Source organism: Streptomyces sp. NPDC046925 (genome assembly GCF_040644915.1).
Classification (GTDB): Bacteria; Actinomycetota; Actinomycetes; order Streptomycetales; family Streptomycetaceae; genus Streptomyces.
Genome location: NZ_JBEYWZ010000003.1, coordinates 1,022,772 through 1,131,711 on the forward strand (window position 1 = coordinate 1,022,772; position 108,940 = coordinate 1,131,711).

Consider the following 108,940-nt stretch of genomic DNA (forward strand, 5'->3'; position numbering starts at 1 on the left):
CTAACGCTCAGCCCCGTCCGGGGAATCCCGCAAAGGTGACTGTTCGCTGTGAGCGCAGGTTCTGGCGGGGGCGCCTCGTCAGCCGCCGGGTCGCCCCGTCAGGGGCGCGGGGAACTGCGCGGCCCGCCCCCACGGGCCCGCGGCCGCGTGTGCGGCAGCAGGCTCCGTGGCGGGTGCGGCTCGTACGTGGTTGCTCGCGCCGTTCCCCGCGCCCCTAAGGGCGCGACAGGCCCCCGGGATGCGATCCCGGGGGCCTGTCGTACGAGCGTCAGAGCGAGGCTCAGGCCTCGGTCTTCTCGGCCTTCTCCTCGGCGGAGTCGGAGGGCTCGGTCTGCTCGCCCTCGGCGGCAGCCGTCTCCTCTTCCTCGTCGTCGAGGTCCACGACCTCGCCGTTCGTGTCCTTGACCGTGGCGGCCTCCACGACGACCGCGAGGGCCTTGCCGCGGGCGACCTCGCCGACCAGCATCGGGACCTGGCCGCCCTCGACGACGGCCTGGGCGAACTGGTCGGGGGACATGCCGGAGGACTGCGCGCGACGCATGAGGTGCTCGGTGAGCTCCTCCTGGTTCACGTTCAGCTTCTCCTTGTTGACGAGCTCGTCAAGGACGAACTGCGTCTTGATGCCCTTCTCGGCCTGCTCCTTGGTCTCGGCGTCGAACTCTTCCTCGGTCTTGCCCTGGATCTCCAGGTACTTCGCGAGGTCGAGGCCCATCTGGCCGAGCTGGTGGTTGACCAGGTTGTGCTTGCGGGTCTCGATCTCGTCCGCGAGGAGCTTCTCGGGGACGGGGACCTCGACCAGCTCGAGCAGCTTCTCCAGGACGCGCTCCTGCGCCTGGGTCGCCTGGTCGTACTGCTTCATGTTCTCGAGGCGCTTGCGGCTGTCCGCCTTGACCTCGTCCAGGGTGTCGAACTCCGACGCGAGCTGCGCGAAGTCGTCGTCCAGGGCGGGCAGCTCACGGGCGGCGACCTGGGTGACCTTGACGGTCACCTCGGACTCCTTGCCGGCGGCAGAGCCGCCCTTGAGCTCGGAGGTGAAGGTGGCCTCGCCACCGGCCTCCAGGCCCGTGACGGCCTCGTCGATGCCTTCGAGGAGCTCGCCGGAGCCGATCGTGTAGGAAACGCCGGAAGCGACGCCGTCCTCCAGGACCTCGCCGTCGACCTTGGCCTCCAGGTCGATCGTCACGACGTCGCCGTCCTCGGCGGCACGCTCGACCGGCGAGGTGGACGCGAAGCGCTCACGGAGCTCCTCGACGGCCTTGTCGACGTCCTCGTCGCTGACCTCGACGGCGTCGACCTCGACCTCGATGCCCGAGTAGTCCGGGATCTCGATCGCGGGACGGATGTCGACCTCAGCGGTGAAGTTGAGGGTCTCGTTGTCCTTCAGCTCGGTGATGTCCACCTCGGGCTGGCCCAGGACGTTGAGCTCGGCCTCGTTCACGGCCTCGGTGTAGAACTTCGGGAGCGCGTCGTTGACGGCCTCTTCGAGGACGGCGCCGCGGCCGAACCGCTGGTCGATGACTCGGGCCGGGATCTTGCCCTTGCGGAAGCCCTTCACCGTGACCTGCTGGTTGATCTTCTTGTAGGCCGCGTCGAGGCTGTCCTTGAGCTCCTCGAAGGGCACCTCAACAGTGAGCCGAACCCGGGTCGGGTTCAGGGTCTCCACGGCGCTCTTCACGGTTCGGTCTCCTTGGGGCTGACTTCTTGGGATTGAGCCCGGCTCAGAGACACACGGGCACACAGCTTGCATAGTAACGGCAAGCGGGAGCCGACCCACAATGCGATCTTGTGAGGGAGATCGTGGAAGAGATCCTGCTGGTCGGGGTGGCGGGATTTGAACCCACGGCCTTCCGCTCCCAAAGCGGACGCGCTACCAAGCTGCGCCACACCCCGTCGGTGCGACACGTAGGGTACATGCCCGCAGGCAGTGCGGAGCCCGCTTAATCGCGAGTACGTACGGGGTGTGCGGGGAGGTCCTTTGACCCGCTACGATGCTTGCCGTGCCGCGGTCGCCAACCAGCAGCGTCCTTGACGTTCCGCGGCGTGTGTCATGCGGGTGTAGCTCAATGGTAGAGCCCTAGTCTTCCAAACTAGCTACGCGGGTTCGATTCCCGTCACCCGCTCTGTATGGCCTCCGGCCCGGTTCCTCGGAACCGGGGCGGAGGCTTTTTCACGTCCGGTTCACGTCCGGTGCCGCGGGGTCCTTGAGGACGTGAGCATCACGTTGGCCGGTTTCGGGTCCCGGCGGACCACTCCGACCCGGTGAATGTCACGGAGGGTTTCCGTCGGGCCCGCCGCGAGCGGGGTACGGCACCCGGGGTCGCCGGCGTACCGGCCGCAGACGCCCTTCGGCGCGAGGCGCCGCCCCGAGGCGGAACGGGCGGGACACACGACGCCCATGCCGCCGGAGCCGAGCCGGCAGCAGAGCCGGCCGTCGTGCCGGTCGTCGATCAGGCAGTCGCCGATCCGATCCCTTTCCGAGTCGCGTCCGATCCCCGTCCGAGTCGCGCGGCGCCGTCGTCGCGGACCGTCCCCGCGCGCCTCAGCCCGAATGCCCCGGGCCGAGCGGGCGGCGTACGCACGGCAGACCGCGCAGGTCCCCCGGAACAGGTCGCAGGGTCCCTCAGAAGCTGATCGAGTTGATGGTCTCGGCCACCTCGTTGAGGAAGCGGTTTATGGAAGGGGCCATTCCAGTTGAGGCGAGGAAGAACCCGAAGAGCACCGCGACGATCGCGGGCCCCGCTTTGATCGATCCTCCGCGGATCAGCACGATGAGGATGATCGCCAACAGCAACACCACTGACAGCGAAATGGCCACACTGATCACACCCTAGGTCGGTCTCTCCCCGGCCCGGGGGGTACGACCCACGCACACCCCCGCCAGGACCATCGTGCCACCAACGCGCCGTCCGTATGCGGCCGGTGACACATCGTCGGCCAAGGCCGCACGTGACCGGCGTGGGCCCCGTGTACGGGGGCGCCCTTGGGGCACACGAACACAGTGCCCCCGCACGGCAATTCGAGGCCCGCGCACGACCACTAATTCGGCTTGATCGTTTCCATGGACACACAACTCGTTCGCAGGAAATTCGAATTGTTGTCGGACGCACACCACGGGCGCCACAAAGGGTCAATCAACCGGACATTTCGCCAGAGTCGCCTGCGGGCGGTATGCGGCGTTTAAGGGGGATGAGATGTGACGTAATGGACATCCGACCCCATGGTTCGAGCGTGACATGAGAGGAATCCGCATGTCGACTCCCGTGATTTCTGGGTACTCGGACCGTAATACTCCTGAACCGTCTGTGATTGAGATGACAGCCGAGTTGAGGGTTTTACGAATACACACGAGCGACGCTAGGGTGCCTCAGATGTTCCACGCTGCCACCATCCCCGCAAGCGCAGTGCGGTCCAGGATCGTCCCACCGAGCCTTTGGTGGGAGGGCCTGTGACGAACTCGGTTCAACCGCACGGCCGCCACCGGGCGCCACTCCCCCCGGCACATGTGCCCGCGGACGGAGTACCCGGCCCCCGCGCCCCCCAATCCACCATGGCCGCGACCGTTCCCCACGCTCCGGCCGGCACCACCGCTCGACCCGTCCCCACGGGCCACTCGGGCTCCACCGGCACCACGGAACACGCCGGTACCAGCAGCGGCAGACCCTCCCCCACGGGTCAGCCCGCCAAGCAGCGCGACTCCTTCTTCGACAACGCCAAGTATCTGGCGATCGTCCTGGTAGCGATGGCGCACGCCTGGGAACCGCTGACGGACGGCAGCCGCGCCGCAGAGGCGCTGTACATGACCGTCTACACCTTCCACATGCCGGCGTTCATCCTGATCTCCGGCTACTTCTCGCGCAGCTTCGACATGCGGTCCGACCGGCTCAAGCGCCTGGTCACCGGCATCGCCGTGCCGTACGTCATCTTCGAAGTCGCGTACACCTTCTTCAAGCGCTACGCGGACAACGATCCGACGCAGCCGATCAGTCTGCTCGACCCCTGGTACCTCACCTGGTTCCTGGTCGCGCTCTTCGTCTGGCGGCTCACCACCCCGCTGTGGAAGCTCGTCCGCTGGCCGATTCCGCTCGCGCTCGCCATCGCGGTGCTCGCCTCCGTCTCACCGGACATCGGCGACGACCTCGACCTCCAACGCGTACTGCAGTTCCTGCCCTTCTTCGTGCTCGGCCTGTTCATGAAGCCCGAGTACTTCCAGCTGGTGCGGCGCCGCGAGGTGCGGCTGCTCTCCATCCCGATTTTCGCGAGCGCACTGCTTCTCGCGTACTGGGCGGGACCGCGGATGACCTCCGCCTGGTTCTACCGGCGGGACAGCGCACAGGAGTTGGGTGCGCCGTGGTGGGCCGGTGTCGTGATGACGCTGGCGCTGTTCGGCTGCTCCGCGATCCTGACCGCGTGCTTCTTCGCGTGGGTGCCGCGCCGGAAGATGTGGTTCACGGTCCTCGGCGCGGGCACGCTGTACGGCTACCTGCTGCACGGCTTCCTGGCCAAGGGCTCGCGCTTCTGGGGCTGGTTCGACGACTACGACTGGATGCATACGCCTGTCGGGCAGATCATCGTGTCGTTGATCGCCGCGTCGGTGGTGACGCTTCTCTGTACGCCTCCGGTGCAGCGGATGTTCCGCTTCGCCATGGAGCCGAAGATGGAGTGGGCGTTCAAGCGGGATGCCGCGGCGTTGGCCAGGGAGCGGGCGAAGTCCTCTTCCTAGCCGTGGTTCTGGTTCTGGTTCTGGTCCTGTCCGTGTGACTGGATGCCCAATAGGGCGCGCATGTTGGCGTATTTCGCCGTGAGGCGAGTGCGGGTCGGCCCGTCTAGCTCTGCTAGGCGGGCCGCGTTCGCGTTGTGGGCCAGGTCCGCCTCCTTCACCAGGCGGGCGCCGGGGGTGGCGAGGATGCGGGCGGCGTACGTCTCCGGGGGCTCGCCCGGCTGTTTCGTCAGGGCGCGGATGATGGCCTTGGTGTACGGGGTCAGGGGTGCGGTCCGCAGCCACTCTTCGGTGAGGGCGTTGTCCTCTATGGCGTCGTGGAGCCATGCGGCTGCGATTTGTTCTGGCGAGCCGCCTCGGTCCTGGACTCCCTTGGCCACGGCTTCCAGGTGCTCTGTGTAGGGGCGGCCCGCTTTGTCTTTCTGGGTCGCGTGGGCCTGGCGGGCGAGGGCTTCTACCTCTGCGAGGGGCATGGGGTGGCTGGGGTTCATGCGGAGATTCTTTCCCCAACCCCGCCCCTTCCCGAAAACTCGCTGGCGCGAGGGCCTTGTGCGTACCGTCATCACCGGCTCCGCCGAGTTCGTCCTCAAACGCCGGACAGGCTGGAAGTTTCCGGCCGGGCTGGAAACTTCCAGCCCGGCCGGCGATTGAGGCCATCTTGTCCGGGGTCTGGGGCAGAGCCCCAGGCAGGTCCGGGGCGCAGGCACGGTTTTTGGGAAGGGGCGGGGTTGGGGAAAGAATCAGTTCCTGCCCCGCAGCGCCGCCCGCGCCGGGAGTGATGTTGCCGCCAGGCCCAGGGCGACCGCCCCGCCCGCGAAGGAGCCGTACAGCAGGGGCGGGATGTGCGGGGACTCGCCCGTGAGGCCGTTCATCATGGGGACCAGCGTCGCCAGGGCGATCGCCGAGCCGATCACGACCCCCGCGCACGCGACGAGAAGCGCCTCCCACCGCACCATCCGCATCACCTGCCGCCGAGTCGAGCCGATCAGGCGCAGCGTGCCGAGTTCGCGGCGGCGGTCGAGGACCGTCATCACCAGGGTGTTCGCCGCGGCGATCGCCGCGAACCCGCCGAGTACGGCCGCCATCACCGTGTTCGCCCAGGCGTTGACCGCGCGGTCGGTGGACTGGGCGGTGGCGTAGGCGTCGCGGTCCCTGAGCGTGCCGAGGGCGGTCAGGGCCCGCGGGGCTCCGCCCTTCGTCCAGATCTCCGTGGAGAGGGACGAGGTCACGTGCGGCTTCAAGTCGGCGGAGGGGAGCGTGACTTGGGAGAGGCCCAGGCCGCGGCCGTACGTGGCGGCCACCTTCGGTGATGCCTTCGTGCCGTCGGGCATGCGCAGGGCCATGCGCTCCCCCACCTTCACGTGCGCCGAGTCCGCCAGCTTCGCGTCCACGGCGATCTCGCCGCTGCCGAGCGAGGCCATCGTGCCCGTCCTGACGTCCAGGTCCTGGACCTTGGCCAGGTCACGGGACGAGCCCGTCACCCCCTGCGTCGACGCCGACTCCAGCCAGCGGTCGCCGCCCGAGCCCACCGGCACCAGGACGGAGGTCTTGAGGATGCCCACGGCCGACGTGACTCCGGGGGCCCGGCCCGCCTTCTCGACCCCGTCGGCCGTCACTCCCGCTCCCGACGCCGAGACGATGTGGTCCGCCGTGATGCCCGCGCGCTGCTGGTCGGCGGCGACCCGGTCCTCGCTGGTGTGCATGAAGACGAGGGTCGACGAGAACGCCATCGCGAGGACGATCGGGGTGATCGCCGAGGCCATCCGGCGGGCGTTCGTACGGGAGTTGGCCGCCGCGAGCGAGGCGGAGGCGCCCGCTCCGCGCAGCGGGAGTCCGAACAGGGCCGCGCAGCCGCGGGCGACCAGCGGGCCGAGCAGGGCCACGGCGAGCATGAACAGCATGACGATGCCGAGCGCCACGTTGGCCGCGTCGTCGCCCGTAAGGGAGGAGGCGATCCCGGCGAGGACGCAGCCGCCGACGGCCGCCGCGATGCCCAGCGGCGTACGGATCCAGCCGGGGCGCAGGCGTTCCACCGAGGACTCGGCGAGCGCCTGGCCCGGCCTGATGCGGGAGGGGCGGCGGGCCGCGAGGTAGCCGGAGACCAGCGCGGTGACGACGGCGACGCCGACCGCCGAGACGAGGGGGATGAAGGAGACGGAGAGGTCCAGGGCCCCGGGGATCGCGCCCCTGTCCTTCAGCTGCCCGAACCACCAGTCGGCCAGGGCGATTCCGGGCAGGACGCCGACCGCTCCGGCGAGGGGCGCGACGAGCAGGGCTTCGGTGGCGATGGTGCGGCGGATCTGGCGGGGTGTCGTGCCGATGGCCCGCAGCAGCGCGTACTCACGGGCTCGCTGGCCCACGGAGAGCGCGACGGTGCCCGCCGCGGTGAACATGGCGACCATGGTGGCGATGCCGCCGAAGGAGCCGCCGAGTCCGGTCAGCATCTCCTCGGCGTAGGCGAGTTGGGAGCCCTCGGCGGCGCTGCGGTCATCGCCCGTGTGGACCTGGACCTTGTCCCCGACGGCGTGCGCCACCTGCGACTTGAGGGTGGCGTCCGTGACGCCCGCCTCGGGCAGGACCGCGATGGCGTCAACGCGGTCAGGGTGCCCGGAGAGGCGTATGGCGTCGGCGTCGGTGAACCAGGCGGTGAGCGCTCCTTGCGGGGACTTCACGGTGCCCGAGACGCGGAAATCGCGGGGGCCGTCCGCCGTGGTCAGCGTGGTGTGTTCGCCGACGGACGCGCCGGGCGCGGCGATGACGACCTCGCCGGGCTTCGGGGCGCGGCCCGCGGTGAGCTTCTCGCCGGTGAAGGCGGTGGAGCCCCAGCCGTGCGCGGTGACGCTCCTGCCGCCGGACTGCACCGGGAAGGTGACGTCCGCGACGGCGGTGCGCGCGCCGGGCACCAAACCCGCCTTCGCCAGGAGGGAGTCGTCGATCCTGGCCCGGTCGGGCAGCGGTGTGGCCGACTCGGACCGGCTGTCGCCGCTGCCGGTGACGAAGTGGGCCCGCTGGTCGGCGGCGACCACCACGGGGGCGCCGGCGTACCGGGTGGGCGGCATCGAGGCCCGTGCTCCCGTCTCCAGGAGGATGCCGCACGCGGACACGATCATCGCGGCCATCATCAGCGCGACGAACGTGCCCGCGAACGCCGACGGTTTGAAGCGGACGGCGGCGCGGGCGAGGCCGTTGGGCATGGGGATTCTCCGGAGTCGGGCACCCCTGAGGGCGCGGGAAACTGCGCGGCCCGCCATATCCGGACCGCGGGTGTGTGCTCAGGCCGCGGCAGCCGCGTGCACCGGCGCCGTCAGGGTGGTCATGCGCCTCGCGATCTGCTCGGCGGAGGCCCGCTCCAGGCGGTCCACGATCGCGCCGTCCGCGAGGAAGAGCACCCGGTCCGCGTAGGCCGCGGCGGCCGGGTCGTGGGTGACCATGACGACGGTGGCGCCCATGCCGTGGACGGCCGAGCGCAGCAGGGCGAGGATCTCGGCGGCCGTGGTGGTGTCCAGGGCGCCGGTCGGCTCGTCCGCGAAGATCACGTCCGGGTCGGTGACCAGGGCGCGGGCGATGGCGACGCGCTGCTGCTGGCCTCCGGAGAGCTCGCCGGGGCGGCGCTTGTGCTTGTCGGCGCCGAGTCCGACGCGCCGGAGCAGGTCGGCGGCCCTGCGGCGGTCGGGGCGGCGGCCCGCGAGGCGCATCGGCAGGACGACGTTCTGCTCGACGGTCAGCGAGGGCAGCAGGTTGAAGGCCTGGAAGACGAAGCCGAGGCGGGTGCGGCGCAGCGCGGTGAGCTTGTTCTCGCTCATGGAGGTGATCTCCGTGCCGCCCAGGCGGACCGTGCCCTCGGTGGGCCGGTCGAGTCCGGCGGCGCACTGCAGGAAGGTGGACTTGCCGGAGCCCGAGGGGCCCATGACGGCGGTGAAGCTGCCGCGTTCCAGGGCGAGGTCGACGCCGCTGAGGGCGTGCACGGCGCCGGAGCCCCTGCCGTACCTGCGGCGGACGCCGCGCAGTTCGACGGCCCAGTCGGCACCGCGGGGCGCACCGGCGGGCATCGGGGGCACCGCTCCCCCGGCTGCACCCCGGCCTGCCTCTCCGGCTGCTCCCCCGCGCCCGTCGAACAGCTCGCCCGCTCCGGGCCCACCGCCCGTTTCGAGCCCCGCGTTCGCTTCGGATCGCTTCTTGCGCCGCAGCCCCATGACCGTCTCCGCCTCCCGTAGGTGATGCCTCGAACGTACGGATCCGGGGGCCCTGTGGACCATGAGGTTCCCCGGCGAATCGGGGGTGGGGTTAGCCCCCGCAGAGCCCTCGGAAGCCTGGCGAAATCTGCCGCCAGGCACCGTGCAGATCGTTTGGTAAGCTAACTATTGACGCGTTCTTGACGCTCCCTTTGCCATCCGTGTGCGGCGGGTGCGTCGCCGACTACCAGGAGGAACGGGCCCATCGGACACGCAGACACCCTGATAGCCATGGGCGGCGCCTTTCTCGCCGCCGCCGTGCTCGCCCGCGTGGGCGGCCGCATCGGCCTTCCCACCATTCCGCTCTTCATCCTGGCCGGGATACTTCTCGGCCCTCACACTCCCGGCGTGGTCCTGCTCTCCGACCCCCACGACCTGGAAATGCTCTCGGCGCTCGGCCTGGTCCTGCTGCTCTTCTACCTGGGCCTCGAGTTCCACATGGACGACCTCAAGACGGGTGGCCGCAAGATGGCCCTCGCCGGAGGGACGTACCTCGCGCTGAACGTCGGCGCGGGCCTCGGCTTCGGATTCGCCCTCGGCTGGGGCACCTCCGAGGCTCTGGTCCTCGCCGGGGTGCTCGGCATCTCGTCGTCGGCGATCGTCACCAAGGTGCTCGTCGACACCGGCCGGCTCGGCAACCCGGAGACCAAGCCGATCCTCGGCATCATCGTCGTCGAGGACATCTTCCTCGCGCTCTACCTCGCGGCGCTCCAGCCGATCCTGTCCGGTGCCGACAGTCTCTCGGCGGCCGTCATGGACGGCGGCAAAGCCTTCGGCTTCCTGCTGCTGCTCGCGCTCGCCGCGCGCTTCGGCACGAAGATCGTCGGGCGCCTCATGGACACCCGTGACGACGAGTTGCTCGTCATCTCCTTCCTCGGAGTCGCGGTCTTCGTCGCCGGGGTCTCGGAGTGGTTCGGGGTCGCGGACGCGATCGGCGCCTTCATGGTCGGTCTGATGCTGGGCAGCACGGCGTCCGGCGAGCGCATCCGCACCCTCGTGCACCCCTTGCGGGACGCGTTCGGGGCGATCTTCTTCTTCGCCTTCGGGCTCTCGATCGACCCGGGCGACCTGCCCGTGGTGCTCTGGCCGGTGCTCGCGGCCGTGGCCGTGACGCTGCTCATGAACGTCCTGGCCGGAATCGGCGCGGCACGCATCTACGGCTTCGGGGCAGGACCCGCGGCCAACATCTCCACCACCCTGCTCGCGCGCGGCGAGTTCGCCCTGATCCTGGCGACCATGGCGGCCACCGCGGGGCTCGACGACCGCCTGTCCCCCTTCATCGCGGGGTACGTGCTGCTGCTCGCGGTGCTCGGCCCGCTGGCGGCGGGACGGTCGCACTGGTTGGCCCGGATCCTGCCGGGCGGACGCAAGGGGGCTCCCGAGCCCGATCCGGAGCCGGAGTTGTCAGGCGCCCGCTGACGGCTCCCTGGAGATGAGCAGCAGCGCCCGGTCGTCGTTGACGTCCTTCGCGACCGCCTCGATCAGATGCCACGCGGCGCCGTGGAAGCCGCCCGCCACATAGCGGTCGGCTTCCCCGGTGAGGCGGTCGATGCCCTCGCTGATGTCGCGGTCGGAGGTCTCGACGATGCCGTCCGTGAACAGCATCAGGACGTCGCCGGGGCGCAGGAGACCCTTCACCGGGTCGAACTGCGCCCCGTCGTACACCCCGAGGAGCGGGCCCTCGGCGACCTTCTCCTCCCAGCGTCCGTTGCCCGCGCTGAGCTGGAGGCCCGGCGGGTGGCCCGCCGAGAAGAGTTCGTAGTCGCCGGTCTCCAGGTCGAGGACCAGATGGATCGAGGTCGCGAAGCCCTCGTCCCAGTCCTGGCGCAGGAGATAGCCGTTGGCGGCGGTCAGGAACGCGTGCGGCGGGAGCGAGCCGAGCAGACCGCCGAAGGCACCCGACAGGAGCAGGGCGCGGGAACCCGCGTCCATGCCCTTGCCCGAGACGTCCGTGAGGACGACCTCCAGGGTGCGGCCGCCGTTCGTACGGGCCGCGACCACGAAGTCGCCCGAGAAGGACTGGCCGCCCGCGGGCCGCAGGGCCATCTCGCGGTGCCAGCCCGGTGGCAGCTTCGGCAGCTTGCTCTGTACGCGGATGCGTTCGCGCAGGTCGAAGAGCATCGTTCCGCCGCCGCGCCACGGCACGCCGACCCGGCTGCGGAACTGCGCGATGATCAGCCCGAAGAAGCCGCAGGCCGCGACGACGAGAACCACTCCGGGCGTGACCCGCGAGGGCCCCTGTGTGTACGGGCCGAGCTGGACGGACTCCACGATGAGCGCGGCGGCCGCCGTCGCGTACAGGCCGAGCAGGCTGGAGGGGCGCAGCAGCAGGCCCCCGGCCACGATCGGCAGGACGAGCGCGGCGGGCGAGCACCAGACGTTGTTGACGATGGTGCAGAAGGTGATCACCGGGATCGTGACGAGCAGGCCCGCGAGCGCGATCCAGTCCGAGCCGTCGCCTCTGAAGTAGTCCACCCCGGATTTGCGCAGCCCTATGCGAGCCCGGTGGATACGCTTCTTCATCCGGGCTGTGAACGTCTCGGCTTCCGCTCGCCTGCCTGCCATTGCTCCCGGACCCTATCCACCGGGCCTGGCCCTTCGCACGGGAGGTGCCGCTTGTCCCCCGTCAGGGGCACACGGCGGGCCCGCGAAAATCCTGTCGCTACGGCCGCTTCTCCCTGGTAGGCATGGCATATGACGACGGAATTGCGGGATTTGCGCCAGGAAGACTGGGACGAGTACTACGGCACGCTGGAGCTCGCCTTCGGTGGTGTGGCGGAGGCCACGGAGGAGCACGAACTCTGGAACGCCCTGACCGAGTTCGACCGCTTCTTCGGCACTTGGGAGGGCGAAACCTGCGTCGGAACGACAGGAGCGTTCAGCTTCCGTCTCTCCGTGCCCGGCGGCTCCCTGGTGGACGCGGCCGGCGTGACGATGGTCAGCGTCGCGGCGACGCACCGGCGGCGCGGAATCCTGACGTCCATGATGCGGCGCCAGCTCGACGACGTACGTGCCAAAGGCGAATGCCTGGCCGTGCTCACCGCTTCCGAGCCCGCCATTTACGGACGGTTCGGGTACGGCGCGGCGACGCAGTCGCTGAAGGCCGAGATCGACACATCACGCGTACGTCTGTCGCTGCCGGACGGTACGAACGACGTACGCCTTCGGTACGCGAAGCCCGCCGACGTCCACGCAGCATGCGAGGCGCTGTACGCACAACGCGTGAGCGAGCGGCCGGGAATGCTGGCCAGGCAGCCCGGCTGGGAGCGCCTCGGACTGCTCGACCCGGAGAGCGAGCGGCACGGCGCGTCACCCCTGCAGTGCGTGGTCGCCGAGCGCGACGGAGAGCTCGTCGGGTACGCGCGCTACAGCGTGAAGCCCGAGTGGGACGCGGCGGGCCCCAAGGGCTCGGTCCGGCTGCGCGATCTCGAAGCCCTCGACCCGGCGGCCAACGCGGCGCTGTGGCAGTTCCTCTTCGACATCGACCTGACGTCGACGGTCGAGGCGCACAGCCGCCCGACGGACGACGCGGTGTTCCAGCTCGTGTCGGACGTACGGCGCTGCCGCCTCAGGGTGGCGGACTCGCTGTACGTGCGCCTGGTGGAGGTGGGGGCCGCCCTTGAGGCGCGCGCCTACCGGGCGCCGGTGAACCTGGTGTTGGAGGTCGAGGACGCCTTCTGCCCCTGGAACGAAGGCCGTTGGCGGCTCAAGGGCGACCTGAAGGGCGCGATCTGCGAGCGCACGGACGACGAAGCCGATCTCACCCTGTCCGTACGGGACTTGGCCTCGGCCTATCTCGGCGGGGTGTCCCTGACGTCACTCGCGGCCGCGGGCCGGGTGCGGGAGCTGCGCCAGGGCGCCCTGGCCGAGGCCTCGCTGGCCTTCGGCTCGGACGTGGCGCCCTGGCTGCCGCACGGGTTCTAGGCGGTCGTTCCCAGCTGCGGCTTCGGCTTGCGGGTCGCCAGATAGAGGGCGACCAGCCAGCCGATGAGCGAGGCGCCGAGGAAGATGTTGATGACGAGGATCACCCAGCGGAGCTCGACGTCCCGGTTGAAGGCGATGAAGGACGGCAGAAGATAGACGATCACGCCGAGGAGCACGAGCACGAAGCCGCCGAACCCGTCGATGGTGCCGAACATTCTCAGGTGACCTTTCGACGGGGGCGGCGGGCGCGCTGGCACTTGGGGCACCAGAAGAGATTGCGGGCGGCGAGATCGGCGGTGCGGATCTCGCCGCCACAGATGTGACAGGGCATCGTGGCCCTGCGGTACACGTACACCTCGCCGCCGTGGTCGTCCACGCGTGGCGGGCGGCCCATCGCCTCCGGCGTGTGTTCGGGCCTGACGGTGTCGATGCGGTTGAGGCGCACGCCTTCGCGCATCAGGGCGACCAGGTCGTCCCAGATCGCCGTCCACTGAGCGGGCCGGATGTCCTTGCCCGGGGTGTACGGGTCGATGCGGTGCCGGAAGAGGACCTCGGCGCGGTAGACGTTCCCGACGCCCGCGATGACCTTCTGGTCCATGAGGAGGGCGGCGATGGTCGTGCGGCTGCGCGAGATGCGGGCGTAGGCCTTGTTCGGGTCGTCCCCTTCGCGCAGCGGGTCCGGGCCGAGGCGGGCGTGTATCGCCTGCTTCTCCTCGTCCGTGATGAGGGCGCAGGTCGTGGGGCCCCTGAGGTCCACGTACGCGTCCTCGGTGGCCAGGCGGAGGCGGACGGTGTCCGTGGGCGGGTTCGCGGCCGCGGTGCCGCCGAAGCCGACCTTGCCGAAGAGGCCGAGGTGGATGTGGATCCAGCCGGTCCCCCCGAAGCCGAGGAAGAGGTGCTTGCCGTGGGCCTCGGCGGTCTCCATCTCCTGACCGTCCAGGAGGGCCGCGCTGTCGGAGAACTTGCCCTGGGGGCTGGTGACGCGGAGAGGGCCGCGCCCTTCGAAGCGCGCGCGGTGGTCGTCCGCCAGCCGGTGAATCGTGTGCCCCTCCGGCACGGAGCCCTCCCAGGGGGTGCGGGTTGATCGTGGCCGGGAAGATCACCGGCTTCGCCGAGTTCGTCCTCACACGCCGGACGGGCTGAACAATTCAGCCCGTCCGGTGTGTGAGCAGCGACTACTGCTGCGGGTGGTGTGCCGGGATCTCGGGGAGTTCGCCCGTCTGCTCGTAACGGGAGAGCATCTCGATGCGGCGGGAGTGGCGCTCCTCGCCCGAGTACGGCGTGGCCAGGAAGATCTCGACGAACTTGGTCGCCTCGGCCTCCGTGTGCATCCGGCCGCCGATCGAGATGACGTTGGCGTCGTTGTGCTCACGCCCGAGCGCGGCGGTCTGCTCGCTCCAGGCGAGGGCGGCCCGCACCCCCTTCACCTTGTTCGCGGCGATCTGCTCGCCGTTGCCCGAGCCGCCGATGACGATGCCGAGGGCCTGCGGGTCGGCGGCGGTCTTCTCCGCGGCACGCAGGCAGAACGGCGGGTAGTCGTCCTGGGCGTCATAGATGTGGGGCCCGCAGTCGACGGGCTCGTGGCCGTGGCTCTTGAGCCACTCGACCAGGTGGTTCTTCAATTCGTAGCCGGCATGATCCGAGCCGAGGTACACGCGCATGCGAATGAGTGTGGCACGTCGCGCGGCGGGTAGCGGCGACCGGGGGCCGGACCTTGGTCACCCTCGGTCACCAGGTCTAGGCCATCGGGCCGGAATGCAACGATCCGGAGTCGGGTCTTCCGTCACGTCCACCCCTGAGTTTGAATGCGGGGGCTCGTGACCCGAGAACTTAAGGATTCGTCCATGACCTCGCAACCCTCCCTTGCGAAGGCAGACCGCAGCCCCAACGAACCTGGGGATCAGCGGTCTGGAGACACCGGTGACGGCCTCAAGGCCGGGCTGAAGAACCGCCACCTCTCCATGATCGCCATCGGCGGTGTCATCGGAGCGGGCCTCTTCGTCGGCTCAAGCTCCGGTATCGCCGCCGCGGGGCCCGCCATCCTCGTCTCGTACGCCCTCGTCGGCGCGATGGTGGTCCTCGTCATGCGGATGCTCGGTGAGATGGCCGCCGCACGGCCCACCTCGGGCTCCTTCTCCACCTACGCGGACCAGGCCCTCGGCCGCTGGGCCGGCTTCTCCATCGGCTGGCTCTACTGGTTCTTCTGGGTCGTCGTGCTCGCGGTGGAGGCCACCGCGGGCGCCGTCATCCTCAACGGCTGGATACCGGCCGTACCGCAGTGGGGCTGGGCGCTCATCGTGATGGTGGTGCTCACCGCGACGAACCTCGTCTCGGTCGGCTCCTACGGCGAGTTCGAGTTCTGGTTCGCCGGGATCAAGGTCGTCGCCATCGGCGGCTTCGTGATCGTCGGTCTGCTCGCCGTCTTCGGCGCGCTGCCCGGCTCCGACAACCCCGGCGCCGGATTCGCGCACCTCACCGACGCGGGCGGCTTCATGCCCAAGGGCGCGGGCGCGATCCTCACCGGTGTGCTCATGGTCGTCTTCTCCTTCATGGGCTCCGAGATCGTCACGCTGGCCGCCGGTGAGTCCGAGGACCCGCAGCGCGCCGTCACCAAGGCGACGAACAGCGTCATCTGGCGTATCGGCGTCTTCTACCTGGGCTCGATCTTCGTCGTCATCACGCTCCTTCCGTGGAACGACAAGTCGATCGTCAAGGACGGTTCGTACGTCGCCGCGCTGAACTCGATCGGCATTCCGCACGCCGGTCAGGTCATGAACGTCATCGTGCTCACCGCCGTGCTCTCCTGTCTCAACTCGGGCCTCTACACCGCGTCCCGCATGGCCTTCTCGCTCGGCCAGCGCGGCGACGCGCCCAAGGCCTTCGCGCGCACCAACGCCCGCGGTGTGCCGCAGGCCGCGATCCTCGGCTCCGTCGTGTTCGGCTTCATCGCCGTCTGGTTCAACTACCAATGGCAGGACACCGTCTTCGACTTCCTGCTGAACTCGTCCGGCGCGGTGGCGCTCTTCGTCTGGCTGATGATCGCGTTCACGCAGTTGCGGATGCGCGGCATCATCCTGCGCGAGCAGCCGGAGAAGCTCGTCGTGAAGATGTGGCTCTTCCCGTACCTGACCTGGGTCACGATCGCGATGATCTCGTTCGTGCTCGTCTACATGCTGACCGACGAGGCCGGCCGCAAGCAGGTACTGCTCTCGCTGCTCGCCGCGGCCTTCGTGGTGGTCTTCTCCCTCGTACGGGAGAAGGTGCGGCCCCGCAGCGACGAGGCCGCGGCCGCCGTCACCGACCTCGGCAACGACTCGGTCGACGCCTAGGGTCCTAGCCCGTCCCGCCGGACGGTGGCGCGGTCGACGTGCCCGCCACCGTCGGCGGAGGCGTGCTCGGTCCGGGCGGCGCGCCGCCGCCCGGATCGCGCGCGGTGAAGAACATGACGGCCGCCACGGCGGCCGCGACCAGCAGGACCACGGCGGTCAGTGCGCGGGGCCGCCAGTCGGGCAGCTGGATCCGCCGGGTCACCGGGGTTCCGGACTCCGCGGACTTCACAGACTCAGGCGGCTCCGGTGGCCTCAGCGGTGCCGCGAGCACCGCGCGCAGGGCCGTCTCCAGCTCGTCGAGACCCGGCCGCCGTTCCGGCTCCTTGGCCAGGAGCGCGCCGAGCACCGGCCGCAGTCCGCTCGACTCCGGCGGCAGTTCGGGCGGCTCGTGCAGGACCGCGACCAGCGTGTTCAGGGTCGAATCGCGGGCGAAGGGCGAGCTGCCGCGCAGCGCCGTGCAGAGCGTCGCCCCCAAAGACCAGAGGTCGGACGGCGGGCCCTGCTGGCCCCCGGCGATCCGCTCGGGCGCCATGTATTCGGGCGAGCCCACAAGCAGGCCCGTCTGTGTCAGGCGGCCCGTGTCCTCGAGCGCGGCGATGCCGAAATCGGTGAGGACGACCCGGTCGGCCGGGCCCCGCGGGCTGAGCAGCACGTTCTCCGGCTTGATGTCCCGGTGCAGGACGCCCGCCGCGTGCACCCTGTGCAGCGCCGCCGCCAGGGCGAGGCCCACGCGCGCCGCGTCGTGCTCGTCAAGGGGCCCCTCTTCGTCGACGTACCGCGCCAGGGAGCGCGCGTCGATCAGTTCCATGACGATCCAGAGGCGGCCGTCCTCCTCGGCGACGTCATGGACGCGCACGACACCGGAGTGGTCGATCCGTGCGCTGGCCCGCGCCTCGCGCAGCGCGCGTTCTCTGCGGACGCGGGTGTCCTCCGACTCGGGGCCCTCGAAGCCTCCGTCGATCCGCATCTCCTTGACCGCGACAGCGCGGTCGAGAAGCTCGTCGGCCGCGCGCCACACGCGGCCCATGCCGCCCTGGCCGATGACGGCGAGCAGGCGGTAGCGGCCCGCGACCACGCGAAGCTCCGGCATGGGTTCACCCCCAACCCTCCCTTCATGACAGCACAGTTCACGGATTTGACGAAGGCCCGGAAAACTTGACGGCGGATGTCAGGTTTTCCGGGGAACCTCTGGTCCGTCAGCAAGGACTTTCTGGAGGATCACCGTGGACTTCACCGATGGGCGACTCGTGTTCCGGCCCGGCGACGACGGGTACGACGAGGAGATCGCCGGATTCCAGACGGGTTTCGCGCAGCGCCCGGCGATCGTGTTCGCGGCCGGGAGCGCCGAGGACGTCGTCGCCGCCGTGTCGTACGCCGCGGACGCCGGGCTGCCCGTCGGGGTACAGGCCACCGGGCACGGGCTTCCGGGGTCCTCGGAGGGCGGCGTACTGATCAGCACCCGGCGGATGGACTCCGTCCGGGTCGACGCGGACGCGCGCACGGTCACCGTCGGCGCGGGTGTCCGCTGGGGGCAGGTCGTGGAGGCCGCGGCGGCGCACGGGCTCGCGCCGCTGAACGGCTCGGCGCCGGGCGTGGGCGCCGTCTCGTACACGCTGGGCGGCGGACTCGGCATCCTGGCGCGGGAGTTCGGGTACGCGGCCGACCACGTCAGATGGCTCGACGTCGTCACGGCGAACGGCACGCAGCGGCACGTCACGCCGGAGAGCGAGCCGGAGCTGTTCTGGGGGCTGCTCGGAGGGGGCGCGAACCTGGGGGTGGTGACGGCCCTGGAGATCGGTCTGGTGCCGGTGGCGCGGCTCTACGGCGGAGCGATCGAGTTCGACGGGCGTGAGGTGGACCCCGGCCGGGTGCTGCGGGCGTACGAGGCGTGGACGCGGACGGTGCCGGACGAGGTGACGTCGTCGGTGGCGGCCCTCGTCTATCCGGACATGCCGCAGCTGCCGCCCCATCTGCGGGGCCGCTATCTCGTCACCGTCCGGGTCGCCTGCACGGGCTCCGAGGCGGAGGGGACGCGTCTGGTGGCGCCGCTGCGGGAGATCGGGCCCGTGGTGTCGGACTCGCTGCGGGAGATGCCGTACGGCGAGAGCCACACCATCCACAGCGACCCGGACTTCCCGCACTCGTACTACGGGGACAGCGTGGTGGTGGGCGAGCTTGACGTCGAGGCCGCGGGCGAGCTGCTCGCGCTGACCGGTCCCGCCGCAGAGAAGATGCACGTCGTGCAGATCAACCAGCTGGGCGGGGCCCTCGCGAAGCCCGCGGGCAACGCGGTGCCTTACCGGGAGGCAGGGTGGCTGGTGCGGGTGCTCTCGCCCTTCGAGGGCGGCGACGGCACGGACCTGGACGCGGTGCGGGCCGTGCAGGACCGGGCGTTCGCGCTCTTCGCGCCGGGGGCCGCGGGACGGCTGCTCAACTTCGCGTTCGGCGCCGGGGGCCGGGGCGAGGGTCTGTACGACGCGGAAACGCAGAAGAGGCTCGCCGGACTGAAGGCCACGTATGACCCGGCGAACCTCTTCAGGCGGAACTACGGCGTGGGAGACGCCGGTTGAGCGGGCTGTAATAGCTAGCGGTCGAGCAGCTTCCACGCCGTGGGCAGCGCGCCCATCGCGAGCGCGGCCTTCAGGGCGTCGCCGATCAGGAAGGGCGTGAGCCCGGCGGCGACGGCCTGGGTCAGCGACATGCCGGTCGCGGCGGCGAGGTACGGGACGCCGACCGCGTAGATGATCGCGGAGCCGAGCACCATCGTGCCCGCGGTGCGCAGGACGGAGCGGTCGCCGCCGCGGCGGGCGAGGGCGCCGACCACGGTGGCGGCGAGCAGCATGCCGAGGACGTAGCCCAGGGACGGCGCGGCGACGCCGGAGCCCGCCTCCGCGAACCACGGCATGCCGGCCATGCCGACGAGGGCATACACGGCGAGGGAGAGGAAGCCGCGGCGGGCGCCGAGGGCGGTGCCGACGAGGAGGGCGGCGAAGGTCTGCCCCGTCACCGGCACGGGAGAGCCCGGCACGGGCACCGCGATCTGGGCCGCTATGCCGGTGAGGGCGGCGCCGCCGAGGACGAAGGCCGCGTCCTTCGCGCGGGACGCGGGGAGCAGGTCCGCGAGGACCTGACCGGGACGGGAAGAGACGGCGGCGATGCTCATCGGGACTCCGCGGGTTCTGGGACGGGCAGGTGGGACCCCGCGACGCTATCCCGGGCGGGGGCGCCTTTCACCGGCGGCGAGTGACAAGGCACCGGGTGCCCCGGTGGTGGGCTTCGCACAAAGTGCGGGGTGTACCCCTGCGGGGGGCGTGATGCTCGTCACTGAGGTGGGGCCTCCGGGGGCCCGTTTTGCGCGGGGGGCTCCTGCCCAGGGAGACTGTAGGTTCCCGCCAATTTCTTTGTGAGCCCGAGAGCAGCCTGAGCACCATGCACGACGCACCCCCCGATTCATCGGCGCCCAGCAGTGCCGACACGGCAGCGGAACCCCTCGGCGGCGGGCTCAAGCAGCGGCATCTGACCATGCTCGGGCTCGGCGGGGTCATCGGGGCCGGGCTCTTCGTCGGCTCCGGGGCGGGGATCGCCGTCGCAGGGCCCGGCATCGTCGTCTCGTATCTCATCGCCGGTGCGCTCGCGATGTGCGTGATGCGGATGCTCGGCGAGATGTCGGCGGCGATGCCCGCGTCCGGGTCCTTCTCCGTGCACGCCGAGCGCGCGCTCGGCCGCTGGGCGGGGTTCAGCGTCGGGTGGCTCTACTGGTTCCTGCTCGTGGTCGTGCTCGCCGTGGAGGCGACCGGCGCAGCGCAGATCGCCAACGGCTGGGTGCCGGGCGTCCCGCAGTGGGCCTGGGTCCTCATCTTCATGCTGGTGTTCACGGCGGCCAATCTCGCCGCCGTGAAGAACTTCGGCGAGTTCGAGTTCTGGTTCGCCGCCCTGAAGGTCTTCGCGATCGTCGCGTTCCTCGTCCTCGGGCTGCTCGCGATCTTCGGGGTGCTGCCCGCTGCGTCTCATTCCTCTGGGGAGCCGGTGGGCCTGACCAACCTCACCGGCCATGGCGGGTTCCTGCCCAACGGCTGGGAGGGCGTGACCTCCGGCGTGCTCGCCGTGGTCTTCGCCTTCGGCGGTCTGGAGGTCGTGACCATCGCCGCCGCCGAGTCCGACGACCCCGTGCGCTCGGTGGCCCGCGCGGTGCGCAGCGCCGTCTACCGCATCCTCTTCTTCTACGTCGGGTCGATGCTCGTCATCGTGACGGTGCTTCCCTGGACGGCGGAGAAGGCGGGGGTCAGTCCGTATGTGACGGTCCTTGACTCGATCGGAGTGCCCTCCGCGGGCACGATCATGAACATCGTGGTGTTCGTGGCGCTGCTCTCGGCGCTGAACGCCAACCTGTACGGCTCGTCCCGGATGGTCTTCTCGCTCGCCGAGCGCGGCGAGGCCCCCAAGGCCCTTCTGAAGGTGTCGGGCGGCGGGGTGCCCCGGCGGGCCGTGCTCGCGTCGGTGGCCTTCGGCTTCGTGTCCGTCGTGCTCAATCTCAAGTGGCCCGACTCGGTCTTCCTCTACATGCTCAACTCCGTCGGCGCGGTGCTCCTCTTCGTATGGGCGCTGATCGCGGTCTCGCAGCTGCGGCTGCGGCGGCGCATCGAGCGCGAGGCGCCCGAGCGGCTCGTCCTGCGGATGTGGGCGTTCCCGTATCTGACGTGGGCGGCGCTCGCGGCGATGGCGGCCGTGCTCGGGCTGATGCTGACCGACGACGGCGCGCGGCCGCAGCTGCTGTGGTCGGCGGGTGCGACGGGGCTCGTCCTCGCGGTCGCGGGGCTGCGGGAGTGGCGCGCGGCGCGCATGAATCGGGCGTGAGTCGACCCGCGTGCCGAGATGAAACGGGCGTGAACATTTCGTGCCCGGTGCTTCACAACGTGTGAGCGTCGTGTCCGTATAGCGGTCAGGTGTTCCCTGTCAGCGGTGCCGGACTTCAGACTGTGGGCCGCTCGCTCCCCCCACTTCAGCTACTGAACAGGGCACGCCCATGTCTCGGATGTCCACTCCCCAGGACACCCCCAAGGACGCAGCACCCGAAGAGGCCCCCAAGGCCGATTCGCCGCTCGTCCACGGCCTCAAGCAGCGGCATCTCTCGATGATCGCCCTCGGTGGCGTGATCGGCGCCGGCCTCTTCGTGGGCTCCGGGGCGGGCATCGCCGCGGCCGGGCCCTCGATCGTCCTCGCCTACGCGATATCCGGCGCGCTCGTCATGCTCGTGATGCGCATGCTCGGCGAGATGTCGGCGGCCAATCCGGCGTCCGGCTCCTTCTCGGTCCACGCCGAGCGGGCGATCGGCCCCTGGGCGGGCTTCACCGCGGGCTGGGGCTTCTGGTTCCTGCTCTGCGTCGCCGTCGGCATCGAGGGCATCGGCGCCGCGGACATCATGGTGGGCTGGTTCCCCGGTACGCCGCAGTGGGCCTGGGTCGCCCTGTTCATGCTGGTGTTCTGCGGGGCCAACCTGACGGCCGTGAAGAACTTCGGCGAGTTCGAGTTCTGGTTCGCCGCGCTCAAGGTCGGCGCCATCGCGCTCTTCCTCGGCATCGGCGTCCTCGCGATCCTCGGCATCCTGCCCGGCTCGGACGTCTCGGCGCCCGGCACCGCGAACCTCACCGGCGAGGGCGGCTTCATGCCGAAGGGCACGGACGGCCTGATCATCGGCCTCCTCGCCTCCGTCTTCGCCTACGGCGGTCTGGAGACCGTCACGATCGCGGCGGCCGAGTCCGAGAAGCCGGTCCAGAGCGTCGCCAAGGCCGTGCGCACGGCGATGTGGCGCATCGCCGTCTTCTACGTCGGTTCGATGCTCGTCGTCGTCACGCTGCTGCCGTGGGACGACAAGGAGGTCGCCGAGAAGGGCCCCTACGTCGCCACGCTCGACCACCTGGGCATCCCCGGCGCCGGTCAGATCATGAACGTCGTCATCCTGATCGCCCTGCTCTCCGCGATGAACGCCAACATCTACGGCGCCTCGCGCATGTCGTACTCCCTGATCGAGCGCGGCCAGGGCCCCAAGGTGCTCGGCCGCATCTACGGCGGCGTCCCGCGCCTGGCGGTCCTCGCGTCCTCGGTCTTCGGCTTCGTCTGCGTCCTGCTCAGCTACTGGCGCCCGGACGACGTCTTCCCGTGGCTCCTGAACATGATCGGCGCGATGATCCTGGTCGTCTGGATCTTCATCGCCGCCTCGCAGCTGATCCTGCGCCGCAGGACGGAGCGCGAGGAGCCGCAGAAGCTGGTCGTGAAGATGTGGGCGTACCCGTTCCTGACCTGGGTGGCGCTCGCCGCGATGGCGTACATCTTCTACCTGATGACCCAACAGCCCGACACGCGCAAGCAACTCCTGGCGACGGGTTCACTGACGCTGGTGCTCGCCGCGATCGGCATCGTGCGCCAGAAGCTGGCCGAGCGTTCGGTGACGGCGGCCGCCGAGTAGGACATCGCCGTACACGAAGGGGCCCGGGGTCGACGACGACCCCGGGCCCCTTCGGCGTACCCGCCGGTCCTAGGACGAAGGACTGATCATCCCGGTCCTGCCCCCGCCCTCTCCTGCTGCTAGCCTGCACTTGCATATAGGTTGCAATAAGCGTTGCACTACAGCAGAGCAGCAGTCGGAGGGCTCGGTCATGGCCATTTACACGCTTCCTGAACTTCCGTACGACTACGCGGCGCTCGAGCCGGTCATCAATCCCCAGATCGTCGAGCTGCACCACGACAAGCACCACGCGGCGTACGTGAAGGGCGCGAACGACACCCTTGAGCAGCTGGAGGAGGCGCGCGACAAGGAGAGCTGGGGCGCCATCAACGGCCTGGAGAAGAACCTGGCCTTCCACCTCTCCGGCCACATCCTGCACAGCATTTACTGGCACAACATGAACAGCCCGAAGGACGGCGGCGGCGGTGAGCCGCTGGCCGCGGACGGTGTCGGTGACCTCGCGGACGCCATCACCGAGTCCTTCGGCTCCTTCGCCAAGTTCAAGGCCCAGCTGACCAAGGCCTCCGCGACCACGCAGGGTTCGGGCTGGGGCGTGCTCGCCTACGAGCCGCTGAGCAACCGCCTCATCGTCGAGCAGGTCTACGACCACCAGGGCAACGTCGGCCAGGGCTCGACGCCGATCCTGGTCTTCGACGCCTGGGAGCACGCCTTCTACCTGCAGTACAAGAACCAGAAGGTCGACTTCATCGAGGCCATGTGGGCCGTCGTCAACTGGCAGGACGTGGCCAAGCGTTACGCGGCGGCCAAGCAGCGCGTGAACAGCCTGCTGCTGGCCCCGTAAGGCTCCACGCCCCCTGATACGCCCTGCCTCGTGATCGTCTTCTCAACTTTCGCCGAGGCAGGCGGATAAAGGAAAGACCCCCGTGAGGACGTGACTCACGGGGGTCTTTCGGCAGGGCCGCCTGCGCGTCAGTCGAAGATCGGGCCCTGGGTGCGCGTGCGCTTGATTTCGTAGAAGCCCGGGGTCGATGCCACGAGCAGCGTGCCGTCCCAGAGCTTTGCGGCGGCCTCGCCCTTGGGGGCGGGGGTCACTACCGGGCCGAAGAAGGCGACCTGCTCGCCGTCCGCGCCGGGGACGGCGATGACCGGCGTGCCCACGTCCTGGCCGACCTTGTCGATGCCCTCCTGGTGGGAGGCGCGCAGCTGGGTGTCGTACTCGTCCGAGTCCGCGTACTCCGCGAGCTCCTCGGGCAGGCCGACGTCCTTGAGCGCGGAGACGACCGCCTCGCGGGTCGGGCCCTCGCCGAGGTTGTGGAAACGGGTGCCGAGGGCGGTGTAGAGCTCGCCGATGGTCTCGTCGCCGTGCTTCTGCTGGGCGGCGATGACCACGCGGACGGGGCCCCAGGCCTTCGTCTCCAGCATCTCGCGGTACTCCTCGGGCAGCTCGTCGAGCCTGTCCTCGTTCAGTACGGCGAGGCTCATGACATGCCAGCGGACCTCGACGTCGCGGACCTTCTCCACCTCGAGCATCCAGCGCGAGGTCATCCAGGCCCAAGGGCACAGCGGGTCGAACCAGAAGTCGACGGGGGTCTTGCCGGGCTTGCCGTTCTCGGACATGTCTCTCCCTAGGGGAATCGTGCGCGCTTGGCCAGGGGAACGTCAGTGATCTGCCCGGGCATTCCCGGATACCGCGCGCCGGGGGCACATGCGAGGATCGTAGACATTCGTACAGGTCGTGCGATCCACGACTTCCACCTGCGAGTACAAGGGAGTACCGCCCGTGCCCGGAGAGAATCTTTCCCGCGACGAGGCCCAGGAGAGGGCCGCGCTGTTGTCCGTCGACGGGTACGAGGTCTTTCTCGACCTGCGCTCCGCGATCGGCGGGAGCGACCAGGAGCCGCGCACGTTCCGCTCCGTCACCACCATCCGCTTCCGCTCCGCCGAACCCGGCGCCGCGAGCTTCGCCGACCTGATCGCCCCGAGCGTCACGGCGGTCTCCCTCAACGGCAAAGACCTCGACCCCTCCGAGGTCTTCGACGGCGCCCGGATCACCCTTGAGGATCTGGCCGCCGAGAACGAACTGGTGGTCGACGCCCAATGCGCCTACAGCCGCACCGGCGAGGGCATGCACCGCTTCGTCGACCCGGAGGACGGCGAGGTCTATCTCTATACGCAGTACGAGCCCGCCGACTCGCGCCGCGTCTTCGCCAACTTCGAGCAGCCCGACCTGAAGGCCCCCTTCCGGTTCGAGGTGCAGGCGCCGGAAGGCTGGACCGCGTGGTCCAACGGCTCCGGTGAACTGGTCGACGGGGTATGGAAGTTCGCCGAGACGAAGCCGATCTCGACGTACATCACGGCGGTCGTCGCGGGCCCGTACCACTACGTGACGGACTCCTACAGCCGCACCTTCGACGACGGCACGACGCTGGAGATCCCGCTCGGCGCGCTGTGCCGCAAGGGGCTCGCCAAGTACTTCGACGCGGACGACGTCTTCCTGGTCACCAAGCAGGGGCTCGACTTCTTCCACGACAACTTCGACTACCCCTACCCCTTCGGGAAGTACGACCAGGCCTTCGTCCCCGAGTACAACCTGGGCGCGATGGAGAACCCCGGCTGTGTGACCTTCCGCGAGGAGTACATCTTCCGCGGCAAGGTGACCACCGCGTCGTACGAGCGCCGGGCCAACGTCATCCTGCACGAGATGGCGCACATGTGGTTCGGCGACCTGGTCACCATGCGCTGGTGGGACGACCTGTGGCTCAAGGAGTCCTTCGCCGACTTCATGGGCACCTTCTCGATGGTCGAGGCCACCCGCTTCACCAACGGCTGGATCACCTTCGCCAACAACCGCAAGGCGTGGGCCTACCGCGCCGACCAGCTGCCCTCCACGCACCCGGTCACGGCCGACATCCGCGACCTGGAGGACGCCAAGCTCAACTTCGACGGGATCACGTACGCCAAGGGCGCGAGCGTCCTGAAGCAGCTCGTCGCCTACGCCGGCCGTGACGCCTTCCTCGAAGGCGCCCGGCGCTACTTCAAGCGGCACGCGTACGGGAACACCCGGCTCGGCGACCTCCTCTCGGTCCTGGAGGAGACCTCCGGGCGCGACATGGCGGCCTGGTCGCAGGCCTGGCTCCAGACGGCGGGCGTCAACTCCCTGACCCCGCAGGTCCTGCTGAACGCGGAGGGCCGGATCACGGAGCTCTCCGTCATCCAGGAGGCCGCCGAGTCGCACCCCGAGCTGCGTCCGCACCGCGTGGCGGTGGGTCTCTACCGCCGCACGCCCGACGGCGGGCTGACGCGGTACGCACGCGCGGAGGTCGACGTCGACGGGCCGCGCACGGTGGTGTCCGGGCTGGCCGGCGAGGAGGCTCCGGAGCTGGTCCTGGTCAACGACGACGACCTGACGTACTGCAAGATCCGCTTCGACGAGAACTCCCTCGAAACGCTGCGGGCGCACCTCGGTGACATCACCGATCCCCTCGCCCGCGCGCTGTGCTGGTCCGCGCTGTGGAACCTCACGCGGGACGCGCTCATGCCCGCGCGGGACTTCATCGGGCTCGTGCTGCGCTTCGCGGGGCGCGAGAGCGACATCGGCGTCCTGCAGATGCTGCACACGTGGGCGGACTCGGCCCTCACCTTCTACGCGGCACCCGAGTGGCGCGAGGAGGGCGGGCGCGCGCTCGCCGAGGGTGCGCTGCGGGAGCTGCGGATCGCGGAGCCGGGCAGCCAGCACCAGCTGACGTGGGCGCGGTTCTTCGCCGCGGTGGCCTCGTCGGCGGCCGACCTCCAGCTGTTGCAGGGGCTCCTCGCGGGGACGGCGAAGATCGACGGCCTGGACGTCGACCAGGAGCTGCGCTGGTCCTTCCTCGGCCCGCTGGCGGCGCACGGCGTCGCCGACGAGCGGGTACTCGCCGCCGAACTGGCCCGTGACGACACGGCTTCGGGCAAGCGGCACCAGGTGCGGTGCCTGGCCGCGCGGCCTTCCGAGGCGGTCAAGGCGCAGGCCTGGGCTGCCGTGGTGGAGTCCGACTCGCTGTCCAACGCCCTTGTGGGGGCGACGATCTCCGGGTTCGGGCAGTCGTCGCAGCGGGAGCTGATCGCTCCGTACGCGCCCAAGTACTTCGCCGCCATCGAGCGGCTGTGGGCCGAGCGGTCGATCCAGATCGGGATGGACGTGGTGAAGGGCCTGTTCCCGCACCTCCAGGACGATCAGTCCACGGTGGACGCGGCCGATGAGTGGCTCGCCTCGCACGAGGGGGGCGCGCCTGCCTTGCGGCGGCTCGTCGTCGAGGCGCGTGACGACCTCGCGCGGTCGCTGCGGGCGCAGGGCTGCGACGCGGCTGCCGCTTCCTAGGCCGCCGGGGCGGGCGCCGCGTCTGTCGCTGCTCGGCAGCTTCGGCGTCGCGCCCGCCCGCCGGACGGCCCCAGGAGCGGCGGCCCCCGGCACGTACCCCGCGCAAACGGACCTTTTCGGCAGTCGAACGTCTGCACTTTAGTGCGGGGTTGTCCGGTTATGTCGACGGGCGTGTAACAGCGGTTAGAGGGCGGATCGGCAGCGGGAATGGCCCGGTCATGAACCACAACACCCCGCTCTCCCCCCGCCCCCTCCGTCACCTCGCCGCCGTCCAGCGCCGTGTGATGAGCACCGCCCAGCTCCGCGCCCACGGCGTCTCCGCCGCCGACGTGTCCGCCCACTGCCGCCCGGACGGGCCCTGGCAGCAGCTGCTGCCGGGCGTCTGCCTGCTGCACCCGGGGCCGCCGACCAGCGAAGAGCGCCTGCACGGCGCCCTGTTGTACGCGGGCAGGCCGCCGGCCAGGGCGGCGAAGAGCGTCCCCGCACAGCCCGGCGCGGGCGAACCCCACGCCCCGTACGCCGACGCCCTGGTCACCGGACTCGCGGCGCTCACCCTGCACCGCTTCTCGTCCGCTCCCCCGCTGCTCTCCCTGGACCGCATCGACGTCCTCGTCCCGCGCACCCGGCGGCTGCGCTCGACCGGGTTCGTCCGGCTCGTACGGACCCAGGCGATGCCGGCCGCCGTACAGATCGCCGGAGTTCCGGTGGCTCCCGTGCCGCGCGCGCTCGCCGATGCCGTGGCAGGTCTCACCGAGGCGGGCGCGGTGCGCAGGCTGCTCACCGAGGCGGTGCGCGGCAACCACTGCGAACCGGCGGCGATCGTGCGGGAGTTGAACCAGGCGAAGCTGCTCACCCGCCCGCACGTCGTGGACGCGGTGGACTCGCTGCTCGCCGAGGGGCGGGCCATCGCCGAGGACCGGCTGTACCAGATGGTCGCCGAGCACGGCCTGCCCGACCCGCTGTGGAACGTCGACCTGCGGTTGCCCGGCGGCCCGCACCTCGGGGGCGTCGACGCCTTCTGGCCCGACCTGGCCGTCGCGGTCGAACTGGACACGCGGGCTCCCCGGCAGGACGACGACTCGTTGTGGTCCGAATACGCCCGCAAGCGCGAGCACTTGGAGCGCCTCGGCATCACGGTCGTCCACCTGACCCCCAAGAAGCTGCGTGAGTCGATCGAACAGCAGGCGACCGTCGTACGAACAGCGCTGATGGCCTCCGCCGACCGCGATCCGGCGGCGTATGTGGTGGTGCTGCCGCGCTAGCGCGGGTCACTTCCCGCAGAACTCCGCGTCCCGGATCGCGAACAGGTCGCCGTCCATGCCGTTGAAGTTCGCGGAGAGCGCGTGGTCGCCGCGCTCGGTCGCCAGAGTCATGGACACCGAGCCCTGGATGCTGCCGCCGTTCCCCCACAGGACGGTGCCGCAGGAGGTCCTGCGGCTCACCAGGCCGAGTCCGTACCTGTCGCCCTCGGGGTCGTTCTCGTCCTCCGCGACGGTCTTCTTCATCTCGGCGAGCTGCTTCTCCGGCAGGAGCTTGCCGCGCAGGAGGGCCGTGTAGAAGCGGTTCAGGTCGTCCGCGTCGGAGATCATCCCGCCCGACGAGCCCGCCAGGGTCGGATTGAGCTCCGTCACGTCGTGGAGCGTGGCGTCCGGAGCCTCGGACAGCTTCATGTACGCCCGTGAACTGGGCCGGGGCATCGAGGGGTTCGTCTTCGGCACGCTGGTGGCGTCGAGGCCGAGCGGCTTGATGATGCGCTGCCTGATCTCGTCCGCGTAGGTCTTCCCCGTCGCCTTCTCGATGATCATTCCTGCGAGGAGGTAGTTGGTGTTGGAGTAGTGCCAGCCCTCGCCGGGACCGAAGTCCGGCTCGTGGCGCATGGCGATGGCGACCTGCTGCTCGGGGGTCCAGGTGTCGTAGCGGTGCGCGAGGAACTTCTCGGTGAACATCTTCGCCCGGAACCCGCGGTCGGCCAGTACGTCGTAGATGCCGCTCGTGTGGTTGAGGAGCCGGCGGATCGTGATGCTGTCCCCGTCGTGGCCGTGCCCCTCGACCACGCCCGGCAGCCACTTCCCCACCTTGTCGTCGAGGCTCAGCTCACCCTCGGCCACCAGCTGGAGTACGACCGTCGAGACGAAGGTCTTGGTGATGCTGCCGACGCGGTAGCGGTCGTGGGCGCCGCGCGGGCTCTCCCGCCGGAGGTCGCCGATGCCCGCCGCCGAGTTCCAGGTCCCGAACTCGTCCTTGACCTGCGCGGTCACGCCGGGGGCGTTCTCGTTGACGGCGGCTTCCATCGCCTTCTGCGTGGCCCGGTGCCGGTCACCGTGCCCGGCGCCGGGCGCCCCGGCCAGCGCCGGGGCGGCGAACGCCCCCGCCGCCACCGTCATGGCCACCCCCGCGGCCACACCCGTCAGCCATCTTCCGCGTACCGGTCGAACTGTCATGGGGATTCCCTCCGTTGCCACTGTGTGGTTGGGCGGAGGGACTCAGGAGCCGGGCGCGGAGGTTGATCTCCCGGCGCGGGTTGAGCTGATTTCAGCCCTTCTTGAGGATCAGTTCCGTGTTGCGGTCGCCCGGCTCGCCGCCCAGCGCGGGCTTGGCACCAGGGGCGTTGAAGGACAGCTCGCGGTAGAGCGCGGCGAGGCCGGGCTGGGAGAGGTCGGCGTAATCCGTGCGGTGCGGGGCCGACGATTCGATGAGGGTGGTGAAGAGGGAGATCGTGCCGTCGTGGTTGTCGCTCAGCTCCACCACGCGGGCCAGTTGCGGGAAGTCGATGTGCGAGGCCGTGGAGACCTCCCAGAAGGAGCCCTGCGGGGTCTGGTGCGCGGTGATGTCGTTCTTGTGGCTGTGTCCGTTGACCCAGGCGAGGACGGAACGGTGGCGGGCGAGGAGCGCGACGATCTCGTCGCCGCCGTGCCTGCCTTCGCGCGGGCGCTCCGGGTCCTGGCGCAGATTGCGCATGGTCCTGCTGGTGTGGTGGCTGAAGACGATGACGTACGAACCGCCGCCGTCCTTCTGCTCGTTCGCCTTCAGCTCCCGCTCCAGCCAGTCCAGTTGGGCCGAGCCGAGCGAGCCCTCGTAGTGGCCGCCGGGGTCCGTCGAGTCCAGGCTGATGCCGAGGACGTCCTCGCTGATGCGGAAGGAGTAGTACTGGGTGCCCGCGTCGAGGTTCTCCTGCGTGTAGCCGTGCCCGGCGGGGCCGTGGCCCTTGTATGCCGGGTCGAGGTGGGCCTTGACGTACTCGGCGGGGGTGAAGGGCGCGCGGCTCTCGTCCGGGGTGACCGAGCGCATGCGCCGCGCCTCGCTCTTCAGGAGCTCCTTGAACTGGGCGCCCTTGGGGTCGCGGCCCTTCTTGACGGCCTTCCACAGGGCGGCGCCGCGCGACTCGTCGAGGGACATCAGCTTCTTGCCGCCGACGGCGAATTCGGTGAAGTACGAGTCTCCGGGCCCCCAGCAGCCGCCGGGCAGCGCGTCGTGGTTGCCGACGGTCGAGTACCAGGGCAGGCCGAGGCCGGGGCTGTTGACCTCGCGCAGGGCGGCGTCCAGGAAGCCGTCGACGCGGGGGAAGCCGAGGGCCTTGTCGGAGTCGCGCAGGTCGTCGTCCGGGTGCCAGTACAGCTTCAGGCCGCTGTCCTGGACGCCTTCGTAGCGGCGCGGGTCGCCGGTGTTGGGGTTGATGCGTCCGCCGCTCATGGTCTTCAGGAACCAGTCGAGCTCGGAGCGGGAGTTGTTGTCGGTGTTGTCGCCCGTCGTCACCACGCAGTGCAGCGGCGATCCGGTGGCGGGCGCGCCGCGCAGCGCGTTGACCCGCTCGACGAGCGCGACCGCGCCGGCCACCGAGAGGGCCTCCTGCGGGCGCCAGGCGCTCGCGGTCTGGGCGCGCAGATACTCGTACCGCAGCGGGTGCTGCACGTCGACCAGGTGCAGGTCGGTGAACTGGACGAACGCGGCGAGCGGGGTGCGCCGCCCCTCGCGGCCGCCCTTGGCGGCGGCGAGATCGCCGCGGACCACCCGGTCCCAGGCGGGCCCGTCGCCGAGGCGCCGGTAGCCGGAGGTGCCGCGCGGTGTCGCGACGGCGCCCAGAGTGGTGCCGCCCCGGTAGGGCGCCAGGGGCGCGGCGGGCGCCTGCCGCGAGAGCGCGACGGGGGCGGGGCCGCTGGGAGCGGCGTGGCTGGCGGCGGGCCGCAGGGCGTAGCCGATGCCCGCGGACAGGGAGACGGCTCCGGTGGTCGCGAGGAAGGCCCGGCGATCGACGGCGGAGACTGCGGAGTGGGTGGCGGCCCGGGCGGCGGTGGCGACAGAGCGTATGCGCGGCATGGCGCGGTCTCCCCGATTCCAGACGAGTCGGCAGTGGTCGCGGGCATCTCGCACCAGGCGAAATTCCCGCTCGTACTGGATCGTTGGCATCCGGGGTGACCTGCACGTTAACGAGACCGCAACGGGCAGCGCCGATCACCGTACGTCGATCATCGAGCACCCTGCGCTGTCACACATCTCTCTCCGCGCGGAGAGGAGGCGGTCACTCCACGTTCACTTTCCGGGGAAGGGGAGGCTCTGCGAGAGCTCAGGCGGGCGCCGTCCGGTGTCCGTCCGCGGGCCGGGTCCGCCACAGGTCGAGCCCGATGTCGACGAGCCCGACCCGGTCGAGTCCGGCGACGGCGTCCAGGGCGTGCCAGGCCGCGAGATCGGTGGACCCGTCCTGCTCGTGGCGCAGTTCGCCGCCGGTGATCCGCGCCTCGTAGACGATGCGCAGGCCGTGGAAGTCGGCGAGGGCGCCGAGCTTGCGGGGGTAGCGCCTGCGCAGCGAGTCGACGCCGAGGAGCGTGACGGGCTCGATGGCGTACCCGGTCTCCTCGTCGGCCTCGCGGATCACCGTGTCGTACGGGTCCTCGCCGTGGTCCATGCCGCCACCGGGCAGCGTCCAGCGCTTGCTGCCGTCGCCCGCGACCCAGCGGGCGAGCAGCAGCTGCCCGTTCTGCACGCATACGGCGTAGGCCGCCACCCGTAGCTCTTTATGCACAGATTGACGCTAGTCCTCCTGGCCGTGATTGGCAGGGGAGTACTCCGGAGCGGTCCAGCTCCAGGGGCTCGCGCCGGGGGTCTCGACCGCTTCGGCGAGGGTGAAGCGGACCGTGCGGGAGCCGTCGTCGCCGTAGTCGGTACGGGCCGTGCCGGTGAGCTGGAGGGTGGTGCCGGTCCGCCAGTCGAGGAAGAGGAGCCCTGCGCGGGGGTCGGTGGTGAGGTTGCCGAGGGACAGGAACATGGAGTTCCCGGGGTAGTCCCGCCAGCGGATTTCGTGCGGGGAGAGGACCTGGACGAAGCCGGGGTTGCCGCCGCGGTGACTGGCGTCGGCGCCGTGCGCATGGACGGTGGCGAGGAAGAAGGTGTCCGCTTCGGCCAGGAACGCGCGCTGGTCGCCGGTGAGTTTCGTGCCGCGGCGGGGCGCGGACGGGCTGCCGGGCACTGCGCCCGGCAGAAAATCCCGTTTCTGGATGTACTTCGGGCAGTTCGAGAAGACCTGGTCGGCTTCGATCGCCAGACCGCGCGGGGTCGGCCGCGCCCGGCCGTTCAGGCGCATGCGGCGCCGGGTGCGGGGATCGAGGGCGATGGTGCCCACGGGGGTGCCTTCCCCGGCCAGGGCCTGCGCGAGGGGGTCGGTCCGGCGCAGGCCGCCCGCGATCGAGATCTGGTGCGGCCCCGTGGCCCGTACGAACCCGGGTTCACCGGTGAGCAGCGAGGCCCAGACGGCGCCCGCCGGGTCCGCGCCGCCGATCACGAGCATGGGCTGGATCTCCAGGAAGGCGGCGGCGACGGGACGGATGCCGTCGCCGACGGACCGGCCCACATGGTCGGCCGCCTCCCGCACACCGACGAGATCCTGAACGGCACGGGAGCCGTGGTGGTACGGGGTCATGTCACTCTCCTGCCGGGCAATGAGAAGCCCCCGAAGGGGCGCGGGGAACTGCGCGACCACGGGTCACGGACTAGAAGAACCCGCAGGTAGGCGCACCCGAAACCGGAGCCGACCCCGAGGCGCCCGCGCCGGATTCCGCGCCGGCGAAGATCTCCAGGCGCGTCCCGTCCGGGTCATGGAAGAAGATCCCGCCGGACGCCGCGCCCTCGCCGTGCGGGACGACCCCCTCGTAGGCGAACTCGACGCCGTACGCGCGCAGAGCGCTCTCGTACGCGCGGACCTCGTCGACCGTGTCGACCTCGAACGCGAGGTGGTGCAGGCCCGCGCCGCCCGCGGAGTACCCGGCGTCGGCCTGCTGCCAGAGCGTGAGCACGGGGCTCCCGCCCTCCTGGCCGCTCTCGCCGAGGAAGGCGTACCGGCGGCCCTCCTCCTTGCCCTCGGCGAGCAGGGCGTACCCGAGCACGTCCCGGTAGAAGGCGAGCGAGCGCTCCAGGTCGGTGACGTTCAGGCCGATGTGGCCGGTGCGCGGAGCTGTGGACGTCGGCATGATTCTCCCCTTGGTAGCTAACCGTTGAAAGTGAGGTTAGGGGTTAGGCTCAAGCCCGTCAACCGGTCACGTACTCTTGAGCGGTTAGCACCGAAGGGAGCACCCATGCCCGCCGCCAGGACCCCGCACGACCCCCGCCCGCTCACCGGCGAGCCGCTCTCCCTCGATCTGCTCAACACCGTCTGGATGCACGACGGCGTACGCCAGGACCTGCTCACGGACACCGGAGGGCTCGGCGTCTGGCTCGCGGCCAACGGTCTCGGCGCGCGCTTCACCGCCGACGGGCCGACCCTGGAGCACGTCCTTCGCGCCCGCGAGGCGCTCGCCTCCGTCGTGGACTCCCCCGGCGATCCGGCGGGCATCGCGCGCGTCGACGAAGTGCTCTCGCACGGCCGCATCCGCGCGACCCTCACCGGGGAAGGCCCCGGCGAGGAGCCCGAGTTCGCGGACCCGGCGTGGGGCGCGGCCTGGCTCGCCGCGCGCGACTACCTGAACCTCCTGACCGCCGCGCCCGACCGGATCCGCGGCTGCGCCCACGAGGCCTGCGTCCTGCACTTCTTCGACACCTCGCGCAACGGCACGCGCCGCTGGTGCTCCATGGCGGCCTGCGGCAACCGCGCGAAGGCGTCGCGGCACTACGCGCGCTCGCGCGAGAGCTGACCCCGCCGGACCCCTCCCCAAGCCGAGGTCCGCCGGAAAGTTCCCGGCGCAAGTCCCCCTATGCACCGCCTTGTCCGTCATGGCGGGTGGCGGAATTGCGTCATGCCCTCATCACAGCTCGGACAACTCTCCCCAAACAGCAGTCACTTACGTAAGGCTGAGCGGTCATCCGGTTCCGGATTCCGGACCTTTTCGACCTTTACGTACAGGGATGCTGATGCACAGATCCAGTGCTAGACGCACGACCCGTCTCGCGATAGCCGTCGGCCTGACCGCCGCGCTCTCCGCCGCCGGGCCCATACCCATGGCCCTCGCGGCCGACGGGGACCCCGGGGGCCAGACCACCCCCAAGGCCGCCGAGGAGAAGCTCGGTTCGGCCGACGCCGATCTCCTCGCCGAAGCGCAGGCGGACGGCGAGAAGACCGTCACGATGATGGTCGCCACCGCGCCCGGCGCCACCGAGCAGGTCGCCGACCAGCTCGACGCCGTCAAGGGCGGTTCGGTCGGCCGGACGTACGACAAGCTCGGCTACGTACGCGCCACCGTGCCCACCGCGAAGGCCGAGGCCGCCATCGAGGCCGCCGGGAAGCTGTCGTCCGTGCAGGGCATCGACCTGCGGCACGAGATCGAACTGGACGACCCGACGCCCGCCGCCGACCGGGCCAAGGGCGCGAAGACCGCGGGCAAGGGAACGTACTCCGGACCCGGCAGCAAGACCCCGGCGAAGAACCCGTACAACCCGTCCTTCGAGACGGGCGCCGTCGACTTCGTGAAGAAGAACCCGAGGGCGGACGGCCGCGGCACCACCATCGGCATCCTGGACTCCGGCGTCGACCTGGGTCACCCCGCGCTCAAGAAGACCACCACGGGCGAGCGGAAGATCACCGACTGGGTGACCGCGACCGACCCGATCGTGGACGCGGACGGCACCTGGCGCCGCATGACCAACCCGGTCACCGGCCCCGTCTTCACCTGGAACGGCGAGACGTGGAAGGCCCCGGCGGGCTCCTTCCAGGTCAACCGCTTCCTGGAGTCGGCCACCACCGGCGGCGACGCCAAGGGCGACATCAACCGCGACGGCGACACCACCGACAGCTGGGGCGTGCTCTACGACCCGGCCGCCGGGACGGTCCGCGTCGACCTGAACAACAACAAGGACTTCACCGACGACGAGGTGATGAAGCCGTACAAGGACGACCACCAGGTCGCCTACTTCGGCAAGGACGACCCGGCGACCGACGTCGTCGAACGCGTCCCCTTCGTCGTCGAGATCCGCAAGGACGTGCCCACCGACCCGTACGGCGGCGACTGGGTCGGCAAGAAGGCCGACTTCGTCAACATCGGCGTCATCGAGTCCGAGCACGGCACGCACGTCGCGGGCATCACCGCGGCCAACGGCCTGTTCGGCGGCAAGATGAACGGCGCGGCGCCCGGCGCCAAGCTGGTCTCCTCGCGCGCCTGCACCTGGACCGGCGGCTGCACGAACGTCGCGCTCACCGAGGGCATGATCGACCTCGTCACGAAGCGCGGCGTCGACATCGTGAACATGTCGATCGGCGGTCTCCCGGCCCTGAACGACGGCAACAACGCGCGCGCCGCGCTCTACAAGCGCCTCATCGACGAGTACGGCGTCCAGCTGGTGATCTCCGCGGGCAACTCCGGCCCCGGCGCGAACACCATCGGCGACCCCGCCCTCGCGGACAAGGTCATCTCCGTCGGCGCCTCCATCTCCAAGGAGACCTGGGCCGCCAACTACGGCTCCGCCGTCAAGAAGTCGTACGCGATGATGCCATTCTCCTCGCGCGGCCCGCGTGAGGACGGCGGCTTCGCGCCGATCATCTCGGCGCCGGGCTCGGCCATCAACACCACGCAGACCTGGCTGCCGGGTTCCCCGGTCGCCGAGGCGGGCTACCAGCTCCCGGCCGGTTACTCGATGCTGCAGGGCACCTCGATGGCGTCCCCGCAGGCCGCGGGCGCCTCGGCGCTGCTTCTCTCCGCCGCCAAGCGCGAGCGCATCGACCTGACCCCGGCGAAGCTGCGCACGGCGCTCACCTCGACCGCGGACCGCATCCACGGCGAGCAGGCGTACGCGCAGGGCACCGGCCAGATCAACGTCGTCGACGCCTGGGAGGCCATCGAGGACGACGCGAAGGCGCACACCTACACGGTGAAGGCGCCGGTCGACACCGCCCTGGAGCAGGAGCTGAAGAACCCCGGCACCGGCATCTACGACCGTGAGGGCGGCCTGAAGACCGGCCAGAAGCGGACGTACGACGTCACGATCACCCGCACCTCGGGCCCGGACCGCGGCGTGCGCCACGAGCTCGACCTGGTCAACAACCACGAGGGCACGTTCAAGCTGCTCGGCGACGACGACATCACGCTGCCGCTGAACAAGCCGGTCACCGTCAAGGTCCAGGCGAAGGCCAAGTCGGCGGGTCTGCACAGCGCGATCCTGACCGTCGACGACGAGCGCACCGAGGGCATCGACCAGCAGGTCATGTCGACGGTCGTCGTCTCCTCGCCGCTCGCGAAGCCGTCGTACACCTTCTCGGGTTCCGGTTCGGTGCAGCGCAACAGCACCCAGTCGTACTTCGTGACGGTCCCCAAGGGCGCCAAGTCCCTGGAGCTGGCGCTCGGCGGCCTGAAGGGCAAGAGCCAGACGCGGTTCATCGCGGTGCACCCGTACGGCGTCCCGGTCGACTCGACGTCGTCGCTCGTCTGCTACTCGAACTACGACAACCCGGCCAACACCTGCCGCCCCGACCTGCGTTCGTACCCCGAGCCGCAGCCGGGCGTGTGGGAGATCGAGGTCGAGTCGCGCAGGACGTCCCCGCTCCTGGACAACCCCTACAAGCTGGACGTCTCCGCTCTGGGTATCGCCTTCGACCCCGCGGTGCAGACGGTCCCGGAGGCGAAGGTCGGCACTCCGGCGCCCGTCTCCTGGAAGGTCACGAACAACTTCGCCGCGGTGGACGGCAAGCTGAAGGGCGGCTCGCTGGGCTCCGCGAAGGCGGCGAAGCCGACCATCAAGCAGGGTGAGACGCAGACGACGACCGTGGTCGTGCCCGAGGGCGCGGAGCGGCTCGACGTCGCCATCGGCTCGACGGCGGACTCCGCCGCCGACCTCGACCTTTCGGTCAAGAAGGGCGGGGTCGTCGTGGGCTCGTCGGCTGACGGCGACTCGGAGGAGTCGGTCAGCCTGACCAAGCCGGCGGCCGGTACGTACGAGATCCAGGTGGCGGGCTACTCCGTCCCGTCCGGCTCGACCGCGTACGACTACCGGGACGTCTTCTTCTCGGGTGCGCTCGGCTCGGTGAAGGTCGACGAGTCGGCGCCGGTGAAGCTCGCGAACGGGGCTTCCGCCCCGGTCTCGGCGCAGGTCGCGGCGGACGCGCCCGCCGCCGAGGGGCGTCAGCTGTTCGGTGAGGTGTCGCTCCTGAACGGGCGTGGCACGGTCGCCGGTACCGGCAGTGTGCTCATCGAGAAGGTGACGGCACCTTAGTCACCGGCTCCGCCGGTTCGTCCTCGGACGCCGGGCGGGCTGATCCCTTCAGCCCGCCCGGCGTTCGGGGCCGCCTAAGCCTCCGCCCGGTCCTCTGCCTCGCCCACCGCCTCGACCCCCGCCTCGACCCCCGCCTCGTGCACCGCGTTACGCGCCCCCGCGAGCGGCTGCACGCGCCCCGCGCGATCCCTCGCCCGGCAGCGGATCACATGCGCCCCCGGCGCCAACTCCCGCGTCACGGAGAACCGTTGCCACGTCGGTCCTGAGCCCGGTGCCGCCAGCGAGGCCGGCTCCCACGGGCCTCCGTCCACCGAGACGTCGACCCGCACCACCTCCGTCGTGCTCCACGCCCGGCCGCCGAGATCCACCTTCCCCGCGGCGACCTTCCCCGGCACGAACCACTTGCTGCTGACGTCGACCTCCCGCACCGGACTCGGCACCGAGTCCCCCGGCAGGACACGGGTGTAGAACCGCGTGGTGAACACGTTGTCCGCCCTGCGGTCCGCCAGGACGATCCGGGTCAGCCACTTCACCGAGTTCGTGCCGAACATCCGCGGCACCACAGCCCGCAGCGGAAACCCGTGCTCGGCCCGCAGCGGCCAGCCGTTCATCCGGTGCGCGAGGAAAACGTCGTCGCGGGCCACATCCAGCGGCAGATCCTTGACGTACGTGACGCCGTCCTGCCCCTGGAAGGACCCCGAGTCCGCGCCCTCGAACCAGACATGCCGCGCCGCCGCCCCCGGCACCGCACGGTCCAGGAGCGCGGCGAGCGGCACCCCGGCCCACTCCACCTGCGCCACCGCCCGCGTCGGGACGTCCGGCGCGAGCGGGCTGCCGAAGCACTCGTGGAAGGCGGGCAGCCGCTCGGTCCCGAGGGCGAGGACGGCGGCCATGTCGAGGCGCAGCGGACGCTCGACCAGGCCCTCCACCGCCAGGGTCCAGCCGGTGACGTCGATGTCCGGCACCCCCATGTGCTTCCTGACGAAGACGTCGTCCAGCGGAGTGAAGTCGGGCTCGGACGCGGGCACTTGAGTCATCATGTAGTGACCATAGGCGCCTTGTGACCCTTACATCCAGCGCATTTCCGCACTAGCACGTCATGCCCGCGTCCTTCCCTTCGCGCAGCTCCCGCTCGATCCACGCCCGCTCCTTGGCGAGGTCCTTCTCCCCCTTGGACCAGATGTCCGGCGATGCCTCGCCCTCCGGGATGCCGATCAGCGTCCGGTCGCCGGGCCCGAGCCGCGGGTCCACGTCCACGTCCATCACGAACGTGATCCGCTTCGCCCCCTGGTCCGGCTTGTAGTAGCGGGTCACGTCCAGGACGATCCGCTCGCTGACGCCGCCGGGGATCGGCTCGACCCGTTTCACCGTGCCTTCCACGATGAGCCGGGCGCAGGCCGCGTACGACCCTGACCTCTGGTCCGCGCCGTTCGAGCCTCCCCCGTCCGCCCTCTGGTCCGAGGCATCCGGCGCCGATCCCTTCGCCGCGTCGGAGTCGCCGCCCGATGTGATCCCGCCGCCGCTCTCCATCGCGAGCCAGGCGAGGCCGCCCACCAGCGAGGCGGCCGCCGTGGCCGCGGCGAGGCCGAACGCCGCCGTCACGCGCCGCCGCCGGACCCCGGCGGGGCGCAGGCCGACCCGCGGGTCCGGGGGCGTTACGGGCACGGCAGCGGTCGCGGGAGCGGCCAGCGCTCGTCCCACCACCCCGATCTGCTCCCGGAGCAGTGCGACATCCGCCACAGCCTCGGCGTGCTCCGCCGCGAGCTCCGGGTCCCGCCCCGCGTCCTCGGGCAGGGGCTCGTCCATGAGAGCCAGCATCAGCGCGTCGTAATCGTCCCTGGCCACCGTCACACCACCTCGCCCTCGTGCAGCCGCGTCCGCAGCACCCGTACCGCCGTATGCAGCCTGCTCTTGACCGTGCCCTCCGGGATGCCCAGCTCGTCGGCGATCGCCCGCACCGGCAGATCGGCGTAGAAACGCAGGACCACGACCTGCCGCTGCGTGTCGGGCAGCGCGTCCAGGCCCTGGGTGACGGCCATCGAGAGGGCCCGCGTCTCCGCCCCGTCCTCGTCCGTCGCCTCCCGCCACAGCACCGCGAGCCGCTCCCCGAGGCGCTCCTGCCTGCGCCGCGCCCGGTGCCAGTCCATGGCCAGGTTCGAGGCGACGACCGCCGCCCACGCGGACACGTCGCGCGGCGCCTCGCGTCCGTCCGCGGCCCGCTCCAGGAGCTTGAGCCTGACCTGCTGGACGCCGTCCGGCAGATCGGCGTGCGGCACCCCGCCGAGCGCGAGCACCGCCCGTACCCGGTCCTCCTGGGCAGCGTCGAGCGGATCGGACCGTTCCTGACGACCCTGCTGCTCCCGCCGCCCCTGCCGGTCCTGCCGGTCCCGTCGCATTCTTCCGCGCAGCAAGACACCCCTCCCGTCCCCGCGTTTCCCCTAGGACGCGGGGACGGGCCAAAACGTTCGGCGCGACGAAAAATCCGCACCTCCGCCCAGGCAATTACGGAGGATGTCCCTGTCACCTTCTCGGCCGTGCACAGCCGGCTTGTGTGCCCGGCCGTTCACACCTTGTCGCGCTCCCGACTGCCCCCTACGACAGGGCGGTCACAGGTCGCATCTCCCCGCTCCTGTCGCACTACGCGGCGGGGCGGGGACGGGCATGGTGACGAATACCCACGCCGAGCGTGCGCGGACGCGCACGTTGACCCCGGCGACGTGGTCAGCGGGCCCAGCGAGGCCGCACTGACGACAGCGAAAGTGATCCCGAGTGGGCCTGTTGGCCCGCTCGGTGTGCCCACAGCGCGGACAGCGCTGCGAGGTGTGAGCCGCGTCCACGGCGAGGAACGGCACCCCAGCCCGGCGGGCCTTGTAGTGAAGGTGCTGTCCGAGCTGGTGGAACGGCCAGGAGGAGAACGCGCCCCGCTGGTCGCGGCGAAGCCGTACCCGGTCGCGGATGCCGTCCAGTTCTTCGACGGCAATCCCGCGCCCGGTGCGTTGCGCGACGGACACGATCTCCTTGCTGACCTTGTGGTTCACCTGAGCGGCATGCCGGTGCTCCTTCCGCGCGCGGCGGGCGGCACGCCGGGTGGCCGAGCGGGTCTTCTTCGCCTGGAGTTCGGCACGCTTGCGGGCCTGCCAGCGGCGGTAGCGGGACAGGCGCCGGCCCTGACAGTTGGCGCCGTCGCTGGTGGTGGCGAGGTTCACGATGCCGCGGTCGACGCCAATCCAGCCGATCGGCTCGTACACCTCCGGCTCAGGGACGTCGCAGGTGGCGACCAAGAACCACGCCCTGCCTCTCTGGACAAGATCGGACTCGCCCTTACGGTGGTCAGCCAGCGTCTTCAGCTGCCCGGCGGCACCGGCATAACGGAGACCTTTCATCCGACCCGCCACGGTCCAGATCGACACCGTGCGAGCATCGGTCTGCCAAGACAGGCACCGGTCGTCGAACGGCTGCGCCGCCTGCGGATGGAAGGCGATGGGGCTCCCCATCGCCGCGCGGCAACGCTTCGACGCAGGACGCCCCAGGACTCCGGCCTTCACCTGCGCGGCGAGCGCCGCGTAGGCGTCCACGACCTTCTTGACCACCCGCACCGCAGGCTGCGCCGACAGCCCGAACTCCGCTTTGATCTCCGCATAGACGAGCTTCTGCAGCCCGTTACGGTCCCGCGTGCCCGAACCGAACGCGACACGGGCAACATGATCGGCGGCCCGGTTACAGGCGCGCAACGTCGCCTCCAGCGCCGCGGCCTGCTCCGGTGACGGCAGCAGCTTCACCTGCACCACCAGTTCCATGACACGTAACCGTAGAGGCGGTTACGTACACAGAATCGGTCTTCGCACACATTCACCTGGACACGTGACCGCTACGCACAAATGTGCGCATTTCTCGGTGTGACTTTGCTCGCACGATGGTCACAGCGGACCGCCCACAGCACGCGGAAGCTCGTACGGAAGGGCGGGTCACACCCCGGGTCGTCGGACGGCGGCGGCAAGGACTAAGGATTGGACAAGCCTGACCTGGAGAGACGCATGATGGGCTGCATCAGCAGCTCGCGTACATACGGAGGAGCCCCCGTGAAGGTCGGAATCGTCGGAGCCACCGGTCAGGTCGGCACGGTCATGCGCAAGATCCTCGTCGAGCGGGACTTCCCGGTGGACGAGCTGCGCCTGTTCGCATCGGCCCGCTCGGCCGGCTCGACCCTCGACGGTGTGACGGTCGAGGACGCCTCCACGGCCGACTACAGCGGCCTCGACATCGTCCTGTTCTCGGCGGGCGGCGCCACCTCGAAGGCCCTGGCCGAGAAGGTCGCCTCGCAGGGTCCCGTCGTGATCGACAACTCCTCGGCCTGGCGGATGGACCCCGAGGTCCCCCTGGTCGTCTCCGAGGTCAACCCGCACGCGATCGCGAACCGCCCCAAGGGCATCATCGCCAACCCGAACTGCACGACGATGGCCGCCATGCCGGTCCTGAAGCCGCTGCACAAGGAGGCCGGGCTCACCGCGCTCGTCGTGGCGACGTACCAGGCCGTCTCCGGCTCGGGCCTCGCCGGTGTCGACGAGCTCTTCGAGCAGGTCAAGAAGGTCGGCGACGACGCCCCGAAGCTCACGCACGACGGTTCGGCCACGGAGTTCCCGGCCCCGAACAAGTACGTCGCGCCGATCGCGTACAACGTCCTGCCGATGGCCGGCTCCATCGTCGACGACGGTCTGAACGAGACCGACGAGGAGCAGAAGCTCCGCAACGAATCGCGCAAGATCCTCGAAGTACCTGACCTCAAGGTCTGCGGCACCTGCGTCCGCGTGCCGGTCTTCACCGGCCACTCCCTCCAGGTCAACGCCCGCTTCGAGCGTCCGCTGAGCCCCGAGCGCGCCACCGAGATCCTCGGCTCCGCCGAGGGCGTCGTCCTCACGGATGTCCCGACCCCGCTGGTCGCCGCGGGCAAGGACGACTCGTACGTGGGCCGCATCCGCAACGACGAGACGGTGGAGAACGGCCTGGCCTTCTTCATCTCCGACGACAACCTCCGCAAGGGCGCCGCGCTGAACGCGGTGCAGATCGCGGAGCTGGTGGCGGCCGAGCTCAAGGGCTGAGGTCAAGGGCCGAGCTCAAGGGCTGAGCTCAAGGGCTGAGGCTTTCCCGCCGCATACGTACGTCCGAGGGGCGGGCAACGGTCACCCGGTGCCCGCCCCTTCGGCGTACCCGGCGCCCTCCCTCTTCGCGCACCCCGTGACGAGCAGCGCGAGCGCCGCGAGGCCGCCGCCGAGCCAGAGCACGTCCGTCGTCCCGTAGCCGTCCGCGACCAGGCCGCCGGTCAGGGCGCCCAGGGCGATCGCCGCGTTGAACACGGCGGCGAACAGCGCCGACGCCGCCTCACGGGCGCGGGGCGCGGCGGCGAGCACCCACTGCTGGGTGGAGACGGAGACCCCGCCGTAGGCCAGGCCCCACGCGACGAGGAGCGCCACCGACGCGAGGAGCGAGCCGCCCGCGGGCCCCAGGAGCAGGACCACCGAGGCAAGCCCCCCGGAGATGGCGAGCAGCGCCCGGCGCGGATCGCGGGCCGCGAGCGCGCCGCCCGCGAAGTTCCCTGCGATGCCCGCGACCCCGTAGGCGAGGAGCAGCCCGCTGATCAGCCCGGCGCCGAGGTCGGGTACGCGCTCCAGGACGGGGCGGACGTAGGTGTAGGCGGCGAAGTGCCCGGTGACCAGCAGCAGCACCACGAGCAGCCCCGCCCGCAGCCGCGCGTTCCGCAGCAGTGCGGGGAACGTGCCGATCCGTACCGCCGCCGACGCGGGCAGCGGCGGCAGCACGGCCGCGAGCAGTCCGGCGACCGCGAGGGCGAACACCCCCATGACGGCGAACGCCCAGCGCCAGCCCGCGAGTTCGCCGAGAAACGTACCGGCGGGGACCCCGAGCACGGACGCCACGGCGATCCCGCTGAAGATCACCGTGGTGGCCCGCCCCGCGGTCTCCTCGCGCACGAGCCGTACGCCGAGCCCGGCCGCGATCGCCCACACGCCCCCGATGCAGACCCCGACCAGGACCCGCGCGGCGAGCAGCACGCCGAAGGCGGGGGCGAGCGCGGAGACGAGGTTGGCGGCGGCGAGCAGGACCATCAGCGCGCACAGCACCGTCCGCCGGTCCGCGCGCCGCACGGCGACGGGAAGGAGCAGCGCGGCGAGCGCCGCGACGACGCCGGGGAGCGTGACGGTCAGACCCGCGGTCCCGTCGGACACGCCGAGCCCGGCGGAGAGGGAGGTGAGGAGGCCGACCGGGAGCATTTCCGTGGTGACGACGGAGAAGGTGGTGGCGGCGACGGCGAGGACGGACAGGGGCAGGGAGCGCTGCGGCTCCGCGAGTTCGGGGCGGGTGTCCCGGATGGCTTTCATGAGGCCAAGCCTTCGCCGGACGCTCACCGGGAACAACGGCGAAGATCTCATCCTTGAATGAGCCAGGCTCATGGATGACTCGGGGACGGCTCGGGGACGGCTCGGGGACGGCCGGGATGGCTCGGGGATGGCCGGGATGGCTCGGGGATGGCTCGGGGATGAGGGGGTTGCCGGTGCTGGAGATACGGGAGCTGGAGTGCTTCATGGCGCTCGCCGACGAACTGCACTTCGGCCGAGCGGGCGAGCGGCTCTACGTCTCGCAGAGCCGCGTCAGCCAGCTCCTTCGCGACCTGGAGCGGCGGATCGGCACACGGCTCGTGGAACGGTCGAGCCGACGGGTACGGCTGACTCCGGCGGGCGAGCGGTTCCTGGCCGAACTGCGCCCCGCCTACCAGACGTTGAGCGCCACGGTGGACGCGGCGCGGGAGTCGGCGCGAGGGGTCACGGGGCGGCTGCGGATCGGCTTCCAGGGGACGGCGGACGCCCGTCTGATGCGGGCGATCACCGACTTCCAGGAGCGGCATCCGGGCTGTGTGACGGAGATCGTGGAGGTGCCGTTCGCCGACCCCTTCGGGGCGGTGCGGCACGGGGACGTGGACACGGCGATCGTGCTGCTGCCGGTCGAGGAACCGGATCTGGTGCTCGGCCCGCTCTTCTCCCGCCAGCAGCAGACGGTCGCGGTGTCGGTACGCCATCCCTTCGCGGGCCGGGACTCGCTGCGGGCGGACGAGCTCGCCGGGGTTCCGCTGATCTCCGCGACGGCGCCCGCACCGGCGTACTGGCGGGCGGCGCAGGCCCCGTCGACCGCGCCCGCCCCCGAGGTACGCACCCTCCAGGAGGGCCTGACCCTGGTCGCGGCCGACCGCGGGGCGATGCTGCTGTGCCGTCCGACGGCTGAGTACCACGGCAGGCGTGACGTGACGTTCGTGCCGGTGGAGGGGGTGCCGGATTCGGTGCTCGGGATGGTGTGGCGGAGGGACGCGGAGACGGAGCGGGTGCGGGCGTTCGCGGCGGCGGTGGGGGCGGTTGCCTGAGCGGGGTGCTCAGCGGCGGACCTCGAAGTGGAAGCAGCCGTACTCGACCGCCCTCACGTGCACGAGGGCGACCTCCGGATCGGCGAAGGCCTCCGCGAAGGCGGCGTCGAAGCCTTCCGTCGCCGGGTCCGGGATCTCCAGGAGGCGGCCGCCGATGATGCGGCCTTCGGCGTTGTAGCGGCGGAGGGTGCGGAGGGCTCCGGGGCGGGCGAAGGGGTACTCCCCGCCGTCGTCGGCCGCCGGGCCCCCGCAGTCCTCCGCGTGGATGAAGACGGGGCCCTGCTCGTCGTAGGCGCCGGGGTTCGCTCCGGTCTCCGCCGCCCAGCGGCGCAGGGGGGCGTACGAGACGAGGGCGACGTTTTCTTCGGGGGCGATGGGGCGGAGGCAGCAGCGGAGGGGGGAGCCGCCCTCCGGGTCCACGTAGGGGGTGCAGGGGCGGGCGGCGTCGTCGGTGATGCGGAGTTGCTTGAGGGTGAGGGGGTCGATGGGGCGGGGCGTGTAGGTCGTGGTCAGGTTGGTGGTCGTGGTTGCGTTCATGTGCCGAGCCTCGCGCGTGCGGGTGGGGGGTGGCTGGCGCATTTCAGACGTTCAATTCCCCCAACCCCGCCCCTTCCCGCGAACCCGCTCGGCGCGGGGGCCTTGGTGGACGTCATCACCGGCTCCGCCGAGTTCGTCCTCAAAGGCCGGACGGGCTGAATCTCTCCGCCCGTCCGGCTTTCGAGGACATCTTGTACGGGGTCCGGGGCGGAGTTCCGGGGCGGAGTTCCGGGGCGGAGTTGGGGAAAAGTCACTCCTACCAAGCCCCCCGCATCCGCCGATACCCCTCCCCCAACCCCGCAAGCTCCTCCACCGTCAGCACGTCCTCCACCCGCGCGAATCCCTCCGGAGCCCGCTCGGCGACCGTCCGCAGGACCTCGTCCACCGGCATCGCGCGATTGGCGAGGGCCACGGCATTGGCGGGGCCCCAGCGCTGCGCCTCATAGGCCCGCATCCCGGCGACCCGGTCCACCCCGGCAAGGGCCATGCACCCGGCGAGCGCCCGGGCGTCGAGCACCGCCTCCGACCCCCCGCTGGACCCCACGGGGTACATCGGATGGGCCGCGTCACCAAGGAGGGTGACGGCGCCGCGCCCCCACCAGGGCAGCGGATCCCGGTCCACCATCGGGTACTCCAGGATCCGCCCCGTCGAGCCCGTCGCGGCGAGGAGCGCGGGCACGTCCAGATCCCCGATCCGCCACCCGGAGAAGTGCGGCAGGACGTCGGAGAGGCGGCCCGAACGGTTCCAGTCCACCGGCCCCGGCGCCCCGTGGTGATGGCGCGGAAACCGCACCTCCGCCACCCAGTTGAGCAGCACACGCCCCCGCATCTCCGCCTCCCGCGAGATCGGGTAGACGACGAGTTTCGTGGTCGCGTTGCTGCCCGCGATCACCATCGTCCGGCCGCCGAGCACGGGATCCCACTCGGTGACGCCCCGCCACATCCGCACGCCGTTCCACAGCGGCGGCCCCTCGCCGGGATGCAGGCAGGCCCGTACCGCCGAGTACAGACCGTCGGCCCCGACCAGGGCCCGCACCGGCACCGCGAACTCCCGCCCCCGGGCCACGTCCCGCAGCGTCACCCGCAGCGCCCCCGACCCCTCGGGCTCGGCAAACCGCACGAACGCCGTACCGGTCTGCACGGCCCGCTCGCCGAGGCGGTCGCGTACCGCGTCCAGGAGGATCAGCTGGAGCGCCCCGCGGTGCAGGGAGTACTGCGGCCAGTGGTGGCCGCGGCCCAGGCCCAGCGGCTCGCCCCAGATGTGGTTGCCGTGCCGGTCGAAGTGCAGGATCCCGGCGGTCGGTACGGCCGTGGCGGCCAGCTCGGCGCCCAGGCCCAGCTCCGTCAACTCGCGCACGGCGTGCGGGAGGAGGTTGATGCCGACCCCGACCGGCCGCAGCGCGTCGGCCGCGTCCACGACCCGCACCCCGATGCCCGCCGCGTGCAGGCTGAGCGCGGCGGTGAGCCCGCCGATCCCGGCCCCCACGACCAGTACGTCGATCACGGGGCGCACCTCGCACCGGATAATCGCCGCGCTGTCCGTCTCCGCGGTAATCGAGGTGCTCCCGATAATCGCAGTGACCGTCGTAGTGCCATGGACGCTCCCCCCGGGGCGTGAGTAGACGCGCGGATGCTAGTGGCACGGCAGCCCGCTAACAATGCCGCATGACAGCCGACGGACAATGCCTGGCCACGTCCGCGGAGCCACGTGGAAGGATGGCCGGAAACACCACAAGTCGTACCTGAGGAGATGACCGCGTGCCCGGCACCAATCTGACCCGCGAAGAGGCGCAGCAGCGCGCGAAGCTGCTCACCGTTGACTCGTACGAGATCGATCTCGACCTCTCCGGCGCGCAGGAGGGCGGCACCTACCGTTCGGTGACGACGGTGCGCTTCGATTCCGCGGAGGCGGGCGCCGAGACGTTCATCGACCTCGTCGCCCCCGCGGTCCACGAGGCCGTACTGAACGGGCGCTCGCTGGACGTGGCCGCCGTCTTCCGTGACTCGCGCATCGCGCTCAAGCACCTGGAGGCGGGGCCCAACGAGCTCAAGGTGGTCGCCGACTGCGACTACACCAATACGGGTGAGGGGCTGCACCGTTTCGTCGACCCGGTCGACGAACAGGCCTATCTGTACACGCAGTTCGAGGTCCCGGACGCGCGCCGCGTCTTCGCCTCGTTCGAGCAGCCCGATCTCAAGGCGACGTTCCGCTTCACCGTGAAGGCACCGTCCGGCTGGACGGTCATCTCGAATTCGCCGACGCCCGAGCCCAGCGGTGACGTCTGGGTCTTCGAGCCCACGCCGCGCATCTCGACGTACATCACGGCGCTCATCGTCGGTCCGTATCACTCGGTCCACAGCTCATACGAGGGTCCTGGCGGCCAGTCGGTTCCGCTCGGCATCTACTGCCGGCCCTCGCTCGCGGAGTTCCTCGACTCGGACGCGATCTTCGAGGTCACGCGGCAGGGCTTCGAGTGGTTCCAGGAGAAGTTCGACTACGCGTACCCCTTCGCCAAGTACGACCAGCTCTTCGTGCCGGAGTTCAACGCGGGCGCGATGGAGAACGCGGGCGCGGTGACCATCCGCGACCAGTACGTGTTCCGTTCGAAGGTGACGGACGCGGCGTACGAGACGCGCGCCGAGACCATCCTCCACGAGCTGGCCCACATGTGGTTCGGCGACCTGGTGACGATGGAGTGGTGGAACGACCTCTGGCTGAACGAGTCGTTCGCCACGTACACCTCCATCGCCTGCCAGGCGTACGCGGAGAACTCGCGCTGGCCGCACTCCTGGACGACGTTCGCCAACTCCATGAAGACGTGGGCGTACCGCCAGGACCAGCTGCCCTCCACGCACCCGATCATGGCCGACATCCAGGACCTCGACGACGTCCTGGTCAACTTCGACGGCATCACGTACGCGAAGGGCGCGAGTGTCCTGAAGCAGCTCGTCGCGTACGTCGGCGAGGACGAGTTCTTCCGGGGCGTGCAGGCGTACTTCAAGGCGCACGCGTTCGGGAACACGCGCCTTTCCGACCTGCTCGGGGCCCTGGAGGAGACCAGCGGGCGCGACCTCAAGACCTGGTCGAAGAAGTGGCTGGAAACGGCGGGGATCAACGTCCTGCGCCCGGTGGTGGACGTCGACACGTCCGGCAGGATCACCTCGTTCGCGGTGAAGCAGGAAGCCCCGGCGCTGCCCGCGGGCGCGAAGGGCGAGCCGACGCTGCGTCCCCACCGGATCGCGATCGGCCTGTACGACCTCGACGACGAGAGCGGCAAGCTGCTGCGCACGGACCGCGTGGAGCTGGACGTGGACGGCGAACTGACGTCCGTGGACGAGCTCGTGGGCCGCGAGCGTCCCGATGTGATCCTCCTGAACGACGACGACCTCTCGTACGCGAAGGTACGTCTGGACGCGGAGTCGCTCGCGTTCGTGACGGAGCACATCGGTGACTTCGAGGCGTCGCTGCCGCGTGCGCTTTCGTGGGCGTCGGCGTGGGACATGACGCGGGACGCGGAACTCCCCACGCGGGAGTACCTCTCCCTCGTCCTGTCCGGCATCGGCAAGGAGTCGGACATCGGGGTCGTCCAGTCGCTGCACCGCCAGGTGAAGCTGGCGCTCGACCTGTACGCGGCCCCGGCCGGGCGGGAGCAGGCGCTCGCCGACTGGACCGAGGCGACGCTCTCGCACCTGCGTGCGGCGGAGGCGGGCGGTGACCACCAGCTGGCGTGGGCGCGGGCGTTCGCCTCGACGGCGCGTACGGAGGAGCAGCTGACGCTGCTCGAGGAGCTGCTGTCGGGCAAGCAGTCGATCGCGGGCCTCGCGGTGGACACGGAGCTGCGCTGGGCCTTCGTGCACCGGCTCGCGGCGAAGGGGCGGCTCGACGAGGCCGGGATCGCTGCGGAGCTCGACCGCGACAAGACGGCCGCGGGCGAGCGGCATGCCGCCGCGGCGCGGGCGGCGCGGCCCACGCCGGAGGCGAAGGCGGAGGCATGGGCGTCCGTCGTCGAATCCGACAAGCTCCCGAACGCGATCCAGGAGGCCGTGATCGCCGGCTTCGTCCAGACGGACCAGCGCGAGCTTCTCGCTCCGTACACGGAGAAGTTCTTCGCCGCGGTCAAGGGGGCGTGGGACTCGCGTTCGCACGAGATGGCGCAGCAGATCGCGGTGGGCCTGTACCCCTCGATCCAGGTCTCGCAGGCCACCCTGGACGCGACGGACGCGTGGCTCTCCTCGGCCGCCCCCTCGGCGGCCCTGCGCCGCCTGATCACGGAGTCCCGCGCGGGCGTGGAGCGGGCCCTGCGGGCGCAGGAGGCGGACGCGTAGCCCTGCGGGGCTGGGCAGCCTGGCTCTCCCCGGCCGGGGTCATTCGGCCTCCGGCCGGGGGCGCCTGGCGGGGCGGGCCGTGGCGCGTACGGCCTCCGGCCCGGGCCGGGCTGCTTCTTTGTCTTCGGGCGCGGCTTGACCCTGGTCGCTCGCGCAGTTCCCCGCGCCCCTGAAGGGGCGGCCGGCAACCGGCCTACTCCGGCTCCGCCCCCCGCGCGGGCACCGCGGACCGGAGTGCCTGCAAGACCCGGGGTCATTCGGCCTCCGGCCCGGGCCGGGCTGCTTCTTTGTTTTCGGGCGCGGCTTGACCCTGGTCGCTCGCGCAGTTCCCCGCGCCCCTGAAGAGGCGGCCGGCAACCGGCCTACTCCGGCTCCGCCCCCCGCGCGGGCACCGCGGACCGGAGTGCCTGCAAGACCCGGGGTCATTCGGCCTCCGGCCCGGGCCGGGCTGCTTCTTTGTTTTCGGGCGCGGCTTGACCCTGGTCGCTCGCGCAGTTCCCCGCGCCCCTGAAGGGGCGGCCGGCAACCGGCCTACTCCGGCTCCGCCGCCCGCGCGGGCACCGCGGACCGGAGTGCCTGCAAGACCCTGCTGACCGCCGCGCCCCCGGCGGCCCCGCGGCGGACCGCGGCCACCACGTGGCGGCGGGGCCGGTCGGCGGAGAGTTCCCGCATCACCACCCCGTCACGCCGCTCCGCCGCCATCCGCGGGACCAGGGCCACCCCCATCCCCGCCTCCACCATCGCGAGGATCGCCGTCCAGCCGGCGGCGGAGTGCGCCTGCTCGGGCGTGAACCCGGCCCCCTCGCACGCCGCCCGCGTGATCTCCGACCAGGGACCGCTGCCCCCGAAGATCCACGGCTCCCCGGCCAGGTCGGCGAGGCGCAGCCCGTCGACCGCCGCCAGCGGATGCTCCCCGGGAAGCGCCACGTCCAGTGGATCCGCGAGGAGCGACTCCCGCGTGAAGCGCGTGTCCGCGTCCGCCGCGGCCGGTGCCGTCACCGCGAGGGAGAGAGCCACGTCCACCTCTCCCGCGGCAAGGAGCTCGTACGCCTCCGCCGCCTCCGCCTCGCGCACCCGCACGGAGATCCCCGGCGCCGCCGCCCGCAGCTCCCTCACCGCGGGGACCACCAGCGCGGGCACCGCCGTCGAGAAGGCCCCGACCCGCACCTCCCCCGCCTCGCCCTGCGCATACGCAGCCAACTCGGCGTCCGCCTGCTCCAGTTGGGCGAAGACCGCCTCCGCGTGCCGCAGGACGAGATGCGCCGCGTCCGTGAGCCGCACCCGCCGCCCGTGCGCTTCGAGGAGCGGCACCCCCAGCTGCTTGGCGAGGTTGGACAGCTGCTGCGACACCGCCGACGGCGTCATCCGCAGCGCCCGTGCCGCCGCGGTGACCGTGCCCCGCTCGCTCAACGTACGCAGGATCTGCAGCTTCTTGATGTCCCACTCGCTCATGGAGTCAACGTACCGACTGGTCAGAAGTGGTGACCCCACGGGACGCGCCACCTTCTCCTCCCCCTACTTCGCGCGCGCCGCGCCGAGCACGACCCCGCCCAGGATCAGCCCCATGCACAGCACCTGCAGCCACCCCATCGCCTCGCCGAGCACCGCGAAGGAGAGCAGGGCGACGCACACCGGCTGGAGGTAGTAGATGACCCCGGCGCGGGCGGCGCCGATGATCGAGATCGCCTTGTTCCAGGCGAAGAAGGCGATCGCGGACGAGACGACACCGACGTACAGGAGCGGGGACACCGTCCCGGCCGTGACCTCGAAGCCGCCCTGGAGCACGAAGCTGGCCACGAACACCGGAAGCAGCATCAGCGCGCCGAGCACGAACGTCGCGAAGAGGAACGGCAGTCCGCCGATCTCGGCGGGCTTGCGCTTGAGCAGCGCGCTGTACGAGCCGAAGGAGACGGCCCCGGCGATCACCCACAGGTCACCCGGCGCGAAGTCCATGGAGAGCGATCCCCCGGACACCAGGACCAGGACGCCCGCGCAGGCGATCAGCATGCCCGTCACCCGGCGCACGCCGAGCTTCGTGCCGCCGAGGCGTTCGTACACCGCCATCAGGACCGGCGACGCCGCCATGATCATGCCCATGTTGCCCGCGGTGGTGGTGACGCCGGCCTGGTTGACCAGGGTGTTGTAGATGGTGACGCCGAGAAGGGAGGCCAGGAGCAGGAAGCGGATGTGCCGCCGGAGCACCGCCCGCTGCCGCCACGCCTGCCGCGCCGCGAACGGCGCCACCGCCGCGATCGCGATGATCCACCGCCAGAACGCGTGCTGGACGGGCGGCACGCTGTCGGCCAGGGCGCGCGAGGTGACGAAGCTGCCCGACCAGACGACAGTGGCGAGCGCCGCGAGGGCGAGACCGAGGCCGATGGGGCCCGCGGCCCGCTGTGCCTTGCCCGCCGCCCCCGGGGTCGGCTCGGTGCGGATGGGTGTCGTCCGGTCCAGGACTGTCACTGATATCCCTTGTCTCTCTCCCGGTACGCCGGGAAAACACGAACCCCGCCGAGGTGGACACCACCCGGCGGGGATCTGATCTCGCTGATCTCTTGGTTGGCTGCGGGACTACCGTGACACCTCCACACCCATCAGGTCCATCGAATCTTTTCGAGGTTTCTTTGAAGAAGAACTGAAAGGTTATGCCGCACCCCACTCCTCCAGCGCCGCCCGCACCGCCCCCGCGTCCGCCTCTTCCGCCGCCCACGCCACGTACCCGTCGGGGCGGACGAGGACGGTCGTACGCCGGTCGCTCGCCCAGTGCGTCACGACGGCACGCCCCGCCACATCGGCGGTCCCGTCCGCGTCGCCCGGCGTGATCAGCACGAACTCGCCCTCGCGCAGCGCCTCGTACAGCCGCCCCTCCTTGAGCGCGACGTCCGGAGCGCGGCGCCCGGCGGTGCGGTGGGAGCCCTTCGGGGCGGGGTAGGCGTAGCCGATCCCGGTGATCTGGCCGATCGCCTTGTCGCGGATCGGGGAGACGACATTGATGAAGGACGCGAGGGCGGCACGGGCCGCGCGCGACCACGGGCGCTTGACCATCGCCAGCCGCACGATCCCGCCGCTGCTGCGCAGGACCGCCTTGCCGATGGGGTGCCGCTCGGACTGGTAGGTGTCCAACAGCCCCTCGGGCGCGTGGCCCTTGACCGCCGCGACCAGTTTCCAGCTCAGGTTCACGGCGTCCTGCAGACCGGTGTTCATGCCCTGCCCGCCCGCCGGGGTGTGGACGTGCGCGGCATCCCCGGCGAGGAAGACCCGGCCGACCCGGTACGCGGGCGCCTGGCGCTCGTCGCTGTGGAAGCGGGACATCCAGCGGGCGTCGTGCATGCCGTAGTCGCGGCCGAGCGCGAGCCGGGTGATCTCCTTGACCTCGTCGAGGCCGAGGGGCTCGCTGTCCGGGACGTCGTGCGCGCGGTTCCAGCCGATGACGCGGTAGTAGCCGTCGGCGAAGGGCGCGATGAAGGCGAAGGCGTCGCCGACGGCGTTTACCGTGAGGACGGAGGCGGGCTTCTCGGTGAGCTTCACGTCGGCGAGCACGACCGAGCGGATGGCGGACTTGCCGGGGAAGGGCAGTCCGATGGCCTTGCGGACCGGGCTGTGCAGCCCGTCGGCGCCGACGACGTACGCGGCCCGTCGTGTGCTCGACTCGCCGCCGGGGCCCCGGACTTCGAGCGTCACGCCGTCCGCGTCCTGCGTGAGTCCGGTGACCTCGCTCTCGTAACGGAAGTCGACGCCGGCCTCGATCGCCCGCCGTTCGAGGACCCGCTCCACCTCGTACTGCGGCAGGACCAGGAGGTGGTTGTAGCGCGAGGGCAGCTTGTCGAGGCCGACCTCCAGGTGGGCGAAGAGGCGCAGGCGGTCGAGGGGCTTGCCCATGGCCTCCAGGTCGTCGGCGAGGCCGCGCGCGTCGAGCTGTTCGAGGGTGCGGGCGTGCAGCACCAGGGCGCGGGAGAGGTTGCTGATCTCGTGCGGCCGCCTTTCGAGCACGGTGACGGGGACGCCCGCAGCGGCCAGGTCTCCGGCAAGGAGCAGCCCGGTGGGGCCGGAGCCGACGACGATGACGGCGGGGTTCGCGGTGCCGTTCGCGTCCTGCGTTTCGCGGGTTCCGTTCATGGCGGCCTCCTAGTGCCAACAACTGTTGGTCAACGCTTGTTGGCCAATGTAGAGCCGCCGCCATGGACTGTCAACGCCTGTTGGCCTACGTTTGTTGGCATGAACGAAAGCGCACCCCAGGCGACGGGATCGGCCGGGGCGAGGAGACCGACCGAAGCAGCGGCGCCGTCCCGCCGCTCCGGCCGCTCGGCCGCGACCCGCGGCGCGATCCTCGCGGCGGCCCGCGAGCGGTTCGCCGCCGACGGCTACGAGAGGGCCACCATCCGCGCCGTCGCCAAGGACGCGCGGATCGATCCGTCGATGGTGATGCGCTACTACGGCAGCAAAGAGGGCCTGTTCGCCGCGGCCTCCGCCATCGATCTGCGCCTGCCCGATCTCACCGCGGTGGCGCGCGAGGACATCGGGCGCGCCCTGGTTGCCCACTTCCTCGACGTCTGGGAGAAGGACGAGGTGATGACCGCGATGCTGCGCGTCGGCATCACGAACACCGCGGGCGCCGAACGCATGCGGGGCGTCTTCAGGGACCAGCTGCTGCCGGTCGCGCGCCGCGTCTGCCCCGACCCCGCAGAGGCTCCGCGGCGGGCAGGCCTCTGCGCCGCACAGATCCTCGGCATGGCGCTGACCCGCTATGTCCTGCGGTTTCCGGCCGCGGTCGCGCTGTCGGGCGAGGAGCTGGCGGACTGGCTCGGCCCGACGGTGCAGCGCTATCTGACGGCCGAGCGGCCGTGACGGGACGGGGTACGCGGGGGCCGTGACGTACGTAGGGGCTCTTCACCGGCGTACGCATACGTACGACCGGCGAAGAGCCCCTACGGAAAACTCGGGTTGCGAAGCGGTGGCGTCAGCCCTGCTTCTCCTGCTTGCGGGTCTTGTCACCGACCATGACCAGGCCCGCGATCACCAGGAACAGCACGATGGGCGCCACGACATAGAGGCCGAGCGTCTCGATCACGCTCAGGCCGGGACCCGGGTCGTCACCGTCGTCGGGCGTGAGCGCGAGCGCGGGGGACGACATGAGCAGCATCATCAGCGTCGTACCGGAAGCCAGGGCGCCGGCGCGCAGAGCGTTCTTCTTGTCCACGGTGCCAACGTAGCGAACTGCTAAAGCGGCCGCGCGCCCGGGGGTGCCGTACGGGGCTCCGGGCGGGTGCGGAACACGTCCATGAACGCGTGCAGGCGCGGTGAAGCGGCGAGTTCCTCCAGGGTGACGGGGCGGCCTTCGGCGTCGGCGATGGGCAGCCGCCAATTGGGGTACTGGTCCCATGTGCCGGGGAGGTTCTGCGGTCGGCGGTCGCCCACCGCGTCCGGCAGCCAGATGCCGATCATGCGGGCAGGCGTGGCGAGCAGGAATCGGTGGACGGCGCGGATCTCCTCCTGCTCGTGTCCTCCGCCGCCGGGCAGCATCCCGAGCCGGGAGAGCAGCGCGAGCCACTCCGACACGTCGGCGGCGGCCTCGGCCTGCTCCACGGCCGCGGGGCGGGTCAGCAGGCCGAGCCGGTCGCGCAGTTGCACGTGCTCGCCGGTGATGCGGGCCGCGGTGGACGGCAGGTCGTGGGTGGTGGCGGTGGCCAGGCAGTCCGCGCGCCAGCGCTCGGGCGGCAGCGGGCGTCCCGTGTCCGCCCAGTCCCGCTCGAACCAGAGCACGGAGGTGCCGAGCACGCCGTGCCGCTGGAGGGTCTCGCGGACGCCGGGTTCCACGGTGCCGAGGTCCTCGCCGATGACGAGGGCGCCCGCGCGGTGCGCCTCCAGGGCGAGGACGGCGAGCATCGCTTCGGCGTCGTACCGGACGTATGTCCCCTCGGTGGGTGCGCGGCCCTCCGGGACCCACCAGAGCCGGAAGAGCCCCATCACGTGGTCGATGCGGATCGCGCCCGCGTGCCGGAGCAGTCCGCGCAGGAGGGCGCGGTAGGGGGCGTATCCGGATTCGGCGAGGCGGTCCGGGCGCCAGGGCGGCAGGCCCCAGTCCTGGCCGCGCGCGTTGAACGCGTCCGGCGGGGCGCCGGTCGACATGCCCGCGGCGAAGTGCCGCTGCTGGGCCCAGGCGTCCGCTCCCGCGGGGTGCACGCCGACCGCGAGGTCGTGCACGAGGCCGATGCCCATGCCCGCGTCGCGTGCGGAGCGCTGGGCGGCGGCGAGTTGGGCGTCGGTGAGCCAGGCGAGACGGCAGTGGAAGTCCACGCGGTCCATCAACTCGCGGCGGATACGGGCGGTCCGCGGCGACGCGGGGTCGCGCAGGGGTTGTGGCCAGGTGTGCCAGTCGGGGCCGTGGCGCTCGGCGAGCGCGTACCACGTGGCGTGGTCTTCGAGGGCTTGGCCGTGCTCGGCGAGGAAGTCGTTGTAGGCGGCGCGCCGTCCGGGGCCGAGCGGGACCTCGCGGATCAGCTCCAGGGCCTGGAGTTTGAGTGCCCAGACGGCGTCACGGTCGATCAACTGACCCTGCTGGAGGACGGATTCGCTCAGGGCGGCGGCCCGGCGCGTGAGGTCGGCGGCCAGGTCACGGGCTTCGCCGGCCAGGTGGGCGTACTCGGGGATGTCCTCGACCCGGAGGTGGACGGGGTCGGGGAAGCGGCGCGACGAGGGGCGGTACGGAGAGGGGTCGGACGGCCCGTCAGGAGGCTTCGGAACCGCCGCGTGCAAGGGGTTGACCTGCACGAACCCCGCCCCCAGGGCCCGCCCGGACCAGGCGGCGAGTTCGGCGAGATCCCCGAGGTCGCCCATGCCCCAGGAGCGGCGCGAAAGCAGCGAGTAGAGCTGGACGAGCACGCCGTACGACTTCTCGCGCGGGGGCGGCAAGTGATGCGGGGCGACGATCAGGTGCGCGGTGGCCGTGCGGGCCTCCGGGGTCTCGACCCGCAGCCGGTGCACGCCCAGCGGCAGCGTTTGCGGCGGCTGCGCGTGCGGCAGTGGGGGCTCCACGCCGCTTCCCCGCGGCGTCTCCCACTCCACCGACTCCCCGCGCTCCGTCTCCACGCGCACCCGCGTGCCCGGCGGCAGCCCGGCCAGGGGCGCGGCCGTGTCGGGGCCGCCCTGCCACAGCACCACGGTCGGCGGGAGCAGTCGGGCGGACAGCTGCGCCTCACGGTCCGTGAGGGCGCGCCGCAGCGCCTCGGGAGTGCTCGCGTCCACGTCGAGAGCGGCGAGCGCCGCGATCACCGCGGCGTCGGCCGCCGCGACCGTGCGGTCCGGGGACGGGGAGTAAGAAGTGGCCACGCCATGCAGGGCGGCAAGGCGGGAAAGTCCGGTGGGTGCAGCGGATCCGGTGGGTTCGGTGGCTCCGGCGGATCCGACGACTCCGGGTGGGGCCATCAGACCCCCATGTAGGCCAGACCCGACGCGGTGCCGGTGGAGGTGGGCTCGCTGGTCAGCGGAGCGGCGTCGGCGAGCGGGGGCTCGCTCGTCAGAGGTGCGTAGTCGGCCAGCGGGGGCTCGCTGGTCAGGGGCGGCTCAAGGCAGCCGCAGGAGCAGGATCCGTCCAGTCCGGAGTCAGGACCGGAGACCTGTTTGGAAAGAGCGGAGAGCAGGAGGTTCGCGGAAGCGGGCACGTAGGGCTCCAATGTCAGGGGGGCAGGACGGTCTTAGGCAGCAGGCCTACCCAGTGCGCGGGATCGCAGACATATCCGTTGTATGAACGTGCGCGTACTCACATTCGTTTCCCCGGACGGGGGTCCGAACGCAAGATCTTCCTTTCCCCGTGTCCCGCGATCCAGTCCCGGCAATGTCACACGGAAGAAAACTCGCACAACACCCACGCCCGTTGACACTCCGGCCACGCGAGTGGTGGGCTCAGTGACGCCCTGACACGGCAAGAGCACCAAACGTGATCATCAGGACGAGGGACACCGAGGAGAGGGCCGTGCAACTGCGGCGCAGGAAAGGCGCGACGGCCATCGCCGTCGCCGTCATCGCAGGCGCTCTCGGTGGCGCCCCCGGCGCCGTCGCCGCCCCCGGCATCCCCGGAAAACCCGGCACCCCGGCCGCCACCCCCGACTCCCCCGGCTCCCCCGGCGACCGTGAGAGCGACGGCACTCTCCCCCCGGTCTGGCCCCGCCCCCAGTCGATGAGCGCGGCAGGGGCCCCGGTCACCGTCACGGACGAGGTCGTCCTGGTCACCGGGCGGGACCCGGACCCGTACGCGACGGACGCCCTGCGCGCCCTCCTCCGCGACGCGGGCGCCGCGAAGATCACCGAGGTGAAGGACGGGGACCCGCTCCCCGCGCCCGGCGGCAGGCTCCTCGTCCACGCCGAAGGCACCGGCACCGAAGGCACCGGCGCCGACCGGGCCCTGCGCACGCTGGGCGCCCGCGACCGGCGCGACCTCCCCTCAGGCGGCTACCGCATCGCGGTGGGCCGGATCGGCGGCCAGGACACGGTCGCCCTCGCGGGCACGGGTGAGGACGGCCTCTTCCACGGCGTACAGACCCTGCGTCAATTGCTCACCGGGAGCAGCAGCGGCAGCACCATTCCCGGCGTCCTGATCCGCGACTGGCCCGGCACCGCCGTCCGCGGCATGACGGAGGGTTTCTACGGCACTCCGTGGACCCGTGAGCAGCGTCTGGACCAGCTGGACTTCATGGGGCGCACGAAGCAGAACCGGTACCTCTACGCCCCGGGCGACGACCTCTACCGCCAGGCGCGCTGGCGCGAGCCCTACCCCGCGCAGCAGCGCGCCGACTTCCGCGCCCTCGCCGAGCGGGCCAGGGCCAATCACGTGACGCTCGCCTGGGCCGTCGCCCCCGGCCAGGCCATGTGCATGTCGTCCGACAAGGACGTCAAGGCCCTGAACCGCAAGATCGACGCGATGTGGGCCCTGGGCGTGCGCGCCTTCCAGCTGCAGTTCCAGGACGTCAGCTACAGCGAGTGGCACTGCGACGCGGACGCGGACGCCTTCGGTTCGGGGCCCGAAGCGGCAGCGAAGGCGCAGTCCCGCGTCGCCAACGCCGTCGCCGCGCACCTGGCCGAGCGCCACCCCGGCGCGAAGCCGCTGTCCCTGATGCCCACGGAGTACTTCCAGGAGGGCTCCACCGAGTACCGCGACGCCATCGCGGAGCGGCTCGACGGCGGCATCGAGGTGGCGTGGACGGGCGTCGGCGTGGTCCCCCGGACCATCACCGGCAGGGAACTGGCCGGGGCGCGCAGGGCGTTCGGCGCGCACCCGCTCGTGACGATGGACAACTACCCCGTCAACGACTTCGCGCAGGACCGCATCTTCCTCGGCCCCTACACCGGACGCGAGCCCGCGGTGGCCACCGGCTCGGCGGCGCTGCTCGGCAACGCCATGGAGCAGCCCTCCGCATCGCGCATCCCCCTCTTCACGGCCGCCGACTACGCCTGGAACCCCCGCGCCTACCGCCCGCACGAGTCCTGGCTCGCCGCGATCGACGACCTCGCGGGCGGCGACGCGAAGGCGCGGGGCGCGCTGCGGGCCCTCGCGGGCAATGACGCCTCCTCCGTGCTCGGCGCCGACGAATCGGCGTACCTGCGCCCGCTCATGGACGACTTCTGGCGCGCGCGTACGACGACGGACACCGCCCGCGTCAAGAAGTCCGCGCAGGCCCTGCGGGACGCCTTCACCGTCATGAAGGAGGCGCCGCGGCGGCTCGCCGACAGCGACATCAAGGCCGAAGTGCGCCCCTGGGTCGATCAGCTGGCGCGCTACGGAGAGGCGGGCGAGACGGCCGTCGACATGCTGCGCGCGCAGTCGGCCGGCGACGGCGCGGCAGCCTGGCGGGCCTCGCGCACCCTGACCGGCCTCCAGAAGGACCTGAAGGCCGCCCGGGCGACGGTCGGCAAGGGCGTCCTGGGCCCCTTCCTGACCCGCTCCCAGAAGGCGTACGCGGCCTGGGCGGGGCTCGACACCGAGCAGGCGTCGGACCGCGCGACGGTACGCACGCCCCGCGCCCGCCCCCTCACGGCGGTGACGGCCCTGACGGACCCCGGCACCAAGGGCGGCATCGAGGCGCACGTCCCCGGCGAGGGCTGGCGCCGCATCGGCTCCCTGTCCGGCACGGGCTTCACGGAGGTCAGCCCCAAGGGGCCCGACCCGCGCGCCGACGCCGTCCGCGTCACGCTCACAGAGGGCACCGTCCGCCACGTCGTCCCCTGGTACGCCGACTCCCCCGAGGCCCGTTTCTCCCTGTCCCGCGCCGAGGCCGACGTGGAGATCGGCGGCGATCCGCAGCGGATCACGGCAAAGCTGACGTCCCTGCGCCCCGGCGACGTACGGGGCAGGGTCACGGCGAAGGCCCCCAAGGGCATCAAGGTGCGCACCCCGGAGAAGTCCGTCCTGCCGCGCGGCACACAGGTGGACGTCCCCGTCGACGTCACCGTCCCCGAGGGCACGCGCGCGGGGACGTACGAACTGCCGGTCACCTTCGACGGCCGGACCAGGACGGTCTCGGTCCGCGCCTACCCGCGCACCGCCGGGCCCGACCTGGCGCGCGGCGCGAAGGCGTCCTCCTCGGGCGACGAGACGAAGGACTTCCCGGCGTCCGGCGCCAACGACGGCGACCCCAAAACCCGCTGGTCCTCCCCGTACGAGGACGGCGCCTGGTGGCAGACGGAGCTCAAGGAGCCCGTCAGGCTCGGCCAGGTGGTCCTGCGCTGGCAGGACGCGTACGCGTCGGGCTACCGCGTGCAGACGTCCGCCGACGGCAGGACCTGGCGCACGGCGGCGACCGTGAAGGACGGCAAGGGCGGCCGGGAGGCGGTCCGCATGGACGCCCGCGACACGCGCTACATCCGCATACAGGGCGACAAGCGAGCCACCCGCTTCGGCTACTCCCTCTGGTCGGTGGAGGCATACGCCGTGGCAGAGGACTAGGGCCCCGGGGCTCCAGGGCCCCGGGAGCGACGGAGGGCCGGAGCGGTTCGAACCGCTCCGGCCGCACGTAAAAGCCCGGATCTCTCAGGCGGAAATGCCGTCGATCCGGGCCATCGCGTCGTCCGCGCCGAACGGCTGCAAGTACGGCAGCCAGCGCGGATCCCTATGCCCGGTCCCGATGATGCGCCACGCCAGACCCGAGGGCGGCGCGGGCTTGTGACGCAGGCGCCACCCCAGCTCCAGGAGATGGCGGTCCGCCTTGGTGTGGTTGCAGCGGCGACAGGACGCCACCACGTTCTCCCAGGCGTGCTGACCGCCACGGCTCTTCGGAATGACGTGGTCGACGCTGGTTGCGACGCCACCGCAGTACATGCACCGACCGCCGTCGCGGGCGAAGAGCGCCCGCCTGGTCAGAGGAACGGGCCCCCGGTAGGGGACCCGGACGAACCGCTTGAGGCGGACCACGCTGGGTGCGGGGACAGTGCGCGTTGCGCTGTGCATGAAGGCGCCGGATTCCTCGAGGCAGAGAGCCTTGTTCTCCAGGACGAGGACGAGCGCGCGGCGGAGCGGTACGACGCCCAGAGGCTCGTACGACGCATTGAGGACCAGGACGTGCGGCACGGATGCCTCCTTGTACGCCGGCGGCGCGTGGCTCGCGCCGGGACGATCTGTAGCCAGTCTCCCCTCATGCCTGGTCCAAGCGCCACCATGTGCCCGTAACGGCCTTGGAGTGTTTTCGACCACACATGTACAACACCCTCATCCTCCCCAAGTGAGCACTGTCTCTCCCTCGAACATCACAACGATCCACACACAATGCCCCGTTAGTGTGGTGACTCTGCCCGGTGCATCTCCTGGGCAGGCCGCTATGCCTGGAGGTACCTGCCGTGTTCCTGTCCGTCCTGTCGGCAGCCGGAACGGACCCGGACGACAAGTCCACGCCGAAGCCCCCGACCTTGGAAGACGCCCAGGAGCACGCGACGAACGCGGCGAGCTGGGTCGAGCAGAACTGGTCGGCGTGGCTGGGCATCGGCCTGCGCATCCTGCTGATCGTCGCCGTGGCCGTGGTCCTGCGCGTGGTCATCCGGCGCTCGATCACCAAGCTCATAGAACGGATGAACCGCACGGCTCAGTCCGTGAACGGCACGGCGCTCGGCGGCCTCCTGGTCAACGTGGAGCGCCGCCGCCAGCGCTCGCAGGCGATAGGTTCGGTGCTGCGCTCGGTGGCGTCGTTCCTGATCCTGGGCACGGCCGCGCTGATGATTCTGGGCACATTCCAGATCAACCTCGCCCCGCTGCTCGCGTCCGCGGGTGTCGCGGGCGTGGCGATCGGTTTCGGTGCCCGCAACCTCGTCACGGACTTCCTCTCCGGCGTCTTCATGATTCTCGAGGACCAGTACGGCGTGGGCGACTCGATCGACGCGGGCGTGGCGTCCGGCGAGGTGATCGAGGTCGGTCTGCGCGTGACGAAGCTGCGCGGCGAGAACGGCGAGATCTGGTACGTCCGCAACGGCGAGGTCAAGCGCATCGGCAACCTCAGCCAGGGCTGGTCCACGGCGGGCGTGGACGTCACCGTCCGCCCGGACGAGGACCTGGAGAAGGTGCAGGCGAAGCTGGTCGAGGTCGGCGAGGCCATGGCCAAGGACGAGCCGTGGAACGAGCGCCTCTGGGGCCCGGTCGAGGTCCTCGGCCTGGACAGCGTGCTGCTCGACTCGATGGTCGTACGGGTCTCCGCGAAGACGATGCCGGGCAACGCGCTCGGCGTGGAGCGCGAGCTGCGCTGGCGCATCAAGCGGGCCTTCGACGCGGCGGGCATCCGCATCATCGGCGGGCTCCCGCTCCAGGCGACGGAAGAGGCGGCCGCGGACCCGACGGCGGGCATGTCGGCCCCCTCGGCGTACGCGTCCACGACCTCCCCGCAGTCGCTTGCGGCCTCGCCGATAGCGCCGCCGCCGAACCTCGCGAAGTAGCGCCGCGCAAGCAGGTCAGTGGGGAAGCCCGGCGGATTCCAGGTGGAGCGGGCGCCGTGTCCGGTAGCTGTCGGCGTCAAGGGCGACGACCTCGGCGTGGTGGGCCAGGCGGTCCACCGTCGCGGAAGCGGTCGCCCCGTCGCCGAACACCTCGCCCCAGCGCCCGAGCGCCAGGTTGCTGGTGACGATCAGCGAAGCCCGTTCGTAGCGGTGCGAGACGAGCTGGAAGAGGAGGCGTGCGACCTCGGAGTCGAAGGGCACATAGCCGATCTCGTCCACGACGAGCACCGGATAGGCGTCGAGGCGGGACAGTTCCTTGCCGAGCCGGCCCCCGGCCTTGGCGTCCGCGAGCCGGGCGCCCCACTCGGCGGCGGTCGCGAAGAGGACCCGGTGCCCGGCCTGGCAGGCCCGTACGCCCAGGGCGACCGCCAGATGCGTCTTGCCCGTGCCGGGCTCGCCGAGCAGCACGACGTTCGCCTTGCGGGTGACGAAGTCGGCCTTGCCGAGGCGGGTGATCACCTGCGGCCCGGGTGACCGCAGCCGCCCCTCGTCGAACATCTCCAGGACCTTCCTGGCCGGGAACCCTGCGGCCTCGATCCGCTCCTCGGCCCCCGACCCCCCTTCGGCGTACGGCTCCTCCGCCGCGCCGCCGTCCCGCTGCCCCGGGATGACCACGGCCCGCGCGTCCTCTTCCCTGTGCACGCTGCGCGCCCTCGCCTCCTGCGCCGCCATGGGCCCGGACATGTACGCGAGGATGGCCGCCGAGGCGATGAACGCCATGTGGATGACCGTGCCCCAGAGCAGATCGTGCCGGGGCGTGTGGTGCACGTCGACGAACATCTGGAGCAGATGCACCGACGAGATCCCCACGATGGCCGTGGCCAGCTTCACCTTCAGCACGTTGGAGTTCACGTGCGAGAGCCACTCGGGCTGGTCCCGGTGGCCCTGGAGGCCGATCCGCGACACGAAGGTCTCGTAACCGCCGACGATCACCATGATCAGCAGATTGGCGATCATCACCACATCGACGAGCTTCAGGACGGCGAGCATGACGTGCGTCTCGTCCGCGTGCCCGCTGACGACGTGGTGGATGAGGTGCCACAGCTCGTTGAAGAACTTGTAGACGTACACGCCCTGTGCGGCCACCAGGCCGAAGTACAGGGGCGCTTGGAGCCAGCGGGTCGCGAAGAGGGAACACCCCAGGGTGGTCATGTTCGGTGGGGACGAGGCGGAGCGGGACACCAGACCTCCAACAGCCGTAAGGCTCGTCATTGTTGTGGCCCGCCGCCGACAATCTGAATTCGAGCCACCCGTTGGGATGAATAGAAATCCAGTCGGACAAGATCGCGGCCCGACCGCGACAGGAGCACCGGGGCAGGAACACCGCGCCAGGAGCACTCCGTGCAACGCCGGACCCCGCCAGGTAACGACTTGGTTGCCGCGAGGGCGTCCGCTATTGACGCCCGATTCACGCCGGTCGTACGGTCCTCACGAATTGGAAAGTTTCCTAACAGTTAGCGGTCACCGGAAGAGCGGGAGTCGTCATGGCAGCAGCAGGCAGCACTCCGGGAACCCCGGGCACGCCCAGCGTCCTGCGCGCCATGAACGACCGGGCGGTGCTCGATCTGCTCGTCGCGCACGGCCCGCTCACCCGCACCCGCATCGGTGAGCTGACCGGCCTCTCCAAGCCGACCACCTCCCAGCTGCTCGGCCGCCTGGAGGCCGCGGGCCTCGTGCACACCACGGGCAGCCTCAGCGGCCGGCCGGGACCCAACGCCCTGCTGTACGAGATCGATCCGGGCGCCGCCCATGTCGCCGCCCTCTCCGCCGACCCCACCGGCATCACCGCGCTGGTCGCCGACATCACGGGCACCGTCATCGGCCGGGCCCGCGTCGAGGCGGACGCCGTGGCCGAGGACGTGCGCCACCGCACCGCACAACTGGTCACGGAGGCCGTCGACGAGGCGCTGCGCCAGGCGGGCCTCGGCCACGACGATCTGCGGGCGGCGGTGATCGGAACCCCCGGCGCCATCGACCCGCACACCGGTGAGCTGCGGTACGCCCCGCATCTGCCGGGCTGGCACTCGCGGACGCTGCGCGACGATCTCGCCGCCGTCCTCGGCACGCCCGTCGACATCGAGAACGACGTCAATCTGGCCGCCGTCGCCGAGCAGTACGAGGGCGCCGCCCAGGACAACGACAACTACGTCCTCACCTGGCTCGACGACGGTGTCGGCGCCGCCATCGTGCTCGGCGGCAACCTGCTGCGCGGCGCGACGGGCGGCGCGGGCGAGATCGGCTACATGCCGCTGCCCGGCGCACCCCTGGCGCACGGCGGCCCCGAGGCGACGCGCGGCCCGGACGGGGGCGGCGGGTTCCAGAGCCTGGTCTCCGCGCCGGTCGTACGGCAACTCGCGGGCGACGCGGCCACCCTGGCCGACGCCTTCGCGGACGACGCCGTGCTCGCCGAGGTCGCACGCCGCCTCGCCACCGGCATCGCCGCGGTCGTCGCCGTCGTCGACCCCGAACTCGTCGTGCTCTCCGGCTCGGTGGCCCAGGCGGGCGGCGACAAGCTGCGCGTCCGGGTCGAGGAGGAGCTGACGGGGCTCGCACTGCCGCGCCCGCAGATCCGCATCAGCGAACTCGACGGCGACCCGATCCTCACCGGCGCCCTGCGCTCGGCCCTCACCCAGGCCCGCGACCAGGTCTTCGACACGGCCTGAGCTCCATCCCCGTACCCCCGCAAGCCCAGCTCCCTCCCCCGGCACACCACAAAGTCCCCCGTACTCCGTAAAGGAAGTCCGCCATGCCGCGATGGCGCATGCCCATCTGCGCGTCCGCGGCGCTCGCCGCAGCCGGTCTCTTGCTCTCCGGCTGCGCCAACCCGAGCGTCGGCAGCGCGAACGACGACCCGACCAAGCCGGTCACCCTGAAGTTCTGGCACGGCTGGTCGACGCCCGGCGAGGTCAAGGCCGTCAACGACAGCATCGACCGCTTCGAGAAGCTGCACCCGAACATCGACGTGCAGGCCACCGGGAACGTCTCCGACGAGACGATCAACCAGGCCCTGCGGGCGGGCGGCGACAAGGCCCCGGACGTGGTGTCCTCGTTCACCACCAACAACGTGGGCCAGTACTGCGACTCCGGGATGTGGGCGGACCTCGATCCGTTCATGGAGAAGACCGGTCTCGACAAGGCCAAGACGTTCCCCAAGACGCTGCTCGACTACACGAGTTACCGCGGGAACCAGTGCGCCCTGCCGCTGCTCGCGGACGCCTTCGGGATGTACTACAACAAGGACGCCTACAAGAAGGCGGGCATCGAGCGGCCGCCCCTCACGATGTCCGAGTTCGAGAAGGTCGCCAAGAAGCTGACCGTGCGCAGCGGCAAGAACTCGTACAAGCAGGTCGGGTTCCTGCCCAACTTCCGCTTCTACCAGAACAGTCCGGACCGGCTCTTCGCGCAGTGGGGTCCCGAGTACTTCGACGCCGAGGGCGACGCACGCCTGGCCGACGAACCGAAGACGTACGAGTTCTTCAAGACCGCACGGCAACTGGCCAAGGCGCAGGGCGGGTTCGGGGACCTGGAGAGGTTCCGGATGTCGTTCGGCGACGAGATGTCCAGCCAGAACGCCTTCCTGACCGGCAAGGTGACCATGCACCTGGACGGCGAGTGGCGCGGCTTGATGCTGGACGAGGCGAAGGCGAAGTTCGACTGGGGCGTGGCCCCGCTGCCGGTCCCCGACGACCAGGCCGACACGTACGGGCGCGGCTTCATCACCGGCACCGTCGCCGGTATCGCGCACAGCAGCAAGCACCAGAACGCCGCGTGGGAGCTGGTGCGGTTCCTGACCGCGGACACGAAGCAGGTCGTGAACTTCGCGAACGCCATCCACAACGTGCCCTCCACGTTCGCGGCGCTCAAGTCGCCCGATCTGGACGCCGATCCGACCTTCCGGACCTTCTTCGACATCCTCCAGAACAAGCACAGCAAGGCCCTGCCGCCCTCCGTGAACGGCGGCGCGTACGTGGTCTCCCTCGGGGACTTCTCCTACGGCGTCGAGTCCGGGCGCGTCCCCGATCTGCGCAAGGGCCTGAAGAAGCTCGACGAGCAGATCGACGCCGACACCCTCCAGTCGAAGAGCTGAGCTGAGGACCCCGCCATGGCACTTTCCCTCTCCAACCCGGCGCGCCGCAGACTGCGCACGCTCGGTTTCCTCTCCCCCTGGCTGGTCGGCTTCAGCGTCTTCTTCGCGTACCCGCTGATCGCCACCGTCTACTTCTCGTTCATGCACTACAACCAGATCAAGGAGCCCACGTTCGTGGGCCTGCGGAACTGGACGTACGTGTTCGAGCAGATGCCCCTGTTCGGCCCGGCTCTGTGGAACACCCTCTGGCTGGTCGTGATCATGGTGGCCGTGCGGGTGGTCTTCGGGCTCTCGCTCGGGCTGCTCATCACGAAGATCAAGACGGGCGCCGGCTTCTTCCGCACCGCCTTCTACATCCCGTACCTCGCGCCGCCGGTGGCCGCGACCGTCGCGTTCGTCTTCCTGCTCAATCCGGGCTCGGGTCCGGTGAACGAGATCCTCGAAGCGATCGGTATCTCCGGGCCCAACTGGTTCAACGACCCCGACACCGCCAAGCCCTCGCTCGTGCTGTTGTCCCTGTGGGGTATCGGCGACCTCATGGTCATCTTCATGGCGTCACTGCTCGACGTGCCCAAGGAGCAGTACGAGGCCGCGGACCTGGACGGCGCGGGCGCATTCGCCAAGTTCCGCTACGTCACCTGGCCCGCGATCACGCCGATCGTGATGTTCGCGGTGGTCACGGGCGTCGTGCAGACCATGCAGTACTACACGCAGGCCCTGGTCGCGGGGAAGGTCGCGTCCGGCGTCAACATCGGCCCCGGCTCGGTGATCCAGCCCGGCTACCCGGACCACTCGACCCTCACGGTCCCCCAGCTCGTCTACCAAATGGGCTTCCAGAACTTCAACACCGGTGCCGCGTGCGTGCTCTCGCTCGTGCTCTTCGCCATCGCCATGGCCGTCACGCTGCTCCTGATGCGCAAGCGCTCCGGGCTGCTCGCGGCGGAGGACTGAGGACTCTCGATGACTTCCACGACTCTCAGCGCGCCCGCCGCGGCGCCCGAACGCACCGCACAGCCCCAAGGCCCCGCCGCCGCCCGCGCCCGCCGCAAGCGGATCCTGCACTGGATCGCCGTGCACAGCGTGGCGATAGCCGTCGCGCTCCTGTTCATCCTGCCGTTCGTCTTCGTCTTCCTGACGTCGGTGATGAGCGACTCGCAGGCGATGAGCGGTGACCTGTGGCCCGACTCCTGGAACTGGTCGAACTACAAGACGGTGTTCGAGACGCCGGGCTTCCTCGACTGGTGGCGCAACTCGCTGATGTACGCGGGCCTGGGCACCCTGTTCACCGTCTGCTCGGCGATCCCCGTGGCGTACGCGCTCGCCAAGTTCCGCTTCCGCGGCCGGCGCACCGCGATGCTGCTGGTCATCTCGACGATGATGCTGCCGCCGCAGGTCATCGTGATCCCGATGTACCTGGTGTGGGCGCAGCAGTTCCATCTGTCGGGCACGCTGTGGCCGCTGATCATCCCGATGGCGTTCGGCGACGCGTACTCGATCTTCCTCCTTCGGCAGTTCCTCCTCACCATCCCCAAGGAGTACATCGAGTCGGCGAAGGTCGACGGCTGCGGCGAGTTCCGCACCATGGTCAAGATCGTCGTGCCGATGGCCAAGCCCGGCATCACGGCCATCGCGCTCTTCCAGTTCTTCTACTGCTGGAACGACTACTTCGGCCCGCAGATCTACGCGGCCCAGAACCCCGGTGCCTGGACACTGAGTTACGGCCTGGAATCGTTCAAGAGCGCCCACGCGGTCAACTGGAACATGACCATGGCGGCGACCCTGCTCGTCATGGCCCCCGTCATCATCATCTTCTTCTTCGCACAAAAGGCCTTCGTCGAAGGCGTCACCCTCACCGGAGTAAAGGGCTGAGAACCGAAATGAAGCTCGCAGTGGTCGGCGGAGGGTCGACCTACACACCCGAACTCATCGACGGATTCGCGCGGTTGAGGGACACCCTGCCGATCGAGGAACTCGTCCTCGTGGACCCGGCGGCCGACCGCCTCGAACTGGTGGGCGGCCTCGCGCGGCGCATCTTCGCCAAGCAGGGCCACCCCGGCCGCATCGTCACCACCTCCGACGTCGACGCGGGCGTCGCGGACGCCGACGCGGTCCTGCTCCAGCTGCGCGTCGGCGGCCAGGCCGCCCGCAACCAGGACGAGACATGGCCCCTGGAGTGCGGCTGCGTCGGCCAGGAGACCACGGGGGCGGGCGGCCTCGCGAAGGCCCTGCGCACGGTCCCGGTCGTCCTCGACATCGCCGAGCGCGTACGCCGCACGAACCCGAACGCCTGGATCATCGACTTCACCAACCCCGTGGGCATCGTCACGCGGGCCCTGCTCCAGGCCGGGCACAAGGCCGTCGGCCTGTGCAACGTGGCGATCGGCTTCCAGCGCAAGTTCGCCAAGCTGCTCGACGTGGCGCCGGGCGAGGTCCACCTCGACCATGTCGGGCTCAACCATCTGACGTGGGAGACCGGCGTACGCCTCGGCGGCCCGGACGGCGACGACATCCTGCCCAAGCTGCTCGCCGAGCACGGGGACGCGGTCGCCGCGGACCTGCGCATGCCGCGCGAGATCGTCGACCGGCTCGGCGTCGTCCCCTCGTACTACCTGCGCTACTTCTACCAGCACGACGCCGTGGTGGAGGAGCTGAGGACCAAGCCGTCGCGGGCCGCCGAGGTCGCCGAGATGGAGCGCGAGCTCCTGGAGATGTACGGCGACCCGGCCCTCGACGAGAAGCCCGCCCTGCTCGGCAAGCGCGGCGGCGCCTTCTACTCGGAGGCGGCCGTGGACCTGGCGGCCTCGCTCCTCGGCAACGGCGGCAGCCCCTTCCAGGTGGTGAACACCGCCAACAACGGCACGCTGCCGTTCCTGCCCGACGACGCGGTCATCGAGGTGCAGGCCGCCGTGGACGGCTCGGGCGCGACGCCCCTCGCGGTGCCGAGGCTCGACCCGCTGTTCGCGGGCCTGATCGCGAACGTCACCGCGTACGAGGACCTCGCCCTGAAGGCCGCGGTGCACGGCGGCCGCGACCGTGTCTTCAAGGCGCTGCTCGCCCACCCGCTGATCGGCCAGTACACCTACGCGGAGCAGCTCACCGACCGGCTCGTCGCGCACAACCGGGAGCACCTGGCGTGGGCGTAGGCACGAGCGTGCTCGCGATCGACGCGGGCAACAGCAAGACCGACGTCGCGGTGGTCGCGGCCGACGGCGAAGTCGTCGGCGCGGCCCGCGGCGGCGGGTTCCAGCCGCCGCAGGTCGGCGTCGAGACCGCGGTGGACATCCTGGAAGAGGCCGTGACGCGGGCTCTGGCGCAGGCGGGCACTGACTCGGTGGGGCATGTGTCCGCGTGCCTCGCCAACGCCGATCTCCCGGTGGAGGAGCGGGAGTTGGCCGCCGCCCTGCGCGAACGCGCGTGGGGCCCCTCGGTCGACGTACGCAACGACACCTTCGCCATCCTGCGCGCCGGACTCCTGGAGGACACCGAGCCGCGGGGCGTCGCCGTGGTGTGCGGCGCGGGCATCAACTGCGTGGGCATGCTGCCCGACGGGCGCACCGCGCGCTTCCCCGCCATCGGCCGGATCTCCGGCGACTGGGGCGGAGGCGGCGGCCTCGCCGAGGAAGCGCTCTGGTACGCGGCGCGGGCCGAGGACGGCCGCGGCGAGGCGACCGCACTGCGCGAGGCGCTGCCCGCGCACTTCGGCCTGCCGTCCATGTACGCGCTGATCGAGGCGCTGCACCTGGGCTCCATCGCCACCGTGCGGCGGCACGAGTTGACGCCGGTGCTCTTCGCCACGGCGGCGGCGGGCGACCCGGTGGCGCGCTCCCTCGTGGACCGCATGGCCGACGAGGTGGTGGCCATGTCGACCGTGGCCCTGGACCGCCTCGGCCTGCTCGGCGAGGAGGTCCCGGTGCTGCTCGGCGGCAGCGTGCTTGCCGCCCGGCATCCGCAACTGGACGATCGGATACGGGCGTTGCTCGCCGAGCGGGCGCCCAAGGCGGTGCCGCGCGTGGTGGTGGCCCGGCCCGTGCTCGGCGCCGCGCTGCTCGGCCTCGACCAGGTGGGCGCGCCGACCGCGGTGCACGCGCGCGTGCGGGCCCATTACGAGGGTGCGGGCCTGCCACGGGGGTGACGCGAGAGGCCGGCGCGGACGGGTTCATGGGCCCGGAAGGGAACCGAACCCCCCTCAATCGCGTATTCAAGGGCAGGGGTGGCGTGCGATCTTCGCATGATCCGGGCAGGGTGACGGGAAAGATCCGGACACAGTGATCAGGACACGGTGATCCGTACAAGATCCAGTCAATGCCTGTGCGGATGCCGGTCCCTGCGGCAATACTTGCGGCCGTGCACTTCTTCCCGCACCGCGCACACCGGGCGGAAGCGCACGTCCGATGACCAAGGGGGAGGTCGAGGTCGAGGTGACATACCCGCCGAACGGCAGCGCCGCGCCGCCGGGACAGGCCGCGCCGACGATGCCCAGCGTTCCGCCGCAGGCGGGTCCGGGCACCGGCGCGCCCGCACAGGCCGTGCCGGGTGCGGCACCCCGGCGCCCGGCGTGGATCGAGACCCGCGACCGGCTGCGCGCGGCGGCGACGACGGAGCCGGGCAGGCTGCGCATCATCGGCGCCGTCCTCGCGCTGCTCGTCGTCGTGTTCGGCGCGGTCACCACCTGGCAGATGTCGGACCGCTCGGCCGCGGCGGACAGCGTCCTCAACCGCAGCCAGCCGCTGAGCGACGACGCGGCGGCCATCTACCGCTCCCTCGCGGACGCCAACACGGCCGCCTCCAGCGGCTTCCTGGCGGGCGGCCAGGAACCGAAGGAAGTGCGCGACCGGTACAACCGCGACATCGACCGGGCATCCGAGAAGCTGGCGAACGCCGCGTCGAACGCGGGCTCGGACTCCTCGGCCTCCGCATCGGTGGAGAAGCTGAACAAGCTGCTCCCGGAGTACACCGGCCTGATCGAGCGGGCCCGCGCGGGCAACCGCCAGGGCCTCCCCCTGGGCGGCGCCTATCTGCGGTACGCGAACGACAAGATGCAGAACCAGATGCTCCCCGCGGCCGAAGAGCTCTACACCGCGGAGAAGGAGCGCCTGAACGACGACTACGCCGACGCGAAGCCCTACCCCTGGTTCGCCATCGCCCTCGGCGTGCTCGCCCTTGGCGCCCTCTTCTGGGCCCAGCGCCGCAACTACCGCCGTACGAACCGCGTGTTGAACCACGGCCTGGTCGCGGCGACCGCCGCGTCCACGGTCGTGCTGCTCTGGCTGGTCGCCGGGCACACCTTCGCCCGCTCGGGCCTCGGCGATTCCTACGACCACGGCGTGAAGTCCCTGAACGTCCTGAACGACGCCCGCATCAGCTCCCTCAAGGCCCGCAGCAACGAAAACCTCACGCTGGTCAGCCGTGGCGCGGAGACCGTCGAGGTGGGCGCGGACAAGGAGATCAAGGACAAGTTCGACGTCGACTACCAGAAGCAGATGAAGCAGCTGGGCAGCGTCGACAGCGGGCTGCTCGGCGAGGCCGCGGCCATCGCCGAGGACGCGGAGGGCAAGAACCCCGTCGAGGAGGCCGCGAAGAACGTGTCGGTCTGGAAGGACCGGCACAAGACCGCGCGGGACAGCGACGACGCGGGTGACTACAAGGGCGCGCTCGCCAAGGTCGTCGGCGACAAGAGCGACGAGCCCACCGGCGAGTGCTTCGACAACGTCGACACGGCACTCGAAACCGCGCTCACGCACGAGCGCGACGAATTCGAGCTGGCGGCCGAGGACGGCAAGGGCGCGATGACGGGAATCCCCGAGGGCGCCGCCGTACTCGCCGTGCTCGGGGCCGCGGGCGCCGTGCTCGGCATCGGGCGCAGGCTGTCGGAGTACAGGTGAGAGGGGGCGAGCGGACGATGCGTACGCGAGGACTGGCGAGGCTGCGCGGCTGGGGCGGTGCTGCCGCCATGGCGGTGGCCTGCGCGCTCACGGGCTCCCTCGTGCTGGTGCTGCCGGAGGCGGGCGGCGCCGCCAAGGCCGACGAGGGCGCGGACCGGACCTCCCGGGGTTCCGTCGGGGCCGCGCCCGCGCGCGCCGAGGAGTGCACGACCCCCGAGCAGAGCCTGTCGCCCTCCGGCAAGGACGGCCCGACGATCGAGGCCATCCGTGACCGCGACGTCAAGAAGCTGATCGTCGGCGTCGACCAGAACAGCTACCGCTGGGGATATCGCGACCCGAACAAGAAGACGGCCACGCTCGAAGGCTTCGACATCGACCTCGCGCACAAGATCGCCGAGGAGATACTCGGCGACCGCGACGCCATCCTGTTCCGCGCCATCCCCACCAACCAGCGCGTCAAGGCGATCCAGAGCGGCCAGGTCGACATGGTCGTACGGACCATGACGATCACCTGCGACCGCGAGAAGGAAGTCTCCTTCTCCACCGCCTACTTCAAGACCGGCCAGCAGGTGCTCGCCCCCAAGTCCTCGGACATCACCGGGTTCGACGATTCACTGGACGGCAAGAAGGTCTGCTCCGCGAAGGGTTCCACGGCTCTCACCAAGCTTCAGGAGCTCAAGAAGAAGGGCCTCGGCGCCGACATCCGCACCCGGGTCCCCAATCAACTCGACTGCCTGGTGAGGCTTCAGCTCGGCGAGGTGGACGCCGTCGTCACCGACAGCGCGCTCGCCGCGAGCCAGGCCGCGCAGGACCCGACGATCGAGCTGAAGGGCGACGCGCCGCTCAACACCGAGTACTACGGCGTGGCGATGAAAAAGCCGGAGAAGGGCGAGGACGACCTGGTGCGACGGGTCAACAAGGTCCTGGAGGACTATCGCAAGGACGGCTGGCAGAAGTCGTACAACGAATGGCTTGAGCCGGCCCTCGGCGAATCGGCGGGCCCGCCCGCACCGAAGTACGAGGACTGAAGCCCGACGTGCACAGCAACGCAGAGCGGAGAGGTGATCGATGAGCGTCGCGGGTCCCCCCGGTCCTGTGATGGACCGGGACGAGGTGGACCGTGCGCTGGCGCGGCTCGACGCCGAGCACGAGGCGATCGAGACCTCGCTCCTCGCCCTTCAGGACCACGCGGGCCGCAGACTCCTCGAAGGTGCCGGTCTGACCGGCATCACCGAGGAGCGCTGGCAGTCCACCGAGCAGCAGATCACGCTCCTGTGGGCGTACTTCGACGCGTATGCCGCCGCCCTGCGCACGGCCCACGAGGTGCGGGTGCGCAGACGATGGCCCAACAGAGACGATCTGGTGGAGCTGACCGAGCTGCTGCGCGGCGAGAGCGTCACCGTCGCCGGCGGCGCCGCCCCCGCGCCGTCGGCCTCGATCACAGGACCGGCCAAGCTCACCGAACGCTTCACGCTCATCGACCTCGTCTCGCGGATGAACGACCTGTACGCGCACTCGCTCGACATGGTCGTCGCCGCCGACGCGGTCTGGTCCGCGCTGCCCGCCCGGATAGACCTCCTGGCCGCCGAACTGCACCGCACCCGCCAGCTCGCGCACTCCGTGGGGGTGCGCCCTGGCGAGCACCCCGCGGGCGACGACCTGGAGCGGATCACCGCGGAGCTGACGCGCCTGCGCGAGCAGGTGGTGTCCGATCCGCTGGCCTTCTGGCAGCCCGCGCAGGGCAGTTCGGCCCCCGGCGGAGGCCGCCCGCACACCGAGCGCTACGACCGCGAGGCCCGCGCCCTTGAGGACGTGCGCCGTGAGATCGACGCGGTGCTCACGGTCCGGCAGGACGCGGAGCTGCGCCTGGGCAGGCTGCGTGACGTGCTCTCGCGCGCGGACCGCACCCTGGCGGAGGCCCGCTCCGCGCGCGGCGAGGTCCTCGCCAAGATCGCCGCGTCCGAGGTGCCGGCGGTCAGCGGCCCGTCGACCGCGCTCCAGGAGCAGCTGGCCATGGCGTCCGAGTACCGCAGGCACGCCCAGTGGCACCGCCTCTCCCCGCTCCTCGAATCCCTCGAACAGAAGGCCGAGGACGAACTCCTGCGGGCCCGCGAGTCATTGACCGCGGTCACACAGCCCCTGGCGGTCCGCGCGGAGCTGCGCGGCCGTCTGGACGCGTACAAGGCGAAGGTCGCCCGGCTCGGCCACGCGGAGGACCCGTTCCTGGTCGAGCGGTACGACGCGGCGCGCCGGATGCTGTGGAGCGCGCCCTGCGATCTGCGCGTGGCCGAACAGGCCGTCCTTCGTTATCAGCAGGCGGCCGCCGAAGTCCTTGCACCGAGGGTCCCGCAACAGGGCGGTCCCACCGACCGGAGGGGGGAAGCATGAGTGAGCAGCGGAAGTGCCAGCGACCCGGATGCACAGGGTCGTACGAGGACGTGGGCGGCGGCGAGCTGTACTGCGACACCTGCGGCCTGGCCCCGGTCGTCTCGCCGACGGGCATGGTGTCCTCTCCCCCGACCGGCATCACGGGCGGCGGCAAGGGTTCTGGCAGCAGCAGCTCCCGGTCCAGTTCGCGCTCCTCCTCGCGCTCCTCGCGGTCCCAGTTCTCGCGCCGTTCGGTCTCGGGGCGGCTCTCGCGCTCGCTCTCCGGCAGCTCGACGTCCCGTTCGGTCTCGGTGCGCAGCTCCGGCCCCTCGTCCGGCACGTCCGCCCGCAGCAGACTGGGCGTGGGCCTGGTCCTGGTGCCCGAGGTGCCGCGCCCCGACCCGCGCCAGGCGGTGCAGGAGAACCCCGAGGTTCCGGAGCGGAAGCGATTCTGCTCGCGCTCCGACTGCGGGGCGCCGGTGGGCCGCGCCCGCGGTGAGCGCCCCGGCCGTACGGAAGGGTTCTGCACGAAGTGCGGCCACCCTTACTCGTTCGTGCCGAAGCTGAACCCCGGCGACATCGTGCACGGCCAGTACGAGGTGGTGGGCTGTCTGGCGCATGGCGGGCTCGGCTGGGTCTATCTCGCCGTGGACCGTGCCGTCTCCGACCGCTGGGTGGTCCTCAAGGGCCTGCTCGACACGGGCGACCAGGACGCGATGGCCGCCGCGATCTCCGAGCGCCGCTTCCTCGCCGAGATCGAGCACAGCAACATCGTCCGTATCTACAACTTCGTCGAGCACCTCGACCAGCGCACGGGCTCCATGGACGGCTACATCGTCATGGAGTACGTGGGCGGCAAGTCCCTCAAGGAGATCGCCAACGAACGCCGCACCGCGCAGGGCAAGCGCGATCCGCTGCCCGTCGAGCAGGCGTGCGCGTTCGGCATCGAGGCCCTTGAGGCCCTGGGGCATCTGCACAGCCGCAATCTCCTGTACTGCGACTTCAAGGTCGACAACGCCATCCAGACCGAGGACCAGCTCAAGCTGATCGACATGGGCGCGGTCCGCCGGATGGACGACGAAGAGTCGGCGATCTACGGCACGGTCGGCTACCAGGGCCCCGAAGTGGCCGAGGTGGGCCCGTCGGTGGCCTCCGACCTCTATACGGTGGCGCGCACCCTCGCGGTGCTCACCTTCGACTTCCAGGGGTACACGAACGTCTTCGTGGACTCCCTGCCGGACCCCGACAACATCGAGGTCTTCCGCAAGTACGAGTCGTTCTACCGCCTGTTGGTGCGCGCCACCGACCCCGACCCGGCCCGCAGGTTCGCCTCGGCGCAGGAGATGGCGGAGCAGCTGACGGGCGTCCTCCGAGAGGTCGTGGCGCTCCAGACGGGCCGCCCGCGACCCGCGCTCTCCACGCTGTTCGGGCCCGAGGTCAAGGTCACGGACACGGAGCTGTTCGCCGAGCTGACCGGTGACGTCTCGCAGTTCGGCGTACGGGTGCTGCCCGCGGGCCGGCGCAAGGGGCGCCCCGAACTCGCGGCGGGCAACGGGCACGTACAGGAACAGGGCCAGGGGCAGATCCCCGGACAGGGGCAGGTCAACGGCGACCCGGCGATCGCGCCTCCGGTGCCTCCGGCCGCCCCCCGGGCCCGGATCGTCCGCCCTCTCGACGCCCCCGCGACGGCGCTGGCCCTTCCGGTGCCGCGCGTCGACCCGAACGACCCGAACGCCGGGTTCCTCGCCGGGCTCATGGCCTCCGCGCCCGCCGAGCTGATCACCGCGCTGCGGGCCGCGCCCAGCGACTCCGTGGAGCTCCGGCTGCGCGGGCTGCGGGCCCGCCTCGCCATGGGTGAACTGGAGCCCGCCGCGCAGGCCATCGCCGACCTGGAGATACAGCACCCGGACGACTGGCGGGTGGTCTGGTACCGCGGCATCGCCTCGCTCGCGACCGGCGACCACGAGAACGCGGCGCTGTCCTTCGACGCGGTGTACGACGCGTTCCCCGGCGAACCCGCACCCAAGCTGGCCCTCGGGGTCTGCGCGGAGGTCCTTGAACAGCTGGACAACGCGGCGGAGTACTACCGCCTCGTATGGGCCACCGACCCGAGCTATGTCAGCGCCGCGTTCGGCCTGGCCCGCGTGCAGCTCGCGTCGGACGACCGGCGCGGTGCCGTGCACACCCTGGAGTCGGTGCCCGAGGCCTCCATCCACTACACCGCGGCCCGTGTGGCCGCGGTGCGGGCCAGGCTGCGGCACCGTATGACGTTGGACACCGCGCCGTCGCCCGGCACTCTTTTCCTCGACGACCTGACGGCGGCCGCGGGCCAGGTGGAGGCCCTCGCGGGCTTCGGCCTCGACGCGGTGCGCCGCGAGCGGCTGTCCACCGAGGTCCTCGGCAGCGCGCTGGACTGGGTACTCTCCGGTAGGCACTCTGGGCACGCCTCCGCTCCACCGGCAGCACCCGCTGCACCGGCGGGCGGCTCGCGTACCGTGCTGCTCGGCAGCGACCTTGACGAGCGCGGCCTCCGGTACGGCCTCGAGCGCTCGTACCGGACGCTTGCCCGGCTCGCGCAGGGTGGCGAGGAGAGGATCGAACTGGTGGAACGGGCCAACCGTTTCCGCCCTCGGACGTGGGTGTGAAGATGTCGCAGATGCACCAGCAGACTGCCGGGGCGGGTTCCACGTGCCCCGGCTGCGAAGAACCGCTGGAAGCGGGTGACCTGTTCTGCGGGGCGTGCGGATACGACCTGTCGGCGCGGCCTGCCGCGGCACAGGACCGCCCCACCGTCGCGATGAACGGCTCGTCGGCGACACAGTCCGCGCCGCAGCCCGACGCGTCGTCGCAGTGGCCCATCGCCCCGGACGCGGACAGCTCCGACATGCCGGTGCCCGCGCACCTGCCCACCGACCTGCCGGTCACGGAGTCCTCGGGCGGCGAACTGTCCCCGAACGCGGGCGAAGTGCGCGCGGAGCCGGGAGAGGTACGGACGGAGCCGGGAGAGGTGCGCACGGACGCCCCCTTCGCGCGCCCCGCCGAACCGGACGAGTACCCCCTGCCCGCCCCCGGCGCCCAGCCGGAGCCCGCCGACCCCCGCACGGCCCTTCCCGACCCGACGCCGCCCGCGGGCACCAAGCTCTGCGTGGCCTGCCGTTCGGGCCGCGTCGACCCCGACGGCTACTGCGAGAACTGCGGGCACGCCCAGCCGCGCGAGCGCGACCACATGGAGCAGGAACTCGACGCGGTCGCCGCCGTCAGCGACCGGGGCCTGCGCCACCACCGCAACGAAGACGCGTTCGCCATCTCGTCGGCCGCGCTGCCGGACGGTTCCCCCGCCGTCGTCGCGATCGTCTGCGACGGCGTCTCGTCCGCGACCCGCCCCGACGAGGCCTCGCTCGCCGCGTCCCGCGCGGCCAACGAGTCGCTGCTCGACGCCCTGCCCCGGGGCACGCACCCGCAGCAGGCCATGCACGACGCGATCCTCTCGGCGTCCGACGCCGTCAACGCCCTGGCCGCGGAGCCCACCCACGCCAGGGAGCACTCCCCGCACCAGAACGCCCCCGCGTGCACCCTCGTCGGCTCGATCGTCGCCGGTGGCCTCCTGGTCGTCGGCTGGATCGGCGACAGCCGTGCCTACTGGGTGCCCGACGACCGCAGCGGCCCGACCGTCCGGCTCACCGAGGACGACTCGTGGGCCGCGCAGATGGTCGCCGCGGGCCTGATGAACGAGGCGGAGGCGTACGCCGACGAGCGCGCCCACGCCATCACGGGCTGGCTCGGCGCCGACGCGTACGAACTGGAGCCGCACACCGCTTCCTTCAAGCCGGACCGTGCGGGTGTAGTGGTGGTATGCACGGACGGGCTCTGGAACTACGCGGAATCGGTGGAGGAGATGGCGCGCGCCGTGCCCGCCGATTCCGCCCTGCGCCCGCTGCACAGCGCCCAGGTCTTGGTCGGCCACGCCCTGGACGGCGGCGGCCACGACAACGTAACAGTGGCGATTCTGCCGTTCCGTCTCGTGCCGCAAGGGGCAGGATCCGCCTAGTGGAGGCCCCCGCAACGGCGGGCCGGACACGAGTATTTGTCACCCACCGGCTTGGGGAAGCCGGTGGGAACATCTAGGGGGAGCAGAGATCCATGGCCAATTTCTCGAAATCGAACGTGCCGCAGTTCTCGGTCGACGTGTACCAGAACGAGTACCTCCCGGAAGGCGGCCGCGAGGTCAACGCGATCGCCACGGTCACCTCGACCGGCGGCGGCACGGTGGGGTCAGCGGTGAGCGCCCCGCATCTCTACTCGGCGGGACAGACCCCGGACGCGGCCGTGGCGATCATGGTCGACTGCTCCGGGTCGATGGACTACCCGCCCACGAAGATGCGCGGCGCCCGTGACGCCACGGCCGCCGCGATCGACGCCGTACGTGACGGAGTCCACTTCGCGGTGATCGGCGGCACCCATGTCGCCAAGGAGGTCTATCCCGGCGACGGGCGCCTCGCGGTCGCGGGCCCGCAGACCAGGGCACAGGCCAAGCAGGCCCTGCGCAAGCTCAGCGCGGGCGGCGGCACGGCGATCGGCACCTGGCTGCGCCTCGCCGACCGGCTGCTCTCCTCGGCCGACGTGTCGATCCGGCACGGAATCGTGCTCACGGACGGCCGCAATGAACACGAGTCACCCGAAGACCTCCAGGCCTCTCTCGACGCCTCTGCGGGCCGTTTCACCTGCGACGCCCGCGGTGTCGGCACCGACTGGGAGGTCAAGGAGGTCACGAGCATCGCCTCCGCCCTCCTCGGCACCGCCGACATCGTCGCCGACCCCGCGGGCCTGTCCGCGGACTTCACGCAGATGATGGAGGCGGCGATGGGCAAGGAGGTCGCCGACGTCAGCCTGCGGGTCTGGACGCCGATGGGCGCGGAGATCAAGTTCGTCAAGCAAGTGGCGCCCACGGTCGAGGAGTTGACCGAGCGCCGTACGGAGGCGGGGCCGCGCGCGGGCGACTATCCCACCGGGTCCTGGGGCGACGAGTCCCGCGATTACCACATCTGTGTCGAGGTGCCGAACGCCGAGCTCGGCCAGGAGATGCTCGCCGCCCGCGTCTCGCTGATCGTGCCGCAGCCGGACGGCAGCGCCCAGACGCTCTCGCAGGGCCTGGTGCGGGCCGTGTGGACGGACGACATGGCCGCGTCGACGTCGATCAACCCGCAGGTGGCGCACTACACGGGCCAGGCGGAACTGGCCCAGGTGATCCAGCAGGGCCTCGATGCACGCAAGTCGGGCGATATGGACGGAGCGACGGCCAAATTGGGCCGCGCCGTTCAGCTCGCCAGCGCCTCGGGCAACGAGGACACCGCGAAGCTGCTTTCGAAGGTGGTCGACGTGGTCGATGCCGTGGCAGGTACTGTTCGATTGAAGGCGAGGGTCGCCGAGGCCGACGAGATGACACTCGAGACTCGGTCCACGAAGACCGTTCGCGTGAAGAAGTAGCACCACCCATACCCATAAGTAGCCCCACAGCAGCACGTACGGCCCGCAGGGCCGGAGAAGGAGAGGGGGACGCGCCGACATGCCGACCTGCCCGAACGGACACCAGTCGGGTTCCGACGACTGGTGCGAGGTCTGCGGTCACCGCATGGCCGGTGCCGTACCGCCGCCCCCGCCGCCACCGGCCGCTCCCGGATACGGCTATCCGCCGCCAGGACCCGGCCAGGACGCCGGCTACGGCTACCCGCCGCCCGGACCCGGCCGCCCGCACCTGTCGGCCGTGCCGGACCAGCCCGCCGAGGCCCAGCTGTGCCCGCAGTGCCGCACGCCCCGCGAGGCGAACGCGCCGTTCTGCGAGGAGTGCCGCTGGAACTTCCTGACGAACACGGCGACCTCGTACACCCCGGCCGCCCCGCACCCGCCGGTGTCGAACCCGGCGCAGCAGTTCCAGCAGCCCGCGGGCACCCAGCCGGGCCAGGACCCGTTCGGGTACCAGGGCTCGCGGCCCTCGCAGATGAACCGCCCCGCCGAACCGATTCCGCCGTTCGGCAACGGCAACGCGCCCGGTCAGGTGCCCCCGCCGTACAACGGCGAGGCGCCCCCGCCGCCCTACGGCGGTGACCAGCACGGTCAGTCCCCGCACGGTCAGTCCCCGCACGGTCAGCCCCAGCACGGTCAGCCCCCGCAGGGGTTCCAGCAGCAGGGTCCGCCCGCGCCGCCCGCCTTCCCGCAGGAGACGGGCACTCCGCCGCCGCCCTCGCAGCCGCAGCAGCCCGGCCCCGGCGGTCCCGCCGGTGGTCCTGCCGGTGGTCCGTCCTTCGGTGGCGGTGGCGACGACTGGGTGATTTCGCCGCCCTCGTCGTCGGCTCCTCCCGGTGCTCCGGGGCCCGGCGCTCCGGGTCAGGGCGCTCCGCAGGCTCCCGAGCAGGGCGACTGGGGACGGCAGTCCCAGCAGCCGGGCCCGCAGACGCAGGCCCCGCAGGGCCCTCCCGGCTTCCAGGCGGTGCCCGGGCCCAGCACGGGCACGGTCTCCTGGTCGGCGACGATCGGCCCGGACCGCGAGTACTTCATGGCGATGATGCATCGCAGCGGTCCCGAGGCGTCGGGCCTGAACCTGCCCGCGTACTCGCCCGAGCAGCAGCGTCCGCTGGCCGGCAACCAGATCACCATCGGCCGCCGCAGGCACTCCACCGGTGACACCCCGGACATCGACCTGTCGGTGCCGCCGGAGGACCCGGGCGTCTCGCACCAGCACGCGGTCCTGGTCCAGCAGCCGGACGGCAGCTGGGCGGTCGTCGACCAGAACTCCACGAACGGCACGACGGTCAACAACGGCGAGGAGCCCATCCAGCCGTTCGTCCCCGTGCCGCTCCAGGACGGCGACCGGGTGCACGTGGGCGCCTGGACGACGATCACGATCCGGCACAGCTGAGCCAGGTCCTTCCGGGCCCCCTCGGGGTCGGGCCCAGGCGCAGGCTCGGGCTCAGGCGAGTGGCCAGGCGTACGGCCCTTCGGGGTCGTCCAGCCAGGCCCACTCGTGCGGCCCGCTGACGGTGACCCCGTAGCGCTCGCGCACGGGGCGGTCCTCGCGCTGCCACAGGGCGAGGGCCTCGTAGGGGTCGAGGGTGCCCGCGGTCAGCTCCAGAAGGAAGCGGAAGAGGTCGTTCTGCAGGGCCTTGCGCGGCAGACCCCCGAGGTTGTGCTCGTGCGGGCCCCTTCTGCTGCCGCCCCGCAGCGGCACGAAGTACGCCGGGGTGTGCAGGAAGCGGCCTTCGGCGTACTCCGCGTCCCGCACGGTCAGCGCGATCAGGCCGAAGGCCAGCGGGGCCAGGATGCGGGCGCCGGGACGGCACTGGGCCAGCCAGGGGCGCGGCACGGAGTTCAGGGTGCAGGTCGCGATGATCCGGTCGTACGGGGCCCGCTCGGGGCACCCGGCGGCGCCGTCCCCGGTGACGACGGCCGGGTGGTAACCGGCGGCGGTCAGATGCCGCCGCGCCGACTCGGTGATCTCCGGGTCCAGGTCGACGGTGGTGACGTGCTCGTCGCCGACCCGGTGCGAGAGCAGGGCCGCGTTGTAGCCGGTGCCCGCGCCGATCTCCAGTACGTCGCAGTCCCCCTCGCGCAGATCGAGCTCGTCCAGCATCTTCGCCATCAGGGAGGGCTGGCTGCTGGACGAGAGCAGCTCTCCGTCGCGTACGCGCGTGGCGAGCGGGGCGTCCGCGTAGGCGCCGTGCAGCCAGCGTGCCCGGCGTGCGGGGTCGGGGTCCTCGCCCCAGAGGCGTTCGTGGCCGCCGCCCGGCGACGTGACGTAGTAGTACGGCACGAACAGATGGCGCGGCACCTGTTCGAACGCGGCGCGCAGCCCGGGGTCCCGCGTGAGGGCCCCGCCGGCCTCGATCTCGCGGACCAGGGCGGATCCGGCCTCGGCGGCGTCACGGGGGTCGACTGTGGGTCCCATACAGCCACTGTGCTGCGGTATGGCCCGCGATGCGAGCGGCAGAGCGTACGCCGTCCGAGTCGCTGTCCGAGGCGCCCTCCGAGCCGACGTCCAAGCCGCCGTCCAAGACGAGGGTCCTAAGTCTTCCGTCCTCGGCCGTACCGTCTGAGACCATGGACGGTGTGATAGAGATCCCGCGCGGCACGCTTCAGGAGCAGACCTTCTACGAACAGGTCGGCGGCGAGGAGACCTTCAGGCGCCTGGTGCACCACTTCTACCAGGGGGTCGCGGAGGACCCGCTGCTGCGGCCGATGTACCCGGAGGAGGATCTGGGCCCCGCCGAGGAGCGCCTCGCGCTGTTCCTCATGCAGTACTGGGGCGGCCCCCGCACCTACAGCGACAACCGCGGTCACCCCCGGCTGCGGATGCGCCATGCCCCGTTCACCGTCGACAAGGCCGCGCACGACGCCTGGCTGAAGCACATGCGGGCCGCCGTCGAGGAGCTCAAGCTCTCCGAGGAGCATGAGCGGACGCTGTGGAACTACCTGACGTACGCGGCGGCGTCCATGGTCAACACCGAGGGCTGACGCCTCTCCCGTCCCTCTTCCTCGGGACAGCGAGAGCGGGCCGCGCCACCAGCAGGGGGCGCGGCCCGCTCTCGGACTGCTGCGTCTTCGTACCGGGGTAGTCGCCCCTAGGCAGGGGTGACGGTGAGCCCTCCGACACCGGCCCGGCGCACGGCGATCGACCCGTAGTTCGTGCGCAGCCGCAGCCACGGCCCGGACGACAGCAGGTCAAGCGAGTCGCCCCGCAGGAACCCGAGGGCCTGCGCGGCATGCGCGGCCCGCACGGGAAGCCCCGTGTCCGCGACGGTCCGGGACCAGATCTCCCGGCCCAGCTGGTCGAGCTCGGCCCGGATCCGCCGCTCCTGCGGCAACTCCTCGAGCCGTGCCTTGAATTCGGCGACCGCGGCCGCCACGAGTCCGCGCACCGCGTCCACCGGCGGCAGACCCACCTCCGGCTGCCAGCCGCCCCGCGGCGGAAGGACTCCGGCCCACGGCGGCCCGGTGACGGCCTGCGGCACGAAGGCCAGACCGGCGGCCTCGGCGGACTCCGCCGACTCCCCCACGGATTCGAGGAGTTCACCGGCGGAGACGGTCACGTCGAGCGAGGAGTCGAGACCGTACTCGTACGGCTTGGCGAGCCGGGCCGTACGGATGGCGAGCACTTCGAACGACGGCGGCCGGCCGAAGACGGCGAGCGTGTCGCCCGCCGCCTGCAGCCGGACCGCGGCGGCCTTGTCGTAGTGGACGAGGCGGGCCAGGAAGGCGGCGAGATCGCCCGCCTCCCCGGCATCGGCGAAGTGCAGCTGCGCCGTCATGCGACGAGCGCCTCCGAACCTCCGGCGGCCTTGCCCTCGTCGCCGTCGTCGTCCATGAACGTCAGAAGCACGGCCTTCTCCTCGGCGGTGATCCGCCGCGGGCGCTGCGCCTCCAGGTTGAACGGGACCACGATCGTCGAGGCCCGCACGTACACCTGCTCGGGGTCCTTGACCTCGTACGAGATGGTGAGCGAGGCAGCGCCTATCTTCGTCACCCACGACTCGATGGTCACCGGCGAGTGCCGGTGGACCAACGGCCGTACGTAGTCGATCTCGTGGCGGGCCACGACGGATCCGCCCGAGAACGACGGGCTGCCGTCCCCCGGTGCGAGCCGGAACATGAAGTCAATGCGCGCCTCTTCCAAGTACCGCAGGAAGACGGCGTTGTTGACGTGCCCGAAGGCATCCATGTCCGACCACCGGAGGGGGCAGCTGTAGATATGCCGACTCATGTCAGTCTCAGTCCCGCTCAGTCCGGTCTCAGCCTCGGGTGAGCTTCTTGTAGGTGGCGCGGTGCGGACGGGCCGCGTCGGCGCCAAGACGCTCGATCTTGTTCTTCTCGTACGACTCGAAGTTGCCCTCGAACCAGTACCAGTTGGAGTCACCCTCGTAGGCGAGGATGTGCGTGGCCACTCGGTCCAGGAACCACCGGTCGTGGGAGATCACGACGGCGGCACCGGGGAACTCAAGGAGCGCGTTCTCCAGCGACGACAGGGTCTCGACGTCGAGGTCGTTCGTCGGCTCGTCGAGGAGGAGGAGGTTTCCGCCCTCCTTGAGGGTCAGCGCCAGGTTGAGGCGGTTGCGCTCACCACCGGAGAGCACACCGGCCGGCTTCTGCTGGTCCGGACCCTTGAAGCCGAAGGCGGAGACGTACGCCCGCGAAGGCATCTCGACCTGGCCGACATTGATGTAGTCGAGCTCGTCGCTCACGACGGCCCAGAGGGTCTTCTTCGGGTCGATGTTGGCGCGGCCCTGGTCGACGTAGCTGACCTTGACCGTGTCACCGATCTTGATGCTGCCGGAGTCCGGCTGCTCCAGGCCCTGGATCATCTTGAACAGCGTGGTCTTGCCCGCGCCGTTCGGACCGATGATGCCGACGATGCCGTTGCGCGGCAGCGAGAAGCTGAGGTCGTCGACAAGAACCTTGTCGCCGAAGGCCTTCGAAAGATTCTCGACCTCGACGACGATGGAACCGAGCCGCGGGCCCGGCGGAATCTGGATCTCCTCGAAGTCCAGCTTCCGCATCTTGTCCGCCTCGGCGGCCATCTCCTCGTAGCGCGCCAGACGCGCCTTGGACTTGGCCTGACGCCCCTTGGCGTTGGACCGCACCCACTCAAGCTCTTCCTTGAGGCGCTTGGCGCGCTTGGCGTCCTTCTGCCCCTCGACCTTGAGACGGGTCTGCTTCTTCTCCAGGTAGGTGGAGTAGTTGCCCTCGTAGGGGTGGGCGCGGCCGCGGTCGAGCTCAAGGATCCACTGCGCGACGTTGTCCAGGAAGTAGCGGTCGTGGGTGACCGCGACGACTGCGCCGGCGTACTGGGAGAGGTGCTGCTCCAGCCAGTTCACCGACTCGGCGTCGAGGTGGTTGGTGGGCTCGTCGAGGAGCAGCAGGTCGGGCGCCTCGATGAGGAGCTTGCAGAGCGCGACGCGGCGCTTCTCGCCACCGGAGAGGGTGGTGACGGGCCAGTCGCCGGGCGGGCAGCCGAGCGCGTCCATGGCCTGCTCGAGCTGGGCGTCGAGGTCCCACGCGTTGGCGTGGTCCAGGTCCTCCTGGAGCTTGCCCATCTCGTCCATGAGCGCGTCGGAGTAGTCGGTCGCCATGAGCTCGGCGACCTCGTTGAAGCGCTTGAGCTTGCCCATGATCTCGGCGGCGCCGTCCTGGACGTTCTCCAGAACGGTCTTCGACTCGTCGAGCTGCGGCTCCTGCATGAGGATGCCGACGCTGAAACCGGGAGAGAGGAACGCGTCGCCGTTCGACGGCTGCTCGAGACCGGCCATGATCTTCAGCACCGTGGACTTACCGGCGCCGTTGGGGCCCACGACACCGATCTTGGCGCCAGGCAGGAAGCTCAGGGTGACGTCATCAAGAATCACCTTGTCGCCGTGCGCCTTGCGCGTCTTGCGCATGGTGTAGATGTACTCAGCCAAGAGAAACCGTCCGGCAATCAGTGAGTGGGCAGATACACCCCATCTTGCCTGACGGCCACCTCCCGGAGGAAACCAGTATGGCCGGGGGCCCGTGACCTGGACGTTCCTTGCTCATTACGGTGATTGGGCGGTCACTGGCTGTCGTTGATCTCGACTCCGGTGATGCCCTGGTTCAGGAAAGTGGTCAGGGTGTGGGCCTCTTCCGTGAGGGAATTCTGCTCCGGGGTGGTGAGGGGGCGCAGGGGTGTGATGTGGAGTTGGTCGGCCTGGGTCGTCCAGGTGGCGGCTACGCGGCCGTCGACCAGTACCGCGCGCCGGCCCTCGACCGACAGGCCCAGGTGGGCGTCGTCGATGATGCGGCTGCGGTCCTGGTAACCGAGGATCGCGTTGTCGAAGGCCGGGAGGAAGCGGACGGGGGCCGGGGTGTCCGGGGACGGGCGTGGTGCGTCGGGCAGGTCGAAAAGGGTGCGGCCGCGTTCGTCGCGAAAGGTGATCAGCTCGTCCCGCATGGCCTTGACCGCCGCGGGCAGCCCGGCCAGGCCGCTCCAGGCCCGGATGTCCGCGGTGGCGGCGGGGCCGTAGGCGGCGAGGTAGCGGCGTACCAGTTGGCGGCCGACCGGGTCCTCGGCTTCGGGGGGTGGGGTGACTGCGGTTTCGGGCGGCGGGGTGGCTTCGGGGAGCAGGGTGTCGTCTTGGCCTAGCCATGTGGTCAGGGGCAGGTTCCGTACGCCTGCCTTCTGCTGCCACAGGCCGCGCGGCGGGAGCTGGACCATGGGGATGAGTGCGGCCACGAGGAGCTCGCCGAGGGCGCGGCGCGGCGGGTCCGGCCAGCGGTCCTGGAGCGCCTGGACCAGCTCGGCCATGGTGCGGGGCCGCTGGTCGGCCATGACCGCTCGGCCCGCCGCGGCGACTTCGTCGAGGTCGATGCCGCTGAGTTCGCTCCGGTAGGTGGCAAGGACCCGCTGGCGCAGCATGGCGTCGTGGCGGGGCCGCCAGGCGAGCGCGTCGTCGCCGGTGACCAGGTGGACGGTGCGGCGCATTAGGTGGGTGCGTACGACGTGCCGGTCGGTCAGGGCCTGGTCGAGCTGGTCGGGCGTGAAGGCGTGCAGCCGCGACCACAAGCCGATGAAGGGCTCCTGGGGTTCTTGGGCTTGCAGGCCCGCGAGGTGCGCCACCGCCTCCCCGACCGGCGTCGTCGTGCGGTCGAGCAGGTACTGGCGGGCCAGGGTGGCCCGGTTGAGGGCACGTGGGGTGAGGGTGAGGGTGGTGGGGGCTGGGGTGGGGGTCGGGTTGGGGGTCGGGTTGGGGCTCTTGGGAGTCATGGGCGCTTGAAGACCGCCGTTCGCTCGTGGGCCGGGTCAGCCGTTGTACGGGGCCGCCACGTCCAGGACCCACGTCACGCCGAAGCGGTCGGTGAGCATGCCGTACAGCGGTGCCCACTGCGACGGCTCCAGGGGCTGTACCACTGTCGAGCCCTCCGCCAGTTTCTGCCACAGGGCGCTGACCTCGTCCGTGTCGTCACCGCGCACCGAGACGAAGAACGGGTTGCTGCCCTGGCCCCAGGGCAGATGGGAGGGCACGTCGTAGGCCATGACGTGGAAGCCGTTGTCGCCCGCGACCTCGCCCCACACCACCCAGTCCGCCTCGCTCTCGTTCCGCACGTCCCCCATGTCCTTGTACGTGACGGCGGCGACACGACCGCCGAAGACGGACTGGTAGTGGTCCAGGGCCGCCCGCGCGTCGCCCCGGAAGTTCAGGTGGGTGGTGGTCTTGATGGACATGTCTCTCTCCTGCTGCCGGTGGTGGGGTGCGGCACCCTGGTTCGTTCGCTCTGGAGATCACCATTCCAGGAGTAGCGGACAGGTTGTGTCCTGTACTTCGGGCAGAGTGGTGAGCATGCAGAAGACGTCCTCGCGGCTGCTCGCACTGCTCTCGCTGCTTCAGACGCATCGCGACTGGTCCGGTGACGACCTCGCCGAGCGGCTCGACATCACCCCGCGCACGGTGCGCCGTGACATCGACCGCTTACGGGATCTCGGCTACCCGATCCGCGCCTTCAAGGGCCCCCTCGGCGGCTACCGCCTGGACGCCGGCTCGCAGCTGCCCCCGCTGCTGTTCGACGACGACCAGGCCGTGGCCCTGGCCCTCGCCCTGCAGTCCGCGGCCACCAGCAGCACGATCGGTGACGACGCCGTACGAGCCCTGGCCACCGTTCGTCAGGTCATGCCGCCACGCCTGCGCCGGCGCATCAACATGCTCCAGGTCACCGCCGTCCAGGCACCGGAGGCCGGCAGCGACGCCTCCCCCGTCGGCACGCAGGTCCTCGTCGAGCTGAGCCGCGCCATCCACGCCCGTGAGGAACTGCGCTTCGACTACCGGCGGTTCGACTACGAGTACGCCGCCCACGCGGACCCCGACCGCGGCCCCGAGGCCACCGCCCCCGCCGAACACCCCCGCCGCGTACAGCCCCACCACCTCATCACCTGGCGCGGCCGCTGGTACCTGATCGCCTGGGACCTGGACCGCGACGACTGGCGCATCTTCCGCGCCGACCGGATACGCCCCCGCACTCCTACCGGCCCGCGCTTCACCCCGCGCGCTCTACCCGGCGGGGACGGCGGTCGCGACGGTGACGGAAGCAGCAGCGGTGGCGGTGGGGACGTAGCCGCGTTCATCACCGGCCGGTTCCGTGGAACGGACGGCACCACCACGGACTGGCCCTGCCGTGGCGAAGTCGTCCTCGACCTCCCCGCGCAGTCCGTGGCCCCCTTCGTACAGGACGGAATCGTCGAAGAACTCGGCCCCGACCGCTGTCGCCTCACCCTCGGCTCCTGGTCGTGGACCGGACTCGCCACCACCATCGGCCACTTCGACACCGACATCCACGTCATCGGTCCACCACAACTGACCAACGCCTTCGCCGAACTGGCCACGCGCTACACCAACGCCGCAACCACCCCGCCCCCGTAGGCATCCAGGCACCCGGGTCTCTTCTGGCTCAGACGCTCACAACGGCCCCTCGAAGAAGTCCAGGACCGTCACCCGGTCGAAGCGCCGTGCCGCCACGTCCTTCCGCGCGATCGTCCAGTAGACGAAACCGTCGATCGAGCCGGTCCACTGGGCGAGCAGCGCGAAATCCTCGGGACTCTGCTGCTCCCAGGGACCGGCCGGCCTGCCCTCCGGCTCCCCCGCCGCCCGTGCCGCCAGAATGGCGGACGCCGTGATGGGGTCGGCCTCGCCGTAGGGGTCCGTGGAGTATCCGTCCATCTGGAGATGCGACCCCTTGAAGAGTCCCCAGTCCTCGTACCGCACGTCCGACCACGCCCGGCGCAGCTCCGCGGCGTGGGGGTGCTCGGCACGTTCGTACAGCACCTCGTTGTCCGGCAGCGAGACGTCGAACGTCAGCCTCAACTCCTGGCCCGGTTCCTCGCCGTGACCCGCACGGCGTTCCTCGACGGGCACACCGGCCGGGACGTACACCGCTCTGCCGGTAGCCGAGTACTCCTCGGTGTCGACATGACCGAAGAACAACAGCCGGCCGTCCGGCGGGAGGGGCAGGCTCGTCGCGCCCTCGGGCAACGCCGCGAGGTCCAGGGACGCGACCAGTTCCATCCGCTCCGGGAGACCGGTGGTGCCTGCGGGAATCATCTCCGGGCCGCCGAGCCTGCCCACGACCGGACCGTCCGCGTCGGGCGCCAGGGTTATGCAGGGACGAGCGGCGTCCAGCCACCTCTCGACATCGGCGGAGGGGACACCGCGCGACAGCGCCTTCGCACGGAATCGATTCAGTTTTTCGAGCATCTCGGGTCGCATGCGGGGAACTTAGCGGCAGGGTCCGACATTCGCCGTCCCCAGCTCTGCCCGCCCCGCACACGCCCCGCGCATCCCGCCTGTCCTACCCGTCTCGCCCCTCCCATTCCTGAGGGGCGAGCGCGCGCACTCACTCCTCGGACGACGTCTCCGCGCCCGTCGGCTCCTTCTTCTTGCGCAGGAAGAACATCGCCGCCGCGCCGAGCACGACCATGACGACCGCTATCCCGGCGATCATCGGCGTCGCGTTGGACCCTCCCGTCTCCGCGAGGTCGCCCCCGCCGATGCCGGTGCCGCCCGCGGACGCGGGGCTCGGGTCGGCGACGGGCTCCGTCTTGCTGCCGATCGTGCTGCCCTCGGTCTTGCAGTCGAGCACGCCCTTGAACCGCTTCTCGAAGCCGTTCGGCCCGTTGATCGTGAAGTCGTAGGGCTGGTCCTCCTGCAGAGGAATCGTCACCGTCCGCGACGTACCGCCCTCAATGGTGTGCTTGAGGCCCATGAGGCGGAAGGAGAACGGCTCGTCGCCCTTGTTGCCCGCCGTGATGTCCACGCCGCTCTTGGCGCAGTTCTTCTCGGCCGACAGCGTCGGTATCGCGCCTTCCTCGGCCCAGGTGGCGCTCGCCGTCGCGGAGACCATCGACTCGCTGGACCCGGCGAGTATCTGCGTCTGGCTCCGGGACTCGGAGGTGAACGCGCGGCCGACCGGCACGGTGGTCGACGCCTGCACGGCCAGTGCCGCCGAGCCGTCCGGGGTGTCCTCGGGGATGTCGAAGTAGAGCCGGCTGCCGTTGACCGCGGAGGTGACGGGCTTGCCGTCCTTGCCGACGACCTTCACTCCGCTGGCCACCGAGTCGGCGGGCGGGGTCACCGACACGGAGTCCGCGTCCGTCCGCACGGTGACCGGACCGAGCCGCTCCCCCGCGTGCCCGGAGACCGCGGGCGGGTCGAGGGTCAGCGAGGCCTTGGGCTCGGCCGCGCCGCGGGCGTTCTTGTAGAGGTAGTCGGCGAGCTTCTCGGCCTGCGGGTCGACCGCTTCCACCTCGGCGCCGTCCGAGTAGCGCCAGATCGCCACCTGGGTGCCGGCTGCCGCCGACTGTTCGGTGAGGGCCCGCGCGCCCGCCTTGCGGGCCAGCGCGGCGAGGTCGTTCACCTGGGGGTACGAGTGCTGCAGGATCCAGCTGATTTTGCCCGCGTTCTTGTTGCCGTTCAGCGAGGTGCCGCTCCAGGCGGTCTCCTGGTACTTCGCGTCCTTCTGCGTGGGGTTGAGGATGTCGATGCAGTACGTCTGCAGGGTGCCGCCGCCGTCCACGGACATCTCGAAGAGCCCCGCGGGAACCTGCTGGCTCGTTCCGTTGTCACGGATGACGGCCTGCCCGTACGTCTGGAGCCCGCCCAGCGTCGCGGCGGCTCCGCCCCGGTTCTGCGGGGCCTCTTCCGCCGCGGCGGGACCCGCGGTGGCTATCGCGCCCGCCGCGACGACTCCGGTCGCCAGCGTCACCACGGCGAGGCGCGCGGCGCCTCGTCTGCGCCGGGACGGCGCAGTGGACGCACGCCTCCCGGAGAAAGCAGAGAGCGCGGAGAACGCAGAGGACACAGAACGCGCAAAAGACACAGAATTCCCCTCCGGACGGGACCCGTTCACTTCGAGGGGGGTGATCCCGCCAGCAGATTGAAAGGGGCAGAATCACCTGCCACCTGCGTGGCATCCACTACCAACTGCCCCGTGAGCTACGTCCGGCATCCTAGGGAAGCGGCAGACAGTGGTCCCCAGTACTGCCGTTCGATAACCGATCCGACTCGGAATCGTTATCGCCAACAACCATTTCCAGCCGGGCTTATCGACAAATCAACGGCACCCATTCGCCGATAAGCCGCACATCGGTCACCCGCCCCCGGCAGCCCCGGGACCCGCTCCCCTGATGCCCCGTCACCCCACCGGCTGAGGCGCCGACTCAGGCACTGGCTCGGGCACCGGCTCGGACTTCGGCTCGCGCTCCGCCGCCGGTTCCGTCAGCGTCGCGTTCGCCTTGAGCACGCGCCGGAAGGCCGCCGTCCCGCGCGAGAGATCATGGCCGATGGTGATCGCGTCGATGTCCGCCGACGTCCAGTGCTGGCCGCCGCGCTCCTCGTCGCGCACCTTCAACCTGCCCTGCACGATGACCGGTTCACCGATGGCCAGGGAGCCCTGCACGTTCGATCCGAGCGATCGCTTCGCCCACACCGTGAAGAAGTTGGTGTGCCCGTCCGCCCAGACGTTCTGCACCGCGTCGTAGTACCTCGCCGTCACCGCGAGCCGGAACCGCGCCACCGGCCCGGAGGCCAGCTCCCGGAACACCGGTGTCGTCGCGACGTTCCCCACCACCGTCACCAAGGTCTCGTTCATGCCGAACCCCTCCCTCGTCCACTCCGCTTCCGCTGCCGCGGCGGTCGGTCCCGCGGCGTCGATCTCAGAGTGGACCGGTCGGCAGAATCCCGCTGAGCCCTGTGGTCTACCGGGCAGTTGTGGAGATCTCCCTCACCCGAAAGAGGCGCACCACCCGGCGGTCAGCCGACCGCCGCCCCCGTAACCCGCACGTACTGCTCCCGAACCTCCCGGTACCGCAGCAGCTCAGCCGCCACCGGATCCAAGACCCGCGCCCGCCCGCACCCGGCAGCCGCCTCCCGCAGCCGCCGTTCCGCGTCCGCGCCGTAACGTCGCGCCGGGCCCCGCGCCGCCATCCGGCTCCCCCACTCCACGCAGGGACCGCCCACGATGCCCGCCATCATCAGCAGCACCGGCACGCCCAGGTTCGGCACGGCGATCCCGACGATCTGCGCCACGAGCCAGAGCCCGCCCACGACTTGCAGCATCGTCATCGCCGCCTGGGCGAGGACGGCGACCGGCCACCAGCCCGGCCGCGGAGGCCGCCCCTCCGGAACCCCGGCCGTCAGCGTCAGCTGGTCCAGCGCCTCGGGCAGTCCCTCCGCTCCGCGCACCGCGGCCTCCCGCACCGCCTGTCCCCAGGGCTGGGGCAGCCCGGAAGCGGCCTCGTCGGCCACCGTGCGCACCGCGTGTTCGACGCGCTGGCGAGCCGTGGCCTCCTCGTCCGCCGACGCCTCCCCCACGGGCCAGCCGACACCCCGCGGCGAGCGCTGGGCCTCGTACCAGCGCCAGAGCCGCAGCCACGGCGTCCCGCACGCCTTGCCCGCGTGGCGCCGCCAGGCCCGCTCGGCGGCCTGCCCGGCAGCCGCCGCGCCCACCGCGTCCGCGAGCCGGTCGGCGAAGTCCTCGCGCGCCTCTTCGCTGAGCCCGATCCGGCCCCTGCCCCTGCTCGATCCGGCCCCGGCCGCGTACACGGGCCACAGCTCGTCGGCCGCCGCGTCCAGGTCGGCGGAGATGCGCCGGGCTGCGGCGCCCCGCTCCTTGGTGAACTGGCCGAGCGAATCGCGGAGTTCACCGATGCCGTCGCCGGTCAGCGCGGAGAGGGCGAGCACGATGGCGCCGGGTTCGCCGTGCTCGCCGAGCGCGATGCCGTCCTCGTCGAGCAGCCGCCGCAGATCGTCGAGTACCTGGTCGGCGGCGTCCCCCGGCAGCCGGTCCACCTGGTTGAGCACGACGAACGTGACCTCGGCGTGCCCCGCCATGGGCCGCAGATAGCGCTCGTGCAGCATCGCGTCGGCGTACTTCTCGGGGTCCACGACCCAGATGACCGCGTCGACGAGCCCGAGGATCCGGTCCACGTGCGCCCGGTGTTCCCCGACCGCCGAGTCGTGGTCGGGCAGGTCGATCAGTACGAGCCCTTCAAGGGTGCCCGTGTCCGGGCCCTGGAGCGGGCGCCTGCGCAGCCGTCCGGGGATGCCGAGCCGGTCCAGGAGACCCGCGGCGCCGTCGGTCCAGCTGCATCCGATGGGCGCCGCCGTGGTCGGTCTGCGGACGCCGGTCTCCGAGATCGTCACCCCGGCCAGGGCGTTGAACAGCGTCGACTTGCCGCTTCCGGTGGCGCCCGCGATGGCGACGACGGTGTGCCGTCCGGAGAGCCTGCGCCGGGCCGCGGCCTCGTCGAGGACCCGGCCCGCCTCGGCGAGCGTGGCACTGTCCAGGCGCGTACGGGAGAGCCCCACGAGCTCCCGAAGGGCGTCGAGCCGGGCGCGCAGGGGCCCTTCGTAGGCGGTCGAAACCCCGGATGAGTTACCGGAGGGAGCTCCGGATGGCGTACCGGAGGGGGCCACGGACGGGCTCTCCGGAGGGGCGTACGCGTCGGCGCCGCCCCCCTCTCCCGCCCGCTGGGCCGCGTCCACGCGCGTGCCGCTGCCCCGCCGCGCGATCAGCCCGTCGTCCCAGACGCCTTCGGAGCCGGCGGCAGCCTCGGGGGCACCGGGGTCTCCGGCGGCTCCGGCTGCGCCCTCTGGACGACCCTCGGGGCGGCCCTCAGGACGGCCCTCGTGTTCGGTGTGATCAGTGACGGCAGTCACCGCGGTCACCTCTCCTTCTGCAGTACGGACAGCGCGGCGATCAGGTCGGCCTGTGGTTCGGGGTTCACGTCCAGGGAGTCGAGCGGGGCGAGGCGTCGCTCGCGCTCCGCGCCCAGGACGTTCTCCAGGTACGTGGTGAGCAGGCGTCCGCCCCGGTCCCGCAGCCGCAGCGCCCCTTGGGCGCCGATCCGCTCGGCGAGCGTCTCGCCCGCCGAGCGCCCGCGGCCCCCGCCCAGCAGGGCCGTGGCGAGCAGTGCCGCCACCACTTCGGGGTCGGGCAGGAAGTTCTTCTCGACCCCTTCGAGTCCGCGGACTTCCTCCTCGGCGTACTCCTCCAGGACGCGCCGCCAGCGCCGTACGGCCATGCCGATACGGTGCTCGGCGCTGTGCGCGTCCCGGTCCCGGTCGCCGAGCCCCGGGGCAGCGGCGGCGGGCTCGCGCCGCCACGCCTCGTCGATCCGCTCGTCGGCGGCGGTCACCGCGCACAGCAGCAGCGACTCCAGGCTCTCGGCGACGGCGTCCAGAAGCTCGCCGGCGCCGCAGTCCAGCGGATAGCTGCGCCACCGCTTCAGTGCGTCGCCCGCGAGGACGGCGCCCGCCTGCAGACGCTCCCGCACGCGCGCGTGCTCGCATTCGTAGGCCTCGTCGACGGCGGAGGTGAGCCGCAGCGCGGCCGCGTACTGCATGGCGACGGCGCCCGCGAGCTCCGGGACCCGCACGTTGAGGGACTGGATGACGCCGTACGCCGTCTGTGCGATGGCCTGCGCGCGGGCCCCCGGCTCCTGGGACCGGTGGGTGAGCCAGGCGCGCAGCGGCGCGACGGCGGTGGACGGCAGCAGCCCGCCGCCGCCCGCGGACTCGGGCAGCTCGGGCACCGTGAAGCGCGGCACGTCGCCCAGGCCCGCCTTGGCGAGCAGCGCGCCGTACTGCCGCGAGACCTCGGCCACGACCTGGTGCGGGACCCGGTCGAGGACGGTGACGAGGGTGGCGTCGTACTCCTTGGCGGTACGCAGCAGATGCCAGGGCACGGCGTCCGCGTACCGGGACGCGGTGGTCACCATGACCCAGACGTCGGCGGCGGAGATCAGCTCGGCGGCGAGGATGCGGTTGTCGGAGATGAGTGAGTCGACGTCGGGGGCGTCCAGGAGCGCGAGCCCCCGGGGCAGGGTCTCCGAGGTCTCGATGCGCAGCGCGCGCTCGCCGTCGGGCCCGATCGGCAGCAGGTCGTCGCTCCGGCCGTCGTCCCCGTCGCTCCCGTCGTCCCCCTCGCTTCCCTGGCCCGAAGACTCCGGACGGGGCACCCATACGCGCGTGAGGTCGGGCAGTACGCGCATGTCGGCGAACCAGTGATGATCCTCCGGATGGCATACGAGGACGGGGGTGCGGGTCGTCGGGCGCAGCACCCCCGCCTCACTGACCCGCCGCCCCACGAGGGAGTTCACGAGGGTCGACTTGCCCGCCCCGGTGGAACCCCCGATCACGGCGAGAAGCGGCGCTTCGGGTGCCTGCAGGCGGGGCACCAAGTAGTCGTCGAGCTGGGCAAGGAGCTCGTCCCGGTTGGCACGCGCGCGTGGCGCCCCCACCAGGGGGAGCGGAAAGCGTGCGGCGGCGACACGCTCGCGCAGGGCGGAGAGTGCGTCGAGCAGTTGAGGCCGTACGTCCAAGGTCACCACATGTGAAGAATGCCCAATTTTGACGGCATTCTGAAGCATATGGGCACTACCTGCGCGCCGATCGGACACTTGGGACGGAAGGGGCGACTGGGGCGCAGGCATAACGAGTGCACAACACCCGAGGCGTGAGGCGCCAAAAGCGATGCGGGATTCGCACCTGCCTGCGATTATCAGGACCGCTTCACTGAACCTCCACATAGCGCCTCGGAGGCGAAGCACCAGGGACAAGGACCCGGGAGCCCTATCCTTGTCCCCGGCAAGGTCACGGCTCGTCCCCACCCGGGCTCCAGGCCACCGGCCACCATCCGGCCCCCGTAGCTCAGTGGATAGAGCAGGCGCCTTCTAAGCGCTTGGCCGCAGGTTCGAGTCCTGCCGGGGGCGCACATGGCCTCTCACCTGCGGAAACGCGTGAGGGGTTTGCTACTTCTTGACCGGCGGGCACATGTCCGTGTCTTCGCCGATTGAGTTGATCTCTGCGTTCGAGCGGGAGTCGCCCGCGTAGTTCACCTGGTCCGTGCACTTCACGCCGGGCTTCTTCGGTGTGCCCTTGGACGCGTCGGGCTTCTGGGGGGCGGGGCAGGTGCCCGTGTCCGCTCCGATCGAGTTGATCTCGGCGTTGGAGCGGGAGTCGCCCGCGTAGTCCAGCTGGTCGGTGCACTTCGTGTCGGACGGGGACTTCTGGGGGGCGGGGCACGTGCCCGTGTCCGCTCCGATCGAGTTGATCTCGGCGTTGGAGCGCGGGTCGCCCGCGTAGTCCAGCTGGTCCGTGCACTTCGCGTCGGACTTTGCGGGAGTGCCCGACTGCTTGCCGTCCGCGGTGGTCGTGTCGGACTTCGGGGTCTTCGTGGCCGTCGCCGACGAGCTGGTCGCGGAGCTCTCGGGGGAGGAAGCCTTGTCCGCGCCGTCGTTGTTGCATGCCGTCAGCGCCAGGCTGAGGGCCACGGCGGTCATGGTCAGTGCCGAGATCTTCCGAGTGCGCATGGTGGTGCCTGTCCTTCGCTTCTGCGTGGGGCTGTCGCTCCTGGGAGCGAGCGGGGACTGTTCGGTCCTTGTGGAGTTCTGTCATGCCAGACGGGCGAGGTGGTTGCCTCAGTTGCTCCTTGATCGTTTTCAAGACACGTTCGTGACATGACAGTGGTCGGGTCGTTAAGTGCCCCCTCCGGCCTCCGAACTCTGCCTTCGATCCGCCCATCCGGCGCGGTAGTCCGCGGCTGCCGCATACGGTGATCCGATGACATTGATCAAGCAGTTCCAAGTCACCTTCGACTGTGCGGAACCCGAGCGCCTCGCTCGCTTCTGGTGCGAGGTGCTGGGGTATGTCGTGCCTCCGCCGCCGGAAGGGTTTGCCACTTGGGACGACTTCAAGGCCTCTCAGCCCGCCGAGCAGCGGGACGCGTCGTTCTCCTGCAGTGATCCCACAGGGGTCGGCCCCCGGCTGTACTTCCAGCGCGTTCCCGAAGGTAAGGCCGTCAAGAACCGTGTGCATCTCGACGTGCGGGTCGGCACCGGGCTCGTGGGGGAAGAGCGGCTCGCCGCGCTCGAGGCGGAATGCGCGCGGCTCATCCCGCTCGGCGCCGTACATGTGCGGACTCTGTACGACGGCAACGACTCCTGCATACCGATGCTGGACATCGAGGGCAATGAGTTCTGTATCGACTGACGGGAGCGGCTGACTAGCCGTCGGCGCGCGGTCTCGTCCTGTTGGCTCTCCCTCACAGGCGCCGGCACATTCCCGCGATGCCGACGCCCATGGTCGGGCAGCACCGGCCGTGGAGGGGAGCTCATCGCGGGCGGTACGCCCTGCCCTCCACCCTGCTCCCTCATCAGGGCGTGCAGTGGCGAGGAGCAGCGCATTTCCTCTACGCCATGCCCCCTACGTCATGTCCTCTACGGCGTGTCCTCGGCGGCACGTCCTCTACCCCACGTCCGGCATCTACCCCGCGTCCGGCAGCCGCAGCTCCCCGTACGCCCCCTTCGGCACCGCGGGCCTGCGCGGGGTGACGGCCGGCACGCGCGCGTAGGGCGTGCCCTGGGGCGGGCGGGCGTCCGGTTCGTCCTTGTTGGGCCAGTGCGCCATTGCCCGCTCGGCCTGGGCCGTGATCGTGAGGGACGGGTTGACGCCCAGGTTCGCCGAGACCGCCGAGCCGTCCACCACCGAGATACCGGGGTGGCCGTAGAGGCGGTGGTAGGGGTCGATCACTCCCCCGGCCGGGGAGTCGCCTATCGGGCAACCGCCCAGGAAGTGTGCCGTAAGGGGCTTGTTGAGGAGTTCGCCCAAGTTCGTGCCCGCGAAGCCGTTGATGCGCTCGGCCACCAGGCCCGCCGCCTCCCAGCCCTCCGCGATGTGCACGGGGTTGGGCGCGCCGTGCCCCTGCTCGGCCGTCAGCAGGCGGCGGCGTCCCAGGCGGGTGGTGAGGGAGTTGTCGTGGGTCTGCATGACGAGGCCGATGATCGTGCGCTCCGACCAGCGGTGCGTCGACGCCACCCGCGCCACGAGTACGGGGTGGGTGACGAAGGCCAGTACGGCGGCCAGCGGCTTGGGGAGGTTCCGGCGGTACTGCGGGACGCAGATCAACGCCATCAGGTTGGAGCCCTTGCCGTAGCGGACGTTCTCGATGTGGGTGGTCGGGTTCGGGTGGATGGAGGACGTGATGGCCACGCCCTTCGTGAAGTCCAGGGGGCGGCCGTCGCCGTGCTTCTTGCGGTACCGGCGCGGGAAGGTCACCGCGCCCACCAGCGCCTCGGAGTTGGTGCGCGTGAGCCTGCCGAGGCGGGAGGAGAGGTGCGGGAGGACCCCCTCCTCCTTCATGCGGTGCAGGAGGGTCTGGGTGCCGTACGTTCCCGCCGCGAGGACGACGTGGCGGGCGCGCAGGACGGTGCGGCGGCCCCTGCGGCGCTTGTTGGTGGGTACGGTCACCACCTCGTGGCCGCCGTCGACCTCGCGCACCGACACCACCGTCGTCATCGCGCGGATCTCCGCGCCCGCCCGCTCGGCCAGGTACAGATAGTTCTCGGTGAGCGAGTTCTTGGCGCCCACCTTGCAGCCCGTCATGCACGAGCCGCACTCGGTGCAGGGCGTCCGTGCGGGACCGGAGCCTCCGAAGTACGGGTCGGCAACCTCCGGCCCGGGAACTTCCGCCCCGGCAACCTCCGGCCCAGCAACCTCCGGCCCAGAAACTTCCGGCCCGGGAACTCCCCGCCCCACTCCGGCCGTTGAACGAGTGGATCCGGTGGCGCCGCCGGTACCGCCACCACCACCGCCACCACCACCGCCCCCAGCAGCCTCGCCACCGCCACCCGCATCCCTGCCGTCGCCGAAGAACACCCCTACCGGCGTCAGCCGGAAGGTGTCCGCCACGCCCATCCGGTCCGCCGCCGCCCGCAGGTGCTCGTCCGCCTCGGTCGTGGTCGGGTTCTGGCGCACGCCCAGCATGCGCCGGGCCTGGTCGTAGTACGGGGCCAGTTCTGCCCGCCAGTCCGTGATGCCCGCCCACTGCTTGTCCTGGAAGAACGCCTGCGGCGGTACGTAGAGGGTGTTCGCGTAGTTCAGCGAGCCGCCGCCCACCCCCGCGCCCGCGAGGACCATGACGTTACGGAGGAGATGGATGCGCTGGATGCCGTAGAGACCCAGGGCCGGCGCCCAGATGTAGTTCCGCAGGTCCCAGGAGTGCCGGGGCAGCGAATCGCGGGTGAAGCGGCGCCCCGCCTCCAGGACCCCGACCCGGTAGCCCTTCTCGGTCAGGCGCAGGGCCGCCACCGAACCGCCGAAGCCCGACCCGACCACCAGTACGTCGTAGTCCCACGTCTCCCGGGAGGCGGCCGTCCCCTCACTCACCGCAGAGCGCCGCGATTCACTCACCGTAGAGCGCCTCGATCTCGCTCTCGTACGCCGCCGCGACCGCATGCCGTTTGATCTTCAGTGACGGCGTGAGCAGCCCGTTGTCCTCGGTGAACTCGCCCTCCACCAGCGAGAACTTACGGATGGACTCGGCCCGCGAGACCGCCTCGTTGGCGTAGTCCACGGCCTTCTGGACCTCCGCGATCATCTTCGGGTCCCCGCACAGGTCGGCGAGCGGGGTGTCCTTCGGGCGTTTGCGCACGGCCAGCCAGTGCTCGACGGCTTCCGGGTCCAGGGTGATGAGCGCGGCGACGTACGAACGGTTGTCGCCGACGACGATGCACTGTCCGACCGGCGCCCGGCTGCGCAGCCGGTCCTCCAGGACCGCCGGGGAGACGTTCTTGCCGCCGGACGTGACGAGGATGTCCTTCTTGCGCCCGGTGATCGTGAGGTACCCGTCGTCGTCGAGGGCCCCCAGGTCACCGGTCGCGAACCACTCGTCCCGCAGTACGGCGTCCGTCGCGGCCGGGTTGTTCCAGTACGAGCCGAAGACGATGCCGCCCTTGATGAGCACCTCGCCGTCGTCCGCGATGCGCACGGCGGTGCCCGGCACCGGAAGACCCACCGTGCCGGGGCGGGGCTTGAGCGGCGGCGTGATGGTGGCCGCCGCCGTGGTCTCCGTCAGGCCGTACCCCTCGTAGATGACGATTCCGGCGGCGTAGAAGAAGAGGTTGAGGCGCCGGTCGAGGGGTGAGCCGCCGCTGATCGCGTACCGCAGCCTGCCGCCGACCTCCTTGCGGATGCGGCGGTAGACGAGCAGTTCGTACAGCGCCCAGCCCGCGTAGAGCCCGATCGAGGGGCCGGGGCCGCGCTTGTCGAGGAACTTGTTCAGATACGCCTCGCCGAACCGCACCGCGATCCCCTCGGCCCGGTCGAAGGACGCGCCGCGCCCGATCTTCTCCGCGGTCGCGCGGCCGGTGTCGTGGATCTTCTCGAAGAGGTACGGGACGCCGACGACGAACGTCGGCCGGAACGAGCGCAGTTCGGGGCGCAGTTCGTCCGGTTTGATGCTCGGGCAGTGGCCGAGTTCGATGCGGGCGAGCATGCAGGCGATCTGGATGGTACGGCCCAGGATGTGGGCGAGCGGCAGGAAGAGCAGCGTGGAGGCGACCTGGCCCGTGATCTCCTTGAAGATGGGGTGCAGCAGGTCGACGGTGTTCGCGGCCTCGGCGTGCAGATTGGCGTGGGTCAGGACGCAGCCCTTGGGCTTGCCCGTCGTGCCCGACGTGTAGCAGATGGTGGCGATGGAGTCCGGTCCCAGGGCGGACCTGCGCTTGGTGACCTCCTCGTCGGACAGCTCCCGCCCCTGCGCGGCGAGTTCGGACAGCGCGCCGTCGTCTATGCACAGGACGCGCGGCGGCTCGGCGAGGCCCGCGACGGCGGCGTCGGCCGTCGTGACGTTCTCCGCCGTCTCCGCGATCAGCAGCGTCGCGCCGGAGTCCCGCACGATCCACTCGATCTGTTCCGCCGCCGACGTGGCGTAGACGGGCACGGTCTGCCCGCCCGCCGACCAGATCGCGAAGTCGAGTACGGCCCACTCGTAGCGCGTACGGGACATCAGGGCGACCCGGCCGCCCGGCTTGAGCCCGGCGGCTATCAAGCCCTTGGCCGCGGCGGTGACTTCACGTGCGAACTGCGCCGCGGTGACCGGGCGCCACTGGCCGCCCTGCTTGCGGCGCATGACGACCGCGTCGGGCGCCTCGGCGGCGTTGGCGAAGGGGATGTCGGCGGTGCTGCCCGTCGTCGCCTTCGGCGCGAGGCGGGCGGTACGCGCCTCGCGCACGGCGCCGTGCTCGTCCCGGACGAGCTCCACCGCGGCGCGTTGTGCCAGCTCGCTGTGGCGTTGCGCCCGTTTCAGATCCTTGCGTACGCCCATGACGCTTCCCGGCTCCCCACTCATGAACTACCAGCGGTGCATGCGTACTTACTGGGAGGTCAACTTACTCAAGCGTAGGGAAAGTTCAATGGGTCGTGCAGCGAAGAAATCAGCGGGCGGCCATCACTTCGGTGACAGAAGCGCTCACTCCTCTTGCGAAGGAGCCGCAGCCGGCACCCACACCTCCCCCTCCAGCACCCGCCCCATCCCGACCCACACCATGTTCATGAGGCGCAGCGTGACGCCTTCGGGCGACTGGCCGGGGTGGCCGCCCATCCAGTCGGTGAGCGAGTCCGCCGCGCCGACCAGCGCGTGCGCGACGAAGTCGGCGTCCTCGTCGTCGAGTTGCGAACCGCCGCCGCTCTCCGAGATGCCGTCCCGGACCAGGCCCGCGACCTCGGCCATCACCGCGCGCCGCGCGCCGGCGACGGCGGACGCGATCGCCTCGCTCAGCTCCGACGCCTGGCGGTGCAGGACGACCCAGCTGTCGCGATGCGCGGCGACGAAGGCGAAGAACGCCGAGAGGCCGGCGTGCAGCCGCAGATCGGGCGCGCCGCCGCCCGCCTTCGCCGCGCCCTGGAACGCGGCCACGAGGCGGTCGGCCTCGCGGCGCAGGCAGGCGAGAAAAAGGCCCTCCTTCGAGTCGAGGTAGAGATAGACCATCGGCTTCGAGATCCCGGCGAGTTCGGCGATCTCGTCCACGGACGCGGCGTGATAGCCGCGCTTGGCGAAGACCGTCACCGCCACGTCGATGATCTGCTGCTCGCGCTCCTGGCGCGGAACGCGCTTCCGCCGTCCCTCAGTTCTCCCGTTGACCGTCACCCTTGCAGCCTCCCAGACTCGGGGCTACCTTACCCTCTAGTAAGTTTACTACTCAGTAAGGAGATTGCCATGGCGGACGGTGTCAGCGGGGCCGAAGGGGTGGCCGGACTGGACTTCGCGAGCGTCACCCCCGAGGAGTTCGCGAAGATCGTGAAGGGCTTGTCCGGCAAGGAGATCACCGAGATCGCACAGGACGCGGAGCTGCGCGCCCGTGTCCTGCAGGAGGTCTTCGGGCGGATGGGCCGGCAGTTCAAGCCGGAGGCGGCGGGCACGCTCAAGGCCCTGATCCGCTGGAAGGTCACGGGAACGGACGAGGCGGTCGAGACGGTCTACGAGACGGACATCTCGGAGGGCACCTGCACCGTCCGCGAAGGCCGCTCGGACGCCGAGCCGCGCGTCACGCTCGTCATGGCCGACGCCGAGTTCCTCAAGCTGGTCTCCGGCAACGCCAACCCCGTGACGATGTTCATGATGCGCAAGCTCAAGGTCGCGGGCGACGTGGCGCTCGCCGCCGGACTCACCCGCTACTTCGACATCCCGAAGGCCTGACCTCCGCCGCCGACCTCCCCGAAAGGAGCACATCATGGCCTTCTCGCTCGAACTGACCGAGGAACAGCGGGACCTGCGCGGCTGGGTGCACGGCTTCGCCGCCGACGTGGTGCGGCCCGCCGCCGCCGAGTGGGACGAGCGCGAGGAGACGCCCTGGCCCGTCATCCAGGAGGCCGCGAAGATCGGCCTGTACGGGTTCGAGTCCCTGGCCGATCTGTTCGGGGACCCGAGCGGGCTCTCGCTGCAGATAGCCAACGAGGAGCTGTTCTGGGGCGACGCGGGCATCGGGATGGCCCTGTTCGGCACGTCGCTCGCGGTGGCCGGCATCTTCTCCGCGGGCACGCCCGACCAGCTCGCCGAATGGGTGCCGCAGTGCTTCGGCGACGAGGACGACCCGAAGGTCGCGGCGTTCTGCGTCTCCGAGCCCGACGCGGGCTCGGACGTGTCGGCGATGCGGACGCGCGCGACGTACGACGAGGCACGCGACGAGTGGAAGCTGTCGGGCCAGAAGGCGTGGATCACGAACGGCGGCATCGCCAACGTCCACGTCGTGGTCGCCTCCGTCGATCCCTCCCTGGGCTCACGGGGACAGGCGGCGTTCATCGTGCCGCCCGGCACGCCGGGCCTCGAAGGCGCCAAGAAGATCAAGAAGCTGGGGCTGCGGGCCTCGCACACCGCTGACGTGTTCCTCGACGACGTACGCGTGCCGGGGCACTGTCTGCTCGGCGGCAAGGAGCGTCTCGACGCCCGGCTCGCGCGGGCCCGCGAAGGCGCGAAGGCGGGTTCCGGAGGCCGTGGCCAGGCCGCCATGGCCACCTTCGAGGTGAGCAGGCCGACGGTGGGCGCGCAGGCGCTCGGCATCGCGCGGGCCGCCTACGAGTACGCGCTCGACTACGCGGGCTCACGCGAGGCCTTCGGCCGCCCCATCATCGAGAACCAGTCCATCGCCTTCGCCCTCGCCGATCTGCGGACCGAGATCGAAGCGGTTCGGCTGCTGATCTGGCAGGCGTCCTGGATGGCGCGCAACGACAAGGCGTTCGACGCGGGGCAGGGCTCGATGTCCAAGCTGCGGGCCGGTGAGCTGGCCGTCGCGGCGACCGAGAAGGCGGTGCAGGTGCTCGGGGGTGCGGGGTACAGCAGGGAGCATCCGGTGGAGCGGATGTACCGGGACGCGAAGATCTACACGATCTTCGAGGGGACCAGCGAGATCCAGCGGCTCGTGATCGCCAGGGCGATTTCCGGGCGGCAGATTCGCTGAGGCGGCGTCGGCGGGGTGGATCCTCCCCTCAAGGCCCCACTGACCTGCGCCGATAAATCGATCATGACGTCGACGCAACTCACACCCCGCGAGCCCGACGCCGTCCTCGGGATGCTCAACAGCCGACGCGACGCCGAGCGCACGCTCCGGCGCCGCGTCCTGTGTCTGCTGCCGGCCTGCGTCATCGTGTTCGCCGGGTTCCAGCGGCGCTGGATGTCCGACGACGGGCACATCTACGTCCGCACGGTCCGGCAGATCCTGGCCGGCAACGGCCCCGTCTTCAACGCGGGCGAGCGCGCCGAATCCTCCACCGGAACCCTCTGGCAGTGGATGCTCGTGCTCGCGGGTCTGCCGGGCATCGACATCGCGCGGGCGGCGATGTACGGCGGGCTGCTGCTGACCGCCGCCGGGTTCGCGCTCGCCTCGCTCGGGGCGATGCGGCTGTACGCGGACAAGGCCGTACTGCCCGTCGGCTGTCTCGTCCTGCTCGCCCTGCCGCCGGTCTGGGACTTCGCCACCTCCGGCCTGGAGACCGGCCTCGCCACCTGCTGGATCGCGGGGGCCTGGCTGCTCCTCGTCACGCGGGCGCGCTCGCTAGGCACCTGTGTGGTCCTGGGGCTCGGCCCCCTCGTACGTCCCGACCTCGCCCTGGTGACCGCCGTCTTCCTCGTCGCGCAGTGGCTGATGGCGCGGCCCTCGCGGCGGGCGGCATTCGGCGGCCTCGGCGCCGCACTCGCGCTGCCGGTCGCGTACGAGATCTTCCGGGTCGGGTACTACGGACAGCTGATGCCGCTGCCCGGCGTGACCAAGGAGGCCTCGCAGAGCCTGTGGGGGCGCGGCTTCGACTATCTCGCGGACTTCGGGGAGCCCTATCTGCTGTGGGTGCCCGCGCTGTTCCTGCTCGCGGCTCTGCTGCCGTCGGCGGCATCGGCTGCATCGACTGGATCGACTGCATCGGCGACCTCGGCGACCTCGGCAACATGGGCGGCGGCTGCGGCGTCGGCGGACCGCAAGGGGTCCCCACCGCTGATCCCCGCGCTCGCGCCGGTCGTCGCCGGGCTCCTCTGCTGGGGCTACGTCATCAAGGTGGGCGGCGACTTCATGCACGGCCGGATGTTCCTGCCAGGGCTGCTCCTCATGCTCCTGCCGGTCTTCCTCGTGCCGCTCACGCGCGCGTGGACCATCGCGGCGGTGGGCATCGGCATCTGGGCCGTGGCCTGCGCCGGCTGGCTGCGGATTCCGTACGAGGGGCGGATCGGGCCCGGCGGGATCGCGGACGAACGAGGGGTGTACGTCCAGCAGAACGCGGCCCCGCACCCCCTCCACCACGACTTCGCGGGGTATCCGGGCAACGTCGCCTACGCACGTCTCGTACGCGAAGCCGATCGCGAGGGCACGCCGAGCCTGTTCCTCGCGAGGACCCCGGCCGGGACCAACTCCCCCACCGTCACCGGCGTCTACATGACCCTCGGCTTCAGCGGCACGGTGGTCCCGCTCAGCGGCGCCGCCCTCGACCCGATCGGCCTCGCCTACCCCCTCGCCGCCCACTCCGAGCGCATCGAAGGCAGCCGCGTGGGCCACGACAAGCGGCTCCCCGACACGTGGATCTTCGCCGACCGCGGCCACGGGCCACTGCCCGCGGGACTCGACCCGGCGGATGTCGCCGCGGCCCGGCGGGCGCTCGACTGCGGGGCGCTCGCCGAGTTGCGGGCGGCGACGCGGGATCCGATGACGCCGGGGCGGTTCCTGCGCAATGTCGCCGGGGCGTGGGAGCGGACGTCGTTCCGCTTCCCCAATGACCCGGTGCGGGCCGAGCGGGAGTTGTGCGGCCAGAAGGCTTCGGGGGCGGCGGTCAGCCCTTGATCTCGCCCTCGTCCTCTCCCCCGCCTCCGCCGCCTGTGTGTCCACCGGTGAGGCGGTCCGCCTGCCGGACGGCTGTCGCGAGGTCCCGCAGGGCCTTGTCGCCGTCGCCGTCCGAGGACAACTGGTCCGCGTCCCTCGCCAGTTCGGCGAGCGGTGGGGCGCCGGGAAGCGACCGGTAGCCCGGGGAATCGCTGGAGGTGGAAGTGGAGGTGGAGGTGGACATCGGCTCGGGACCCGACGTGGTGCCGGCGGCCGCCCCCTGTCGCAGCGCGTCCGCGAAGTACGCGGCGACCGCCGCGGTCCGCAGGCCCCGGTCGGCGTCCCGGAGGCCGCCCTCCAGGTCGCCCGACTCGATCTCGTTGGACTCCTCGTGCGGGACACGGTTGTCGGGGTCGAGCCAGCGGACGCTCGCCGTCGCCACGTGCCCGCTGGTGGCGGGCCTCATCCGTACGGCATACAGCGCGGTCACGGTGTGTCCGGGGCCGACCTCGCCGCCGTCCACGGTGTCGTCGCGGAAGTCGTCGTCGGCGACCGCGCGGTTGTCGTAGCCGATGAGCCGGAACTGCTTGACGGTCTTCGGGTCGAAGGCGACCTGCGCCTTCGCGTCGCGGGCGCGCAGTTCGATGTTGGCGGGGAGCTGCTCGCAGAAGACCTTACGGGCCTCCTCACTGTCGGACACGTACGTGGTGTGGCCATCGCCCTTGTCGGCCAGACGCTCCATCAACGCGTCCCCGTAGTCGCTGCCGACGCCCACCCCTAAGAGGGTGATGCCGTGTTCCTTGCGGGCGTCGGAGATGCGCTCCAGGATGCCGTCGGCGCTGGTCTCGCCGGTGTTGGCGAGGGCGTCGGAGAGCAGCACGACACGGTTGGTGGCGCCGTCGCGCCGACCGCCCACCGCGGTGTCGTATCCCGTGCGGATGCCTGCTTCGAGGTTGGTGGACTGGGTCGGCTCCATCGCGTCGACGGCCGAGTGCACCTTGCCCCGGTGGTCTCCGAGCCGGGTCATGGGAAGGATCTTCTCCGCGCTGTCGCTGAAGGTGACGAGCGCGATGGAGTCGTCGTCGCGCAGCTTGTCGGTCATGATCCCGAGCGACTCCTTGACCAGGTCGAGCCGGCCGGGCTCCGCCATCGAGCCGGAGACGTCGATCACGAAGGTGAGGGCCGCGGGCGGGCGTTCGCTGTCCGCGCCGTCCCCGCGGGTCGCGAGGCCCACTCGCAGCAGGGACCAGCCGTCCTCGTCGGTGCGGGCGCCGTCCACGTTCACGGAGAAGCCGTCGCCGTCGGGGCGCGGATAGTCCTGGCGGAAGCTGTTGACGAACTCCTCGGGGCGTACGGTCGCCGGGTCCGGGAGGCGCCCTTCGGCGAGGGTGCGGCGGGCGAAGCCGTACGAGGCGGTGTCCACGTCCAGGGCGAAGGTGGAGAGGTAGTCGGGTGGCGGGGCGAAGCCGCGTTCCTTGCCGTCCTGTTGCTCGTCCGGGGTGGCCGCGTCGCCGGTGCCGGGCGAGGCGGGGCCCGGAGCGGGCAGCGGGGCGGTGCCGTTCCGTTCCCTGCTGCTGTTGTCAGCGGCCCGCTCCGTGTCGCCGCCGCCCCCGCATCCGGTGAGCAGCAACCCCCCGGCCACCGCTGCGGCAAGCAGCCCCCGCCGTACTTTCCAGGTCCCCATCCTGGCCCCCTCGCGTCGTCGGTTCACATGACTGTGACGCGCGGGACGCCGCGAACGCTCGCTCGAAAGCGTTGCGGAAGAGTCTCGATGCGGGCACGGCGGGCCGCCAAGGTAACGCCCGGCGGAGGGTGCGCAGATCGCCGGCCATGGCCGACGGGCCCTGCCCACGGGCCCCGTCGGTGCAGATGGAGGCAGCGCCGGATCGGCGGAACGCTCCTCTAGGAGGGGGACCGGCAGGAGAGATTCCCGGGACGTAGGCCGCGACGGCCTCTGGGGGGTGGGGCCGGGGGTGGGGACTGTTGTGGTCCGGTGTTGGACATGGGGCACCGGGGCCGTCCGGTTCTCCGAGATTGGCGGTTCCGGGCCGGGCGTCAAGGGCGCTCCGCTGCGCTACGC

85 protein-coding genes, 3 tRNA genes and 1 pseudogene are annotated in these 108,940 nt (G+C 70.9%); 39 read left to right on the forward strand and 50 right to left on the reverse strand.

Annotated elements, in window-relative coordinates:
• Nucleotides 1-280 precede the first annotated feature (280 nt).
• Nucleotides 281-1,675: a trigger factor gene (gene tig / locus ABZ906_RS17795; protein ID WP_361382976.1), complete on the reverse strand. Its 1,395-nt coding sequence runs from the start codon at nucleotides 1,673-1,675 to the stop codon at nucleotides 281-283.
• Nucleotides 1,676-1,813: 138 nt separating this feature from the next.
• Nucleotides 1,814-1,890, reverse strand: a tRNA-Pro gene (locus ABZ906_RS17800).
• A gap of 159 nt (nucleotides 1,891-2,049) precedes the next feature.
• Here ABZ906_RS17800 and ABZ906_RS17805 point away from each other — a divergent pair.
• Nucleotides 2,050-2,120 (forward strand) — tRNA-Gly (locus tag ABZ906_RS17805).
• 91 nt (nucleotides 2,121-2,211) lie between these two features.
• Here the strand turns inward: ABZ906_RS17805 and ABZ906_RS17810 are convergent.
• Both ABZ906_RS17810 and ABZ906_RS17815 read right to left on the reverse strand, forming a co-directional pair.
• Nucleotides 2,212-2,463, reverse strand: a pseudogene (locus ABZ906_RS17810) (hypothetical protein); the annotation flags it as partial.
• Between the two features lie 157 nt (nucleotides 2,464-2,620).
• A complete protein-coding gene (locus tag ABZ906_RS17815; protein WP_160505028.1) occupies nucleotides 2,621-2,815 on the reverse strand; it encodes a hypothetical protein in 195 nt (64 codons plus the stop codon).
• A 630-nt stretch (nucleotides 2,816-3,445) separates the two neighbouring features.
• Between ABZ906_RS17815 and ABZ906_RS17820 the strand changes: the two genes are divergently transcribed.
• On the forward strand, nucleotides 3,446-4,720 hold the full coding sequence (locus ABZ906_RS17820) for an acyltransferase family protein (protein ID WP_361188995.1): 1,275 nt from the start codon (nucleotides 3,446-3,448) through the stop codon (nucleotides 4,718-4,720).
• Here the strand turns inward: ABZ906_RS17820 and ABZ906_RS17825 are convergent.
• The 3 genes from ABZ906_RS17825 to ABZ906_RS17835 all read right to left on the reverse strand — a co-directional run bounded on the left by ABZ906_RS17825 (nucleotide 4,717) and on the right by ABZ906_RS17835 (nucleotide 8,766).
• The gene (locus ABZ906_RS17825) at nucleotides 4,717-5,208 is read right to left on the reverse strand and encodes an HD domain-containing protein (protein ID WP_361382979.1); all 492 of its coding nucleotides are present in this window, start codon (nucleotides 5,206-5,208) and stop codon (nucleotides 4,717-4,719) included. The genes ABZ906_RS17820 and ABZ906_RS17825 overlap by 4 nt on opposite strands.
• A 249-nt stretch (nucleotides 5,209-5,457) precedes the next feature.
• A complete protein-coding gene (locus ABZ906_RS17830) occupies nucleotides 5,458-7,911 on the reverse strand; it encodes an FtsX-like permease family protein (RefSeq protein WP_361382981.1) in 2,454 nt (817 codons plus the stop codon).
• A 78-nt stretch (nucleotides 7,912-7,989) separates the two neighbouring features.
• A complete protein-coding gene (locus ABZ906_RS17835; protein WP_361186924.1) occupies nucleotides 7,990-8,766 on the reverse strand; it encodes an ABC transporter ATP-binding protein in 777 nt (258 codons plus the stop codon).
• 414 nt (nucleotides 8,767-9,180) lie between these two features.
• Here ABZ906_RS17835 and ABZ906_RS17840 point away from each other — a divergent pair, with 414 nt between their 5' ends.
• Nucleotides 9,181-10,368 carry a cation:proton antiporter gene (locus ABZ906_RS17840; RefSeq protein WP_361186112.1) on the forward strand — a complete coding sequence of 396 codons (1,188 nt, stop codon included), beginning with the start codon at nucleotides 9,181-9,183 and terminating at the stop codon, nucleotides 10,366-10,368.
• On the opposite strand, the gene ABZ906_RS17845 is transcribed toward ABZ906_RS17840, so the two are convergent.
• On the reverse strand, nucleotides 10,354-11,514 hold the full coding sequence (locus ABZ906_RS17845; protein WP_361186114.1) for a PP2C family protein-serine/threonine phosphatase: 1,161 nt from the start codon (nucleotides 11,512-11,514) through the stop codon (nucleotides 10,354-10,356). The genes ABZ906_RS17840 and ABZ906_RS17845 overlap by 15 nt on opposite strands.
• Before the next feature lie 129 nt (nucleotides 11,515-11,643).
• Here ABZ906_RS17845 and ABZ906_RS17850 point away from each other — a divergent pair, with 129 nt between their 5' ends.
• Complete coding sequence (locus tag ABZ906_RS17850; RefSeq protein ID WP_361186116.1) at nucleotides 11,644-12,873, forward strand: GNAT family N-acetyltransferase; 1,230 nt, start codon at nucleotides 11,644-11,646, stop codon at nucleotides 12,871-12,873.
• Here the strand turns inward: ABZ906_RS17850 and ABZ906_RS17855 are convergent.
• The 3 genes from ABZ906_RS17855 to ABZ906_RS17865 all read right to left on the reverse strand — a co-directional run bounded on the left by ABZ906_RS17855 (nucleotide 12,870) and on the right by ABZ906_RS17865 (nucleotide 14,534).
• Nucleotides 12,870-13,088: a superinfection immunity protein gene (locus ABZ906_RS17855; protein WP_361382984.1), complete on the reverse strand. Its 219-nt coding sequence runs from the start codon at nucleotides 13,086-13,088 to the stop codon at nucleotides 12,870-12,872. The two genes, ABZ906_RS17850 and ABZ906_RS17855, sit on opposite strands and share 4 nt — an antisense overlap.
• Before the next feature lie 2 nt (nucleotides 13,089-13,090).
• Nucleotides 13,091-13,930, reverse strand: coding sequence for a DNA-formamidopyrimidine glycosylase family protein (locus ABZ906_RS17860; RefSeq protein WP_361186121.1), 840 nt, complete (start codon nucleotides 13,928-13,930; stop codon nucleotides 13,091-13,093).
• A gap of 118 nt (nucleotides 13,931-14,048) precedes the next feature.
• Nucleotides 14,049-14,534: a ribose-5-phosphate isomerase gene (locus ABZ906_RS17865; RefSeq protein ID WP_361186124.1), complete on the reverse strand. Its 486-nt coding sequence runs from the start codon at nucleotides 14,532-14,534 to the stop codon at nucleotides 14,049-14,051.
• 183 nt (nucleotides 14,535-14,717) lie between these two features.
• On the opposite strand from ABZ906_RS17865, the gene ABZ906_RS17870 reads away from it, so the two are divergent.
• Nucleotides 14,718-16,202 (forward strand): amino acid permease, encoded by a 1,485-nt coding sequence (locus tag ABZ906_RS17870; protein ID WP_361186126.1) that lies wholly within the window; start codon nucleotides 14,718-14,720, stop codon nucleotides 16,200-16,202.
• Nucleotides 16,203-16,206: 4 nt separating this feature from the next.
• On the opposite strand, the gene ABZ906_RS17875 is transcribed toward ABZ906_RS17870, so the two are convergent.
• Nucleotides 16,207-17,292 carry a serine/threonine-protein kinase gene (locus ABZ906_RS17875; RefSeq protein ID WP_361382987.1) on the reverse strand — a complete coding sequence of 362 codons (1,086 nt, stop codon included), beginning with the start codon at nucleotides 17,290-17,292 and terminating at the stop codon, nucleotides 16,207-16,209.
• A gap of 133 nt (nucleotides 17,293-17,425) precedes the next feature.
• Here ABZ906_RS17875 and ABZ906_RS17880 point away from each other — a divergent pair, with 133 nt between their 5' ends.
• A complete protein-coding gene (locus tag ABZ906_RS17880) occupies nucleotides 17,426-18,772 on the forward strand; it encodes an FAD-binding oxidoreductase (RefSeq protein ID WP_361382990.1) in 1,347 nt (448 codons plus the stop codon).
• 14 nt (nucleotides 18,773-18,786) lie between these two features.
• On the opposite strand, the gene ABZ906_RS17885 is transcribed toward ABZ906_RS17880, so the two are convergent.
• Nucleotides 18,787-19,365, reverse strand: coding sequence for a biotin transporter BioY (locus tag ABZ906_RS17885; RefSeq protein WP_190080424.1), 579 nt, complete (start codon nucleotides 19,363-19,365; stop codon nucleotides 18,787-18,789).
• Between the two features lie 266 nt (nucleotides 19,366-19,631).
• On the opposite strand from ABZ906_RS17885, the gene ABZ906_RS17890 reads away from it, so the two are divergent.
• From ABZ906_RS17890 to ABZ906_RS17900, 3 genes are all read left to right on the forward strand, one after another.
• Entirely contained in the window at nucleotides 19,632-21,056 is a 1,425-nt protein-coding gene (locus ABZ906_RS17890) for an amino acid permease (protein ID WP_361382993.1), read from the forward strand.
• Nucleotides 21,057-21,225: 169 nt separating this feature from the next.
• Entirely contained in the window at nucleotides 21,226-22,665 is a 1,440-nt protein-coding gene (locus ABZ906_RS17895; RefSeq protein WP_361382996.1) for an amino acid permease, read from the forward strand.
• 190 nt (nucleotides 22,666-22,855) lie between these two features.
• Complete coding sequence (locus tag ABZ906_RS17900) at nucleotides 22,856-23,506, forward strand: superoxide dismutase (protein ID WP_361186138.1); 651 nt, start codon at nucleotides 22,856-22,858, stop codon at nucleotides 23,504-23,506.
• 128 nt (nucleotides 23,507-23,634) lie between these two features.
• Here the strand turns inward: ABZ906_RS17900 and ABZ906_RS17905 are convergent, their stop codons facing one another.
• Complete coding sequence (locus ABZ906_RS17905; RefSeq protein WP_361382999.1) at nucleotides 23,635-24,282, reverse strand: DsbA family protein; 648 nt, start codon at nucleotides 24,280-24,282, stop codon at nucleotides 23,635-23,637.
• Between the two features lie 163 nt (nucleotides 24,283-24,445).
• On the opposite strand from ABZ906_RS17905, the gene pepN (ABZ906_RS17910) reads away from it, so the two are divergent.
• Nucleotides 24,446-27,022, forward strand: coding sequence for an aminopeptidase N (pepN, locus tag ABZ906_RS17910; protein WP_361186142.1), 2,577 nt, complete (start codon nucleotides 24,446-24,448; stop codon nucleotides 27,020-27,022).
• Nucleotides 27,023-27,240: 218 nt separating this feature from the next.
• Nucleotides 27,241-28,284 (forward strand): hypothetical protein, encoded by a 1,044-nt coding sequence (locus ABZ906_RS17915; protein WP_361383002.1) that lies wholly within the window; start codon nucleotides 27,241-27,243, stop codon nucleotides 28,282-28,284.
• 6 nt (nucleotides 28,285-28,290) lie between these two features.
• Here the strand turns inward: ABZ906_RS17915 and ABZ906_RS17920 are convergent, their stop codons facing one another.
• The 5 genes from ABZ906_RS17920 to ABZ906_RS17940 form a co-directional block, all read right to left on the reverse strand.
• Nucleotides 28,291-29,463, reverse strand: coding sequence for a serine hydrolase domain-containing protein (locus ABZ906_RS17920; RefSeq protein ID WP_361383005.1), 1,173 nt, complete (start codon nucleotides 29,461-29,463; stop codon nucleotides 28,291-28,293).
• 91 nt (nucleotides 29,464-29,554) lie between these two features.
• Nucleotides 29,555-31,336: a TIGR03767 family metallophosphoesterase gene (locus tag ABZ906_RS17925; protein WP_361383009.1), complete on the reverse strand. Its 1,782-nt coding sequence runs from the start codon at nucleotides 31,334-31,336 to the stop codon at nucleotides 29,555-29,557.
• Between the two features lie 247 nt (nucleotides 31,337-31,583).
• Complete coding sequence (locus tag ABZ906_RS17930; RefSeq protein WP_361383012.1) at nucleotides 31,584-32,039, reverse strand: NUDIX hydrolase; 456 nt, start codon at nucleotides 32,037-32,039, stop codon at nucleotides 31,584-31,586.
• A 9-nt stretch (nucleotides 32,040-32,048) separates the two neighbouring features.
• Nucleotides 32,049-32,933 carry a pyridoxamine 5'-phosphate oxidase family protein gene (locus ABZ906_RS17935; protein WP_361383015.1) on the reverse strand — a complete coding sequence of 295 codons (885 nt, stop codon included), beginning with the start codon at nucleotides 32,931-32,933 and terminating at the stop codon, nucleotides 32,049-32,051.
• A gap of 70 nt (nucleotides 32,934-33,003) precedes the next feature.
• Nucleotides 33,004-33,480, reverse strand: a complete 477-nt coding sequence (locus tag ABZ906_RS17940; RefSeq protein WP_361383018.1) for a VOC family protein — start codon at nucleotides 33,478-33,480, stop codon at nucleotides 33,004-33,006.
• A gap of 105 nt (nucleotides 33,481-33,585) precedes the next feature.
• On the opposite strand from ABZ906_RS17940, the gene ABZ906_RS17945 reads away from it, so the two are divergent.
• Together ABZ906_RS17945 and ABZ906_RS17950 are read left to right on the forward strand one after the other, a co-directional pair.
• Nucleotides 33,586-34,140: a CGNR zinc finger domain-containing protein gene (locus ABZ906_RS17945; RefSeq protein WP_361383021.1), complete on the forward strand. Its 555-nt coding sequence runs from the start codon at nucleotides 33,586-33,588 to the stop codon at nucleotides 34,138-34,140.
• A 211-nt stretch (nucleotides 34,141-34,351) separates the two neighbouring features.
• Entirely contained in the window at nucleotides 34,352-37,645 is a 3,294-nt protein-coding gene (locus ABZ906_RS17950; RefSeq protein ID WP_361383023.1) for a S8 family serine peptidase, read from the forward strand.
• 74 nt (nucleotides 37,646-37,719) lie between these two features.
• On the opposite strand, the gene ABZ906_RS17955 is transcribed toward ABZ906_RS17950, so the two are convergent.
• The 4 genes from ABZ906_RS17955 to ABZ906_RS17970 form a co-directional block, all read right to left on the reverse strand.
• Nucleotides 37,720-38,685 (reverse strand): molybdopterin-dependent oxidoreductase, encoded by a 966-nt coding sequence (locus tag ABZ906_RS17955; protein ID WP_361383025.1) that lies wholly within the window; start codon nucleotides 38,683-38,685, stop codon nucleotides 37,720-37,722.
• A gap of 49 nt (nucleotides 38,686-38,734) precedes the next feature.
• The gene (locus ABZ906_RS17960) at nucleotides 38,735-39,490 is read right to left on the reverse strand and encodes a hypothetical protein (RefSeq protein ID WP_361383028.1); all 756 of its coding nucleotides are present in this window, start codon (nucleotides 39,488-39,490) and stop codon (nucleotides 38,735-38,737) included.
• Between the two features lie 2 nt (nucleotides 39,491-39,492).
• Nucleotides 39,493-40,041: a sigma-70 family RNA polymerase sigma factor gene (locus tag ABZ906_RS17965; RefSeq protein WP_361383289.1), complete on the reverse strand. Its 549-nt coding sequence runs from the start codon at nucleotides 40,039-40,041 to the stop codon at nucleotides 39,493-39,495.
• A 210-nt stretch (nucleotides 40,042-40,251) separates the two neighbouring features.
• Nucleotides 40,252-41,442: a transposase gene (locus ABZ906_RS17970; protein ID WP_361383031.1), complete on the reverse strand. Its 1,191-nt coding sequence runs from the start codon at nucleotides 41,440-41,442 to the stop codon at nucleotides 40,252-40,254.
• Nucleotides 41,443-41,724: 282 nt separating this feature from the next.
• On the opposite strand from ABZ906_RS17970, the gene ABZ906_RS17975 reads away from it, so the two are divergent.
• Nucleotides 41,725-42,741 carry an aspartate-semialdehyde dehydrogenase gene (locus tag ABZ906_RS17975; protein ID WP_361383034.1) on the forward strand — a complete coding sequence of 339 codons (1,017 nt, stop codon included), beginning with the start codon at nucleotides 41,725-41,727 and terminating at the stop codon, nucleotides 42,739-42,741.
• Between the two features lie 81 nt (nucleotides 42,742-42,822).
• On the opposite strand, the gene ABZ906_RS17980 is transcribed toward ABZ906_RS17975, so the two are convergent.
• Entirely contained in the window at nucleotides 42,823-44,037 is a 1,215-nt protein-coding gene (locus tag ABZ906_RS17980; protein WP_361383037.1) for an MFS transporter, read from the reverse strand.
• A 167-nt stretch (nucleotides 44,038-44,204) separates the two neighbouring features.
• On the opposite strand from ABZ906_RS17980, the gene ABZ906_RS17985 reads away from it, so the two are divergent.
• Nucleotides 44,205-45,071 (forward strand): LysR family transcriptional regulator, encoded by an 867-nt coding sequence (locus ABZ906_RS17985; protein ID WP_361383292.1) that lies wholly within the window; start codon nucleotides 44,205-44,207, stop codon nucleotides 45,069-45,071.
• A gap of 9 nt (nucleotides 45,072-45,080) precedes the next feature.
• Here ABZ906_RS17985 and ABZ906_RS17990 read toward each other — a convergent pair whose 3' ends face one another.
• Together ABZ906_RS17990 and ABZ906_RS17995 are read right to left on the reverse strand one after the other, a co-directional pair.
• Nucleotides 45,081-45,608 carry a DUF1203 domain-containing protein gene (locus ABZ906_RS17990; protein ID WP_361383040.1) on the reverse strand — a complete coding sequence of 176 codons (528 nt, stop codon included), beginning with the start codon at nucleotides 45,606-45,608 and terminating at the stop codon, nucleotides 45,081-45,083.
• Between the two features lie 256 nt (nucleotides 45,609-45,864).
• The gene (locus ABZ906_RS17995; RefSeq protein WP_361383295.1) at nucleotides 45,865-47,109 is read right to left on the reverse strand and encodes a flavin-dependent oxidoreductase; all 1,245 of its coding nucleotides are present in this window, start codon (nucleotides 47,107-47,109) and stop codon (nucleotides 45,865-45,867) included.
• Between the two features lie 257 nt (nucleotides 47,110-47,366).
• Between ABZ906_RS17995 and pepN (ABZ906_RS18000) the strand changes: the two genes are divergently transcribed.
• Nucleotides 47,367-49,934, forward strand: coding sequence for an aminopeptidase N (gene pepN, locus ABZ906_RS18000; RefSeq protein WP_361383043.1), 2,568 nt, complete (start codon nucleotides 47,367-47,369; stop codon nucleotides 49,932-49,934).
• 531 nt (nucleotides 49,935-50,465) lie between these two features.
• Here the strand turns inward: pepN (ABZ906_RS18000) and ABZ906_RS18005 are convergent.
• The 3 genes from ABZ906_RS18005 to ABZ906_RS18015 all read right to left on the reverse strand — a co-directional run bounded on the left by ABZ906_RS18005 (nucleotide 50,466) and on the right by ABZ906_RS18015 (nucleotide 54,050).
• Entirely contained in the window at nucleotides 50,466-51,386 is a 921-nt protein-coding gene (locus ABZ906_RS18005; protein ID WP_361383045.1) for a LysR family transcriptional regulator, read from the reverse strand.
• A 63-nt stretch (nucleotides 51,387-51,449) separates the two neighbouring features.
• Entirely contained in the window at nucleotides 51,450-52,370 is a 921-nt protein-coding gene (locus ABZ906_RS18010; protein ID WP_361383298.1) for a DMT family transporter, read from the reverse strand.
• 207 nt (nucleotides 52,371-52,577) lie between these two features.
• A complete protein-coding gene (locus tag ABZ906_RS18015; protein ID WP_361383048.1) occupies nucleotides 52,578-54,050 on the reverse strand; it encodes an FAD-dependent monooxygenase in 1,473 nt (490 codons plus the stop codon).
• 99 nt (nucleotides 54,051-54,149) lie between these two features.
• Between ABZ906_RS18015 and ABZ906_RS18020 the strand changes: the two genes are divergently transcribed.
• Nucleotides 54,150-54,779 carry a TetR family transcriptional regulator gene (locus ABZ906_RS18020; RefSeq protein ID WP_361383051.1) on the forward strand — a complete coding sequence of 210 codons (630 nt, stop codon included), beginning with the start codon at nucleotides 54,150-54,152 and terminating at the stop codon, nucleotides 54,777-54,779.
• A 112-nt stretch (nucleotides 54,780-54,891) separates the two neighbouring features.
• Here the strand turns inward: ABZ906_RS18020 and ABZ906_RS18025 are convergent, their stop codons facing one another.
• Genes ABZ906_RS18025 through ABZ906_RS18035 form a run of 3 tightly spaced genes read right to left on the reverse strand, consistent with a single transcriptional unit; the run spans nucleotide 54,892 to nucleotide 57,592 of the window.
• Nucleotides 54,892-55,131, reverse strand: coding sequence for a hypothetical protein (locus tag ABZ906_RS18025; protein ID WP_361186190.1), 240 nt, complete (start codon nucleotides 55,129-55,131; stop codon nucleotides 54,892-54,894).
• A gap of 20 nt (nucleotides 55,132-55,151) precedes the next feature.
• On the reverse strand, nucleotides 55,152-57,356 hold the full coding sequence (malQ, locus tag ABZ906_RS18030; protein WP_361383054.1) for a 4-alpha-glucanotransferase: 2,205 nt from the start codon (nucleotides 57,354-57,356) through the stop codon (nucleotides 55,152-55,154).
• Nucleotides 57,356-57,592, reverse strand: coding sequence for a hypothetical protein (locus ABZ906_RS18035; RefSeq protein ID WP_361186191.1), 237 nt, complete (start codon nucleotides 57,590-57,592; stop codon nucleotides 57,356-57,358). The genes malQ and ABZ906_RS18035 overlap by 1 nt, the downstream gene beginning before the upstream one ends.
• A 311-nt stretch (nucleotides 57,593-57,903) precedes the next feature.
• Here ABZ906_RS18035 and ABZ906_RS18040 point away from each other — a divergent pair, with 311 nt between their 5' ends.
• A complete protein-coding gene (locus tag ABZ906_RS18040; protein ID WP_361383301.1) occupies nucleotides 57,904-60,870 on the forward strand; it encodes a beta-N-acetylglucosaminidase domain-containing protein in 2,967 nt (988 codons plus the stop codon).
• 84 nt (nucleotides 60,871-60,954) lie between these two features.
• Here the strand turns inward: ABZ906_RS18040 and ABZ906_RS18045 are convergent, their stop codons facing one another.
• The gene (locus tag ABZ906_RS18045; protein WP_190080400.1) at nucleotides 60,955-61,491 is read right to left on the reverse strand and encodes an HNH endonuclease; all 537 of its coding nucleotides are present in this window, start codon (nucleotides 61,489-61,491) and stop codon (nucleotides 60,955-60,957) included.
• Nucleotides 61,492-61,757: 266 nt separating this feature from the next.
• Here ABZ906_RS18045 and ABZ906_RS18050 point away from each other — a divergent pair, with 266 nt between their 5' ends.
• Complete coding sequence (locus ABZ906_RS18050; RefSeq protein WP_361383057.1) at nucleotides 61,758-62,840, forward strand: mechanosensitive ion channel family protein; 1,083 nt, start codon at nucleotides 61,758-61,760, stop codon at nucleotides 62,838-62,840.
• 15 nt (nucleotides 62,841-62,855) lie between these two features.
• On the opposite strand, the gene istB is transcribed toward ABZ906_RS18050, so the two are convergent.
• Nucleotides 62,856-64,052 carry an IS21-like element helper ATPase IstB gene (gene istB, locus ABZ906_RS18055; protein ID WP_361383060.1) on the reverse strand — a complete coding sequence of 399 codons (1,197 nt, stop codon included), beginning with the start codon at nucleotides 64,050-64,052 and terminating at the stop codon, nucleotides 62,856-62,858.
• Nucleotides 64,053-64,384: 332 nt separating this feature from the next.
• Between istB and ABZ906_RS18060 the strand changes: the two genes are divergently transcribed.
• The 13 genes from ABZ906_RS18060 to ABZ906_RS18120 all read left to right on the forward strand — a co-directional run bounded on the left by ABZ906_RS18060 (nucleotide 64,385) and on the right by ABZ906_RS18120 (nucleotide 82,149).
• Nucleotides 64,385-65,563 (forward strand): ROK family transcriptional regulator, encoded by a 1,179-nt coding sequence (locus tag ABZ906_RS18060; RefSeq protein WP_361186199.1) that lies wholly within the window; start codon nucleotides 64,385-64,387, stop codon nucleotides 65,561-65,563.
• An 83-nt stretch (nucleotides 65,564-65,646) separates the two neighbouring features.
• Nucleotides 65,647-66,987, forward strand: a complete 1,341-nt coding sequence (locus tag ABZ906_RS18065; RefSeq protein WP_361383063.1) for an ABC transporter substrate-binding protein — start codon at nucleotides 65,647-65,649, stop codon at nucleotides 66,985-66,987.
• A 15-nt stretch (nucleotides 66,988-67,002) separates the two neighbouring features.
• Nucleotides 67,003-67,938, forward strand: a complete 936-nt coding sequence (locus ABZ906_RS18070; RefSeq protein WP_361186203.1) for a sugar ABC transporter permease — start codon at nucleotides 67,003-67,005, stop codon at nucleotides 67,936-67,938.
• Between the two features lie 9 nt (nucleotides 67,939-67,947).
• Nucleotides 67,948-68,856 carry a carbohydrate ABC transporter permease gene (locus ABZ906_RS18075; RefSeq protein WP_361186206.1) on the forward strand — a complete coding sequence of 303 codons (909 nt, stop codon included), beginning with the start codon at nucleotides 67,948-67,950 and terminating at the stop codon, nucleotides 68,854-68,856.
• Between the two features lie 8 nt (nucleotides 68,857-68,864).
• On the forward strand, nucleotides 68,865-70,130 hold the full coding sequence (locus tag ABZ906_RS18080; protein ID WP_361383066.1) for a 6-phospho-beta-glucosidase: 1,266 nt from the start codon (nucleotides 68,865-68,867) through the stop codon (nucleotides 70,128-70,130).
• Nucleotides 70,121-71,119 (forward strand): BadF/BadG/BcrA/BcrD ATPase family protein, encoded by a 999-nt coding sequence (locus ABZ906_RS18085; RefSeq protein WP_361186211.1) that lies wholly within the window; start codon nucleotides 70,121-70,123, stop codon nucleotides 71,117-71,119. Before ABZ906_RS18080 ends, ABZ906_RS18085 begins: the two co-directional genes overlap by 10 nt.
• 259 nt (nucleotides 71,120-71,378) lie before the next feature.
• Entirely contained in the window at nucleotides 71,379-72,869 is a 1,491-nt protein-coding gene (locus ABZ906_RS18090; protein WP_361383069.1) for a hypothetical protein, read from the forward strand.
• Between the two features lie 17 nt (nucleotides 72,870-72,886).
• Nucleotides 72,887-73,897 (forward strand): glutamate ABC transporter substrate-binding protein, encoded by a 1,011-nt coding sequence (locus ABZ906_RS18095; protein WP_361383071.1) that lies wholly within the window; start codon nucleotides 72,887-72,889, stop codon nucleotides 73,895-73,897.
• Between the two features lie 40 nt (nucleotides 73,898-73,937).
• Nucleotides 73,938-75,257, forward strand: a complete 1,320-nt coding sequence (locus ABZ906_RS18100; RefSeq protein WP_361186219.1) for a hypothetical protein — start codon at nucleotides 73,938-73,940, stop codon at nucleotides 75,255-75,257.
• Nucleotides 75,254-77,881 carry a tetratricopeptide repeat protein gene (locus ABZ906_RS18105; RefSeq protein ID WP_361383074.1) on the forward strand — a complete coding sequence of 876 codons (2,628 nt, stop codon included), beginning with the start codon at nucleotides 75,254-75,256 and terminating at the stop codon, nucleotides 77,879-77,881. The genes ABZ906_RS18100 and ABZ906_RS18105 overlap by 4 nt, the downstream gene beginning before the upstream one ends.
• A 2-nt stretch (nucleotides 77,882-77,883) precedes the next feature.
• Complete coding sequence (locus ABZ906_RS18110) at nucleotides 77,884-79,284, forward strand: protein phosphatase 2C domain-containing protein (protein WP_361383077.1); 1,401 nt, start codon at nucleotides 77,884-77,886, stop codon at nucleotides 79,282-79,284.
• Between the two features lie 92 nt (nucleotides 79,285-79,376).
• A complete protein-coding gene (locus ABZ906_RS18115; RefSeq protein ID WP_361383080.1) occupies nucleotides 79,377-80,720 on the forward strand; it encodes a VWA domain-containing protein in 1,344 nt (447 codons plus the stop codon).
• Nucleotides 80,721-80,799: 79 nt separating this feature from the next.
• A complete protein-coding gene (locus ABZ906_RS18120) occupies nucleotides 80,800-82,149 on the forward strand; it encodes an FHA domain-containing protein (protein WP_361383083.1) in 1,350 nt (449 codons plus the stop codon).
• Nucleotides 82,150-82,200: 51 nt separating this feature from the next.
• Here ABZ906_RS18120 and ABZ906_RS18125 read toward each other — a convergent pair whose 3' ends face one another.
• Entirely contained in the window at nucleotides 82,201-83,175 is a 975-nt protein-coding gene (locus ABZ906_RS18125; RefSeq protein ID WP_361186232.1) for a methyltransferase domain-containing protein, read from the reverse strand.
• 152 nt (nucleotides 83,176-83,327) lie between these two features.
• Between ABZ906_RS18125 and ABZ906_RS18130 the strand changes: the two genes are divergently transcribed.
• The gene (locus ABZ906_RS18130; RefSeq protein ID WP_361186234.1) at nucleotides 83,328-83,741 is read left to right on the forward strand and encodes a globin; all 414 of its coding nucleotides are present in this window, start codon (nucleotides 83,328-83,330) and stop codon (nucleotides 83,739-83,741) included.
• A gap of 107 nt (nucleotides 83,742-83,848) precedes the next feature.
• Here ABZ906_RS18130 and ABZ906_RS18135 read toward each other — a convergent pair whose 3' ends face one another.
• The 5 genes from ABZ906_RS18135 to ABZ906_RS18155 form a co-directional block, all read right to left on the reverse strand.
• On the reverse strand, nucleotides 83,849-84,535 hold the full coding sequence (locus ABZ906_RS18135; protein ID WP_361383086.1) for a hypothetical protein: 687 nt from the start codon (nucleotides 84,533-84,535) through the stop codon (nucleotides 83,849-83,851).
• Nucleotides 84,532-84,987, reverse strand: coding sequence for a thioesterase family protein (locus ABZ906_RS18140; RefSeq protein WP_361186239.1), 456 nt, complete (start codon nucleotides 84,985-84,987; stop codon nucleotides 84,532-84,534). Before ABZ906_RS18140 ends, ABZ906_RS18135 begins: the two co-directional genes overlap by 4 nt.
• Nucleotides 84,988-85,015: 28 nt before the next feature.
• Nucleotides 85,016-86,680 (reverse strand): energy-dependent translational throttle protein EttA, encoded by a 1,665-nt coding sequence (ettA, locus tag ABZ906_RS18145; RefSeq protein ID WP_361383089.1) that lies wholly within the window; start codon nucleotides 86,678-86,680, stop codon nucleotides 85,016-85,018.
• Nucleotides 86,681-86,811: 131 nt separating this feature from the next.
• A complete protein-coding gene (locus ABZ906_RS18150) occupies nucleotides 86,812-88,002 on the reverse strand; it encodes a winged helix DNA-binding domain-containing protein (protein WP_361383092.1) in 1,191 nt (396 codons plus the stop codon).
• 36 nt (nucleotides 88,003-88,038) lie between these two features.
• Complete coding sequence (locus ABZ906_RS18155) at nucleotides 88,039-88,461, reverse strand: VOC family protein (RefSeq protein WP_361186245.1); 423 nt, start codon at nucleotides 88,459-88,461, stop codon at nucleotides 88,039-88,041.
• Between the two features lie 115 nt (nucleotides 88,462-88,576).
• Between ABZ906_RS18155 and ABZ906_RS18160 the strand changes: the two genes are divergently transcribed.
• Nucleotides 88,577-89,650 (forward strand): WYL domain-containing protein, encoded by a 1,074-nt coding sequence (locus tag ABZ906_RS18160; RefSeq protein ID WP_361383095.1) that lies wholly within the window; start codon nucleotides 88,577-88,579, stop codon nucleotides 89,648-89,650.
• Between the two features lie 36 nt (nucleotides 89,651-89,686).
• Here ABZ906_RS18160 and ABZ906_RS18165 read toward each other — a convergent pair whose 3' ends face one another.
• From ABZ906_RS18165 to ABZ906_RS18185, 5 genes are all read right to left on the reverse strand, one after another.
• Complete coding sequence (locus ABZ906_RS18165) at nucleotides 89,687-90,493, reverse strand: DUF1963 domain-containing protein (protein WP_361383098.1); 807 nt, start codon at nucleotides 90,491-90,493, stop codon at nucleotides 89,687-89,689.
• Between the two features lie 127 nt (nucleotides 90,494-90,620).
• The gene (locus ABZ906_RS18170; RefSeq protein ID WP_361383101.1) at nucleotides 90,621-91,988 is read right to left on the reverse strand and encodes a Cys-Gln thioester bond-forming surface protein; all 1,368 of its coding nucleotides are present in this window, start codon (nucleotides 91,986-91,988) and stop codon (nucleotides 90,621-90,623) included.
• A gap of 429 nt (nucleotides 91,989-92,417) precedes the next feature.
• Nucleotides 92,418-92,873, reverse strand: coding sequence for a single-stranded DNA-binding protein (locus ABZ906_RS18175; RefSeq protein ID WP_361383104.1), 456 nt, complete (start codon nucleotides 92,871-92,873; stop codon nucleotides 92,418-92,420).
• Nucleotides 92,874-93,034: 161 nt separating this feature from the next.
• On the reverse strand, nucleotides 93,035-94,942 hold the full coding sequence (locus tag ABZ906_RS18180; RefSeq protein WP_361383107.1) for a YfjP family GTPase: 1,908 nt from the start codon (nucleotides 94,940-94,942) through the stop codon (nucleotides 93,035-93,037).
• A gap of 5 nt (nucleotides 94,943-94,947) precedes the next feature.
• Nucleotides 94,948-96,615, reverse strand: coding sequence for a dynamin family protein (locus tag ABZ906_RS18185; protein WP_361186257.1), 1,668 nt, complete (start codon nucleotides 96,613-96,615; stop codon nucleotides 94,948-94,950).
• A gap of 308 nt (nucleotides 96,616-96,923) precedes the next feature.
• Between ABZ906_RS18185 and ABZ906_RS18190 the strand changes: the two genes are divergently transcribed.
• Nucleotides 96,924-96,996: transfer RNA gene (locus ABZ906_RS18190), tRNA-Arg, on the forward strand.
• 39 nt (nucleotides 96,997-97,035) lie between these two features.
• Here ABZ906_RS18190 and ABZ906_RS18195 read toward each other — a convergent pair.
• Nucleotides 97,036-97,596 (reverse strand): hypothetical protein, encoded by a 561-nt coding sequence (locus tag ABZ906_RS18195; protein WP_361383110.1) that lies wholly within the window; start codon nucleotides 97,594-97,596, stop codon nucleotides 97,036-97,038.
• Nucleotides 97,597-97,846: 250 nt separating this feature from the next.
• On the opposite strand from ABZ906_RS18195, the gene ABZ906_RS18200 reads away from it, so the two are divergent.
• Entirely contained in the window at nucleotides 97,847-98,275 is a 429-nt protein-coding gene (locus ABZ906_RS18200) for a VOC family protein (RefSeq protein ID WP_361383113.1), read from the forward strand.
• A 273-nt stretch (nucleotides 98,276-98,548) separates the two neighbouring features.
• Here ABZ906_RS18200 and ABZ906_RS18205 read toward each other — a convergent pair whose 3' ends face one another.
• From ABZ906_RS18205 to ABZ906_RS18215, 3 genes are all read right to left on the reverse strand, one after another.
• Complete coding sequence (locus tag ABZ906_RS18205) at nucleotides 98,549-100,450, reverse strand: GMC family oxidoreductase (protein ID WP_361383116.1); 1,902 nt, start codon at nucleotides 100,448-100,450, stop codon at nucleotides 98,549-98,551.
• 16 nt (nucleotides 100,451-100,466) lie between these two features.
• Nucleotides 100,467-102,389, reverse strand: a complete 1,923-nt coding sequence (locus ABZ906_RS18210; protein WP_361383119.1) for an AMP-dependent synthetase/ligase — start codon at nucleotides 102,387-102,389, stop codon at nucleotides 100,467-100,469.
• 144 nt (nucleotides 102,390-102,533) lie between these two features.
• Nucleotides 102,534-103,211 carry a TetR/AcrR family transcriptional regulator gene (locus ABZ906_RS18215; protein ID WP_361186267.1) on the reverse strand — a complete coding sequence of 226 codons (678 nt, stop codon included), beginning with the start codon at nucleotides 103,209-103,211 and terminating at the stop codon, nucleotides 102,534-102,536.
• 69 nt (nucleotides 103,212-103,280) lie between these two features.
• Here ABZ906_RS18215 and ABZ906_RS18220 point away from each other — a divergent pair, with 69 nt between their 5' ends.
• The 3 genes from ABZ906_RS18220 (at nucleotide 103,281) to ABZ906_RS18230 (ending at nucleotide 106,881) form a co-directional block, all read left to right on the forward strand.
• Nucleotides 103,281-103,760 (forward strand): SCP2 sterol-binding domain-containing protein, encoded by a 480-nt coding sequence (locus tag ABZ906_RS18220; RefSeq protein WP_361383122.1) that lies wholly within the window; start codon nucleotides 103,281-103,283, stop codon nucleotides 103,758-103,760.
• Between the two features lie 31 nt (nucleotides 103,761-103,791).
• Nucleotides 103,792-105,018, forward strand: coding sequence for an acyl-CoA dehydrogenase family protein (locus tag ABZ906_RS18225; RefSeq protein WP_361186937.1), 1,227 nt, complete (start codon nucleotides 103,792-103,794; stop codon nucleotides 105,016-105,018).
• Nucleotides 105,019-105,081: 63 nt separating this feature from the next.
• Nucleotides 105,082-106,881 carry a hypothetical protein gene (locus ABZ906_RS18230; protein ID WP_361383125.1) on the forward strand — a complete coding sequence of 600 codons (1,800 nt, stop codon included), beginning with the start codon at nucleotides 105,082-105,084 and terminating at the stop codon, nucleotides 106,879-106,881.
• Here ABZ906_RS18230 and ABZ906_RS18235 read toward each other — a convergent pair.
• Nucleotides 106,871-108,544: a von Willebrand factor type A domain-containing protein gene (locus tag ABZ906_RS18235; protein WP_361383128.1), complete on the reverse strand. Its 1,674-nt coding sequence runs from the start codon at nucleotides 108,542-108,544 to the stop codon at nucleotides 106,871-106,873. The two genes, ABZ906_RS18230 and ABZ906_RS18235, sit on opposite strands and share 11 nt — an antisense overlap.
• Between the last annotated feature and the right edge of the window lie 396 nt (nucleotides 108,545-108,940).

Coding starts and splice junctions, on each gene's coding strand:
- ABZ906_RS17825 (WP_361382979.1), bottom strand. CDS start 5,208: ATGAACCCCAGCCACCCCATGCCCCTCGCAGAGGTAGAAGCCCTCGCC.
- ABZ906_RS17830 (WP_361382981.1), bottom strand. CDS start 7,911: ATGCCCAACGGCCTCGCCCGCGCCGCCGTCCGCTTCAAACCGTCGGCG.
- ABZ906_RS17835 (WP_361186924.1), bottom strand. CDS start 8,766: ATGCCCGCCGGTGCGCCCCGCGGTGCCGACTGGGCCGTCGAACTGCGC.
- ABZ906_RS17840 (WP_361186112.1), top strand. CDS start 9,181: ATGGGCGGCGCCTTTCTCGCCGCCGCCGTGCTCGCCCGCGTGGGCGGC.
- ABZ906_RS17845 (WP_361186114.1), bottom strand. CDS start 11,514: ATGGCAGGCAGGCGAGCGGAAGCCGAGACGTTCACAGCCCGGATGAAG.
- ABZ906_RS17850 (WP_361186116.1), top strand. CDS start 11,644: ATGACGACGGAATTGCGGGATTTGCGCCAGGAAGACTGGGACGAGTAC.
- ABZ906_RS17855 (WP_361382984.1), bottom strand. CDS start 13,088: ATGTTCGGCACCATCGACGGGTTCGGCGGCTTCGTGCTCGTGCTCCTC.
- ABZ906_RS17865 (WP_361186124.1), bottom strand. CDS start 14,534: ATGCGCGTGTACCTCGGCTCGGATCATGCCGGCTACGAATTGAAGAAC.
- ABZ906_RS17870 (WP_361186126.1), top strand. CDS start 14,718: ATGACCTCGCAACCCTCCCTTGCGAAGGCAGACCGCAGCCCCAACGAA.
- ABZ906_RS17875 (WP_361382987.1), bottom strand. CDS start 17,292: ATGCCGGAGCTTCGCGTGGTCGCGGGCCGCTACCGCCTGCTCGCCGTC.
- ABZ906_RS17885 (WP_190080424.1), bottom strand. CDS start 19,365: ATGAGCATCGCCGCCGTCTCTTCCCGTCCCGGTCAGGTCCTCGCGGAC.
- ABZ906_RS17890 (WP_361382993.1), top strand. CDS start 19,632: ATGCACGACGCACCCCCCGATTCATCGGCGCCCAGCAGTGCCGACACG.
- ABZ906_RS17895 (WP_361382996.1), top strand. CDS start 21,226: ATGTCTCGGATGTCCACTCCCCAGGACACCCCCAAGGACGCAGCACCC.
- ABZ906_RS17900 (WP_361186138.1), top strand. CDS start 22,856: ATGGCCATTTACACGCTTCCTGAACTTCCGTACGACTACGCGGCGCTC.
- ABZ906_RS17905 (WP_361382999.1), bottom strand. CDS start 24,282: ATGTCCGAGAACGGCAAGCCCGGCAAGACCCCCGTCGACTTCTGGTTC.
- ABZ906_RS17915 (WP_361383002.1), top strand. CDS start 27,241: ATGAACCACAACACCCCGCTCTCCCCCCGCCCCCTCCGTCACCTCGCC.
- ABZ906_RS17920 (WP_361383005.1), bottom strand. CDS start 29,463: ATGACAGTTCGACCGGTACGCGGAAGATGGCTGACGGGTGTGGCCGCG.
- ABZ906_RS17925 (WP_361383009.1), bottom strand. CDS start 31,336: ATGCCGCGCATACGCTCTGTCGCCACCGCCGCCCGGGCCGCCACCCAC.
- ABZ906_RS17935 (WP_361383015.1), bottom strand. CDS start 32,933: ATGACCCCGTACCACCACGGCTCCCGTGCCGTTCAGGATCTCGTCGGT.
- ABZ906_RS17940 (WP_361383018.1), bottom strand. CDS start 33,480: ATGCCGACGTCCACAGCTCCGCGCACCGGCCACATCGGCCTGAACGTC.
- ABZ906_RS17945 (WP_361383021.1), top strand. CDS start 33,586: ATGCCCGCCGCCAGGACCCCGCACGACCCCCGCCCGCTCACCGGCGAG.
- ABZ906_RS17950 (WP_361383023.1), top strand. CDS start 34,352: ATGCTGATGCACAGATCCAGTGCTAGACGCACGACCCGTCTCGCGATA.
- ABZ906_RS17955 (WP_361383025.1), bottom strand. CDS start 38,685: ATGATGACTCAAGTGCCCGCGTCCGAGCCCGACTTCACTCCGCTGGAC.
- ABZ906_RS17965 (WP_361383289.1), bottom strand. CDS start 40,041: ATGCGACGGGACCGGCAGGACCGGCAGGGGCGGCGGGAGCAGCAGGGT.
- ABZ906_RS17970 (WP_361383031.1), bottom strand. CDS start 41,442: ATGGAACTGGTGGTGCAGGTGAAGCTGCTGCCGTCACCGGAGCAGGCC.
- ABZ906_RS17980 (WP_361383037.1), bottom strand. CDS start 44,037: ATGAAAGCCATCCGGGACACCCGCCCCGAACTCGCGGAGCCGCAGCGC.
- ABZ906_RS17990 (WP_361383040.1), bottom strand. CDS start 45,608: ATGAACGCAACCACGACCACCAACCTGACCACGACCTACACGCCCCGC.
- ABZ906_RS18005 (WP_361383045.1), bottom strand. CDS start 51,386: ATGAGCGAGTGGGACATCAAGAAGCTGCAGATCCTGCGTACGTTGAGC.
- ABZ906_RS18015 (WP_361383048.1), bottom strand. CDS start 54,050: ATGAACGGAACCCGCGAAACGCAGGACGCGAACGGCACCGCGAACCCC.
- ABZ906_RS18020 (WP_361383051.1), top strand. CDS start 54,150: ATGAACGAAAGCGCACCCCAGGCGACGGGATCGGCCGGGGCGAGGAGA.
- malQ (WP_361383054.1), bottom strand. CDS start 57,356: ATGGCCCCACCCGGAGTCGTCGGATCCGCCGGAGCCACCGAACCCACC.
- istB (WP_361383060.1), bottom strand. CDS start 64,052: ATGACCACCCTGGGGTGTTCCCTCTTCGCGACCCGCTGGCTCCAAGCG.
- ABZ906_RS18060 (WP_361186199.1), top strand. CDS start 64,385: ATGGCAGCAGCAGGCAGCACTCCGGGAACCCCGGGCACGCCCAGCGTC.
- ABZ906_RS18065 (WP_361383063.1), top strand. CDS start 65,647: ATGCCGCGATGGCGCATGCCCATCTGCGCGTCCGCGGCGCTCGCCGCA.
- ABZ906_RS18070 (WP_361186203.1), top strand. CDS start 67,003: ATGGCACTTTCCCTCTCCAACCCGGCGCGCCGCAGACTGCGCACGCTC.
- ABZ906_RS18075 (WP_361186206.1), top strand. CDS start 67,948: ATGACTTCCACGACTCTCAGCGCGCCCGCCGCGGCGCCCGAACGCACC.
- ABZ906_RS18080 (WP_361383066.1), top strand. CDS start 68,865: ATGAAGCTCGCAGTGGTCGGCGGAGGGTCGACCTACACACCCGAACTC.
- ABZ906_RS18090 (WP_361383069.1), top strand. CDS start 71,379: ATGACCAAGGGGGAGGTCGAGGTCGAGGTGACATACCCGCCGAACGGC.
- ABZ906_RS18095 (WP_361383071.1), top strand. CDS start 72,887: ATGCGTACGCGAGGACTGGCGAGGCTGCGCGGCTGGGGCGGTGCTGCC.
- ABZ906_RS18100 (WP_361186219.1), top strand. CDS start 73,938: ATGAGCGTCGCGGGTCCCCCCGGTCCTGTGATGGACCGGGACGAGGTG.
- ABZ906_RS18105 (WP_361383074.1), top strand. CDS start 75,254: ATGAGTGAGCAGCGGAAGTGCCAGCGACCCGGATGCACAGGGTCGTAC.
- ABZ906_RS18110 (WP_361383077.1), top strand. CDS start 77,884: ATGTCGCAGATGCACCAGCAGACTGCCGGGGCGGGTTCCACGTGCCCC.
- ABZ906_RS18115 (WP_361383080.1), top strand. CDS start 79,377: ATGGCCAATTTCTCGAAATCGAACGTGCCGCAGTTCTCGGTCGACGTG.
- ABZ906_RS18120 (WP_361383083.1), top strand. CDS start 80,800: ATGCCGACCTGCCCGAACGGACACCAGTCGGGTTCCGACGACTGGTGC.
- ABZ906_RS18125 (WP_361186232.1), bottom strand. CDS start 83,175: ATGGGACCCACAGTCGACCCCCGTGACGCCGCCGAGGCCGGATCCGCC.
- ABZ906_RS18130 (WP_361186234.1), top strand. CDS start 83,328: ATGGACGGTGTGATAGAGATCCCGCGCGGCACGCTTCAGGAGCAGACC.
- ABZ906_RS18135 (WP_361383086.1), bottom strand. CDS start 84,535: ATGACGGCGCAGCTGCACTTCGCCGATGCCGGGGAGGCGGGCGATCTC.
- ABZ906_RS18140 (WP_361186239.1), bottom strand. CDS start 84,987: ATGAGTCGGCATATCTACAGCTGCCCCCTCCGGTGGTCGGACATGGAT.
- ABZ906_RS18150 (WP_361383092.1), bottom strand. CDS start 88,002: ATGACTCCCAAGAGCCCCAACCCGACCCCCAACCCGACCCCCACCCCA.
- ABZ906_RS18155 (WP_361186245.1), bottom strand. CDS start 88,461: ATGTCCATCAAGACCACCACCCACCTGAACTTCCGGGGCGACGCGCGG.
- ABZ906_RS18160 (WP_361383095.1), top strand. CDS start 88,577: ATGCAGAAGACGTCCTCGCGGCTGCTCGCACTGCTCTCGCTGCTTCAG.
- ABZ906_RS18165 (WP_361383098.1), bottom strand. CDS start 90,493: ATGCGACCCGAGATGCTCGAAAAACTGAATCGATTCCGTGCGAAGGCG.
- ABZ906_RS18175 (WP_361383104.1), bottom strand. CDS start 92,873: ATGAACGAGACCTTGGTGACGGTGGTGGGGAACGTCGCGACGACACCG.
- ABZ906_RS18195 (WP_361383110.1), bottom strand. CDS start 97,596: ATGCGCACTCGGAAGATCTCGGCACTGACCATGACCGCCGTGGCCCTC.
- ABZ906_RS18200 (WP_361383113.1), top strand. CDS start 97,847: ATGACATTGATCAAGCAGTTCCAAGTCACCTTCGACTGTGCGGAACCC.
- ABZ906_RS18210 (WP_361383119.1), bottom strand. CDS start 102,389: ATGGGCGTACGCAAGGATCTGAAACGGGCGCAACGCCACAGCGAGCTG.
- ABZ906_RS18220 (WP_361383122.1), top strand. CDS start 103,281: ATGGCGGACGGTGTCAGCGGGGCCGAAGGGGTGGCCGGACTGGACTTC.
- ABZ906_RS18230 (WP_361383125.1), top strand. CDS start 105,082: ATGACGTCGACGCAACTCACACCCCGCGAGCCCGACGCCGTCCTCGGG.
- ABZ906_RS18235 (WP_361383128.1), bottom strand. CDS start 108,544: ATGGGGACCTGGAAAGTACGGCGGGGGCTGCTTGCCGCAGCGGTGGCC.